Below are 111,533 nucleotides of genomic sequence, written 5' to 3'. Positions count from 1 at the left end.
TCGGCGGCCAGGGCTTCCTGCTCGGCCGCGGCAACCAGCAGCTCTCGGCCCGGGTGATCTCGGAACTGGGCGACCACCCCCTGCTCGTCGTCGCCACCGAGCAGAAACTCATCGACCTCGCCGGCCGGCCGCTCCTGGTCGACACCGGCGACACCGCGCTCGATCGGCACCTGGCCGGCCACGTCACCGTGGTCACCGGACCCGCCGGCACGAGCCTCTACCCTGTCAATGCCGCTTCGGCGGCCCCCATCGAAGGAGAACCCGAATGCGTCTAGCCGGCAAGTCCGCCATCGTCACCGGAGGGGCAGGCGGCATCGGCCGCGCCACCTCCCTCGCCTTCGCCGCGGAGGGCGCGCGGGTCGCGGTCGTCGATCTGCAGCAGGATGCCGCTGAGGCCGTCGCCGCGGAGATCCGCGCCGGGGGCGGCGAGGCGATCGCGTTCGGCGCCGACGTCTCGGCCGAGGCCGACGTCGAGCGCGTGGTGGCGGCGACCGTCGAAGCGTTCGGCGGCATCGACGTGTCGTTCAACAACGCCGGAATCATCCGCCGGACCACGGCCGTGGAGACCACGGTCGAGGAGTGGGACCGCGTCTTCGGCGTCAATGTGCGCGGCGTCTTCCTGATGTGCAAGCACGTCGTCCCGGTGATGGCCGCGGCAGGCAAGGGCTCCATCATCAACACGGGCAGCGGCTGGGGGCTCAAGGGCGGCGGGCAGGCGATCTCGTACTGCGCCTCCAAGGGCGCCGTGGTGAACATGACCCGCGCGCTCGCGATCGACCACGGCCCGCAGGGGATCCGCGTCAACTCGATCAACCCCGGCGACGTCAACACGGGGATGCTGCGCGACGAGGCGCGTCAGCTGGGTCAGGAGACCGGCTCGTTCCTCGCGGAGGCGGCCGACCGGCCGCTGCGGCGGATGGGCGAGCCCTCCGAGATCGCCGCGGCGGTCGTCTGGCTCGCGAGCGATGAGTCGTCGTACGTCACCGGCACCGCGCTCGTCGCCGACGGCGGCGGCATCGCCTAGCTTCGGTGGAGGATTTGCGCCTCTACAGGCCTAGGGACTTCTTGATAAGTTCCTCGGGATCGTCGGCGGCGGCCGCGTGCTCGCGAGCCTCCTGATTGGCCTCGCTGACGGCCTGCACGACCTCGTCACGCTGGATGCGGATGCCGCGCGGGGCGTCGATGCCGACGCGCACGCCGTCGCCGCGGACGTCGAGGATGGTCACGACGATGTCGTCGCCGATGAGCACGCGCTCCCCGATTTTCCGCGTCAATACCAGCATTGGACCAGCCTATCCGGCGGCGCGGCCCCGCGGCAGAACCTGGTGTCAGCGGGAGGTCGAAGTCGGCATGTCCTGCCAGCTGGTCGCGGCAGTGGAGGGCGGCCCGGGAGGGGCGTCCAGCCACAGCAGCGGGAGGCCGAGCGCGCCGACCGCCCAGGGTGTCGCGGTCAGCGCGGCGCCGTGGGCGGCGATTCCGTCGACGGCGAGAACGGCGTCCACGGCACGCACCCAGACGACGGTGTCGTCGAGCCTGCGGCTGACGTCGACGGCGACCCAGACCTGGTCGGGCTCGATGCCGGCGAGGGAGGCGGAGAGCGCCGGCACGGCATCCACCCGCGGCAGCTCGACCACGCCGACGATCGCGCACTCGCGACGCACGCCCTCGGCACGTGCGGCGAGCGCCTCGCGCCGGTCGGCGACCGCGAGCACGTCGGCGTCCGCCGAGGCCGCGAGGATCGTGGCCGCCGCCTGCGCGTCCGCGCCCAGACCGACGACCAGCGTCAGGTCGCCCTTGCCGCGGAGTCGGCCCGGCGCGGCCCGCTGCACCAGCACGCCCCCGGCGCTCGAACTTGGACGCTCGAGGGGCACGTCGTTGTCGCTTTCGGGGTCCGAAAGTGACAACCACGTGCCCTTCGGCGACGCGGGGCGGGTGGAGGTGGGGGTGCCGACGGAGGCGGTGGCGGGGGGAACGTCGGCGTCGACGGCGCGCACGAGGTCGTCGAGGATCGCCGCGAACGCCTGCGAGGAGGTCGACACCGCCGGCAGCACCTCGTCCTCGCGGTCGCCGAGGTCGCCGAGGTCGCCCCCGAGCCACTCAGGCCGCGATCGACTCCGCACCTCTCACCACCCCGACCGTCTCGATGGCCGCCTGCGCCGCGCCGACCTCCTGATAGCTCAGCACCGCGAGCCCGGAGAGCTGGCCCGCGACCAGGCGTCGGATGGCAGGCCGCAGCGCCGGCGCGCACACCAGCACCGCCGACACGTTGGCCTCGTCGAGCTGCGCCGCCGTCTGCCGCACCGAGGCGAGCACGGCCTCCAGGCGCAACGGGTCCATGACGATCTGCATGCCGCCCTCGCCCGGCCGGAGGCCCTCCAACATCGACTGCTCCAGCCCGGGGTCGATCATGATCACGCGCAGCGTCCCGCCGTCGATGTGCGGCGCGACCACCGCCGGCCCGAGCGCCGCGCGGGCGGCCTCGATCAGGCCCTCCGGGTCGTTCGACAGCTTGGCCCGCAGCGCCAGCGCCTCCAGGATGCGCGGGAGGTCGTTGATCGGCACCTGTTCGGCGAGCAGCCCCTGCAGCACGCGCTGCACCTCCGCCAACGACAGGAGGTTCGGCACCAGCTCCTCGACCGCGGGCGCGTTGACCTGCTTGACGGCCTCCGTGAGCTGGCGCACGTCCTCCCGGGTCAGCAGGCGGGCGGCGTTGGAGGTGATGATTGACGACAGGTGCGTGATCAGCACGGAGACCCGGTCGATCACCGTCGCCCCGCCCAGCTCGGCGCTGTGCCGCATCTCGGACGGCACCCACTTGGCCGGGAGGCCGAACACCGGCTCGACCGTCGGAGTGCCTGGGAGGCCGTCGAGCGCGTCGCCGAGGGCGAGTACGCGGCCGCCCGGCGCCTGGCCGCGGCCGGCCTCCACCCCGGCGATCTTGATCACGTACGTGGAGGGCGGCAGCTCGGCGCTGTCGCGCGTGCGCACCGGCGGCACGATCAAACCGAGCTCGAGCGCGATCTTGCGGCGCAGCGCCCGCACGCGGGCGAGCAGGTCGTCGGACGCGCCGCTCACGATGTCGACGAGGTCGGGCGCGAGGGTGATCTCGAGCGCGTGCACGCGCATCTGATCGATGAGGTCTTCCGTCGTCTCGGACTTGCCGGCGTTCTGCACGGCCGCCTGGGCAGCCTTCGCCTTCTTCTCGGCGGCCTGCGTGGTCTTGATCCGCTGGGCGGCGAGCACGAGCAGGCCGCCGACGAGCACGAACGGGATGGGCGGCATCCCCGGGATGAGCGCCATCACGATCGCCGCGCAGCCGGCGATGGTCAGCGCGTTGCGGGACTGGCCGAGCTGGCCGCTCGCGGTCGTGCCGATGTCGCTCTCCGCGTTGGATCGCGTGACGATCATGCCTGTGGAGACGGCCATCAGCAGCGCGGGGATCTGGGTGACGAGCCCGTCGCCGATCGTGAGCAGCGTGTACGAGTTGACTGCGTCGCCGATCTGCATGCCGCGCTGGATCATGCCGATCGCGATGCCGCCGACCACGTTGATGACGATGATGAGGATGCCGGCGATCGCGTCGCCCTTGACGAACTTGCTCGCGCCGTCCATGGCGCCGTAGAAGTCGGCCTCCGCCGAGACCTCCGCACGCCGGGCCCTGGCCTGCTCCTCGGTGATGAGGCCGGCGTTGAGGTCGGCGTCGATGGCCATCTGCTTGCCCGGCATGGCGTCGAGCGTGAAGCGGGCGCCGACCTCCGCGACGCGCTCGGCGCCCTTGGTGACGACGATGAACTGGATCACGATCAGGATCAGGAACACGACCGCGCCGATGATGATCGACCCGCCGACCGCCACGTGACCGAACGCCTGGATGACCTGGCCGGCGTAGCCGTCGCCGAGCACGAGCCGGGTGGAGGCCACGTTGAGCCCCAGCCGGAACAGCGTCGCGACCAGCAGGAGCGACGGGAACACCGAGAAGTCGAGCGGCTTCTTGACGAACATCGTCGTGAGCAGGATCACCAGCGCCAGCATGATGTTGACGATGATGAGGGTGTCGAGGAGCCAGGCGGGCACCGGCACCACGAGCAGCATGATGATGCCGACGACGCCGATCGGCACCGCGACCTTGCTCGCTGTGGACTTCATCGGAGACCTCCTGCGGGTGCGGGTGCGGGTGCGGGGGAACGTGCGGGAGCCGGCGCCGGGACGTGCGACGGGGTCTGCATGGTGTGGACGCCGGCGGCGGCGCCGCGCGCCTTGAGCGACATGACGAACGCCAGCACGCGCGCCACCGCGTTGTAGAGCTCGACCGGGATCTCGTCGCCGAGCCGGCAGGCGGCGTGCAGAGCGCGGGTGAGCGGGATGTCCTTGACTACCGGCACCCGCTCCTCCTCCGCCTTCTCGCGGATGCGCAGCGCGACCGCGCCCGCGCCCTTCGCGACGACACGCGGCGCCGACTTGCCCGGCTCGTAGACGATCGCGACGGCGTAGTGGGTCGGGTTCACGAGCACCACATCCGACTGGCCGATCGCCGCGATCATGCGGTTGCGGCTCATCGCCAGCTGGCGCGAGCGCCGCTGCGACCGGATCAGCGGATCGCCGTCCGAGTTCTTGTGCTCGTCGCGCACCTCGCGCTTGGTCATGCGGGTGTGCTTGCGGTTGCGGCGCATGACGACCAGCACGTCGAGGGCGGCGAGCACGAGCCCGGCGCCGACCGCCGCCTGCAGGAGGCCGGCCGCACCGCCTCCCGCCGCCGACAGCAGCGCGGCGATGGGCATCATCCCGGAGGTCAGCAGCACCGGCATCAGCCCCTGGACGACCAGGAACAGCCCGATGCCCACGACCGCCGACTTGAGCAGCGTCTTCGCGCCCTCCCAGAGCGCGCGCATCCCGAACACCCGGGCGACGCCGCTGACGATGTTGAACTGCTCGAACTTGGGCGACAGCCTCTTGAAGTGGATGCCGCCCTGCGCGGCCGCCGCACCGATGACCGCGATCGCGCCGACCGCCAGCAGCGGCCCGACGGTGGCCATGATGCTGCCGAGCCCGTCGCCCAGGGCGACGAGCGCCTTCGCCGGGTCGGGACTCTCGATGACCGACCGCACCGTGAAGAGCTGGTCGACCGCGGCATCGCTGCTCTTCTGAATCGTGAACGGCAGCATCACCGCCGCGGCGCCGACGCCGACCCACGCGGTCAGATCGGTGGACTTGGCGAGGCGCCCCTTGGAGCGAGCCTCCCTCATCCGCTTGTCCGTCGCCTGTTCGGTGCGTTCCTGCGCGTCGCTCACTTGGTCACCCCCAGCATGGTCTTCACGGCGGTGTCGGTCAGCGAGCCGACCACGCCGGGCAGAGCCACGAACACCACGGTCGAGAGCACGACGGTCAGCATGATCTTCAGCGGGAAGCCGAGCGCGAACGCGTTGAGCGCCGGCGCCACGCGGGTGAGGAGGCCGAGCGCCATGTCGGCCATGAAGAGCACGATGATGAGCGGCCCGGCGATCTGCAGCGCGGAGAGGAACATCTGGGTGACGCCGGACACCATGGCCTTCGCCGGATCGGCCAGGTCCATCCCAGCCGCCAGCGGCACCGCGTCGAAGGTGCGCACCAGGCCGCCGATGATGAGCTGGTAGCCCCCGGAGGCGAACAGCAGTGCGAGCGCGGTCAGCTGGAACATCCGGGTGAACTGCGCACCGTTGATCATGGCCTGCGGGTCGAACGCCTGCGCCAGCTGGAATCCGCCGAACAGGTCGATGAAGCTGCCGGCCGACTGGATGGCCGCGAACACCACGAAGACCAGGAAGCCGAGCGTCGCGCCCACGGCGAGCTCGCGCACCATGTCGAGCAGGAACGCGCCGAGGTCGCCGGAGTGGTACCCGGCGCCGACCCGCGGCGCGACGGCGACCGCGAGCCCGATGGCGAGCATCCCCTTCACCTGGGCGGGGAAGCCGTTGTACGAGAACGGCGGCGCGATCACCAGGAAGGCGACCATCCGCAGCGACGCCAGCGCGACCGCCTCGATGGCGGAGAGATCGATCGGGATGGACATCAGCCGCCCCCGAGCAGGTTCGGGATCTTCTCGAACAGCACGTGCGTGAAGGTGATCAGCTCCGAGATCATCCACTGACCGCAGATGATCAGGGCGATGGCGACCGCCGCCGCCTTCGGCACGAACGAGAGGGTGACCTCCTGGATCTGGGTGATCGACTGGATGAGCGAGATCGCGAAGCCCACCACCAGCGCGGTGACCACGATCGGCGCGGCGAGTTTGGCGGTGATCAGGAGGCCCTGCATCGCGACGTCCAGGACTGCGTTCGCGTTCATCCGCCACCCCGATAGCTCGTGATCAGGCTCGTGATGATGAGGCCCCAGCCGTCGACGAGCACGAACAGCAGGATCTTGAACGGCAGCGAGATCATCACCGGCGGAAGCATCATCATGCCCATCGACATCAGCGCGGCCGAGACGACCATGTCGATCACCAGGAACGGGACGAAGATGACGAAGCCGATGATGAACGCCGCGCGCAGCTCCGAGATCATGAAGGCCGGGATCAGCGTCAGCAGCGGCACGGACGCCGCCGAGTCCGGATTGGGCCGGCCCGCCGCGCGCGTCATCAGCGCGATGTCCTCCTCGCGCGTGTGCGACGACATGAAGTGCCGCAGCGGCGCCTCCGCCGCGTGCAGGGCCGCCGTGAAGTCGATGTGCCCGGCGAGGTAGGGCTGCACCGCCGTCGTGTTGATGTCGACCAGCACCGGGCTCATGATGAACAGGCTGAGGAAGAGGGACAGTCCCGCGAGCACCTGGTTCGGCGGGATGGACGGCAGGGCCAGCGCGTTCCGGGTGATCGCCAGCACGACGAAGATCTTGGTGAACGACGACATCATCAGCAGCAGGGCGGGCGCCACGGAGAGCACCGTGATGCCGACGAGCGTGAGAATGGCGGTGCTCGGCGTGCCGTTCGGGCCGTTGATGTCGAGGGTGATCCCCCCGGTGCCTCCCGGGCCGGTTGGACCGGACGGGGTCGGCACGGGCGTCGGCACCGCGTGCGCGGCCGTCGCCGAGAGGAGGACGAACGCGGCGGCGATGAGCGTCACCAGTACGCCCGCGACCGCCAGGCGCGGCAGCAGGTGGGAGGCCCGGCCGTGAGCGCGGCCGAGGGCGGCGCGGAAGGGTGCGCGCAGCTCGGCGCGCGTCGCCGTCACCTCTTCTGCCGCACCGCCGAACTCGCCTGGCGCCACGTCGCGGGTGACAGGATCGAGCCTTTGAGTGCCTCGTCGAAGAGCGAGGCGCGTCCCTGCGCCGTGAGGAAATCGGCATCCTGCCTGGTGTCCGTGGATCCGTGAGCCCTAGTTGCCGCTCCGGTTGCCGCTCCGGCCGTCGCGACGGCCGCACCGGCCACGTCGACGTCCTTCGCGAACGTCTTCCGCACCGGTACCAGAGGGGTCACCTCGGCGTCCACCTCCTGCGGACGGGCACCGGTGTGCAGCACGCTCACCTGTCGTTCGGTCACGCCGAGCACGAACCGGTTGCCGTCCACATCCACGACGACGACCGACGCCTTCGGCCCGACCCCTTGGCGCCCGACCACCGACACGGCGTTGCCGCGACGGGTGCGGCCGCCGCGTGCACCGCGCCCGCGCGTGAAGCGGCGCTGCACGAACCACAGCAGCCCGACGATCACGCCGAGGACGACGAGCACCCGGAGGGCGACGAACAGGGTCTCCACGGATCGCACTATCGGCCGCCCTCCCCTCCCCGTTAGGCGCGGTGTGGCAGGGTGGAGCCGTGGAGGGTGCGGAGATCGAGCTGGCGTACATCCCGCCCGGCAGCGTGCAGCTCCACGACGCCCGGCTGAAGCGCCGGTGGACGGTGGAACTCGAGTCGTTCGAGATCGGCCGGTTCGCCGTCACCGAGGAGCAGGTCGCCGAGCTGATCGGCGAGCCGGCTTCGCATCCGCGCCGGCCGGCGACCGGGATCAGCTGGCTGCGCGCCATCCGGTTCTGCAATGCGGCCTCCGAGTGGGAGGGCCTCGACCCGGCCTACTCGTTCGACGGCGAGGACGTGACCTGGCACGTGGACGCCGACGGCTATCGCCTGCCGACGGAGGCCGAGTGGGAGTACGCGTGCCGCGCCGGCTCCACCGGCCCGCACTACGGGCCGCTCGCCGAGGTCGCCTGGACCAGCGCCGACGGGCTCTCGGCGCCGCACGACGTGGGCGGGAGGCTGCCCAACCTCCACGGGCTGTTCGACACCCTCGGCAACGTGTGGGAGTGGTGCTGGGACTACCTCGACCCGGCGCGCTACGACGACTACCGGGTGTTCCGCGGAGGCGGCTACGCCGACGACGCCTGGAGCGTGCGGGCCTCCGTGCGCCGTGGCGGCTCACCACGGACGCAGCACGAGGACCTCGGCTTCCGGGTGGCGCGCGGCGGCTTCGACGCCGAGGGCGCGGCCCAGGGCTGGTCGGCGGAGGCCGACCGCGAACGCGCGGACCTGGTGTACCCCTTGCCGCCCGGGTGGACGCCGCGCCGCTGAGCCGCGCCCGTCGGCGTCAGGGCAGCCGGTTGACGGGAGACTCGGGAGCGCCCGTGACGAGCGCCGTGACGGCGTTCTGCGCCTGGATCCGGACGTACTCGATCTCGGTCCGGCGCGAGAAGTAGGCGATGTGCGGCGTGAGCACGACGTCGTCACGGCCGACCAGGGGATGCCGCTGCCCGGGAGGCTCTTCGTCGAGGACGTCCAGCGCCGCCCCGGACAGGTGTCCGGAGTCGAGCGCGGCGACGAGCGCCGCGTTGTCGATGAGCCCGCCGCGCGAGACGTTGAGGAGGATGGCCCCCTGCGGCAGCTCGGCGAGAAAGCCGGCGTCCACGAGGTGAGCGGTCTCCGCCGTCAGCGGCACGTGCAGCGAGAGGGCGTCGGAGTTCCTCCTGACCTCCTCGAGCGTCGTCCGCTCGATCCCCAGCGCGTCGAGGTCGGCGCGGACGGCGTCGTCGTCCGGCAGCATCGGGTCGTAGCCGAGTACCCGCCCGAACAGCGGGCCGGCCACGCGGGCGAACGCCCGCCCGATCTTGCCCAGCCCGACGATGCCCAGCGTCTGCTCGCTCAGCCGCGGCGGCGCGACGGCGGCGCGCTCGTTCCAGCGCTCCGGGGTCGCCGAGGCGGTGTAGAACGGCAGCTGCCGCGCGCTCGCCAGCAGCAGCGCGAGCGCGTGGGTCGCGACCTCCTCCGTCGCCGCGCCGGGGACGTTCGTCACCCAGACACCGCGTTCGGTCGCCGCGTCGATGTCCACATAGTCGAAGCCCATCGACATCAGCGCGATCACCTTCAACCGAGGCAGGGCCTCGATGACCTCGCGCGTGATCGCGGCGTAGCCGGGCAGAAGCGCGTCGGCCTCCTGCGCACCCGCGATGATCGCGGCGGGGTCGCGGGTGCCGAGCACGCGCACCTCGAAGCCGTGCGACTCGAGCAGGGCGATCCCCGGCGCCGGGTCGGTGTCCTCCACATCGGTGTAGACCGCGACCGGACGCCGCGCGTCACTCATCCGCGGCCTCCCGCACGATCACCTGCGCCATGGCGGTCATCAGCTCGTACGCCACGTGCGCTGCGGCGATGCCGGTGACCTGCGCGTGGTCGTAGGCGGGAGCGACCTCCACGACGTCGGCGCCGACGATGTTCAGGTCGGTGAGTCCGCGCAGCAGACGGAGCAGCTCGCGGCTGGTCAGGCCACCCGCCTCCGGCGTGCCGGTGCCGGGCGCGTGCGCCGGATCGAGCACGTCGATGTCGATCGAGATGTAGAGCGGCTTGTCGCCGACGCGGCGGCGGATGCGGTCGAGCGCTGCCGGGATGCCGTTCTCCTCGATGAACTCGCTCGACACGATCGAGAAGCCGAGGCGCTCGTCGTCCTCCAGGTCCTGCTTGCTGTAGAGCGGGCCGCGGGTCCCCACGTGCACGGAGGCCGTGCGGTCGAGGAAGCCTTCCTCCGACGCGCGACGGAACGGCGTGCCGTGCGTGATCGGCTCGTCGAAGTAGGTGTCCCAGGTGTCCAGGTGGGCGTCGAAGTGGAGCACGGCGACCGGGCCGTGCCGCTCGCTGACCGCTTTGAGGAGCGGGTACGCGATCGTGTGATCGCCGCCGATCGCGAGAATGCGCTGCGCGCGCTCGCCCAGCTCGGTCGCCGCTTCCGCGATCTGCCGCACCGCCTCGTCGATGTGGAACGGGTTCGCTGCGATGTCGCCGGCGTCGGCCACCTGCACGGCTTCCCAGCCCGAGAAGTCCTGCGCCGGGTTGTACGGACGCAGCAGGCGGCTGGCGGCGCGCACATGCTCCGGGCCGAAGCGGGCGCCCGGACGGAAGCTGACGCCGGTGTCGAACGGGATGCCGACCACGGCGAGGTCGACGGAGGGGACGTCCTCCAGTCGCGGCAGCCGGGCGAAGGTCGAGAGGCCGGCGTATCGCGGCGTCTTGGACGCGTCCGACGGGCCGATAGGGGAGGTGGCGGGGCTCATGGTGTTCCTCGTGTGGTTCGTGTCGATCAGTTCGAGAAGCCGGACTGCGGCAGGTGGATGAGTTGGAGGCCCCCGGCGGCGAGCGCGGCCGAGACCGCCTCCGCCAGTTCGCCGGTCGACCCGGCGCGACGTCCGGTGCCTCCGAACGCGTCGGCGAGGGCCGCCCAGTCCGGCTGGGCGAGATCCACGCCGACGGGCGCGATGCCCGCGTCCACCTCGTTCTGCTTGATCTCCGCGTAGCCGCCGTTGTCGACGACGATCACGGTGAGGTCGAGCCGCTGCTCGACCACGGTCATGAGCTCCTGCAGCGAGAACATCAAGGCGCCGTCACCGACCACGGCGACGACCGGGCGCTCCGGCGACGCGACGCGCGAGCCGATCGCCGCGGGCAGCCCGTAGCCGAGCGTGGCATAGGTGGCCATGTACGGCGTCGAGTTCGGCTTCGCGACCTGCAGCGTGTTGAGCAGCCCCCAGTAGGCGATCTGGGAGGAGTCGGAGGTCACGATCGCGTCGGCGGGGAGGGCGTCGGCGATGGCGCGGGCGATGGCCGTGTTGACGGCGGAGAGCTCCGCGCACTCGGCGGCCACGGCCTCCAGGGTCTCGGTCACGCGGGCGGTGGTGCGCGGGACGCCGTCGCCCAGCGCCTCCCGCACTGCGGCGAGCGCCGGTGCGGCGTCCGCGAGGATCCCGACCTCCACCGGCTGGTTCTTCGTCAGCTGCGCGTCGACCAGATCGATGCGGATGACATGCCCGCGGGCCTCCAGCCGCTCGACCCAGAGCTCGGCCTCGCCCAGCTTCGAGCCGACGACCAGCAGCACGTCGGCGTCGCGTGCCCGGTTGCGTGCGGCCGCCAGGCGCAGGTTGGAGCCGAGGGACAGCGGGTGGCGCTCGTCGAGGACGCCCTTGGCGTTCAGCGTCGTGACCACGGGCGCGCCCAGGCGCTCGGCGAGAGCACGGAGTTCGCGCGCTGCACCCCGGGAACCACCGCCCGCGAGGATGACCGGGTCGCTCGCGCCCGCGAGCAGGCGTGCGGCCTCCGCGATCGCTCCGGCGTCGGGCGCGGCCGGCGCCGACGGAGTACGCGGCGCGAGCGCCTCGTCCGAGACCTCGACCTCCTCCTCCAAGAGGTCGAGCGGCACCTCGATGTAGACCGGACGCGGGCGCCCGGTGGCGAACAGCTCGAATGCGTCGTGGACGGCCTGCACGGCCTCCTCGACCGACTGGACACGTCGCCCCCACTCCACGATCGCGGAAGCCGCGCCGAGCTGGTCCTTCGTCTCGTGGAGGGTGCCGACATCGGCGAACTCGCGCCCGCGGGCCGGCCCCGGCGCGAGGAGGATCATCGGCCGCGACTCGCAGTAGGCGGTCCCGGCCGCGGAGAGCGCGTTGAGCAGCCCGGGTCCGCTGGTCGTGATCACCACGCCCGGTCTGCCGGTCTGCAGCGACCAGCCGTCGGCCGCGTATCCGGCGCCCTGCTCGTGCCGGGTCGTGACGGGATGGACGCCGAGGGCGGCGAGCGGCCGGTAGAACTCGAGGTTGTGCGTGCCGGGGATGCCGAACACCGTGTCGACGCCGTAGTTGCGGAGCGTCTCGATGATCGCCCACCCGGTCGTCCGTGCAGCTCGTGTCTCCATGCCCGTGCGTCCTTCCTCGCCCACGTCGTCGATCGTGGCCTCCGTCACCGTCACGCCTCGTACCTCGCACTGCCGTCCACCCAGGTCGCGAGCACCGGGATCGCGGCGATCGTGTCCGCGTCGACCGTGAGCGGGTCGGCGCCCAGCACCACGAAGTCGGCACGCTTGCCCGCCTCGAGCGAGCCGAGCTCGTTCTCGCGGCCCAGCGAGATCGCGCCCTCCAGCGTGTGGCCGCGCAGAGCGGCCTCCGCGCTGATGCGCAGCGAGTCGGGGCCCAGTTTGTGGCCGCGGCGCGTCACGCGGGTCACAGCCGCCTGGATCGCCTCCAGCGGGCGCGGGTCGGCGACCGGCGCGTCGGAGGAGATCGTCACCGGGACGCCCGCGTCGAGGAACTCGCCGAGCGGGTTGAACCGGTCGCCCGGGGTCCCGATCGCCTGCTCGACGCCCTCTCCCCAGTTGTAGTAGTGCTGCGTCTGGTTCACCGGACGGATGCCGAGGCGGGCCATCCGCTCGATCTCCTCCGGCGCGGGGAGGCCGCAGTGCTCGATCCGGTGCCTGGCGTCGGCGTCCGGGTACTCGGTCAGGACCTGCTCGACGGCGTCCACGACCATCGCGATCGCGGTCGGCGACTGCGCGTGCGTCGCGGTCTGCAGGCCGGCGCGGTGCGCCTTGGCCACGAGACCGGCGTACTCCGCCGGCTCGTGGTAGAGCTGCCCGCGGCGGCACGGGTCGCCCACATACCCCTCCGGGAAGTAGGCGGTCCAGCCGCCGAGCGTGCCGTCGGCGTACAGCTTGATGCCCGCGACCGAGAGGAAGGCGTTGCCGAACGGTCCCGTGAGGCCGAGGTCGACCACCTGGTCGAGCAGGTGCGAGAGGAAGTACATCGATACCCGCACCGAGAGCTCGCCGCGATCGGCCATCGCGAGGTACGCCGCGAGCTCGCGCTTGGAGACCTGCGCGTCGCCGAGGGCCGTCACCCCCGCCGCGAGGAACTCGCGCTGGGCGATATCGAGCTGCCGCTGATGCTCCGCGGGCTCGTCGCCGAGGTGGAAGTTGGGGCCGTGGTGCCCGATCTTCACACCGTGGAGGCCGGTGAGCACGTTGCAGGCCGCGTCGGACAGCTCGCCCGTGAGCTCGCCGTCAGCGTCGCGGAAGAACTCGCCGCCCTCCGGGTTCGGGGTGTCGCGGGTGATGCCGTACTTGTCGAGCGTGAAGCTGTTGACCACTCCCCCGTGTCCCGAGGCGTTCATGATGTACACCTCGCGGTCGGTCGCGATCGCGTCCAGCTCCTCCTTGGTGGGGTGGCGTCGCTCGGCCAGGTTGCGCTGCTCGTACCCGTAGCCGCGCAGCGGAACGCCGGCGGGCAGCCGCTCGGCGCCCTCCCGCATGAGCTCGACGATCTCGGGGATCGTGCCCGCCTTCGCCGGGCTGATGTCCACCCAGGTGAGCAACTGCCCGAACATCAGGGGATGCGCGTGCGCGTCGATGAACCCGGGGACGATCGTGGCGCTGGGGAAGTCGGCGCGAACCGGCTCGACACCGTGCTCGCGAGCGGCGGCCTCCACAGCCTCGAGCGAGCCGATCGCGAGGATCGTGCCTCCCGCCGTGAGCATCGCCTCGGCACGCGGGGCACCGTCGTCGACGGTCAGGATGGTCTCCGCCGTCACGATGGTCGGCGCCGAGTCGCGCGCGTCGAAGGTGGCCAGGTGTCGCATGGGTCAGATCCTCGTCGTGTTGATGGCGGTGGTGTCCAGGCGCGGGTTGAAGGAGGCCGTGACCGGCGCCGAGTCGGAGTGCTGCGGGGCGAACCAGGTGCCGATGACGGCGATGAGCGCGAGCGCCCCGAAGAACCAGATCGCCGCCCAGAAGCTGCCGGTGACGGCGATGAGCGCCGTCGCGATCGCCGGGGACAGTCCGCCCCAGACGGCCGCGCCGATCCCGTACGACAGCGACATCGACGTGTAGCGCGCCTGCGGGCGGAACATCTGCGTCATCACGGTCGAGAGGGGCGCCCAGGCACCGCTGAGCGTGATGCGGATGACGCTCACGAACACGTAGATGAGGGCCACCTGGTGGTTCTGGATCACCAGCACGAGCGGGATCACGGCCAGGAACGAGAGCACGGAGCCCAGGATGATGACCCGCTTGCCTCCCCACTTGTCGCCGAGCAACGCCAGCGGGAGGGTGACCAGAGCCTCGATGAACGACGCGATCGTCATGGCGCCGAGGATGACGCCCGCGTCGAGCCCGACCTCCGGACTGGTCGCGAAGTTCTGCACGAAGACGGTCGCGATCACATAACCGCCGGACGACATCGCGATGATGCAGAAGCCCAGCAGGATCGGCAGCCAGTTGTTGCGCAGCGCGAAGAGGATCGGAGTCGACTGCGTGTGGCCCTCGATCTTCTCCTCGAAGACCGGGGTCTCCTCCACGCGGTAGCGCACCCAGATGCCCACGCCGATGAGGACGATGCTGAACAGGAACGGCACGCGCCAGCCCCACGTCATCAGCACGTCGTCGCCCGCGGCGGCGAGGATCCAGAACGCGCCGGAGGCCAGGAGCGCTCCGAGCGGGTTGCCCAGCTGTGTGAAGCCGCCGTAGAAGTTCTTGAACTTCGGCGGCGCGCTCTCGACCGACATGAGGCTCGCGCCGCCCCACTCGCCTCCCACGGCGAGGCCCTGGGCGATGCGCAGCACGATGAGGAGGATCGGGGCCGCGATGCCGATGGCGGCGTAGCCGGGGAGGCAGCCGACCAGCACGGTCGCGATGCCCATGATGAAGAGGGTCAGCGTGAGCGCGCGCTTGCGGCCGAGCTTGTCGCCGATGTGGCCGAAGATGATGCCGCCGAGCGGACGCATGAAGTAGGCGACCGCGTACGTGCCGAACGACGCCAGCGTGCCGAGCGCGTGGTCGACCTCGGGGAAGAACACCTGCGGGAAGACGATGGCCGCGGCCGTCGCGTAGACGTAGAAGTCGTACCACTCGATGGTCGTGCCGACCACGGAGGCGAGACCGGCCTTCAGGGCGCGACGATGGCCTCCGACGGGGTGGATGGCGGTAGCAGACACACACAGCTCCTTTGCTCGTATTTGTCGTGAAGTTCGTCGTGAAGTCTCATCCCGTCCGGTGGTGTACGCAAGCGCACATCGGCGTCGGAGAGGACGACAGACCATCGTAATGCGTTGTTATCGGATCAGATGAAGGGCGATCGACGGTTCGAGGCGGCCTCTTGCCGTCGATCTGCGGCTGAGGTCCGGCGAATCCGGGTATTCTCCGAGATATGCCGATCCGCCACGACAGAAGCAGCCAGGACCGCGACGCCGACGCGCTCGACAGCAGCCTGGTCCGCGCCCTGCAGGCCGACGGGCGCGCGAGCATCCACGAGCTGGCCCGCACCCTGGGCGTCTCCCGAGACCTCGTGTCGCGGCGGCTGGGCACGCTCATCGGCCACGAGGGGCTGCGCGTCGTCGCCGCACTCGACCCGGGCTTCGCCGGTCTCAACGTCCTCATCCACGGGCTCGTCGGCGTCGACGGACCGGCCCGACCGGTCGCCGAGCGCATCGCCGAGCTCGCCGACACGGTGTTCGTGTCGATGGTGAGCGGATCCTCCCCCGTGGTGTTCGAGTCCCGCCACGGCGACACCGGCGAGCTCCACGCGACACTGACCGCCATCCGCGGGATCCCGGGCGTACGGCAGCTGCGCGTGAGCACATACGACACGCTCTTGAAGGAGTTCATCACCGCGGCCTCCGTGCACGAAGCCCGGCTCGACCGCTTGGACCACGACCTCATCGCGGTGCTCCAGGAGGACGGCCGCGCCAGCTACCGCACCCTCGCCGATACGGTACGCCTCTCCCCGTCGTCTGTACGTGCCCGGGTGCGCCGGCTCCTCGATGCCGGCGTCATCCGGATCGCCGCGATCGACACGGGAGGCCTGTCACGCAACCGCGTCGCGGTCGGCGTCGGCATCGCGCTGCGCGGGCCCGCGGAGCCGGTGCACAGGTACCTCGTCGCCACGCCGGCGGTCGATCTCGCCGCGGACGCCCACGGCGCGTACGACGCCATCGCGACGATCGTCGGCAGCACGACGGGAGGCGTACTGGCGGTCATCGAGGAACTGCGCGCCCTGCCCGAGGTGGGGTCGCTCGAGACGTGGGCGCACCTCGACATCATCAAGGAGGACTACACGCGCACGCTCGGGCGGATCGTGCGGCCGTAGAGCGCCGCGCTCGACGTCAGTCGAGGTCTTCGGCCGCGTCCAGGATCTTCGTGATGCGCACGGCGTAGTCCTGGTCGACGACCACGATCTCGCCGTGCGCGATCAGGCGACCGTTGAGGAGCACGTCGGCGGGCGAGCCTGCCGACCGGTCGAGCTCGATCACCGCACCCGGCTCCATGGCGAGCACGTCGCGCACCGCCATGCGGGTGCGGCCGATCTCGACCGTCAGCGCCATCTCCACGTTGCTGATGCGTGCGAGCTTGCCCGCGATCGCACCGGACGCCGCGCGCTCCGGGACGCCGGCGCGCCCGCGCACCGCGAACCAGCCCGCCACTCCGGCCGCACCGCTCAACTCGAACACCGTCGTGGCGCTGTCGCCGAACAGCTCTTCGGCGTCCTCCACGCGCGCGTCGTCGAGGACGCCCGCGCCGAACGTGTCGCTCGCGGCCTCCAGGGCCGGCTGCAGCACGTCCTGCAGGGCGACGACGGGTGAGCCGTCCGCGCCCTCGTCGACGAGCGCCGGCGCCTCCAGCAGGACGACGCCGAGGTCGACGGAGGTCGCCCCCACGAAGGTCGCGACGACCGCGTTCGCCGTGCGGCCGGCGAAGCCGCCGGCGGTGTGCAGAAGGGCGGTCAGCGGGGCTCCGGTCGGCAGCACGCCGGCCAGGGCCTCCGCCGCGGCCTGGGCCTGGGCGAGGGAGAGAGTGGTGCCGGAGGCGAATGTCATGCTCATCGGGGTCAGTCCTCTGTCTTGACGACGACGCACGCGAGCCGGGATCCGCTGGATCCCAGTGCTGCGCCGGCCACGGGGTGTCCCCCCACGGCGAGATCGAACGGTCGGTGTTGCGGATGCGGGAGGGGCAGGAGGTCGCCGACCGCCAGGCCGAGCACGACGCTCGGCTTCACGACGGCCGGGGTCAGTCGCAGCGACACGTCGACGGGAACCCGCGAGAGCTGCGCGTCCACCAGTTCGCGCGCGTTCTCGGTGCTCGACGTCGGATTGGTCTCCCCGAGCTGCGGCAGCAGCACGGAGGCGGGCAGCGCGAGCGTCGCCGGCGCAGTGGACTCGCCCACCCGCAGCTCGAACCCCGCCACGATCATGAGCTCGGCGGTCGCCGCGGCTTGCGCGAACTGCGAGTTGTACTGGATGGCGTCCACGGTGATCGTGGTCGCGAGGATGCTCCCCAGCGAGTAGCGGAGGTCCTCGAGCGCGTCGTCCATGAGCTTGCGCACCAGGGCGTGCTCGATCTGCGTGAAGGTGCGCTCCTCGGCGACCGGGACCCCGGAGCCGCCGAGCATCGCATTCACCCACGACAGCGCAGCGACGGTCGGGAACTGGATGACGCCCTTCGGGGCGAGGCCTTCGAGCTCGCACAGCACCATGGCGGTCGTCGCCGGCAGGGAGGCCGCGTACTCGTCGTAAGTCTGCATCGCGACGGAGTCGCAGGTCACCTGGCTGAGCACGCGCACCTTCGCGGTGAGCTGGGTCGCCCACTGCCGCGCGAACGTCTCGAACGCCAGCTCGAGCACACGCGAGTGCTCGCGCGCGAGCGTGGTCGGCCGCCGGAAGTCGTACACCGGCAGCTCGGATGCGGGAGCCTGCAGGGTGGTCACGAGAGTGACTATCGGCACGCGAGCGTCTGCTGTTAGGGATCGAGGTGGGTCAGTCCCACTTGATGCACTCGCCGGAGGCCGAGATGCCCAGGATCTTCGTGTTCGCGGAGAAACTGACCGAAGCGCTGTGGGGAAGGTCGACGATGATGGAACGGTGACCCTCGGTGTCTTGAGCGGCGGGTCCGGTCTGACGGACCCGGTGGCCGAGGCCCTCCCAGTAGGCGCGCACCTTCGCGCTCAGGGCGTCAGGGTCGAACTCGGATGGCGGCTCGGCCAGTTGCCGCACGTTGACGTTGTACTGGCCCGTCGTGGCCTTGTTGTCGCACGAGAGCCACGACCACGCATCGCGTTGTTCCGCGTTGGTGGGATCGAAAGGGCGTTCGTGGGTGTCGAGGAAGGTGCCGACGACGAGTTGGGCAACGTCATTGACGCGCTGGAGGGTTTCGTCCAGGAGTTGGGTCTTCGATTTGGTCGACAGTCCGTCGTGCGGGGTTTTGATGCCGGGTTGAGGCATGGGTCCTCCCAGATAGACACACCCCGTGAGGCCGAGCGCGAAGGCAACGGCAAGGGTTGTGCGGACACTACGAGTGCGTTTCATGGTCAATGACCGCAACAACGCGGATCAGTCCCACTTGATGCACTCGCCGGAGGCGGAGATGCTGAGGATCTTCGTGCTCGCACTGAAGAACATGCCAGCGCTGTGAGGGAGGTCGACGATGATGGAGCGGTAGCGCGTATCGTCCTGCGCGGTGGGGCCGATCTGACGAACCGAGTACCCTTGGCCCTCCCAATTGGCACGCACCCTCGCGCTCAGGGCGTCAGGATCGAACACGGACGACGGATCGGCGTTCTGCCACACAGCGACGGAGTACTGGCCCGTCGTGGCCTTGTTATCGCACGGACCCCAATCCCATGCGGCTCGCTGTTCAGCGTCGGCAGGATTGAAAGCGCTGGGCGGGATTCCCGCGTCCAACCATTCGCCGCCGACGAGTTGAGCGACGTCATTGACGCGCTGGAGGGTTTCGTCCAGGAGTTGGGTCTTCGATTTGGTCGACAGTCCGTCGTGCGGTGTCTTGATGCCGGGTTGAGGCATGGGTCCTCCTAGATACACGCACCCCGTGAGGCCGAGCGCGAGGGCGACGGCAAGGGTTGTGCGGACACTACGAGTGCGTTTCATGTCGTCCCTGTCGAGCTAGTTCCACAGCCGACGTCGAAACCGCCCTCCTCACACCTGCACGGGAGAGAAAAGGCCGCGCCGACGCGGATTAGTCCCACTTGATGCACTCGCCAGAGGCGGAGATCTTGAGGATCTTCGTGCTGGCGGCGAAGCTGACCGATGCGCTGTGGGGAAGGTCGACGATGATGGAACGGTAACCCTCGCTATCTTGCGCTGCGGGTCCGAGCTGACGTACCCGGTGGCCGAGGCCCTCCCAGTGGGCACGCACCTTTTCGGTCAGGGCTTCAGGATCGAACTCGGTCGAGGGCTCGGCCAGTTGCCGCACGTAGACGTCGTACTGGCCTGTAGTGGCCTTGTTATCGCACGGACCCCAATCCCATGCGGCACGCTGTTCAGCGTCGGCGGGATCGAAAACGCTGGGCGGGATTCCCGCATCCAACCATTCGCCGCCGACGAGTTGGGCCACGTCATTGACGCGTTGCAGGGTTTCGTCAAGAAGCTGGGTTTTCGATTTAGTCGACAGCCCGTCGTACGGGGTGTTGACGCCAGGTTGAGGCATGGATCCTCCTAGATAGACACATCCCGTGAGAGTGAGGGCGACGGTAAGGGCGACGGCAGCGCGGAGGCGGCGGGCACGTCTCACTTTCTGCTCTCAGTTGTGGAGCTTGCGTCCCGCGGGGGCCGAAGGCTCGGAACGCTTCGCGTCCCGCCGTTGATCTTGCCATCGAGCCCAAGCGCTGCGGCGGCCGTGTTCCTGAGGGCTTCAGTGTCGTAGTTGAAGTAGCCATGGCCATCGCTGGCATGCAGGTCGAACAGCCCACGATCGTCGCCGTTCCCGAGAGCGTCGTGCCCGTCCGTGGGTTCAAGGCGCTGAGCGGCATCCCCTTCCGACGAGAATACCCGGGCGCCGTACCGGTCATCACACGGATCCACCCGGCCCGAGGCCGCCCGCCCGACGTCAGCAATGCCATCCTGCGAGGACTGACTGGCATACACGTGCTCCATCCCGCCCTCGACCTTCAGATCCCTCCCACTGTCGAATCCGCCCTCCACTCCAGCCGACGCAAGGAAGACGACCGACTGCACCTCGTGGGTCAGATCGGTGATGGCGTTGCTGGCAACCGTGGTGCCGTACGAGTGCCCAACCACCGCGGTATAGGGATATGCATTGCCACCCAGGATGCTGTCCGCTGCCCACTGCCCGTCCAGTTCGGCGGCCAAACGGCGCCCGCCTGCTCTCGCCTTGTCGCCCTGCAGCACGCCGGGATCCGGGAACTGATTCACTGGCGGCTCGTAGCCGATCCACGCCACGACCATGTGCGGGAGACCATCCAGACCGTCCTGCTCGCGGTAAAGGAAGAGGCCGGCGAACGTCCAGTCTTTGAGGCGGCCGTCTTCGCCGAGCCCGCTGTCCATGCCGGGGACCATCCAGGTGACCTTCCCCGATTTCTCCGCGCTCGTCTCCCCGATCGCGACAGCAGCTAGGGGAGGCTCGTGACGGAGGTTGTACGAGAGCAGTCCGCGCGGCGGCCTCTTGGAGTTCGCCATCGTCTCGTAGTCGTCCGCGGTGCCATCCCGCAGCTTCTCCACCCCGAGCGCCGCGAGGATGTCTTTCAGCGTCTTCCCCCTCGCGGAGTCCGGGCTGATCGTCGGGTCGCTCAGGTCGCGCGCGAGCTGGATGGTGTTCGCGTGGATGCGGGTGTCGGCGTCGAGCCCGGGCAGGTTGCCGATGACCTCCGGAACGAAGTCACACCAGTGTTCGCGGGCCTCGGGCGTCAGCTTCTTCCACCACGCCGCCACCTTCTCCGGCGGAGGCGGGTTGTCCCAGAACTTCTGCGCCAGCTTCGGGTCGGCGGCCAGAAGCGCTGCCAGCGTCTCCGGCTTGAGCAGAGCCAGCATGTCGAACAACGCGGAGGCGGTGTCGGCGGACGGAGGGAGCTGAGCGAACTCGCTGACCGTGGCGACGAAGTCGTCCAACTGGGAGGGCGCCAGGGCGGTCATCCCTCCGTGGAGGGTTGCGTGCAGTGCGCGGACGAGGACGCCCTCTTCGGTCTCGTACTGCTCCTTGGCCGTGCGCGCCTGACGCTTGGCCTGCTCCAGCCGCTCCTGCGCGTCGTGGAGCTGCGTTCGCGCGGCTCGAAGCTCATCGTCGGCGGCCTCGGCCTTTCGCCGCGCTGCCGCGACCTCCGCAGTAGTCGGCACCGTGATCCCCGGAGGCGGCGGTGTGGTCGCGTACTGTCGCTGGGTCTTCTGGAGCTGGGCCAGCGCCCCGAGTATGCCGGCGTGTTCGGCGTTCAGCAGCCCGAGGGTGGCTTCGGCCCTCTCGATGTCCTCCAGGGCTTGCCCGGCTTGGTCCAGAGCCGCATCGGCGGCGTTCTGCTGACCCCACATCGCCACGGCCCACTTCAACGTCGCCTCGCGCGCCTCCAGGAAGCGCGCAGAAGCGTCCCGGCACGCCCGACTCACCGTCCGCAGGCGCTCCCCGAATGCGTCGGCCGCGTACCCGGACCAGTGCGGCTCGCCGACCTGCTCGAGCACGTCGTCCAGCCGGTCGGCTCGCCACCACATCCACTCGGCGGTCGTGTCGAACTCCCTGCCCTGCAGATCTGCCGTCTCGGGATCTCCGGGCGTCGGGTCGCCCTCGAGACCGACTGGAGACCAATCCGTCGTGTCAGAACGCACGAGAGGCGCCGAGCGAGAAGCCCTGAGCACTGTCGGCATCACGGCGCTCGTACACGTCGGCCGCGGACACCAGCGCCTCCCGCAACGACGCGACGCTCTCCGTCACAGCACGCAGCGCGGGCGTCCAGTACCCGTCGAATTCGCCGAACGCACCGATCGCACGAACGGCGCCGAGACTGCCCTCCGCCGGGGAGCCCGGCGGTTCGGCGTTCACCCCTCCCAAGCGCTGGGCGCTCCGTCGGAGCTGATCAGTGTCGACCTGGACCTTGTGACTCACTGTGCCGCCTCTCTCGTGTAACGGAGCGTGCAAGACAGCATAAGATAGAAATATTGCATGCATATTCCGCCCGTTACACTGCAGGCATGGAGTCCCCGAAACGCCGCGGCGAACGCGAGAGCCTGATAGCGCTGGCCGCGAGCACAGCACGACTCGTCGAACTCCTGGAGAGCCGAGAGGCCAGGTTGGACGAGAGCAGTGCCCGGTCGGCCGACGCGCGGGTCCGAGCGAGCCGCGCGACCGACAGCGCTCGCCCCGTCGCGGCGGAATATCTGCGCGCACTCGCCGACGGCGACACGATGACAGCGAACAGACTCGGCCGGATCAACGCCGACCTCGCCGCCAACGAGTTCCTCCGCCACGAGGTGTACTCGAGCGCCGACCACCTCACCGACCCGTACATCCTCTCGGGTGAGCTCGTCGCCCGCGACGGATCGGACAACGAGGTGCGATTCCAGGTGACGTACGATCTCGCAGGCGAGACGATCCGAGACGCCATCACCCTTCTCCAGAGCGGTGGCGACTGGTGGGTCTCCGATGGGCTCACCTATCGGTTGCCACGGATCGACGCATTCACCTCGTTCGCCGCCGAGAGCCGGTTCTCGCTCCGGGGTGCGAGGATTCCGGTCGATCGTCACGGGTACGCGGGGTCGTCGGTGTACGCCGGCGTCTACACACTGGCACCGCCGAATGCGTTCTACGACATCCACGGCGAGGTCACCGTCGTGATCAACCGCGACAGCCCGATCGTGGACGAGGGCGCCTTCACCATGGTCCCGAACGAGGGTTACGTCTCGCAGGTGCAGCACGCCGTCGACCAGGCGTTCTCGGAGGCCACGAACCACGGAACCCTTGAAGCCCTCCGGGAGGCCGGGATGCGCAACGAATTCGCTCGGTCGACCCTGCTCCCTTCGGAGGCGGTCGTCGTATCCATGACTGTGCTGGATGTGCCCACCGTCTCGGTGCGGCCTCGGGAGCGCCGCCCCTTCGCCGTCTCGGAAGGCCGGGCGCTGGTGGCCACCGGCGGTCTGAACGGCCGCGGCGAGCCTGTCACGGAGAGCGTCATGGGCACCTTCCGCTATGACCTCGAGACGACGATCGTCGGCGACGAAGTCATCGTCCGTATCGCGAGCTAGCATTAGCGTCGCCCGCCCGGTCCCCCTAACGACCGACCGGAGACCGCCGATAGTGCCCCTGTGACGGCTCACCCGGAGCCGAGACCAGGATTCGCAGCCATGATCGTCGTCACCCGATTGAACGACAGCCAGTTTGCGGTCAACCCCGACCTCATCGAGCGCATCCACGCGAGCCCTGACACGACCCTCGTGATGGTGGACGGCGCCAAGTTCATCGTCACCGAGTCGATGGCGGAGGTCATCGAGAAGATCGCGGCCTACCGCGCCAGGGTGATCGCGCTCGCGCACGACCTCCCGGCCTCCGGCCCCCGCCCCGTCCCCGCGCCTGTTCCCGACCAGGCGACCGCCCCCGCGGTTCCGTTGCGGGCCAGGAAGAAGTAACGAGGAGACACACCATGGATCCGGCAACGATCATCGGGATCGTGATTGCCTTCGCCTCCGTCGTGGCGATGGTCACGATCGAGGGCGCCCACCTGACGTCGTTGGTGCTGCCCGCGCCGATGATCCTGGTGTTCGGCGCGACCATCTCCGTCGGCATCGCCTCCGGCACGCTGAAGGACTTCTTCACCGCGGTGAAGGCGCTTCCCCGCGCGTTCCGCGGCAAGATCGAGCCGCCGTCGAAGGTCATCGACCAGGTCGTCGGACTCGCCGAGAAGGCCCGCGCCAACGGCCTCCTCGCCATGGAGCAGGAGGCCGACGGCGTCGACGACCCGTTCCTCAAGCGCGCGCTGCAGAACATCGCCGACGGCACCGACGGCGATGAGCTGCGGATCCTGCTGGAGGACGAGATCGCGACGCGCTCGAAGTCCGACCGCGTCGCCGCGAAGTTCTTCTCCACCATGGGCGGCTACGCCCCCACCATCGGCATCATCGGCACGGTCGTGTCGCTCACCCACGTTCTCGAGAACCTCTCCAAGCCGGCCGAGCTCGGCCCGATGATCGCCAGCGCCTTCGTGGCGACGCTGTGGGGTCTGCTCTCCGCCAACTTCCTCTGGCTGCCGATCGGCAACCGCCTGCGCCGGCTGTCCGACCTCGACGTCGACCGCATGACACTGCTGATGGAGGGCGTGCTCGCCGTGCAGGCGGGCAGCCAGCCGCGCCTCCTCGGCGAGCGCCTGCGCGCGATGGTTCCCGGCGGCGAGGCCGCCAAGCCCGCCAAGGGTCCGAAGGCCGTTCCCGCGCCGGAGAAGGAAGCCGCCTGACGTGGCCGCCCGTCGACGCAAGCACGAGCCGGAGGAGGAGCACGAGAACGAAGAGCGCTGGATGGCCTCCTACATGGACATGGTCACCGTGCTCATGTGCATGTTCATCGTGCTGTTCGCCATGTCGACGGTGGACGCCAAGAAGTTCGAGCAGCTCAAGAACTCTCTCGCGACCGGCTTCGGGCAGGTGAAGACCGAGAAGGTCGACACCGCGACGGGCGTCGTGGTGCCTCCCAGTCACGTCAAGGACAACGGCAGCACGACCGACTTCACGCTCGCGAAGCAGGAGGCGCAGAACCTCGAGAAGCTGAAGGACCGCATCCAGGCGAGTCTGACCCGCGACGGTCTCCAGGACGCCGTACAGATGAAGATCGACGCGCGCGGCCTCACGATCGGCCTCGTGGGCAGCTCGACCTTCTTCGACTCGAACAAGGCCGACCTGAGCGCCACCGCCGTCAAGGTGCTCGACGACATCGGTCCGGTGCTGGCGCCGGAGCAGTACCAGGTCTCGATCGAAGGGCACGCGGACTTCCGCCAGCCGGGTGCGCCCTACCCGACGAACTGGGAGCTGTCGGCCGGCCGCGCGACGAGCGTGCTGCGACGGCTGGTGGAGGCCGACGGCTTCCCCGCCGAGCGTATTGCGGCCGTCTCGTACGGCTCGGCACGCCCGCTGGCGAACACGGCGGCGAACACCGATCAGGACCTCGCCCTCAATCGCCGCGTCGATGTCGTGGTGCTCTCGAACCAGCCCGAACGCATCCGCGCGCTCATCCCGCAGGCCCTGCAGGCGACGACCGCGCCGGCGGCCGCCGGCTGACGTCACGCCGGCATGCCGACATTCGTGACGAATCGCCACTTTCGTGGCACGAATCGCGACATTCGTGACGAACCGTCGCGCTAGCGCAATCGTGCCGGCCGCACCCGCACCGGCGCCAGCCAGGTCGCGACGATGACCGCCGTGATCGACCCCGCACACATGATCGCCGCGAGCACGACGACCTGGAAGCGGCCGGCCTCCAGTGGTGAGACCCCGCCGAAGATGGCGCCGACGAAGGCGCCGGGAAGCGTCACGAGCCCGGTGGTCTTCGTCTGGTCCACCGAAGGGATGAGCGCGGCATAGACCGCCCCGCGGGCCTGCTCGAGCGTGGACTGCCGCGGGGTCGCGCCCAACGCCAGCCAGCCCTCCACCTCGTCCCAGTGGTCGTCGACAGCCTCGGTGAACCGGCGGCCGGCGAGGGTGGCGATGCTCATCGAGTTGCCGATGACGATGCCGCCGATGGCGAGCGCGTAGCGCGCGGTGAAGTCGATCGCCCCCGTCGTGAAGACGATGGTGAACGTCACGACCACGCCCGCCGCCATGCCGACGGCCATCATCGTCCCGTGGTCGAGCGACCAGCCGATCCGGTGCGTCGCCGTGGCAGCCGCCACACTGAACATGACCAGGAGCGCCAACGCCACCCACACCGGACTCGTGATGACCCCGGACAGCACGACGCTGATCACCGCGAGCTGGGCGGCTCCGCGCAGGATGGCGAGAAGCGGAGCCCACCGGTGCGGAGCCCGGTACGCGCTGAGCACCGCCGTCGCCAGCAGCGCGAGGAGGGCGACCCCCAGCAGGGTGGGCGCGAGCTCGCGGACGATGGGCACGCAGCGAGCCTACGCGGGACGCGATCAGGTCAGCGAGCTCGCTGCCGTGTCGCCGGCGCGGGCGGCCGTGACCGCGAGCACCTGGTGGGCGTCCGAGTAGATGATCCTCCCGGGCCTCAGCGTGGAGACGCGCTCCCAGTCGATCAAGTGTCGCTCCAGGATGCGCAGGTAACCGGGGATGCGCTCGAGCAGGTCGGAGGCAGCCTCCGCGAACCAACTGACGGCGAGCGGGTGGTCGCGGAACAGGCCGGGATCGACGGTGCTCGGGTCGATCAGATGTGCAGTGAACCAGTCGTTCGAGGAGCGCCGGAACCGCTCCTCTGCCGCTGAGAGGCGACCCGCGCTCGCCAGGCCGTTGACGAGGGCGAAGACTCCGGGCTGAATGCCCCTGCGGTTGGCGGTCGTGGCCCGGAAGCGCACGAATCGAACCCGGGCGGCGTCTCCATGCTCACTCCGCTCGCTACCGACCCGATGCATGAGCGCCCCTTCCTCCGTGAGGCTTCAGTATGGCAACGCGGTCCAGAACAGACGGAGGGGCTCCCGCCGTTTCGGGAGCCCCTCCGTTGTGGAGCCGGCGGCAGGTGCCGCGCGTCAGCGCTTGAGGTTGGTGAGCTCCTGGAGTACCTCGTCGGAGGTGGTGATGATGCGGGCGTTGGCCTGGAAGCCGCGCTGAGCGACGATCAGGTTGGTGAACTCCTGCGAGAGGTCGACGTTCGACATCTCCAGCGAGCCGCTCTGCAGGGTGCCGAGTCCCGCTTCGCCGGGGCCGCCCAGTTCGGCGGCGCCGGAGTTGACGGTGGCGCGGTAGGTCGAGCCGCCGGCCTTCTCGAGGCCGCCCGGGTTGACGAAGGTGGCGAGCGCGATCCGGCCGACCGCCTGCTTGTCGCCGTTCGAGAACAGGCCGATGATCGTGCCGTCCTTCGAGAGCGAGAACGACTGCAGTGTGCCGGAGGCGGCGCCGTTCTGGTTCTTGAACGCCACGGTCGTGATCCCGGCGTAGCCGGTGACAGTGGAGAGGTCGACGGTGACACCGCCGACGGCGAGGCTTCCGCCGGCCGTGAGCTTGCCCGTCGCGTCGAACGTGAGCGCGCCGTTGGCCGTCGCGCCGTTCGCGTCTGCGCCCGCAACGTCCCAGCCTGCCGCCGTCTTGGTGAAGGTCAGCGTGAGCTTGCGGGAGGTGCCGGTGCCGTCGTAGACGTCGACGTCGCGCACCAGCTGGTCGCCGAGCACAGCGTCGGAGGGCAGGTTGCCGTTGATCGTGCCCGCCGTCGTGGCCGTCGCCGGGGTGACCGCGTTGAGCGGGATGGTCACGTCGCCGAGCGCGCCGCCCTGCTGGATCACGCCGTTGACCGCGTTCCAGCCCTGCAGGATCGCGCCGCCCGGACCGACCAGACGGCCGAGGGCGTCGGGGTCGAACGAGCCGGCGCGCGTGTAGACGGTCTCGCCTCCGACCTTGGTGACGAAGAAGCCGTCGCCGTTGATCATCATGTCGGTGGGGCGGCCCGTCGCCTGGGCGGCGCCCTGGGTGAAGTTGGTGGAGATGCCGGCCACGAGCACGCCGAGGCCGATCTGGGCCGGGTTGGTGCCGCCGTTCTGGGCTCCCGGGCCCGTGGCGCCCTGCACCAGCTGCGAGAGCGTGTCCTGGAACTGCACGGCCGACCCCTTGAAGGCGGTGGTGTTGACGTTGGCGATGTTGTTGCCGGTGACGTCGAGCATGGTCTGGTGCGAGCGGAGCCCGGAGATTCCGGAGTAGAGGGAGCGGAGCATGATGCTGCCTTTCTGCGAGAAGTCGTCAGGCGGTCGCGGTCGGAGTGACCACGCCGAGGATGGAGTCGAGGTTGATCTGCTGGTCGCCGACGGTGACCACCGGTACGGCGGCGGCGTACGAGACGGAGGACGCCGTGCCTGTCTTCGTGTCGCCGTTCTTGTCGAGATAGCTGACGGTGTGCCCGATCAGCGCCGCAGCGGAGGTGCGCATCTGAAGCGCGAAGCTCTCCTGGTTGGTGGAGTCCATGCTGGTGAGCTTCTCCATCATGGCCAGCTGCGTCGTCTGTGAGATCATCTGGTTGGTGTCCATGGGCGAGCTCGGGTCCTGGTTGCGCAGCTGCGTGACGAGCAGCTGCATGAAGGCCTCGCTGTCGAGCGACTGCTTCGGCGTGCGCGTCGGCGTCGTGGTGTAGATGCCGCCGTTGGAGGCGGGGTCGGTTCCGGTGATGGGGTCGACGGCCACAGGGGCTCCTTTCGGTGTCTTAGACGATGAGGTCGATCGAGTAGGTGGACCCGTCGGCCGCGGGGTGCGGGAGGCGGTCGGCGTCGCGGTCGGCGTCGCCGCGGAACGGCCGCGAGCTTTCGTCGCCGGAGGGCCGGCCGTCGGAGCCGGCACGCGCGTCCGCCTGCTGGCCGGCGGCACGACCGTCGGCCGCGGACTGCTGCTGCGGCGACGGCTGGTTCTGCGACGAGAGGTCGAGCGTGCCGGTGAGGCCGGCGCTGCCGAGGTCGCGCCGGAGGTCGGGGAGGATCGCTCGCAGTGCGTCGCGCCCGGCGTCGGTGGGGGCGAACAGCTCGACCCGCACGCCCTCGACGCCGACGTGGGCGCGGACGGTGACCGGCCCGAGGTTGTCCGGCGTCACGTGCACGGTCATCACGTGCTCGCCACGGCCCGCGGCCGCCAGCGTGAACACGGGGCGGGCGAGCTGGGCGTCGAGCGTCTGCGGTTGCTGCGCGGTGGCGGCCGGAGCGGCTACGGTCGTCGTCGCGGTGACCGGTGCGGGCGCCGGGGGCGCAGCGGAGGCCGGCGCCGAGACTCCGGGGAGGGCGTCGCCGGGGCGGCTCTGCAGTTCTGCGGTCGGGGCGGCGGCGACGACGGGCCGGGAGGTCGCGGGCACGTCGCCCGCGGCCGCCGACGTGGGAGCCGCCGGGGTACTGAGGAGAGCCTCCTGCGGAGCGCGGGCGGCACGCGGCGTCGGCGCGAGCGGGAGGGTGGCGGCCGCCTCCGTGGAGGCCGTCGATGCGCTGCCGGGCGTTCCGGATGGAGCCGTCGCGGGCGTCGCGGGGATCGCCGGCGTGAGCGGCTGCGGCGCCTGATCCTCCATGGACGGTCGCGCGGGCACCTGCTGGACCGGCGTCTGCGTGTTCGGCTTCTGCGCAGTCGGCGCCTGTGTGACCGGCGTCTGCGTGACCGGCGCCTGGTCGGCGCGCGGTGACGGGAGCGCGGAGCCGTTCGAGTCGATGGCAACGCTCCGACCGGCAGGCGCCGACGTCGGTGCTGCCGGCGCGGACCCTGGAGCCTCCGCGCCCTGCGGCCTTCCGGCCGTGGGTGCGGGCACGACGGCGGCGACCGGGACTGCGCCGACGGGCGCACCCACCACCGGCACGGCCGACACGTCCGCGACGCTCGGCGAGCCGGCGCCGGCCGCCGGCGCGGGCGCCGCTGCTCCGGAGGTCGCGATAAGCGCCGCCCCACCAGCATCCGGCGCGGCTGACGGCGTCTCGACTGCAGGTGTCGCGGCCTGTGCGTCGCTCGCCGATCCGGCGTGCTCGTCCGATGTCCGCGGGGCCGTCGAGCCAGGCTTGCGACTGGGCAAATGGCTGTGCTGATCGGCAGGCGCGGGCGCCGCATGCGCGGGCGCGGGGCGCGCCGGCGCCGGCGTGTCTCGCCTGCCGGTGTCCGCGTGAGCGTCCGTCGCGCCGGCCAGGAACGCGCCGAACGCGTCGGCTCCGCCCGGGCGGGACGCGCGCGGGCCTCCCGTGGTGCCGGCGTTCGACGGCGCTGAGCCCGGTGCGACCACCGCTCCGGGCGTCACAGCGAGCCTCCCTGCATCACGGAGGCGAGGAGCGACCGCAGCAGATCGGCCTGCGTCGTGGAGGTCGACGAGCCGGCCCCGGACAGCCCGGCAAGACCCGACAGGCCGGACAGCCCGGACAGCCCCGACACGCCGGTCGTCCCCGACAGGCTCGCCAGCGCGGAGGCGAGAGCCGACGCCGAAGCACCGCTCGTCGTCGACAACGCCGTCGAGGCCGGAGCGGCCGTCGCCTGCGGAACGATCCGCCGGATGGTCACGATGTCCGAGTCGTCCATCCAGTTGTTCACGAGGCTGACATTGCGGCCCTCGCTCGGCGCGTGGATCACCTTGCCGTCGCCCGCGTAGATCACGATGTGCTCTCCGCCGTTGGTGACGATGAGGTCGCCGGGCTGCGCCTGCGCCAGCGACGGCACCTCGGTGCCCATCTTCGCCTGGCCAGAGACGAGCCGCGGGAGGTCGATCCCGAGGTCCTTGTAGACCCGCTGCACCAGGCCGGAGCAGTCGATGCCCGACGAGCTGGTCCCGCCGAAGACGTACGGAACGCCGAGGTATTTCTTGGCGTCGGCGACGACGTCGGCGCCCGTGACGCCGCCCGACGAGCCGGTCGTGGCATCGACCCCGGAGGTCCCGAGTGCGCCCGCGAGCGCGTCGGCGAAGTTCGTCGACGACGTGGCCGATGTCGACGGGGTCGCGGAGGCCGCGGTTCCCGTCGTGATCTGGTCGAGCTGGGCGATCGTGGCCTGGATCTGGGAGATCCGCCCGATCGCATCGGTGACCGTCATGCCTCGTGCCTTCCTTCGTCCTGGTCGGAGCGTCCGCGCAGCCAGGCGCCGGTCGCGATCTCGTCGATGGCCGCCTGCTCGGCTCCGAGCTCGCCCGCTACGACGTCCGCGTGATGCCGTGCCTCGAGCTTCTCCAGGCCGACGGCGCGGATCTTCGCCTCGGTGAACGTCTGCTGCGCCTCCGCGACCTCCGTCTCGGCGTGCTCGGCGTAGGCGGCCAGGTCGGCCAGCATGCTGCGGCTGGAGGCGCGGGCCGCGGCGAGCGCGAACATCGTGCTCGCGTCGGTCGCCTCCACCGGCACCGCGTGCAGGGCGGCGATCGCGCGCACCTGGCGGTCCTGAACGTCGCGCCGCAGCGCGTTCGCGGCGGCGAGGTCGCTCGCGGCGTTGTCCTTCTCGATCTGCCGCAGTCGCAGCAGTCCGGCGAGCGGGAACGTCCGTGCCATCACACCACCCCTGTCCCGGCGGCGGGCATCGCCGCCACCAGCTCGTTCAGTCGTGCCCAGCCGTCCGCGAACGCGGAGGGTTCGCCGATCCCCTGCCGGAGGAAGCGGTTGATGGCGTCCTCGTTGGCGACGGCGGCGTCCACACGCGGGTTCGTCCCCGGCTTGTACGCACCGACATCGAGGAGGTCCTGCGCCGCGACCCTGGCGGCGAGGATGCTGCGCAGCCCCGTCGCGGCCGCGCGCTGCTCCGGGGTCGTGACCCGGGAGGCGAGGCGCGAGATCGATCCGAGCACGTCGACGGAGGGGAAGTGCCCGACGACGGACAGCCTCCGGTCGAGCACGACGTGGCCGTCGAGGATGCTGCGCGCGGCGTCGGCGATGGGCTCGTTGTGGTCGTCGCCGTCGACGAGCACGGTGTAGAGCCCGGTGATCGAGCCGGTCTCGCCGGTCCCCGCGCGCTCGAGCAGTTGCGCGAGCAGCGAGAAGGTCGACGGCGGGTAGCCGCGGGTGGCGGGAGGCTCGCCCGCCGAGAGCCCGATCTCGCGCTGCGCCATCGCCACGCGGGTCAGCGAGTCCATCATGAGCACGACATCGCGGCCCTGGTCGCGGAACGACTCGGCGATGCGGGTGGCCGCGAAGGCCGCGCGCCGGCGCATGACCGCCGGCTCGTCGGAGGTCGCCACCACGACGACGGACCGCGCCAGGCCGGCCGGCCCGAGGTCGTCCTCGAGGAACTCGCGCACCTCGCGGCCGCGCTCCCCCACCAGCGCGATCACCGAGACTGCCGCATCCGTGCCGCGCGCGATCATCGAGAGCAGCGAGGATTTGCCGACGCCGGAGCCGGCGAACAGGCCGAGGCGCTGGCCGCGGCCCACCGTCACGAGCGTGTCGAGCACGCGGACGCCGAGTCCGAGCGGCGACTGGATGCGCGCGCGGCGCATCGCATCCGGCGCCCGGTTGTCCAGCGCGACGAAGCCGTCGGGAGCGATCGGGCCGCGGCCATCGAGCGGTCGCCCGAGGGCGTCGATCACCCGGCCGAGCATGCCGTCCCCCGTGGGGACGAGCAGCGGGCTGCGCACGGCACGCACCGGCGCTCCGGCGGCGATGCCGGTGAGGCGCCCGTAGGGCATCACCTTCGCCCCGGTGGAGGTCGTGGCCACGACCTCGGCGTGCACGCCCTCTCCGTCGCCGATCACCACGAGATCGCCGATCGCCGCGCGCACGCCCTCGATCTCGGCGCCGAGGCCGATCACGGCGGTCACGCGGCCGACGCGTTCGACCGCTGCGGCCTCCACCGCGGCGCCCCAGTTCGCCAGTGCCGCCGTCACGACAGGGCCTCCCCTGCGCGTTGGAGCGAGGCGCGGATGCGCGCGTCCAGCCATCCGGTCGGGAGGCCGCCGATCGCGTCGCCCGGCGCGAGCGAGGGGTCGGCCACCGTCGTGACGCCGTCGAGGACGAACGTGCCGTCGCGGGCGCCCCCGCTCCGTTCGGCTTCGCGCAGCAGCGCCAGGTCCTCCGGGTTGATCCGAATCACCGTCAGCTCCCCGGCGGGCGCCTCGGCGAACACCCGGGCCACGGCGGCCCGCGCGGCGGCGAGCCGGTCGCCGAGTACGGTGCCGACGACGGCCTCCGCCAGCTCGAACGCCGCCGCGACCAGCGTGTCCTCGACCTCGGCGATCACGGGGACGGTGGCCTCTCGGAGCTCGACGGCCGCGGTGCGCAGGGTCTGCGCGAGCACGGCGATACGGCGGGCGGCTGCGTCCGCCTCCGCGGCGCGCGCCAGCTCGGCCTCCGCCAGCCATGCGGCCTGCTCGGCGGCCGCCTCGCGCCGGCCGTCCGCATAGCCCGCGGCGAAGCCGCGCGCCCTGGCGGCATCCGCTGCGGCGTGCTGGTCGTCCGTCTCCGCGAGCACGGGGACGGTCAGCGGCGCGAAGGCGACGTCATTCGACATACGCGTCCTCGTCGCCGCGCTGCACCGTGATCGTGCCCGCGGCCTCCAGGTCGCGGATGGCGCGGACGATCGACGCGCGCGCGTCCTCCACCTGCGACAGCCGCACCGGCCCGAGGATGCGGATCTCGTCCTCGAGGATCTCGCGGTTGCGCTCGGACAGGTTCGAGGTGATGACTTCGGTGACCGCCTCGGTGGCGCCCTTGGTGGCGACGGCGAGCACGGCCGCGTCCACGCCGCGCAGCACCTGCTGCACGTCGCGCGGGTCGAGGCGCACGATGTCGTCGAACGTGAGCATCCGCGACCGGACCTCCTCGGCGAGCGCTGGGTCGCGCTGCTCCAGCGCCTCCAGGAGGGCCTTCTCGGTCGCGGCGTCGGCCCGGTTGATGATGTCGACGAGCGGCTGCACTCCCCCGACCGAGTCGGAGGATGTGCGGGCGGAGACCACGGCGCTCGCGCGCTGCTTCAACGTGTCTGCGACGACGCGCACGGCGTCCGGGCTCGGTGAGCCCATGGTCGCGATCGCGTGGGCGACCTCGGTGCGCGCGTCGTCGTCGAGGCCGGCCAGCACGCGGGAGGCGTGGTCGGCGCGCAGGTGGGCGAGCACCAGCGCGCTGGTCTGCGGCAACTCGCCCGCCAGCAGCATCTGCACCTGCCCGGGCTCCACCGTGTCGAGGAACTCGAACTGCTTGCCCGCCATCGACGAGGCCACCCGGTTGAGCACGCCTGTCGCGCGCTCGGCGCCGAACGACGCCTCAAGCAGCCCCACGGCGATGTCGCGTCCGCCGCGGGTGCTGACGCCGCCTCGCGCGGTGAGGTCGTGGAACTCGCTCAGCGCCTTCTCGGCGACGGACGGGTCGACGCGGCGCAGGCGGAGGATCTCCGCGGTGATCTCGTCGGCCTCCTCGTCGGAGAACTGCTTCATCACCTGGGCGGCGCGCTGCTGATCCATGTTCATCAGCACGACGGCGACCTTCTGGGGGCCGGTCAGCGGGGTCTTGGTGTCGTTCATACGCCGGCCCGGTCCTCCATGAGACTGCGCAGGAACTCGGCGGTCTTCTGCGGGTCGCGCTCGGCGAGCGACTCGATCTCCTGCCGGCGGCGCTCGGCCTCGAGCTCGGGGCCGGTCGGGTCGGGCACCGGGTCGAGCTGCATGGGGATCGTCGGCTGCGCCGGCTCGAGCGCGATCGGGAAGGCCGCGGCCTCGAGTGCGGCGGTGTCCGCGCGCTCGGCCTCCAGCTCGGCGTTCTCGGCCGCACGCTTGCGGCCGCGACGGAACAGCGCGAACGCGATGATCGCGGCGGCCACGACCGCGGCGCCGATGATGGAGGTGCGGATGATCCCCGTGAGCTGGTCCGCCGCAGCGGCGTCCTTCGCCGCCTGGATCGCCTTGGCCGCCTCTGTCGCGCCCGCCTTGCTGAACGGCACCAGCTGCACGCTGACCGAGTCGCCGCGCTTGGTGTCGATGCCGGCAGCGGCGTTGACCATGTTCCGCAACTCGTTGGCGCTCACGTTGGTGACGGCGTCGGAGTTCACGGCGACCGAGACCGTCTGGCGGTTGATCGCGCCGGCCGGGATGGTGCGCTGCTCGGTGACCTTGTCGACCGCGTTGTCCTTGGTGCTCGACTCCGAGTTGAAGGTGCCGTTGCCGTTGGTGCCGTTCGGCACGGCGATGTTGTCGGGTCCCAGCACTCCGGCGGCCGAGTTGCCTCCGGTGCCGGTGTAGGTCTCCTTCTGGGTGGTCTCGCTCAGCGACGGGGCGTTCGTCGGCGACGTGAACGACTCCTCGGTGCGCTGGGCGGACTCGTTGCTCACGTCGGCGGCGACCGCCACGGTGGCGTTCCCGGGGCCGACGACCTTGTCGAGCATGTCCTGCACGGCCGACTTGACGCGGGCCTCGTAGTCGTTGGCCTGCTTGTCCGCTCCCCCCGTCGCGCCGGCGCCGACCGTGCTCAGCACGTTGCCGTTCGCATCGACGACCGCGACGTCGGTGGGCTGCATGCCGGTGACGGCGGCGCTGGTCAGGTGCACGATGGCCTGCACCTGGTCGGCGGTGAGCGTGACCCCGGCCTGCGTCTCGACGAAGACGGAGGCGGTCGGATCCTTCTTCTCGGAGACGAACACGGTGTCCTCGGGGATCGCGAGCCGCACGGACGCCGTCTTGACCCCCTTCATGGCGGAGATCGTGTTGGCGAGCTCGCCCTCCATCGCCCGCTTGTAGGTGACCGACTGCTGGAACTCGGAGGACGTGACGCCCATCTTGTCGAGCAGCGAGTAGCCGTTCGTCGTGGAGGTCGGCAGGCCGGCCGAGGCCGCCTTGAGCCGTTCGTCGTAGACCTTCTGCTGGGGCACCATGATGGTGCCTCCCCCGTCGGTGAGCTGGTACGGGACGCCGTCGGTGCGCAGCTGGTCGACGATCGCCGACGCGTCGGCGGCCTGGAGGCCGGAGAACAGCGGCGTGTACGACGGCTGCGACGCCCACATGGCGAGGCCGGCCGCTCCCAGGCCGATCACGGCCACGCCGATCACGGCGATGACCCGCTGGGCCACGCTGAACCCGCGGATCGTGTCGCCGAGCCGGCGGAAGAAGCTCGTCACCTGCTGGGGCATCAGGCCTGCATCCTCATGATCTCGTTGAAGGCGTCGACGGCCTTGTTGCGCACCCCGGCGACGAGCTCGAGGGTGACCTGAGCGCGCGTAGAGGCGAGGGTCGCCTGGTGGATGTCGTCGAGGTTGCCGGTGACCGCCTGGATGGCGAGCGTGTCGCTCGTGCTCTGCAGCTGCTGGAGGTTGTCGACGGCGCCGCTCAGGGCGGTGCTGAACGAGCCGCCGCCTGTGCCGGTGGTGGAGTTCGCGGCGGCCGCGCCGGTGGTGCCGGTGGCCGCGCCGATCGAGCTGATCGCGTTGATGGCGTCGATGGGCATCAGTTCCTCCCGATCTGGAGGGCGGCCTGGTAGGTCTCCTTGGCGCGGTCGACGACCGCTGCGTTGGCCTGGTAGCCGCGTTCGGCCATGATGAGCGCTCCCATCTGCGACGACAGGTCGATGTCGGGGTAGCGCACGTAGCCCTTCGCGTCGGCGACGGGGTTGTCGGGCTCGTAGACCATCCGGCCCTCCGCGCTGCCGTACGCCGCGCCCGCGACATAGGCGCCGGAGACGCCCTGCCCTTCTTGGGCCACGATGTAGCGCGCCTGGAACGCCGCGCCGTTCGTGGGCTTCGCCGTGTTGATGTTGGCCATGTTGTCCGAGATCGCGTCGAGCCACTTGCGGTGCAGGGTCAGCCCTGTGCCGGCGATGCCGATGGCGTCGAATGTCATCGTGAGTCCTTTCGGTCGTCGAGGAACGCGTGCGCCGGTCAGCTGGTCTTCAGGGCGGCGCGGACGAGCGAGAACTCGTTGCCTGCCGCCTGGGACGCGAACTGGAAGCGGAGCACCGTGTCGACGTTGGAGAGCGTCTCGGTGTCGAGGTTGACGTTGTTGCCGTCGGTGCGCGTCGGCTCGAGCGAGCGCGCCGTGGTCGAGGAGGCGTGGCCGTCGCCGCGCGCGACGGACGCGGCGAGGGCGTCTTCGAATGACACGCGCTCCGCCGTGTAGCCGGGGGTGTTCACGTTGGCGATGTTGTTGGCGATCGCGCGCTGGCGTGCCGAGAGGCCGTCGAGGGCGCTCGACAGGGCGGCACTGGTCACGGATTCGAGCACGTGCACTCCATCGGTGGTCGAAGGGGTGGCCTGTCCGTGGCCAATCGTCGAGCGATCCGTGCTCGTAGGCCTCTATCGACCGCGGGGGAGGATGCGTTAGCAACGGTGCCCGTGCCCAGTTCGTGGGTCATTCCGTCGGGTGAACGGCAGGGTTCGCACCGGCGACGGACGTTCACTGCGGGTTGTGGATGACTCGCCTTTCAGGCACTGAAATCACAGACCTATCCACAGCCGATTTCCCGGTGTGAATTACACCGTTGTGGTTTAGAACAAAGATTCGATTCGCCGTTGAATCGCACGAAAATGCTGGTCAGAGCCGATTACAACTCACTGTGAATTCTGAGATTCCACACAAGCCGCGCGTGTCCTCCACACGTTATCCGCACTCATCCACGACTTTTCCCCAGAGTTATCCACAGGTGGAGAAGCTGGGGAGTGCCGAGCGCTGTGGACGAGCCGGTCCACCCCCGTCCGTTGAACGCGCGATGAACGCCGCGACACGCCCGGAAGGGGCGGGCTCAGCCGATCAGATCGAAGTACACCGGGTGCGGTCCCATCTCCGCACGCGGCACCGCGTTCACCGCAGCGAGGTGCCGCGCGGTCGTCTGACGCACGTCCTCCAGGTAGCGGATGGTGTGGAGCTGGGCCTCCAGCAACCGCGCTGCGCGCTCCTGCAGCTCCTCCGGGATCGGGCCGAGCCCCGCCGGCGGACGCCAGGGGATGGGGTCCACCTTCGCGAGCGCACCGTGCAGCTCGCGCTCCATGCGCTCCAGGGCCTCCGACCAGGGATGCTCAGGCAACACCGAGGTCACGTCCGGCTTCCTGGTCGGCGCCGGACGGCGAGGCGTAGGGGGAGCGCGGGAGTGCGGCGGCGGCGGGCAGGCTCTCCGCCGCCTCGTGCCAGGCCTGGCGTAGCGGCTCGACGAGCTCGATGGCTTCGCGCACCTTCGAGGCGTCGTGCTCGACAGTGCCGGCGACGATCAGGTCGGCGAGGTAGCCGTAGAGCTGCAGCAGCCCTTCGGCGCCGTCCCAGAGATCCACCTTGAGGCTCGAGGCGAGCTCGGCGACGATCTGGTCGGCATGCCGCAGGTTCTCCCACGCCGTCGGCCAGCTCTGCGTGTGCAGAGCCTCCTCGGCGCGGGTCAGGTCGAGCACGAGGCGGTCGTAGAGCATGGTCACCAGTCGCGCGGGGCTGGCCGACAGCACGCTGTCCCTGTTGTACGCGGACAGCTTGGCCGCGGCGGAGTTCAGGAGGGTCATGAGCTGCTCCCAGAGGAGAGAGAGGCGAGCTGGCCGGTCAGCCACGACGACTGCGACTGGAGCTGCTGCAACTGGACTTCGAGATTCGCATACGTCTTCTGGAGGGTCGATTTACGGTCGGCCAGGCGCGTGTCCCAGTCGGCGATCTGGGCGTTGAGGCTCTTGACCGTCGACTGCTCGCCCTGGATCTTGGTGGTGATGGTGCCGGTGTACTTGTCGCTGGCGACGTTCGCGGCGTCGGCGACGCGCTGAGAGATCGTCGCGAGAGCCGACTTCACCGCGTCCGGGTTGTTCGCGATGGCGGTGGCGAAGGCGGTCTTGTCGAACGTCACCTGACCGTCGCTCGTGATGCTGATGCCGTAGGTACTGGGGGAGATCCCGTTGATCGGGGCGATGACCGCGTCCATCAGCTTCTGATTCGCGTCGCGCACGGTCGAGTCACTGGTGAAGGCGCCCGCGGTGACGGTCGTGCCGCCCGCGGCGTCCGTCCCGGTCGTGACCGCCTGCTTCTGCGAGATGAAGGTGAAGATGTCGTTGAGGCTCGTCACCAGCGAGTTCGCGGCGTTCGAGATGCCGGTGTCGTCACGGGCGACCGTGAGCGTGACCGGAGTGGTGGAGGCGGCGGACACCGTCACGGTCACGCCGGGCAGCACGCTGGTGAACGTGTTCGTCGCGCTCGTCACGGCCTGCGCCGCGGCCGATCCGGCCCACAGGGTGAGCTGCGCGTCCTGCGCCTGACGCACCTGCGCGGCCCCCGGGTCGTTCAGGAGGTTGGTCGCCGTTCCGGCCGTCACATCCGCGGGCGTGCCGCGGTAGACCGTGAACGCGGCGCTCGCGCCGGTCTTGGCCGAGCTGAGCTGGAGCCGGTAGAGCTGCTGACCGGTCGCGGGGTCGAGCCCGGCGGCGACCTGGGTCGCGCTGACTCCCACGCCGGCCTTGTTGATGGCCGCGGCGACGTCGGCGAGCGACGAGCTCGACGCGGTGACCTGCTTGGTGGTGCCGTCGGCGGCGACGAAGGTCAGCGTCGGCGGCTGGTCGGGCCACTGCGTGAGCGGCCCGGTGACCGTGACCTGCGACTGCGCGAGGCGGTCCACGGTGAAGTCGATGGTGCCGTCCACCGCTCCCGTGCCGGCGGTCGCCGTGACCGAGGTCGAGCTGACGGAGGCGGTGTGGAGGTCGGTACCTGCCGGTGCGGCGAGCGCGGCAGCGGCCGTGGCGAGGGACGCGACCTTGGTGTTCAGCGTCTGCATCGCCGTGATGAAGGTCGTCGAGTCGGTGACCTTGTTCTTCAGCAGCGTCTGCGGAACGGCCTCCGCCTGCATCAGCTGGTCGATCAGCTGCGTGGTGTTGAGTCCGCTGATCAGACCGTCGACGGCCATGCTCATCTGGTGCTCTCCCTCCTACGGCGGTGGTGCGGGTGGTGCATGTGGAACGGCGGCCGGGATGCCCTTTGGGGATGACATCCCGGCCGCCGGGTCTGAAGCGGTACCTCTGCGGTTAGCGGAGGAGCTGCAGAACGCCCTGGCCGGACTGGTTGGCCTGGGCCAGCATCGCGGTGCCCGCCTGCGACAGGATGTTCGAGCGGGTGTACTTCACCATCTCGGACGCCATGTCGGTGTCGGTGATGCGCGAGTTCGCAGCGGACAGGTTCTCCTGGGAGACGTTGAGGCTGCGGATGGTGCTCTCGAAGCGGTTCTGGACCGCACCGAGGTTGGCGCGAGCGGTCGACACGTTCTTGATCTGGGTGTCGAGAGCGGCGATCGAGGTGAGCGCGTTCGCCGACGAGTCGAACTGCAGCGCGCCGACCGCGGTGGCGACCGTTGCGACGTTCGCACCCGAGAGGTCGACGGCGATCTGGTCGTTCGCCGCCACCGAGCCGGCACCGACCTGGAAGGTCAGCGTCGCGTTCGAGCCGTCGAGCAGCTTGATCCCGTTGAAGTTCGCGCTGCCCGAGATGCGCGTGAGCTCGCTCGTGAGCTGCGTGACCTCGGTCTGGATCGCCGTGCGCGAGTCGGTGTTGTTCGAGTCGTTGCCGGCCTGGACCGCGAGGTCGCGGACGCGCTGCAGGATCGAGTGGACCTCGGTCAGCTGACCTTCAGCGGTCTGCACGACGCTGATGCCGTCCTGAGCGTTGCGGGCCGCGACGGTCAGACCGCCGACCTGCGACTTCAGGCCCTCGGAGATCGCGAGGCCTGCCGCGTCGTCCGCCGCACGGTTGATGCGGAGGCCGCTGGACAGCTTCTCGAGCGACTTCGAGAGGTCGCTCTGCGTGTTGTTCAGGTTGCGGTAGGCGTTGAGCGCCGAGATGTTGGTGTTGATCTGCATACCCATGATGTTTCCTCCATGACTGGGCTTAGGTTCGCGGTCCGTCCATGTCCCGCACTGACACCTATCGACCGGAGGTCACCGGCCGTTAGGGACGATTTTCAGGATGCGCGCGCCGTGCTGGGGGAGGGGGCGTGCGGGTGGAGGTGCGCGACGGCGTGCTGCGCCAGGCGGGCCAGGTAGGCGCTGCGCCGTGCCTGCGAGGTCTTCGCCTCGATCACCGCCGGGTCGCCCTCGTCGGCGTAGTGCGTGGCCATGCCCTCGCGCATGAGCCGGATGGCCTCCGATCGCTGCTGCGACACCGCCGAGTGAGTGATGCCGAGTTCCTCTGCGATCTCGGTGACCGTGCGGTCGTCGAAGTAGATCGCCTCCACGATGGAGCGCATCCGGTCGGGGAGCGCGGCCACCGCGGCGCGCACGTAGGCGGTCCGCTCGCCGACGAGCAGCGTCTCCTCCGGGCCGGCGGTCTCCGAGACGAGCACCGACTCGACCGTCTCGTCGAGCGCGGTCACCGAACGCGCGGCGTCGGCGAGGCCGGCGGCCACCGACGCGCGGTCGACGCCGAGCGCTGCGGCGATCTCGTCGACGCCCGGCGTGCGGCCGAGCGCCGCCGTGAGGCTCTCCTGAACGGCCAGTGTCTCCTTGATGCGCTTGCGGGCAGAGCGCGTCGCCCAGTCGCTCGCGCGCAGTTCGTCGGCCAGCGCGCCGACGATGCGGGTCCGTGCGTAGGCGCCGAAGGGCACGCCGGTCGTCGCGTCGTAGGCGTCGGCCGCGGTCACCAGGGCGACGGCGCCGGCGGAGGCCAGGTCGTCTCGCGACAGGTGCGTAGCGCGGGAGCACAGGTCGGAGACCAGGTACCCCACCAGCGGCAGGTTCTCGACGACGAGCGTGTTTCGTTCTGTGCGGTTCACGCTGGGCGACCCCTCTTCATCGGACGGGTACCACGGATCATCCCGGTTCGGGGTGGGATGGTGCGGGTACTCGGGCGGTGCTCGGATGTTCGGGCTTACTCGGGTGCCGAACGGACTGTGCTAGGGGTCTTCGTGTTCACGGTAACAATGCGAGTCCTTACAGGTCCCGAACCGGATGCCCCCACTACGGGGCAGCCCCTACCCCCAGTACGGGGAATACTGTGCGCTCGCTCCGACGCGGTACGGCCTGAGCGATTTCATAGGGCTCGCCGCCTAACATCGGGGCGACCGGTGCCGATGGTCCCCCATGAGGCGGACACCCGTTCCGCCACGGACCGAGGGATTCAGTGCGCATAACGACTCACGAGGACGTCAGGAGCGACATGGCCGCGAGCGAACTCTCCGCTCAGCTCTGGAAGGAGCGCGAGCTGCTGGAGCTGCTGCTGTTCAAGCTGGAGGAGGAGCAGCTGCTGCTCATCGCCGGCAAGTCGCGCTGGATCTCGCATGCGACCCGCGAGGTCGAGCAGGTGATGGAGCGCATGCGCGACGCCGCACTCGCCCGCACCATCGAGGTCTCCGTCGTGGCCGAGGAGTGGGGGCTCTCCCCGGAGGCCACCCTCCGCGAGCTCGCCGCGGGCGCGCCCGACGGTATCTGGTCCGACATCTTCGCGTCGCACCTGACGGCCATGACCGAGCTCACCGGTCAGATCGCCGACGTGCGCGACACCAACGAGCGACTGCTGCGGGAGGCCGCCCGCTCCACCCAGGAGACGCTGAGCGGTCTGTCGGGCTCGGGCCCGGACGCCGGCGTCTACGGGGCTGCGGGCGAGAGCCGCTCGGGCGACGCCGGCGGCCGACTCTTCGACACGGAGGCCTGACGATGAGCACCTTCAGCGGGCTCAACACCGCCTACACCGGTCTAGTCGCCGCGAAGGCCGGTCTCGACGTGGTGGGCCAGAACCTGGTCAACGCGAACACGGCGGGGTACACGCGCCAGCGGGTCACGACCTCCGGAGTGCCCGCACTCAACTCGACGGGACTCTTCACCGGCGGCGTGCGCCCCGGTCAGGGAGTGAACGTCGACGGCGTGCAGCGGCTCGACGACGCCGCGCTCGACGCCCGCGTGCGGAGCACGACGGCGCTCTCCGGCTACTCGTCGGTGCGCGCGAAGGCACTGACCTCGCTCGAGGACTCGCTGAACGAACCGGGTACGAACGGGCTCTCCTCCCAGCTGCAGAAGTTCTGGTCGGCCTGGAGCGACGTCGCCAACCAGGCCGGCGACCAGGCTCCGGCCGGTGTGCTGCTCGGCCAGGCCGGCAGTCTCGTGACCCAGATCGCCGCGGGCTACAGCGCGGTCGACGACCAGTGGACCGCCCTGCGCCAGAACGCGGGCGGTATGGTCGACGACCTCAACCAGGCCGCGACCGAGGTCGCCGATCTCAACGGCCGCATCCGGCAGGCCGTGGCCTCCGGCGCGTCGGCGAACGAGCTCATGGACCGGCGCGACGTGCTGACCGCTCAGATCGCGAACCTCGCCGGGGGAGTGGTGCGGCCGAACACCGACGGCACCGTGGATGTGCTGGTCGGCGGCAATGCGCTGGTCAGCGGCACCGCGGCGAACGCCGTGCAGCTCGCCGGCGCCCAGCGCATGGCGGACGCGGGCGGCAGCCCGGTGCAGCTCGAGTGGGCGCACCGGCCCGGCTCGGCGATCGCGATGGAGGGCGGCCAGATCGCCGGCGCGATCTCCACCCTCGCGCCCGCCGACGCCACCGGCACCGGCGGCGTGCTCGCCGAGGCCGCCGCGAGCTACAACGCCTTCGCCGTGACGCTCGCGCAGCGGGTCAACGCGGTGCACAGCACCGGCTCGACCCCGACCGGTGCGACCGGACTCGACTTCTTCGCCATCGACGCATCCCGGCCGGCAGCGCTCGGCCTCTCGGTCGTCCCGACCTCCGTCTCAGGGATCGCGACCGGCACGCCGGGCGCCGGCGGCTCCGACGGCACCATCGCCGATGCGATCTCCCAGCTCGGCACCGGCACCAACGCGGTCGACAAGCAGTGGTCCGCGTTCGTGGTGCGCGTCGGCGTCGCGAGCAAGACCGAGCAGCAGCAGTCGGATCTCGCGGATCTCGCGGCGTCCTCCGCGAGCAGCGCCCAGCTCGCCAACTCCTCCGTCGACCTCGACGAGGAGAACATGAGCATGCTCACGTTCCAGCACGCCTATCAGGGCGCGGCCCGGGTGATGACGGCCGTGGACGAGACGCTCGACGTGCTCATCAACCACACCGGATTGGTCGGGAGGTAATCGTGTTCACCCGCGTCACGAACGCAACGCAGACGGCGAACGCCCAGCGCAACCTGCAGCTCAGCCTGCAGCGTCAGGCCAAGCTCTACGATCAGGCGACCAGCCAGAAGCAGCTGACCCGCCCGAGCGACGACCCGACCGCCACGGCGAGCGCGCTGAGCGTCCGCTCCAGCCAGGCCGCCACCACGCAGTACCAGCGCAACGCCGACAACGGCGATGGCTGGCTGACCACCGCCGACTCGACGCTCACCAGCGTGGAGGCGCTGATGCGCCGCTTCCGCGACCTCACGGTGCAGGGCGCGAACGACGGCGCCCTCTCGCCCGAGGCGAAGGAGTCGACCGCCACCGAGCTCGATGGCATCAAGAAGAGCCTCCTCGCGCTGGCGAACACCACGTATCAGGGCCGCACGGTGTTCGCGGGCAACTCGGACGCCGGGGTGGCCTTCCAGCCCGACTACTCGTTCACCGGGACCGCGGCCAGTACAGTGGAGCGCAGGATCGGGGCCGACGCCACCGTGCGGGTCGACGCCGACGGAGCCGCCGCGTTCGGAACCGGCGCCTCGTCGGTGTTCGCCCTCATCGACAACACCGTGAGCGACCTTCGCTCGGGCGTCAACGTGGGGCCGAGGCTGGCGGAGATCGACGACAGGATGAAGGCGATCGTGGGAGAGCACGCGGAGATCGGCGGCCGCCAGACGCGCCTCGACAAGGCCAAGGACGCCCTGGCCTCCGGGTCGGTCTCGCTCGAGTCGCAGCGGGCGAGCCTGGAGGACGTGGACCTGAGCAAAGTCCTCCTCGACCTCAAGACGCAGGACGTGAACTACCAGACGGCGATCGCAGTGACCGCCCGGGTCCTCCAGCCGACCCTGATGGACTTCCTCCGATGAGCGCCGTGCGGTTCATCGTCCCCCCGCCCGGCCTGGAGCCGCTGGCGGACTTCGAGCTCACCGCCGTCGCCGGCGCCGACGGCCTGTACTCGCTGTCGTCGCTCGAGCGGCCGGAGGTGCGGCTCTTCACGATCGACGCCGAGCTGCACCTGCCCGGCTATTCGCCGGAGCTCCCGGACGACCGTGCGGCCGAGCTGGGCATCACGGCGGCGGAGCAGGCCATGCTCCTGGTCGTGGTCACCCCGTCCCGCGAGGGCAGCACCGTGAACCTGCTCGCCCCGATCGTCGTCAACCGCGCCGACGGCGCGGCCCTCCAGCTCGTGCTCGACGACGATGCCCTGCCGGTGCGCGCCGAGCTCGCCGCGCTCGCCGGGGCCTGACCGCAGGACAGAGCCGAGTCGGTCGACACCCTCCCTACGTCAGCCGGCGGTCTTGGCCGGCGGAGTCGGGCACGGAGCCGCCGCCTTCATGGCTGCCACCGCTTGATCCTCCGACCAGGGGAGTGAGGTGATCGGCTTGGCGCCCTTCTGCACCGCGGGCACCTTGGACACGATCGAGGCGAGCCGTTGGGCGAGCGCCTGGGCGAACCCCGCTCCCGGCGTCGAGTTGTTGACGGCGGCGACGATGGTGAGCCCGGAGGACGGATCGGCGTACATCGCCGTGAGGTAGCCGGGGATGGCCGCCGCACCGCCGCGGAGCGGCCCGACGGACTGCACGCCCAGTCCGTAGCCCAGCCAGGACGCGCCCGCGGCGACGGTCTTCCGCTGGGCGTCCGCCGATCTGCTGCTGAGCAGGGATCCGCCCGCCAGCGCCTGCGCGAAGACCTTGAGGTCGGGCACGTTCGACACGACCCCCGCCGAGGTCCAGCCCATCGACGGCGACAGGGCGGGGACCTCGTGCACCTGATCGCAGACAGGCGCGCCCGCAGCGTCGAGCGCAGCGGCGTAGCCGGCGGGATGAGCTCCCGGAACGGTCAGGACACTGTTCTCCGGGAGCGTCGACGCCGACATCCCGAGCCGGGAGAACACGTGGCTGTCGTAGAGCTGCTGCCAGTTGCGGTTGCTGGCGTTCTGCAGGGCCATCCCCACCAGCACCGCGTTCGTCTGCGACGGAGAGTACTTCTCGCCCGGGGTTCCGACGCGGGCGGTGGCGATGCCGTCGCTGGCGAGCTCGAGGGGTGGCCAGTACCGGGTCGGGTTCGCCAGGAACTCGCCGCGCAGCTGAGCGGCGTAGTCGCCGATCCCCGACGTGTTCTGGCACAGCTCGCGCAGGGTCACCCCATCGACCCCGACCAGACCGGGCAGCCACTTGGACACGCTGTCGTCGAGCTGCACCGTGCCGTCGTCGACGAGTTCGAGGAGGACCGTGCAGGTCATCGACGTCGTGAGCTGCCCGACCCGGAACGTCATCGACGACGTGACGGGCGTCGAGCCGCCGCGGGTCGTCGTGCCGATCGCCGCCGTCCAGCTGCCCGCCCACGGCGCCCAGACGCCCACGATGCCTGCCGAGCCTCCCGACTGCGCGATCGCGTCTGTCACCGCCGCCTTGAGCCGTGCGGTCACGTCGGAGGAGAACCCGCCCGGCTGCTGCGGTGGAAAGCCCGTGTCCGACACGGAGGACGCGCATCCCGCGAGTCCGAACGCCAGCAGCGCGGAGGTCGCAGCGAGGACCATCCGGCGTAGGCGGGACCCTCGCTGCATGACATCCCCCGATGTTCGTGGCCTGGCCCTCCCCGGGACCCGTGCAGCGATTGTAGCCCGCGCGGGGCCGTCGGCGGCGAGCCCTGACCGTGTCCAATCCGATCCGGCGGCCGCGCCGAATTCCCCACGAGGCGCGCAGGCCGCGCGCCGTCTTCCAAGGAGGAACGACACATGCGCACATCACCGAATCGTCTGGTCGCGACCATTTTCGGCGCGGTCTATCTGCTGGTCGGCCTGCTCGGCTTCGCCTTCACCGGCGGCGTCGGGTTCGTGGCCACCAAGGGCGGCCTGATCCTCGGCATCTTCGAGGTCAATCCGCTGCACAACATCGCCCACCTGCTGATCGGGGCGGCGCTGCTCATCGCCGGCCTCACCAGGGTCGCCGCGGCGAAGGCCGTCAACATCACCGTCGGGGCGGTCTATCTGCTCCTCGGTATCGTGGGCTTCTTCCTCGTCGGCACCGGAGCCAACATCCTGGCTCTGAACACCCCCGACCACTTCCTCCACTTGGTGAGCGCGATCGTGCTCCTCGGAGTCGGTCTCGGCGCCGAGCGGACTGTGCGCGCCACGTCGGCGACCGCCTGACCGACCGGCCACGGCTCTTCCCATGAGCAGGATGTCGAGGTCCGCCCCCGTCGCTCCGTCGACGCGGGCGTTCCTTGCCGTGGCCGCGCTGGGGGCCGGGCTGCTTCACGCCGCCCTGGCCCCCGGCGCACCTCTGCCGCTCCTCCTCGCGCTCTGCGGAGTCCCGGTGGCCGAGCTGACCTGGGCTGTCTTCACGCTCGCCGGTGACCGGCCTCCGCTGTTCGCGTTCGTCCCCGCGCTGGCCCTCGTGCCGCTCGGTCTCTGGGCCGCACTCGCGGTCGTCGGCGCGACGGCATCGTCGGGCACCGTGCTCGAGCTGCCGCTCGCCCCGATGGGGGCCGCCTCCCTTCTCGATCTCGCGATCGCCGCCACCTCGGCCGTGGTTCTGCGTCGCAGTAGGCCGCCGCACCGGGTGGACGGCGCACTGCGGTTCGTCTGCGCCCTCGCGCTGAGCGCGTGCGCCGTCTGCGCGGTGACCATCCCCGCACTCGGTGCGACCGACGCCGGCGTCGCGGCCGTCACCGTGCACCACCACCACTGATCCGCAGCTCGACGCCGCGGTCCGATCGGCGGTCCGGCGCCGGCTCAGCGCCGGCTGAGCGCGAACGACGCGTTCCCGAAGCGCACGATCGACCCGGGGTCGACCTCGTGGCGGGTGTTGGGGTCGCAGGCGAACGTGCCCTCGCCCGGGTAGCTGATCGTCGTGCCGTTGGCCGAACCGAGGTCCATCACCCAGAACACGCCGTCGTACTGGCCGAAGGCGAGGTGGGCGCGCGAGACCGACTTGGCGTCGTCCGACACGGTCACCAGCTCGACGTGCGCCGGGTCGTCGAACTCGGTGCCCGGCGTGTGCGACACCGGATTGCGCCCGATGACCCCGTTGCCCGACGTCTCGACGTGCTGCCCGTCACTCAGGTCCAGCGCGAACATGACCGCCATCCGCTCCTCCTTCTGCCGACGCCCCGAAGCGCCTCGCCCAGCATGCCATGACGCGCCTGTGATCCCTAGAGCGTCGACGCACGATGACGGGCGGACGGTCAGTCCGACGCCACCGGCACCCGCACCGGACGGGCGTCGCGCATGAAGCGCTCGACGTCCGGGTCGACGGTGATGTCGCTCGGCCGCAGCGGCCGCGTCAGATACAGGCCGTCGAGGCTTGTGATGCGGCTGAGGGCGACGTAGGTCTGACCGGACGTGAAAGCGCGCGAGCCGAGGTCGACGATCGCGGCGTCGTAGGTCTTGCCCTGCGACTTGTGGATGGTGACCGCCCAGGCGAGCCGCAGCGGGAACTGCGTGAACTCGGCCACCACGTCCTTGGTCAGCTTCTTGGTCTCGGGGGAGTAGTTGTAGCGGTACTTCTCCCAGATGGCCGGCTCGACCTCGTGCACCTCGCCGTCGACCTCCACGTAGACGTTCGAGTCGATGCGAGTGACGGTGCCGATGGTGCCGTTGACCCAGCGCGGGCCGTCGCCCTGCCCCGCGTCGTTACGCAGGAACATCACCTGGGCGCCGACCTTCAGCTCGAGCACTTCGTCTGCCGGGTAGTTCCTCCCGCCGAAATCGCCGCTGACCTCCGCCTTCGCCGTCAGCGGCCGGCCGGGCAGCCGCTCGAGCGCCTGGGCGTTGATGCGGTTGACGGTGTCGTTGCGCGTGGCCAGCGTGATCGTGCCGTCGTCGGGAGCCGGCCGCGCGCCGACGGAGTTGAGCCGATCGGCGATCTCTTTGGTCACCTGGCCGTGACGCACCGCGTTGAGCATGTAGCGGAAGTCGGACTCGTGCTGGCGGTGCACCTGCAGAAGCTCGACGATGTGGAGGTCGGCCTCCCGCCAGACCTTCGCATCGAAGAACCACATCGAGCGGTAGGTGTCGCTGAAGTAGGCGCGCTCCTCGTGGTCGCCCGGCACCGGCGCCAGCTGGTAGGGATCGCCGAACAGCACCACCTGCACGCCGCCGAACGGCTCCTTCGGCCGCTGCCTCGCCTGGCGGAGGCTGCGGTCCACCGCATCCATCAGGTCGGCGTTCACCATCGAGACCTCGTCGATGACGAGCGTGTCGATGCTGTTCAGGAGCTTGCGCAGCTCGCTGGTCTGGTCGATGTCGTGGTCGGCGATGACGCCGATCGGCAGCTTGAACAGCGAGTGGATGGTCTGGCCGCCGACGTTGAGCGCCGCCACGCCCGTGGGGGCGGCGATCACGATCGACTTCTCGGTGTTCCACGACAGGTGGTTGAGGAGCGTCGACTTGCCGGTGCCGGCGCGGCCGGTGACGAAGACGTGGTCGCGGGTGTGCTCGATCAGTTCGAACACCGCACGCTGCTCGGACGAGAGCGAGAGTCCGGCCATCGGCGTTCCCTTCCCTCGCGCGACCTGCCGAACTACTCTAACGCGGGCGGCATCGGCGCGGACGGTTATCCACACGCCCCTAGGATGGCGGTTATGGGAGGGGTCGGCGAGCGTCGTGCCGTGGGGCCGGTGCTGCTGTGGTCCGGCCTCGGTCTGCTGCTCGTCGCGGCGTTCCTGGCGGCTCTCGGCGCGGTGCAGCGCGCGTACTACAGCCCCGAGGGATTCGTCTCGGCGTACCTGTCCTCGCTGGAGTCGCACGACCTCCCCGACGCGATGGCGATGCCCGGAGCTGCGCCGACGAAGGCTGCGCTGACGAAGGCGGGGCTGCCCACCGGCGCCTCCGTCGAGCTGATGCGCTCCGACCTGCTGCCGACCTTCTCGGACATCCGCGTCGACCCCGTCTCGGCCTCCGGCTCCGGCGATCGGCGCACCGTGACCGCGCACCTGCTGGCCGACGGCCGGCCCGTCACGACGACGTTCGACGTGCGGCAGACCGGCGCGGTCTTCGGCTTCCTCCCGACCTGGGAGTTCGCGACGACGCCGGTCGGCGTCGCGCACATCACCGTCGCCCACGCCCAGACGTTCACGGTCGGCGGCCACACGGTGAGCCCGCGCGCGGCTGACCCGAGTCAGCCCGCCTCCGCCTTCAGCGTGGCCGCCGACTACCTGGTCCCGGCGCCGGCGGTGTACGAGCTCGACCACACCTCGCACTACCTCCAGGCCGAATCGGTGCGGGTGCAGGCCGCGTCCGGCCGGGTCGTCGACGTCACGGTCGACGCGCAACCCGATGCCGCCTTCACGGCTGCCGTGCAGAAGGAGCTGAACGGCTTCCTGGACGAGTGCGCGAAGCAGCAGGTGCTCCAGCCGGCCGGATGCCCGTTCGGCGTGGTCATCGACGACCGCGTGCAGGGTGTTCCCACCTGGAAGATGGTGCAGTACCCGGAGGTCCACCTGGTGCCGGGCACGACTTCCTGGACCATGTCGCAGGCCGTCGGCATCGTGCACTTGTCGGTGACCGTGCAGTCGATCTTCGACGGCACGGTCGAGCACCACGAGTCGGACGAGAAGTTCGGGGTATCGCTGACCAGCGTCGTCATCCGGCCCGACGGGTCGCTCGACATCGTCGTGGGGGAGTAGTGCCCCCGATTTCGTGGCAACCGCTGCGTGGCTACCGCTGCGCCGTTCCGTCGCGCGCAGCGAGGCGGGCGAGCTGCTCGTTGTAGGCCTTCAGCTCCGCCTCGCCGGTGCGGTCGGCGTTGCGGTCGCGGCGCTTCGTCTCGCGCTCGTCGCTGCGACTCCACTGGATCGCCACCACGATCGCCAGGATGACCGTGGGGATCTCGCCGATGCTCCACGCGATCCCGCCACCGGTCTGCTGGTCGACCAGCGGCGTCGCCCCCCACGTGCGCCCCATCGCCCCGAACCAGTCGGCGAGCAGGAGGCCGTGCATCTGCATGATCGACAAGCCGAAGAAGGCGTGGAACGCCATCGTCCCGAGCAGCAGCAGCAGCCGGAACGGGTACGGCAGCCGGTACTTCACCGGGTCGATGCCGATCAGCGACTGGACGAACAGGTATCCCGTGATGAGGAAGTGCACGACCATCCACTCGTGTCCGATGTGGTCGGTCGTGGCCCAGCGGATCAACGGCGTGTAATAGAACGCCCACAACGATCCGGCGAACAGCCCGGCAGCGACGAGCGGGTGCGAGATGATCGCGGCGAAGCGCGAGTGCACGGCGAGAAGGATCCACTCGCGACCGCCGCGCGACCCGTCCTGACGTTTGCGGATCGCGCGCGCCGCGAGCGTCACGGGAGCACCGGGAACGAGCAGCAGCGGCACGGCCATCGTCAGCACCATGTGCGCCGACATGTGGGCCGAGAAGAGGTACTTCTCGTAGACGTTCACGCCGCCGTTGGTGATGTAGAAGAGCAGCGCGATGCCGAGCACCCACAGGATCGTGCGGTAGATCGGCCAGCTGTCGCCGCGGCGGCGCAGCCTCCAGACGCCGGCCAGGTAGAAGAAGAGAGCGAAGGCGCAGGCGAGCACCCAGAGCAGGTCGAAGTTCCAGCTCGTGAACAGCCGGCCGAATGTCAGCTGGGGAGGCAGCTTCTCGCCGGTCAGGATCTCCGCGGGCGTCGGGGTCGCCGCGCGCGTCTGCGGCACCGGGGTCACGGTGCGGGCGAGCGCCGCCGCGACACCGGAGGCGATGCCCATGAAGGCGAGCTCGGCGGTGACGATCCACCAGAACGTGCGGCCCTCGCCCAGGCGCTTGAGCCGGTCGATGAGGACGCGGCGCTGCATGAGGCCGAACAGGCCGAGCACGACCAGCGCGGCCACCTTGACGAGCACGAGGATGCCGTAGGGCGTGGCCAGCTCGGCCAGCGTGCCCACGCGCAGCTCCGCGTTCACGTAGCCGGAGGCCGCGACGACGATGAAGCAGATCAAGGCGATGCTGGAGTACCGCTCGAGCACGGTCACCAGCCGGCCGCCGCCGAGCGTGTTCTTCACGACGATGAGGGTGACCAGTCCGCCCAGCCAGATCGCGGCGAAGAGCACGTGCAACCCGAACGAGGTGACTGCGGCGTCGTGACCGGCGGCCTCCGAGCTGTGCCCCTGCTGCGCCATCGGGATGACGGCGCACATGGCGAGCACCGCGACGAAAGCGATCGCGGTCTGGTTTCGCACCGCGAAGCACAGGACGGTCACCGCGGCAGCGATGAGGGTGATGCCGAGCCACGCCTGACCGAGCGAGACGCTCGTCACGAACGAGCTCAGTCCGTTCGTGAACGTCTCGTCGAACGACCACGGCACGTTCGAGACGCTGACGAAGGTGAACAGGCCCGTGACCGCGGAGGCCACCGTCATGACGGCCGCGCACGCGGCGGCGAAGTCGAGCGCCAACCCGTACTCGCGCTTGTCGGAACTGAACGCGAAGCAGGCCAGGACGAGCGCGCCGACCGTTCCGGCGAGGCTGAGGTTGACGATCAGGGTCGAGATCGGGAGGCCCCACCGCACCAGCGCGCCCGGGTCGAGGAGCAGAGGCGCGGCGGCGCCTCCACCGAACGCGAGGGCCGCCACGACGGAGACGAGAGCGGCCGCCAGCAGAGCGGCGGGACCGATCACGCGGAGAAGTCGGGGCACCCGTCAAGCCTACGTCGCCGGCGCTGAACGCCTGCCCACAGGGGAGGGGCGACCGGCACCCGGCGGGCGCAGAACGGGGGCGGCGCCGCAAACGCGACGCCGCCCCCGTGGAGCCTGTGCAGGCTGATTACTTGACGGCAGCCTTGAGCTTCGAGCCCGCGGTCAGCTTGACGCGGTGGCCGGCCGGGATCGAGATCTCCTCGCCCGTCTGCGGGTTGCGGCCGGTGCGAGCGGCGGTCTCGGTGCGCTCGGCAGCGAGCCAGCCCGGGATGGTGACCTTGCCGCCACCCTTGACGGTGTCGCTGATCGTGGCGAAGAACGCGTCGACGACGCTCGAGACGGTGGCCTGGCTCTGACCCGACGCCGCGGCGACGGCAGCAACGAGCTCGGTCTTGTTCAGGTTGTCAGCCATTGAGTGTCCTCCTCGGACCTTGTGCTGGTTATTCAGCTTTCGTGTGGAACGGTTGAGGCCACAGGGGCCGTTACGTTTGGTCGGTCGACCGCCTCGAATGTATCAGAATCCCGCGAAAACTCGCGGATTCTCGCGGATTTTCGACGGGTTCCCACGGCGCGTCCAGGCCGAGAGGGGTCCGGACACGGCGAAGGGGCGCCCGGCGGATGCCGGACGCCCCTCCAACGGGTGTCGCTTGTGCTCTTCTGCGCGAAGGGCTTACCAGCTCGACTTGGTGATGCCGGGCAGCTCGCCACGGTGCGCCATGTCGCGGAAGCGGACACGCGAGATGCCGAACTTGCTGAGGTTTCCGCGCGGACGGCCGTCGACGGCGTCGCGGTTGCGCACGCGGATCGGCGAAGCGTCGCGGGGGAGCTTCTGCAGGCCGATGCGGGCGGCCTCGCGGGACTCGTCGGTGCCGTTCGGGTCGACGAGCGCCTTCTTGAGCTCGGCGCGCTTGGCGGCGTAGCGCTCGACGATGACCTTGCGCTGCTCGTTCTTGGCGATCTTGGACGTCTTGGCCATGGTTTAGCGCTCCTCTCGGAAGTCGACGTGCTTACGCACGATGGGGTCGTACTTCTTGAGCACGAGACGGTCGGGGTCGTTGCGGCGGTTCTTCTTGGTCACGTAGGTGTAACCGGTGCCTGCCGTCGAACGGAGCTTGATGATCGGACGGATGTCCTGCTGCTTCGCCATTGTTAGATCTTCTCCCCACGGGCCAGGAGGTCCTTGACCACGGACTCGATGCCACGGGCGTCGATGACCTTGATGCCCTTGGCGCTCAGGGTCAGGGTGACGTTACGACGAAGAGACGGGACGTAGTACGTCTTCTTCTGGATGTTCGGGTCGAACCGTCGCTTCGTGCGACGGTGCGAGTGCGAGATGTTGTGACCGAAGCCGGGGGTGGCTCCTGTCACCTGGCACACTGCTGCCATTGCTTTCTTCTCCAATACCGTGATGCCGGACGGCATCACCCAAGGTCACTTGTCGGCGCACGACTTCCCAGGCATTTTCAGGCTCGGGGTTTCGTACACGGCTAACGGAGTGGGAGGAGCCCACTCAGCCAAACATCCATGCTACGGCACGGGAGGCCGTGCGGCCAAATCGGGGACGGGCCTACTCGGCCGCGGCCTTGGCCGTGCAGCTCGCGCAGAGCCCGAACACATCGACCACGTGCTGCGCCTGCGTGAAGCCGTGCGACGCGGCTGCCGCGCGCGCCCACTGCTCGACCTCGTCGGCCTCGATCTCCACGGTGAGGCCGCAGTTGCGGCAGATCAGGTGGTGGTGATGCCCGGTCGTGCAGGCGCGGTAGAGGCTCTCGCCCTCCGGTGACTGCAGCGAGTCGGCATCCCCTTCGGCGGCCAGGTCGGCGAGGGCGCGATAGACGGTGGCGAGACCGATCGGCGACCCCGTCTCGTGCAGGTTGAGGTGGAGCGCCTGCGCGCTGATGAAGCCTTCCGTCGAGGTCAGGGCCTCGCGGACGGCCTCCCGCTGCCAGGTGTTGCGCTTCACGATCTCAGGCTAGCCTGCCTGGCTCACCACCCGCCGTGAGCCGCGGCCGCCGACGAGCCGGCACCCCACGTAGATGAGGAACGAGATCGTCGTCACATACGGGCTGATCGGGAGCGAGCTGCCGAGCGCCAGCATGATGCCGCCGACCACGGAGAGCAGCGCGAAGCCCACGCTCAGCAGCGGCACGACGAGGGGCGACGAGGAGACGCGCATCGCCGCGGCTGCCGGTGTCACCAGGAGGGACAGCACCAGCAGCGCTCCGACGATCTGGACGGAGACGGCGACCGCGAGCCCGAGCAGCACCATGAAGGCGAGCGACACGAATCGCGTCGGCACACCGCGCGAGGCGGCCACGTCTGCATCGAGGCTGTCGAACATGAGGGGGCGCCACATCAGCAGCAACGCGATCAGCACGACGGCTCCGATCACCAGCAGCGATCCCAGCTGCGGGTCGTCGACCGCCACGATCTGGCCGGTGAGCAGGCCGAACTTGTTGGCGCTGCGGCCGGGATAGAGTGCGAGCGCCAGGATGCCGAGCCCCAGGCCGAACGGCATCAGCACGGCGATGATCGAGTTGCGGTCACGCGCCTTCGCGCCGAGCAGCCCGATCAGGATGGCCGCGATGAGCGAGCCGACGAGCGAGCCGGCCACGACGTTCACGCCGAACAGCAGGGCGATCGCGGCGCCGGCGAACGAGAGCTCGCTGATGCCGTGCACGGCGAACGCCATGTCGCGCTGCATGACGAAGACGCCGATCAGGCCGCCGACCACGCCGAGCACGGCGCCGGCGAAGATCGAGTTGCGCACGAGCGCCAGCAACTCGCCGTAGTCGGTGAAGTTGAAGAGCTGCGACCAGAGATCGTTCATGCCGTCGGCTCCGGGTGGGGCTCGCGGGCGTGCTCGTGGTGCTCGTGGGTCTCGGCGTCGGGGATGCCGACCACGACGATCCGCCCCCGGCTCCGGATGACATCCACCGGCGTGCCGTACAGGTCGGTGAGCACCTCGCTGCGCAGCACCTCGTCGGGCGTCCCGGTCCGGAACCGGCCTCCCGCGAGGTACAGCACGCGGTCGACCATGCCGAGCACCGGGTTCACGTCGTGGGTGACGAAGACGACGGCGCTTTCGTGCTCGCGCCGGCGCCGGTCGATCAGTTCGCTGACGCCGCGCTGGTGCTGAAGGTCGAGCGACAGCAGCGGCTCGTCGCAGAGCAGGAGCGCCGGGTCTCCGGCGAGCGCCTGCGCGACCCGCAGCCGCTGCTGCTCGCCGCCCGAGAGCGATCCCACCGGGGTGTCGGCGTAGCGCCGGGCTCCGACCGAATCGATCAGCTGCTCCACCTGCGCGCGGTCGCCGCGGCTCGGGATCGGGAGCCCCCAGCGGTGCCCGTTGACGCCGAGCGCCACCAGATCACGGGCGCGCATCGGCGTGCCGGCGGGGATGAGCTTCTGCTGCGGGATGTAGCCGATGCGGCGGTCTCCCCGGCGAACGGGACGGCCGTCCAGCTCGATGGAGCCGGAGTCGAGCGACTGCTGGCCCAGGATCGCCTTGAGGAGGCTGGTCTTGCCCGAGCCGTTCGGGCCGAGAACGGCGACGAACTCGCCCGCGTGCACGTCGAGGTCGAGCCCGCTCCACAGCGTGCGCTCTCCGAAGCCGAGCGCGGCGGAGCGCAGGCTGAGGACGACCCCGCGGCGTTCCGGGGCCGGCACCCGCTCCAACGGCTCGCTCATTTCGCCAACGCCGCTCCGACGGCGTCGAGGTTGGCGTTCATCCAGCCGATGTAGTCCTTGCCCTTCGGCAGGGTCTCGGTGACGGGGACCACTGGGACTCCCGCCTGCTTGGCTGCGGCGAGCACGCGCTCGGTCTCCGGCCCGGAGGTCTGCTCGTTGTAGGCGAGCAGCTTCACCTGGTGCCGGCTGAACAGGGCGAGGGTCTCCTGCAGCACGAGCGGCGAGACATCGCTGCCCTCCTCGATCGCGGCGCTGAACTTCTCGGGCGTCTTGTCGACGAGCCCGATGGCCTCCAGCAGGTAGAGCGGCACCGGCTCGGTGATCGCGGCGCCTTCGCCGGCGTACTGCGTCTTGAGCTCGGCCTCCCGGTTCTGGAGGGCGGCGAGCTTGCCGGAGAAGGCGTCCGCGTTCTTGGCGAATGTCGCCTTCTGCGCCGGGTCTGCCTTCACGAGTGCGTCGGTCAGTGCGGTGGTGAACTTCTCGATGGTCGGGAAGTCGTACCAGACGTGCTCGTTGAGGCCGCCGTTCTCGGCCTTCTTGCCGGAGAGGTCGACGACGTTCAGCACGGACGCCTTCGTGTTCTTGGAGCCGGAGCGGAGGGTGCCCATGAAGTCGTCGTAGCCGCCTCCGTTCTCGATCAGGATGTCGGCCTTCGACACCGCGAGCTGGCTCTGGGCGCTCGCCTCGAACGAGTGCGGGTCCTGGGCGGGGTCGGACATCAACGAAGTCACCTCGACGGCGTCGCCGGCGATGGTGGAGGCGATGTCGCCGTACACGTTGGTGCTGGCGACGACACGGACCTTGCCGTCGTCGGCGGAGGAGCCGGCGGAGCAGCCGGTGAGCGCGAGCGCAGTCAGAGCGCTGAGAGCGAGGGCGAAGACGGATCGCTTCTGCATGGGGGCCTGTCTAATTCGGCGATGGGTACCCCACGACACTATCCCTTGTTGAGAATGATTGTCAAAATCATCTCGGTGGCATCAGTCCAGCAGCAGCGCGGGCTCCTCGATGATGGAGGCCACGTCGGCGAGGAAGCGCGACGCGACGTCGCCGTCCACCACCCGGTGATCGAACGATGCTCCCACCGTGGTCACGTAACGCGGACGCACCTCGCCGTCCACGACCCACGGCTTCTGCTTGATCGTGCCCAGCGCGACGATGCCCACCTCGCCGGGGTTCAGGATCGGGGTGCCGGTGTCCATCCCGAACACGCCGATGTTCGTGATGGTGATCGTTCCGCCGGACATGTCGGCCGGGGGAGTCTTGCCCTCGCGCGCGATCAGCGTCAGTTCCTCGAGCGCCTTGGCCAGCTCGAGCAGGGACATCCCCTGCGCCTCCTTGACGTTCGGCACGATCAGCCCGCGCGGGGTAGCCGCGGCGATGCCCAGGTTCACGTAGTGACGGACGATGATCTCCTCATCGGTCCACGTCGAGTTCACCGTGGGGTTGCGCCGCACCGCCCAGATGATCGCCTTGGCGACGATCAGCAGCGGGGAGATCTTCACACCGACGAAGTCGGCCGAGTTCTTGAGGCGCTTGACGAACTCCATGGTTCGCGTCGCGTCGACGTCGACGAAGAGGCTCACGTGCGGAGCGCTGAACGCGCTGCTCGTCATCGCCGTCGCGATCGCCTTGCGCACGCCCTTGACCGGGATGCGGTCTTCGCGGTCGTCGGGCCACGCCGGCGTCTGGATGTTGCGGAACACGCTCGCCTGCGTCGCCTCGCGCAGCACGTCGTCGCGCGTGATGTCGCCGATCGGGCCGGTCGGCGTCACCAAAGTGAGGTCGACGCCGAGGTCTTTGGCCAGCTTGCGGATCGGCGGCTTGGCGATCACGGGAGCGCTTCCCACGGGCGAAGCGCCGGCCGGGGCGGAGGTCGCGGGAGACGGTGCTGCGGCGGTGACCGACGCCACCGGAGCGGACGCGGTCTCCGCCTTCGGTGCAGCGGGCGGCGCCGGCGGCGTGAACGTGATCGGCAGGGAGGCCGTGCCCGGGTGGGTCACCCGACGACGACGACTCGTGCCGTGCCCGGCCGCGCCGTACCCGACGAGCACCGCTCCGGCCTTCGGCTCGTCCGCCTCGTGCGAGACGCTCTGAGCCGCATCGGCCTCCGCCTGCGCCACCTCGCTCACCGGAGCGGCAGGCGCTGCCGCCTCGCCACCGGTGACGGTGATGATCGGCGTACCGACCTCCACGGTCTGGCCCTCGGAGACCAGCAGCTCGCTGACGGTCCCCTCGAACGGCGACGGCAGTTCGACGAGCGACTTGGCGGTCTCGATCTCGACGATCACCTGGTTGACGGCGACCGGCTCGCCCGGCGCGACCTTCCACGAGACGATCTCGGCTTCGGTCAGGCCCTCGCCGACGTCGGGCAGCAGGAACTGGGACTCGCTCATGTGCGACTTCTTTCGTTCGGCGGGCTCAGTAGGCGAGCGCGCGGTCGACGGCCTCGAGGATGCGGTCGGCGTCGGGAAGATACACGTCCTCGAGCTTGGCCGGCGGGAAGGGGGTGTCGAATCCGGCGACGCGCAGCGCCGGCGACTCCAGCGAGTAGAACGCCTTCTCAGAGACGACGGCCGCCACCTCGGAGGCGACCGACACCACGCCGGGAGCCTCCTGAGCGACGATGAGCCGGCCGGTCTTCTGGACCGACTGCACGATGGGCGCGTAGTCGATCGGTGACAGCGAGCGGAGGTCGATGACCTCCAGGCTCCGCCCCTCCTCTGCCGCGATCTCCGCGGCGCGCAGCGCGACGGGCACCATGCCGGCCCAGGCGACGATCGTCGCGTCGGTTCCGGTGCGGACCACCCGGCTCGCGTGCAGGGGCACGCCGTTCTCGACGGTGTCGACCTCGCCCTTGGGCCAGTAGCGGCTCATCGGCTCGAAGAAGATCACCGGGTCGTCGGAGGCGATCGCCTCCTGGATCATCCAATACGCGTCGTGCGGCGTCGACGGCGCGACGACACGCAAGCCTGCGGTGTGCGCGAAGTACGCCTCCGGGGCCTCCTGGTGGTGCTCGACCGCGCCGATGTGACCGCCGTGCGGGATGCGGATGACGACCGGCATCGACACGGCGCCGGAGTGCCGGTTCGTCAGCTTGGCGAGCTGCGTCGTGATCTGGTCGAATCCGGGGAAGACAAACCCGTTGAACTGGATCTCGACCACGGGACGGTAGCCGCGCATCGCGAGGCCGATCGCCGAGCCGATGATCCCCGACTCCGCGAGCGGGGTGTCGAGCACGCGCTTGGCGCCGAACTCGGCCTGGAGGCCCTCTGTGACGCGGAAGACGCCGCCCAGCGGGCCGATGTCCTCGCCCATCAGCAGGACCTTCGGGTCGTCGGCGAGCGCGCGGCGCAGGCCGGCGTTCAGGGCCTTGACCATCGGCAGCGACTGGAGGCGCGGACCGGCGGCCTCGGCTGCGGGAACGGCCTGCTGAGACGTGGTCTCCGCGGCGGCGCTCTCGGCCTCCTGCTCGTCGCTCACGCTCGCCAGCTCACCCGACCCGGCGAGCTCGGTCTCCGGCATCGCCGGCGCGCTGTCCTCGATCGCGAACTCGCGCGTCCACTCCTGCTCGGCCACGTGCTCCTCGAGCACGAGCGAGCCAGGCTCGCTCTCCACGATCTCCACCACGTCGATCGCCTGGGTCTCCGTCGCGGGTTCGTCGTGCTGCTGCGTCTCGTCGTCGATGAGCTCGGCCTCCACGTAGCCGGTCTCGCCTCTCGGGTCGCTCATGCGTCACCTCCGAAGGATGCCTCGTACTCTTCGAGCCAGCGCCGCTGCTCGTCCATCAGGGGATGCGGCTCACTGTAGACGTTCTCGAACATGCTGGCGGGCGGCGGCGCCTGAAGCTCCAGCGTGCGCCGACGCACGTCGGCGGCGAGATCGGCCGCCTCCTCCTGCGCCGTGTCGAAGAACGCCTGGCCGACGCCCTGCTGCTCCAGGAAGATCCGGAAGCGCAGGATCGGGTCGCGCTCGGCCCAGTAGGCCACCTCGTCGTCGCTGCGGTACTTGGAGGGGTCGTCGCTCGACGTGTGCGCGCCCATCCGGTAGGTGAGGGCTTCGATCATGCTGGGGCCTTCGCCGTTGCGCGCGTCGTCCAGGTGCTTCGCGGTGACGGCGTAGGCGGCGAGCACGTCGTTGCCGTCGAGCTGCACGCCGGGGATGCCGAACCCGCTGGAGCGCAGGTAGAGCGGGGTGCGCGACTGCGTGGTCACCGGAACCGAGATGGCCCAGTGGTTGTTCTGCAGGAAGAACACCTGCGGAGTCTGGTAGCTGGCCGCGAAGACGAACGCTTCGCTGACGTCGCCCTGACTGGTCGCGCCGTCGCCGAAGTAGACGATGACCGCCTCGTCGCTGTTCGGGTCGCCGGTGCCGACCTTGCCGTCGAGCTTCACACCCAGGGCGTACCCGGTCGCGTGCACCGCGTGCGATCCGATCACCAGAGTGTAAAGGTGGAAGTTGCGCACCGCCGGGTCGGTCGGGTCCCAGCCGCCGTGGGTCGTACCGCGCAGAAGTCCCATGATGCCCACGGGATCGATGCCGCGGATCATGCCGACGACGTGCTCGCGGTAGGAGGGGAAGAGGTTGTCCTGCGGCTTGGCGGCGCGGGCGGAGCCGACCTGGGCGCCCTCCTGGCCGTGGCTCGGCACCCAGAGGCCGAGCTGGCCCTGGCGCTGCAGGTTGGCGGCCTCGAGGTCGAACGCGCGGACGCGAACCATGTCGCGGTAGAAGGTCCGGTAATCGTTCTCGTCGAGTCGCTCGAGGTACGGGAGGTACTCTCCGGCCAGGTCGCTCGGCTGGAAACGGCCGTCAGCAGTCAGCAGCTGGACGGTGTTCGCCGGGCGCGGGGTATCGTTCGTCGCAACCACCGTTCTAACCTAACCGCTTGCCGGGGTGCCCATTTGGTAGGTTCTGCACAATATCCGCGCTGACCTGCAGGAGTTTCTCCACAGATTCCTGCTCACCGACGCTGATCCGAATGCCCTCCGGCGGAAATGCCCGCACCGTGAGCCCCGCGTCGAAGAAGGCGTCGTTGGCCGCGGCGGTCTGCTCGCCGGTGGGAAGCCAGACGAAGTTGGCGTGCGAGACGGGGACGTTCCAGCCCTGTTCGACGAGCGCGTCGCGGAGCTTGTCGCGCCGCATGGCGATACGGGCGACGCGCTCCATCAGCTCGTCCTCCGCATCGATGGACGCGAGCGCAGCCACGCGGGAGGCGTCGGTCACCGACAGCGGGATGGCGGCCGAACGCGCTGCGTTCAGCACGGCGGCGGGGCCGACCGCGAAGCCGATCCGCAGTGCTGCGAGCCCGTACGCCTTCGAGAAGGTGCGAAGCACGACGAGGTTCGGATAGCGCGAGAGCAGCGGGATGCCGTCGACCGACGCATCGTCGGTGACGAACTCGTAGTAGGCCTCGTCGAGCAGCACCAGGAGGTCGCCCGGCACCTGGGCCATGAACGCCTCGAACTCGTCCGCGGTCACCGCAGGGCCGGTCGGGTTGTTGGGAGTGCAGACGATCGCCACGCGCGTGCGATCGGTGATCGCCGCCGCCATCGCCGCCAGATCGTGGCCGCCGTCCGGACGGTTGGGCACCTGCACGCTCGTCGCTCCGGCGACCGTGACCAGACCCGGGTAGGCCTCGAACGACCGCCACGAGTAGACGACCTCGTCGCCGACGCCGGCGGCCGCGGAGATGAACTGCGCGAGCAGCGCGACCGAACCGCTGCCGAGGTGAACCTGGTCGACGTCGACACCATGACGTTCGGCGAGGCGCTGACGGAGGTCGGCGCCTCCCGCGTTCGGATACCGGTTGAGGTCGGCCAGCGTCGCCGCCACGGCCTCCACGACGGAGGGGAGCGGGGGATAGGGGTTCTCATTGCTGGACAGCTTGAAACCGTCCGCCGGAGCCGGCCTGCCCTGCTTGTAGGCGGGAACCGCCACGATCTCGGGCCGCAGCCGAACGCTGAGCGCGTCTTCGTCAGTCACAGACCCAACTTAGTCGCGGGCGCATGCCGCTGGGAGAATTCCTCTTCTACCGGCCGCGACCCTAGCGGCGAGCCCCTGCCGCTCGCGCCTCCCGTTTGGGAGGATGTCGGCATGCGATTCCTGCTCAAGGTGATCATCAACGCCCTGGCGCTCTGGCTGACGACCTTCATCGTCTCCGGCGTCACGGTCGTTCCGTACGCCCAGGACAGCACCGCCACCGTCCTGACCTACCTGCTCGTCGCGCTGATCTTCGGCGTGGTCAACGCCATCGTCGGAACCGTGGTCCGCGTCATCGCGTTCCCGCTGTACATCCTGACGCTGGGCCTGATCTCGTTCGTCGTGAACGCCTTGCTGCTGCTCCTGGTGTCGTGGATCAGCGGCCTCATGGGGTTCGGCCTCCACGTCGACGGGTTCTGGGCCGGCGTCTGGGGCGCGCTCGTGCTCGGCATCATCGCGTGGCTCATCGGCCTGATCTTCCGGCCGCTCACGCGCGACCGCTGACCCGCGATCGCTGGCGCCTCGCGGAGTGCGGGAGAATAGGAGCGATCCCACCACGCCGAATCCCGCGAGGAGTCCCATGACCGCCCTGCCTCCCCAGCCGCTCAGCCCCCTGGACGGCCGCTACCGCTCCGCGGTCCTCGGTCTCGGCGACCACCTCTCCGAGGCCGGACTGAACCGGGCGCGGGTGCAGGTGGAGGTCGAGTGGCTGCTCTACCTGACCTCCCACCGGATGTTCGGCTCCAGCCCGCTGACCGACGAGCAGGCGCGCCAGCTGCGTGCGCTCGCCGACGACTTCGGCCAGCCCGAGATCGACCGGCTGGCCGAGTTGGAGGCCACGACCAAGCACGACGTGAAGGCGGTCGAGTACCTGGTGCGCGAGCGCCTGCACGCGCTCGGGCTCGACCACATCGCCGAGCTCACGCACTTCGCAGCGACCAGCGAGGACATCAACAACCTCTCCTACGCCCTGACCGTCAGCGCCGCCGTCGCCCAGGTCTGGCTGCCGGCCTTCCGCTCGGTGATCGCCGAACTGCGCGCCCAGGCCCTCCAGTACCGCGACGACGCGATGCTGGCGCGCACCCACGGCCAGCCGGCGACGCCGACGACCATGGGCAAGGAGCTCGCCGTCTTCGTCCACCGCCTCGAGCGTCTGCGCACCCAGATCGAGAGCACCGAGTACCTCGGCAAGTTCAGCGGCGCGACGGGCACCTTCGCCGCCCACCTCGTCGCCGACCCCGAGGCCGACTGGCCGCGGGTGTCGCGCGAGTTCGTCGAGAGCCTCGGTCTCGGCTGGAACCCGCTGACCACGCAGATCGAGTCGCACGACTGGCAGGCCGAGCTCTACTCCCGCATCTCGCACGCCAACCGCGTCCTCCACAACCTGTGCACCGACATCTGGACGTACATCTCGCTGGGCTACTTCCGGCAGACGCCCGAGCCCGGCGCGACCGGATCGTCGACGATGCCGCACAAGGTCAACCCGATCCGCTTCGAGAACGCGGAGGCCAACCTCGAGCTGTCCAGCGCCGTGCTCGACTCGCTCGCGTCGACGCTGGTGACGAGCCGGCTGCAGCGCGACCTCACCGACTCGACCACGCAGCGCAACATCGGCGTCGGGCTCGGGCACTCGCTGCTCGCCCTCGACAACATCCAGCGCGGCCTCGCGCAGATCTCGCTCGACCGCGATGCCCTCGCGGCCGACCTCGACCTCAACTGGGAGGTGCTGGCCGAGGCCATCCAGACGGTCATCCGTGCGGAGGTCACCGCCGGCCGTTCCACGATCTCCGACCCGTACGCGCTGCTGAAGGAGCTCACGCGCGGCAAGCGCGTGGACCACGAGGCGCTGACCGCGTTCGTCGACGGCCTCGACATCGGTCAGGCAGCCAAGAACCGCCTGCTGGCACTCACGCCGGCCGCATACATCGGCCTCGCCCCCGAGCTGGTCGACCTCCTCTAGCGCCTCGCATCGGGCATTATCGCTGCTCGTTCGTCTGCTTCTGCATCCGGTTGCCGCGGGCCATCGTCAAGAGAATTTGCTTGCCGATCCGCCAGCGCACGAACACGCGACGCGCGCGTGCGCCGGCAGTGCGCACGCGAGAGCGAAGCAGCTCCCACGTGGTGACCGGTGCGAGCGGGAGGTGGACGTCGAATCGATCGGCCAGCACCTCGGGCCGCACACGCCACGCGACCGGCTTGATCTCGTTGAGAAGGTTGGCGCCGTGCACGACGATGATCCAGCACGGCGGGGCCGACACCTGAAGCACGTCGCCGTACAGAGCCGCGTCGGGGTGGGCAGGAGCGGAGAACACAGTACGGATCGGACCGCCTGGTGTCCGGCGTTCGATGAACGACAGAAACGCGTTGGCCGGATACAGGTAGGAGTAGAGCGCACCGTCGCGTTCGAACTGCAGTCCGCGTTGGAAATTGACATACAGGCGATCCTGATTGTCGAACGTCGCCTGAACGCGGCTGAGATAGTCGCGGGCGATCGCGTCGTCACTGTCCAGGCGGGTGGTGATGACATAAGGTGCCGCGGCTCGGTCAGTAACGACCGTGTCGATCTCCGACCAGAAGTTGCGCTCCATCCAGACCACTTCGAACACGGTGCCTGCACCGAGATCCGTCAGCGCCTCCTCGAGCCACGCCGCACGGCAGCCTTCATCGATGAGCACCAGCCACCGGAACTGCACGCCCGTCTGGCTGAGAACGCTCGGGAGGCACACCGCCTCGAATAGCCCGAGCCGATAACGCAGCCATGCGTCGTCCGGAGGAGAGTGTTCCTCTCGCCAGCGAATACCGAAGCGGGTGATGACGAAATGCTCGAAGCGATCGTGCGTAGTCAAGGGGGTCTGTGAAGTCATGGGCTGTCCGGAGTGTAGGACGGCACCGGCTTTCAGGCTTTGCCCGTCCGCGTATTTGCCGCCTTTGGAGCGCCACGCTCACTCGCCCTATCACCCGCTGAGCAGTTGCTGGGTGATTCCGGCGCTGACCGCCTCCGCGGTCGGGGCCGGTCGTGCTGTCAGTGGCCGGTCGGGCGGCTCTCGTCGGGCGCGTCGCCCTGCGCAGCGTCGTGGGCGCTGCCGTCACTCGTGGGGCGACCCGTGTCGCCGGACCTCTCCGCGGCCTTCTCCTGAGCCTCCACGTCTTGTTCGTGGATGTCTTCGACCTCAGCCGCCGTCGGCTTGAACGCGAGTGCGAAGAGCGCCATCAGCACGAGCGAGAGGATGAAGGCGATGCCCAGCGCGACGCCGGCGAGGATGAACTCGCGCGTCGCGATCAGGACGATCAGCCCGACGAAGACGCCGAGGCCGGCCGAGATGCCGAGCAGTTCGGCGGGGAGGAATCGGTCGCGGCGGCTCGGCTGAAGGCTGTTGGTCACGCTGGGGTCTTTCTTGTCACGCTTGGTCACGATCCGCCCTCCATCCGGCGGGAGGCCGCAGCGGTGCGCGCGGCCGTCCGCAGGGACGCCGCGCCGATGCCCTGGAAGACGCCGACGATGACCGCCCAGGCCCCGAAGAGCCCGATGGCGAGCACGGCGTCGGCCGGCACGAGAAGGAGCACCAGGGCCAGGATCGCGGTCAGCGCCCCGGTGATGAGCCAGTCACGGGCAGCAGCGTCGCGTCGGCGTTCACGCACCCAGCTGTAGAGCTCGAGGACGCCCGTGAGCGCCGCCCAGACCGTCACGAGATAGAGGAACAGGCCGAGCCCGCCGCCGTTGAGCGCGAGAGCGACCACTCCGGCGACCAGGCCGATCCCGCCCTGCACGGCGAAGAGCGTCCTGGTGAGGCCGCGGGAGCCGAAAAGCAGGGTGAGGACGCCGGTCGCGAGGCCGTCGACCACAGCGAAGAACCCGAAGACGATGAGACCGAACTGTGCGGTGTGCGCGTCACGGGTGAAGGTGACGACAGCGGCGGTCGCGAGCGCGACGAGCGCGCGCACAGCGGGGACGACCCAATAACGGCTCGGGTTCGGATCGCCCTGATTCTGGGGAACGGCGGGTGCCACTCGGCGACCTCTCTCAGTCAGGATTCGCTCCCCAGTCTAGTCGGGGCCTTCCTGCGCGTTTGCCGCGCGAAGCCGCGGCGGCCGTGTCCCTTCTCGAATCCTCCGGGTGCTCTGAATGCTAGGCAGAAGCGCCGTCGATGGCCGGCTCGACGCGGGCCCACCCGATGAGCGCTGCGATCGCGCTGACGACGAGGACGAAGGCGCCCGTCGGGAGGATCGTGGCAGCGATCGCGTGGTGTCCGCTCAGCGTGATGAGAATGCCGGCGGCCGCGCCGCACACGGCGACGATCGCGAAGGAGGCCGAGACCACTCGCTCGACGCCGGTCTGAAGCGTGGCCCGCACGACGAGGGCGGCGGAGACGATCGCCCAGGTGGCGACCACCGGAAGGGCGACGATGGCACCGAGTTCATCGGCGAGTAGAACACCGGGCACGACGTATACGACCGCTCCGGCGAGCAGGAGCACCAGGCCGAGCGAGAGGTAGGCCGTCAGGCGTGCACGCTCGCTTCCGAGCCGGCCGACCGACTCGATCAGCCTGGGCCAGGTGAACGCGAGCGCGAACGACACCACCGCGAACGCGACGGGGCCTGCGCCCTGCAGCAGCGAGAGGAGGATGGTGTTCATCCTCCCATTTCACGTGAAGCGGAGGGCGTGCGCGTCAGTCCGCAGGATGATTCCGTGACCCGGGGCTCCCGGACGGCGCCGCGGTCACTCGCTCTTCGCGAGCTCCGCCCGTGCATAACCGACGATCGCGTTGGCGTGTCCGTGACCCATCCCGTACTCCGACTTGAGCCAGCCGACGACCTCCATGTGGGAGGAGCCGGCTTCGAGCCGCTGGACGGCCAGGTCGAGCCAGTCCTGCACGGGTCTCCCGTAGTTCTTCTCGATGCTCGGGAAGTAGGACGCAGGACCCATGACCTTCTCGCCGGGTGCGAGCTGCGGGGCGAGGACGCGATGCTCGGACATGCGGCGATCCTATCCCGGCGTCCCTCTGGGGCCGCGGTGTCGTTCTGGGCATCTCCCGTTCGACGCTCTGACGAATGCACACGAACGGAGGGACTCCATGAACACGACATACCGTCTGGGAACGCTGGTCGGCGCAAGCCTCCTGCTGGCGGGACTGCTCGCCGGCTGTACGACCGCGTCCGAACCGGCGGCGGACGACGGTCTCGCGCCGTCTGCCACGATGACGACGTCCCTGCCCCCCGATTTCCCTCGCGCCTGGGTACCCGTGATCGCCGGCACGGTCATCGCCGCGTCCGGCGACGCCACTCGCGGTTGGACCGTCGCCATCGCTCCCGCCCGCGCCCAAGGACTGGCGAGGGCGACGCGTGCCCTCGCCGCGGCGGGCTACCTGACCCGATCGTTCCGATCCGACCCTGCGATTCTCATGGGCCCGCTGTACGACGTTCGGCTGACCGACGCGGGCGGCACCATCGTCTACGTGGTTCGGCAGCGGTGACGCGCGGACCAAAAGGTCCGGTCAAATCGGCGCCATGTCGGTGAAGCGGGAGTACATGCCCTGGAAGGCGACCGTCACGGTCCGGGTGGGGCCGTTGCGGTGCTTCGCGACGATCAGGTCGGCTTCGCCGGCTCGCGGGTTGTCTTTCTCGTAGGCCGACTCGCGGTGCAGCAGGATGACGACGTCGGCGTCCTGCTCGATCGAGCCGGACTCTCGCAGGTCGCTCAGGGCCGGAAGCTTGTCCGCACGCTGCTCCGGACCACGGTTCAGCTGTGACAGGGCGATGACGGGCACCTGGAGTTCCTTGGCTAGCAGCTTGAGCGCACGCGAGAACTCGCTGACCTCCTGCTGGCGGCTCTCGACACGCTTGCCGCTGGTCATCAGCTGGAGGTAGTCGATGATCACCATCTTGAGGCCGACCCGCTGCTTGAGGCGCCGGCATTTGGCGCGGATCTCCACGAGGGTCATGTTGGGGCTGTCGTCGATGTACAGCGGGGCGTCGTTGATGCGCCCGCGGGTGGAGGCGATGGTCGTCCAGTCCCGATTGTCGACGGTTCCCTTGCGCATGTGCTGCAGGGGGACCGTCGCCTCGGCGGAAAGAAGGCGCATCGCGATCTCGCTGCGCCCCATCTCGAGCGAGAAGAAGATGGTGGGCATGTCGTGCTTGATCGCGGCCGCCCGCGCGAAGTCGAGCGCGAGCGTGGACTTGCCGAGCGCCGGGCGCGCGGCCACGATGACCATCTGCCCCGGGTGGAGGCCGTTGGTCAGCTCATCGAGCTCGGCGAACCCGGTGGGAACGCCGGTCATCGAGCCGTCCTTGTGCTTGGCGGCCTCGATCTCGTCGATGGCGACCGTGACCGCTTCGGTCAGCGGGACGTAATCCTCGGCCTCCTGGGTGCCGGTGACGGAGTAGATCTCGGCCTGCGCGTTGTTGACGAGGTCGAGGACCTCGCCCTCCGCTTTGTAGCCCATCTGCGTGATCCGCGTTCCGGCCTCCACCAGACGGCGCAGCAGAGCCTTCTCTGTGACGATGTTCGCGTAGTAGCCCGCGTTGGCGGCCGTGGGCACGAGGCTCGTGAGCGTGTGCAGGTACTCGGCTCCTCCCGCCCGGGAGAGCTCACCGAGCTTGGTGAGCTCGTCGGTGACGGTGATGACGTCGGTCGGCTCACCGTGCGAGTACAGCGAGAGGATCGCATCGTAGATGATCTCGTGCTTGGGGATGTAGAAGTCGGTGCCGCGGACGACCTCGACGACATCGGCGACCGCGTCCTTGCTCAGGAGCATTCCGCCGAGAGCGCTCTGCTCGGCGAGGAGGTCATGCGGAGGAACACGCTCGGGGGAGCGGGCCTCGCCCGGTTCGCGACTGTCTGCGAGACCGATATGGGCGATCGACACGTTCACTCCTCACTTCTACTTCCGAGCGCGCACCGAACGGTGGCGCCGCCTCCAGCCTGCGCCGCCATGGGCTCGGCGGTACGCGGGCGCGCCGATAAGGCCGCTCCGAGAATGCCGGAGAGACCGCACCGAAGCGCGTCCGATCGCAGACTACGGACGGCCACCGACAACGTCTCCCACCACGAGCGACCGTGGTGCGAGCCGATCCTCGGCGGCCTTCCGTCGACGTCGCTCCACCCTATGAACCGGTCGGCGTCCACCACAACTCGCCCTGTGGATAACTATGTGGAAAATCTGCGCGAAACGCCGACGCGTCTGTGCAGAAGATGTGGGAATCTATGTGGAAAACGAACGAATATCGCGAGTTAAAACCGCCTTGACCAGGGACTTCATTGTCCCCAGGCTGTGTGTAGAAAACTCTTCTCGACCTGTGGTCGAAGCTCTTCGATGGTCATTCGGGACTGTGGATGGAGCCGGGGAAAACTCCCTTAGATAGGTGTAGCGGCGGGCCGAAGCCCGCCGCTACACTGTGCTGTTCCGCGACCGCTACTTGGCGGCGACCACCTGCAGCGAGATGACGGCCGAGAGGTCGTCGTGCAAGCGCACGGTGGCCTCGTGGTCACCGATCACCTTGATCGCGTTGGGGATCTCGATCTTGCGCTTGTCGAGCTCGCCGAGGCCGGCGGCCTTGACCGCGTCCGCGACGTCGCCCGTCTTCACCGAACCGAACAGGCGGCCCTCGCGGCCGGCCTTGACGACGAGCTTGACGCGGGTCGCCTCCAGCTTCGCCTTGAGGTCCTGCGCCTGCTCGATGGTGTGCAGTTCACGAGCGGCGCGAGCCGCCTTGATCTGCTCGACCTGCTTCTCGCCACCACGGGTCCACGAGATCGCGAAGCCCTGCGGGACGAGGTAGTTGCGTGCGTAGCCGTTCTTGACGTCGACGACGTCACCGGCGGAGCCGAGGCCGGTGACCTCGTGCGTGAGAATAACCTTCGACATTCTGTCTCTTCTCCTTAACGGCCGGAGCCGGCGTAGGGGAGGAGAGCCATCTCGCGCGCGTTCTTGACGGCACGGGCGATCAGGCGCTGCTCCTGGACGGAGACACCGGTGATCCGGCGGGCGCGGATCTTTCCACGCTCCGAGATGAACTTCCGCAGGGTCGCGACGTCCTTGTAGTCAATGACCCCGACGCGGACGGACTTCGCCGGAGCGGCGTTCTTCCCGTCCTTGCCCTTGCGGATCGGCTTGCGGCGGTCGCCGCTCGACTTTCCAGCCATGATTTCCTTTGCTTTCCGCCTGACGTGGCCGCAGCCTGCCAGGCAAACTCAGTTGTAGGGACCCTTTAGAACGGGGTCTCGTCGTTGTAGGAGCCCGGAGTGTTCCAGACGTCGGCACCCGCGGACGGGTCGGCAGGCGCGGACGCGGCCCACGGCTCCTCGACAGCGGGAGCACCGCCGCCGAAGCCACCACCAGGACCACGGGACGACTGCGTGCGCGTCACCTGGGCGGTGGCGTAACGCAGCGACGGACCGATCTCATCGATCTCGAGCTCGATCGAGGTGCGCTTCTCGCCCTCTTTCGTCTCGTAGGACCGCTGCTTGAGACGGCCCTGAGCGATGACACGGGACCCCTTGGTCAGCGAGCCTGCGACGTGCTCGGCGAACTCGCGCCAGACGCTCGCGCGCAGGAACAGTGCCTCACCGTCCTTCCACTCGTTCGCCTGACGGTCGAACGTGCGGGGCGTGGATGCGATAGTGAAGTTGGCGACAGCCAGCCCGTTCTGCGTGTAGCGCAGCTCGGGGTCGGCCGTGAGGTTGCCCACCACGGTGATGACGGTCTCGCCGGCCATCGGACTAGGCGCCGGCCTTCTCGGAGGAGGACGCGGCCTTGCGGGCGGCCTTCTCGTCGGCGCGCTGCTGGGCGGCGGCGACCTGGGCGATGGCCTCCTCGGCGCGGAGCACCTTGGTGCGCATGACGGCCTCGCTGAGCTTCAGCTGGCGGTCGAGCTCCTTCGTGGTGTCACCGGTCGCGGTGAGCTGCACGACGGCGTAGATGCCCTCGGACTTCTTGTTGATCTCGTACGCCAGGCGGCGACGGCCCCAGATATCGACGTTGTCGATCGTTCCGCCGTCGTTACGAACGACATTGAGGAACTTGTCGAGGCTGGGAGCAACGGTGCGCTCATCGATCTCGGGATCGAGGATGACCATCAACTCGTACTGATGCATGACTAACCCACCTCCTCTGGTCTCAGCGGCTGCAGACGTTCTGCAGCAGGAGGGTTGTACATCGGTTGCGTGGGCAGAACTCTGCCCGGGCAACTTGTCAAGGGTAACGGATGCGGTGGTTCCGCGCCAGCTGGGGCGCTGAGGCAGCGGTGTGAGGGTGTCTGTGATGCTCATAAGTCCAGCCTCGTGCTGCGATCAGCGACGGGAGGCACCCGCTGACGGATCCGTGGAGAACTCGGGCGACGACCTCACTGTGAAGGAGTCTGGCGCGTGTCCCACCACGTCAGAAGCCGGCGCGTGGCCTCCTCTTCACCGAGCGGGCCCTCGTCGAGCCGGAGATCGAGAAGGAAACGGAGCGCCTGACCGACCTCCCTGCCCGGCCGCAGACCGAGGATCCGCATGACCTGCTCTCCGTCGAGGTCCGGACGCACGGCGTCGAGCTCCTCCTGAGCCTGCAGCTCCGTGATCCGGCTCTCCAGGTCGTCGTAGGCGAACCCGAGCCGATCGGCCTTGCGTCGATTGCGCGTCGTCACGTCGGCGCGCGTGAGCATGTGCAGGCGTTCCAGCTCCGCGCCCGCGTCACGGACGTAGCGGCGGACGGCGGAGTCGGTCCAGTGGGCGTCGGAGTAGCCGAAGAAGCGGAGGTGCAGCTCGATCAGCCGCGCGACCGAGTCCACCGTCGCCTTGTCGAATCGCAGCGCCGTCAGACGCTTCTTCGCGAGCTTCGCGCCGACCAGGTCGTGGTGATAGAAGCTGACGGCGCCACCGGCCTCGAAGCGGCGGGTCGCCGGCTTGCCGATGTCATGCAGAAGCGCGGCCAGGCGGAGCACGAGGTCGGGGGCGGCTCCGGGATGGCGTTCCTTCTCGTAGCCGATCGCCTGGTCGAGCACGGTGAGACTGTGCTGATACACGTCCTTGTGGTGGTGGTGCTCGTCGACCTCCAACCGCAGTGCCGGCACCTCGGGGAGGACGTGGTCGGCGAGACCCGACTCCACGAGGAGTTCGACGCCCGGTCGCGGATCATCGGCCCGCAGCAGCTTGGTGAGCTCGTCGCGCACCCGTTCTGCGCTGACGATCGTGATGCGATCCGCCATGCGCGTCATCGCGTCACGGGTCTCGTCGTCGACGACGAACCCCAGCTGGGCCGTGAAGCGAGCGGCGCGCATCATCCGGAGCGGGTCGTCCCCGAACGAGATCTCCGGCGTCGACGGAGTGGTGATGCGGCGCGCGATCAGGTCCTCCACGCCGCCGGACGGGTCGACGAGCCGGACCTCCGGCACACGGAGCGCCAGCGCGTTGACGGTGAAGTCGCGGCGCAGGAGGTCCCCGTCGAGGGTGTCGCCGAACTGCACCTCCGGCTTGCGGGTCAGGCCGTCGTAGCTGTCGCTGCGGTAGGTCGTGATCTCCACCGTGTCGTCGCCGAAGCGCGCTCCGATGGTCCCGAAGGCGCGCCCGATGTCCCAGACCGCATCGGCGATCGGGCCGACGACGGCCAGGATGTCGTCCGGACGCGCATCGGTGGTGAAATCGAGGTCGTGCACCTCCCGGCCGAGGAGGGCATCGCGCACCGGCCCTCCGACGAGGGAGAGTTCGTGGCCCGCGGCGGCGAACGCTTGTGCGACCCTCTCCACGGTGGGCGTCGTCGCCAGGGCTCCGAGACGTTCGAGGGATTCGGCGACGGACTGCATGGTGCCTCATTTTAATGGGACGCCTGGCAGTACGCCCTTTCCGGCCGCCCGCGGTGCTCGCCGGGCTCACAGGGGCCGGCCTCTAGAATCGTCGACATGGAGGCGGAACCGGGATCGTGCGCGGGCGCATGAGGGTACCCGGCCTCTCCCTTCGCGGCACGCGAGTCCGCGCCGCCCTCGTCGGCGCCGCGGTCGCGGTGGCGACCCTCCTCTCGACCGTCGCAGCCCCCGCGACGACTCCCGCCGTCGCCGCAGTCGCGCCGCCGGCGGCCGCGACAGGTGTTCACGCTGCCGCAGGCTTGTCGGTCACGGCTTCGATCACGGCGTCCGGCGCGGGCATCCTGTCGCCCGGACAAGACCTGGTCACTTCCGTGACCGTAAGCAATCCGACCGACAAGGCCCACACGTCCGGCGCGGTGAAGCTCTGGTACGACCCCGATCCTCGGGCCTCCCGCGACGAACTCAGCTCCTGGCTGACCTCCACCGCCGCAGTCACGGACCAGGTCGACCTCGGTGAGGCGGTCGTCCCCATCCTGGAGCCCGGCTCGAGCGTCGTCGTGCCCGTGACGGTGCCTGCGGCGAGCGTCCCGTTCGCAACGCGGCCCACCTCCGCGGTCTACGGGATCGGGGCCTCGGTCACCGAGGGCGACAGCACGGCAGAGGCGCGGGGGTCGGTCGTCTGGTATCCGGGTGGAGCGGCGACCCGCTCGGAGATCGGCGTCGTCATGCCGATCGTCAGCCCGTCGACTGCGGACGGCCTGATCTCGGCTCAGGATCTCAGCACCTACACGGCTCCGAACGGGGTCCTCACCCGCGATCTCGACGGGTTGCAGAACCACAGCACGGTCGCTGTCGGGATCGACCCGATGATCATCGCGTCCATCCGTGTCCTCGGCAACTCCGCCCCGGAGACTGCGACGGCATGGCTCGATCGCCTGAGCGCTCTCCCGAACGACACCTTCTCACTCGGTTACGGTGACGCCGATGTCACCGGGCAGATCCAGGCCGGGCTCCCCGCGCCGCTCAAGCCGACCGCCCTCGGCTACGCGATCGACCCGAAGAACTTCACCCCGTCGCCCACCGCGATCGGCGAGCCGCAGACCCCCACCGCGACTCCCGCTGCGACCCCGAGCCCGACGCCCACTCCCGGCACCGGACCGACCTTACCGACGCTCGACCGGCTGCTGGCCTGGGACTACAGCCTCGCCGGCATCGCCTGGCCCGGCGACGCGACCACCCGCGCCGCCGACCTCCCGCCGCTGGCGACCGCCGGCCTCGGAACCGTCATCGTCTCCGGCGACAACACGAACGCGGCCAAGCTCGACTCCACCCCGAACGCTCCCGCGCGTTCGGGATCCTCCACACTCGCGGTCTCCGACCAGCGGCTGTCCGACGCGCTCCGCCAGGCGGTCTCCGCGCCCAGCGATCTGGCGTGGAACAGCGCGATGTCCAAGCTGAACGCGCAGCTGCAGCTCGTCAGCTCCGAGAGCTCCACTCCGCACCACCTCTTGATCGCCCTCGACCGGTCGTGGCCATCGAGCGGCACCCAGCTGCAGCGCACGCTCGACTCCCTGTTCTCCAACCCGTGGTCGACGCCCTCCACGTTCTCCTCGGTCTTGGCATCACAGCAGTCGTCGGATCTCACTCTCACCGATTCCCCGGAGTCGCAGGCTCGGATCGACGCGATCCATACCCTCCTGCAGGACGAGAAGTCCCTCGACGAGTTCGCGACCATCCTCGCCGACCCGACGACTCTCACCGGAAACACCCGCGCGCAGCTCCTCACACTCCTCGCCGTCTCGTGGCAGAACCCGAGATCCGACTGGACGGCGGCGGTCGTGCAGAGCGGGAAGACGACCGTCTCCACCCTGCACTCCGTCCACATCCTGCCCACCGAGAACGTCAACCTCGTGAGTGCCCAGGGGTCGATCCCGTTCACCGTGAGCAACGAGTTGCCGAACGAGGCCGTGACCGTCGTCCTCAGCGCCTCCCCGTCCAACAGCCGTCTCGAGATCGATCAGCCGACGACCAAGACAATCCCTCAGGACTCTCGGGCGACGATGCTCGTCCCCGTCAAGGCCAAGGTCGGCAACGGTCAGGTTGTGCTGTCGCTGCAGCTGTACAGCCCTACGGGCGTGCCCATCGGCGACCCTAGCTCGGTGACCGTGGAGGTCCATGCGGACTGGGAGGGCATCGGAGCCCTGATCTTCGGCATCCTGGTCGTGCTGCTGTTCGGCTTCGGGATCGTGCGCAACATCCTCCGCCGCCGCGATCAACGCCGCAAGGGCGAGGCTGGCGAGGATACGAGCGAGGGCGACCGCGCTTCCGTCGACGGCGCGGCCGCCGAGAGCGACGGTTCGGATGGCGGTCCGACAACGGACGGCCCCCACACCCCCTCCGGCTCGGGAGGCGCGCATGGCTAGCGTCGGCCGCGCGAGCGCGATGCTCGCCTCCGGCACGCTCGTGTCGAGACTCCTCGGTTTCGCGAAGGCCTGGCTGCTGGTGCAGGCGATCGGTGCGGTGTCGTTCGCTGCGAACGCCTATGGGACGTCGACGGCCATCCCGAACAGCCTCTACGCGATCATCGCCCAAGGCATCCTGAACGCCGTGCTGGTGCCGCAGATAGTACGCGCGTCGGTCAACCCCGACGGCGGCCGGGCGTACATCAACAAGCTCGTCACGCTCGGCATGGTCGTGTTCGCGGCGATCGCTATTGTCGCCACCATCCTGGCTCCCGTGCTGATCGCGTTGTTCGGCGTCCCGGCCGAACAGCGGGAACTGGCGACGGCGTTCGCCTACTGGTCGTTGCCGCAGATCTTCTTCCTTGGCCTCTACACACTGCTGGGGGAGGTGCTGAACGCCCGCAAGTCGTTCGGTCCGTTCACCTGGGCGCCGGTCGTCAACAACGTCGTGGCGATCGTGCTGCTCGTGGCATTCATCCTCGCCTTCGGCACCTCCGCGCACGGCGGCCACGGCACGACCTGGTCCTTCTGGATGGTCGCCCTGCTCGCCGGCGGCGCGACGCTCGGGATCGCCGTACAGGCGCTGATCCTGTTCATCTTCTGGCGCCGGGTCGGCCTGCGCTTCCGATTCGACTTCGGCTGGCGCGGGGTCAATCTGGGGACGGCCGGAAAAGCGGCGGGCTGGACGCTCGGGATGCTCATCGCGACCCAGCTCGCCGGCCTGATCGAGGTCAACGTCTCGAACTCCGCCGGACCTCAATACGCCGGAACGTTCGTCATGCAGAACGCGTGGCTCATCTTCATGCTGCCGCACGGGATCATCGCGGTGTCGATCGTCACCGCGTTTTACACCCGGATGGCCGAGCACGCCCATCGTGGCGCCATCGGCTCGTTCCGGCAGGATTTCTCCTCCGCCGCGCGCTCGATCATGCTGTTCATCGTTTTCGCGTCCGCTGTGCTCATCGTCGCCGCGTACCCGGTCGCTCGCGTGTTCACCTCGGACTACCAGGCTATGGGCCTGGTCCTCATCGCGTACCTCATCGGGCTCGTCCCGTTCTCACTGGTGTTCATGGCGCAGCGGGCGTTCTACTCCCTCGGCGACACCCGCACCCCGTTCTTCTTCACGCTGGCCCAGGTCGTCGTGATCGTCGCGGGCGTGCTCACCTGCTTCGCCGTCCCGCCGTCGGTGCGCGCCGCCTCCGTCGCCCTCGTCGTGTCGCTGGCGAGCGTCCTGCAGGCCTTCCTCGCGTTCTGGTTGCTGCGCCGCCGCACCGGGGGAGTGGACGGCACGCGGATTTTCGGCTCGCTCTGGCGATTCATCGTCGCCGCTGTCGCCGCGATCATCGCCGGCGCAGGCTTCCTGATCATCCTCGGCGGCGTCACGGCCGGCGCCTTCCCCGTCCGTAACCCCATTACCGCGATCGTCGCCTCGGCGATCATCGGAGTCGTCATGCTGATCGTGTACGTCGGAGCTCTCGGCATCCTGCGTTCCCGCGATCTGGAGGCCGGCCTTGCGCCGGTTCTGGACCGCGCCGCATCCCGTTCCTCCACTCGCAGGTGACACGGAATAGCATCCGCCTAGGATGTGTTCTACAGGGCGGTGCCTCCGGTCGGGAGCACCGCAGACCACCAAGGAGTTCCGCCGTGCGGCAGATCATCATCATCGGTTCCGGCCCTGCCGGTTACACCGCGGCCATCTACGCCGCGCGAGCCAACCTCAAGCCGCTGCTGATCGCCTCCTCCGTCGAGGCCGGCGGCGAGCTGATGAACACCACCGAGGTCGAGAACTTCCCTGGCTTCCCCGACGGCATCATGGGCCCCGACCTCATGTTCAAGATGCAGGCGCAGGCCGAGAAGTTCGGCACCGAGGTCGTCCTCGACGACGTCGTGTCGGTCGATCTGACCGGTGACGTCAAGACGGTGACGCTGGGTTCGGGCGCCGTGCACGAGGCGCTGTCTGTGATCTTCGCGACCGGCTCCGCCTACCGCAAGCTCGGCCTGGAGGACGAGGAGCGCCTGTCCGGACACGGAGTGTCCTGGTGCGCTACCTGCGATGGCTTCTTCTTCCGTGAGCGCACGATCGCCGTCGTCGGCGGTGGCGACTCGGCGATGGAGGAGGCGAACTTCCTGACCCGCTTCGCGGACAAGGTGTACGTCATCCACCGTCGTGAATCGCTGCGCGCCTCCAAGATCATGCAGGATCGCGCTTTCGCGAACGAGAAGATCGAGTTCATCTGGAACTCCGAGGTCGTCGGCATCAACGGCGACGAGCAGGTGCGGAGCGTCACGCTGCGCGACCTGCAGACCGGCGAGCAGAGCGAGCTGGAGCTGCAGGGCCTGTTCATCGCCATCGGCAACGACCCGCGCGTGCACCTGGTGCACGGCCAGCTCGACCTGACTCCGGAGGGCACCATCGCGGTCGCCGGCCGGACCTCCAAGACGAAGGTCGCGGGCGTGTTCGCCGCGGGCGACGTGATCGACCCCAGCTACCGTCAGGCGGTCACCGCCGCGGCGTCGGGAACGGTCGCGGCGCTCGACGCCGAGCACTACCTGACGACTCTTCCCGCAGACCTGCTGGAGCGCGCCGAGAGCGCGTCCGGCGATCTCGAACTCACGACCACCGCATAAGGAGAATCACAACAATGTCAGCAGCACGTTCCGTGACGGACGCCACCTTCGAGCAGGACGTCCTCAACAGCGGAAAGACCGTCCTCGTCGACTTCTGGGCCGAGTGGTGCGGTCCGTGTCGCGCCGTCGGCCCGATCCTCGACCAGATTGCCGCCGAGCACGCGGACAAGATCGAGATCGTCAAGCTCAACGTCGACGAGAACCCGCAGACCGCTGCGAAGTACCAGATCACCTCCATCCCGGCGATGAAGGTGTACCAGGGTGGCGAGGTCGTCAAGACCGTCATCGGCGCCAAGCCGAAGCCCGCCCTCGAGCAGGACCTCGCCGCCTACCTCGCGTAGACCGCCAGGCTGCTTCTCGCACTCTCAGACCCGTCCGGCGCTCACTGCGCCGGGCGGGTCTTCTGCGTTTCACAGCCCCTCGATTTCCAGAGGGATGAGTCGCGCCCCTAGCATGAATGAAAGACACGAGAAACGGACTGATTCGTGACAGAACAGGGCAGCCCGCGTCAGCAGGGCAATAATTTGGACCCGTGGTATCACCACTACGCGCAGCGCACGAGCGGCCTGGCCGCCAGTGAGGTCCGAGCCCTGTTCGCCGTCGCCAGCCGCCCCGAGGTGGTCTCGCTGGCCGGCGGCATGCCGTACGTCGCGGCGCTTCCCGAAGACCTCGTCGTCGGGGCCATGGACCGGGTGATGCGCGAGCAGGGTCCCGTCGCTCTGCAGTACGGCTCGGGCCAGGGCGTTCCTACGTTGCGCGAGCAGATCCTCGACGTCATGGCGCTCGAGGGCATCAGTGGCAGCGCCGACGACGTCATCGTGACCACCGGCTCCCAGCACGCGCTCGAACTCTTCAGCAAGCTCTTCATCGATCCGGGCGACGTCGTACTGGCCGAAGGCCCGAGCTACGTGACCGCCATGGTGATCTTCCGCTCCTACCAGGCGGAGGTCGACCATGTCCCCATGGACGAGCACGGCTTGATCCCGGAGGCGCTGCGCGAGCACATCGCCCGCCTCAAGGCAGCGGGCCGGCGGGTCAAGTTCCTCTACACCGTCCCGACCTTCCACAATCCGGCCGGAGTGACGCTGTCGTGGGAACGACGCCTGGAGATCCTCGAGATCGCGCGGCAGAACGACATACTGGTGCTCGAAGACAACCCGTACGGCCTCCTGTACTTCGGCGACAAGCCACCGGCAGCAATGCGCTCCGTCGAGCGCGACGGCGTGGTCTATTTGGGCACCTTCTCGAAGACTCTCGCGCCCGGCTTCCGCGTCGGTTGGGCGCTCGCACCGCACGCCATCCGGGAGAAGATGATCCTCGCCAACGAGGCCGCGGTGCTGAGCCCCAGCTCGTTCAGTCAGCTCGTCATCTCGGAGTATCTGCGTGACGCCGACTGGCGCGGGCAGATCGACACATTCCGTGGCGTGTACCGCGAGCGCAAGGAGGCGATGATCTCGGCCCTCCAGGAGCATCTGCCCGAGCTCTCGTGGACCAACCCGAACGGTGGGTTCTACGTGTGGCTGACCCTCCCGCCGCACCTGGACTCCAAGGCGATGCTTCCACGCGCGGTCACGGAGCTGGTCGCCTACACTCCGGGCACCGCATTCTATGGAGACGGATCCGGAGCACAGAACATCCGGTTGTCGTTCTGCTATCCGACGCCGGAGAACATCAAGGTCGGCGTCCGCCGGCTCGCGAACGTCATCAACGGCGAGCAGGACCTCCTGGACACCTTCGCGGGCACTGGCCCACTGAGCGCACCGCGCATCAGCCGGACCAGTCCCAACCCGCCCACCGACCTCCGCTGACACGACGAAGCCAGAGAAAGAGCAGATCATGGCCGAAAACGAAGCACTCGACATCGTCGTCCTCGCCGGCGGGATCTCCCATGAACGCGACATCTCCCTCCGCACCGGACGACGCGTCGCAGACGGCCTGCAGTCCCTCGGCCACCGAGTCACGGTCCTCGAACCCGACGCCGCTCTCCTCGGATATCTGCGCGAGAGCCGTCCTGACGTCGTCTGGCCGGCTCTTCACGGATCGAGCGGAGAGGACGGCTCGCTTCGCGCGCTGCTCGAGCTCGCCGGCGTCCCATTCGTCGGGTCGACCACCGACGCCGCTCGACTCGCATGGTCCAAGCCGGCCGCGAAGACCATCGTCTCGAGGGCCGGGGTCGCGACACCGGAGTCAGTCACGCTGCCGAAGGAGACCTTCCGAGAGCTCGGTGCCAACAGTGTGCTCGAGACCGTGCTGTCCGCTTTCGAGGTACCCCTGGTCGTCAAACCTGCTCACGGAGGTTCGGCCCAGGGCGTTACCGTCGTGACGACAGCGGGGGAGTTGCCGCGGGCGATGGTGGACGCCTACACGTACGCGGACGTCGCATTGATCGAGCGCAAGGTCGAAGGTGTCGAGGTGTCCGTCGCCGTCCTCGACACGGGCGACGGCCCCATCGCTCTTCCTCCCGTCGAGATCGAACCGCTGGAGGGTGCCTACACCTTCGACGCCCGATACAACGCGGGGGAGACCCGGTTCTACGTGCCCGCCCGCCTCGAGCCCGACGTCCTCGAGGCGGTGGCTGCCGCGGCCACGGCCGCCCACAGCGCGCTCGGCCTGCGGCATCTGTCACGCGTCGATCTGATCGTCGACGCCAATGGCGTCCCGTGGTTTCTGGAGGCCAATGTGCTTCCTGGCCTCACCGAAACGTCGATCATGCCCCAGGCGATCGCCGCCTCCGGGCGTGATCTCGGAGATGTCTACGCGACGCTCGCTGCTGCTGCTATCGCTGACTCCTGAGTCGGGTTTCACGTGAAACGGGGCTAGTTCGACCACTCGATGAGGGCGACTGCGGCGACCGGCTCAGCGCAGTCGACTGCGTCCGAGTCCGTGCGTTGCCTGACGAGGACTCCCCGACTGAATCGGGGAACGGCACCGCTTTCAACGTCAGCGCGCTTTGCGAGAGCAAAGGTCGATGTGGGGCGGGCGGACTCCCTCCAACGCTCGCGGTGCTGGCTTCGGGCGGCAGGCAACCGCCTACTTTAACGTCGTCACTATCGGTGAGAAGAAGTCTCAGTTGCGAGCCTCCACCATGGAACGAAGACAGTCGAACAACAACATCCTCTCCGACCCCCTCGACGAGCAGGTCGCCGGAAATGCCAGCCGTGGGAGTGAGCGCCCCGAACGCGAGCGGCTCGGTCGCACGCGTCGATTCAGATACGGACGCCACCGTTGATGTCATTGACGGAGTTGACTCTATCGAGCACCCAGTGAGCACGACAGCGACGACTGCGGCCCCCGGCCACGCAACAACACGCTTCACAACTTCCCCCTCGCTCCATCGCGAGCCGCCTCCCGGCCGCTGGGCCAGCGCGGTCGCACCAGACTAGCGGGGGAGGTTTCACGTGAAACGGACCGGCGAAGTGTAGGTGGGCTGACCGATCTCATCGAGGATGCGGTTCAGGTCCTGAATCGTGGCGAAGTCCACCACGATCTGACCCTTCCGTGCGCCGAGAGAGATCTTCACCCGAGTGTTGAGGCGATCTCCGAGCCGTTCTGCCACCTCGTCGAGGTGGCCTCGGTGCTTACCGGGGGACGCCTTCGATCGCACCGGCTTCGGAGTCTTGCTCGCCGCAGCCTCGGCGGCGCGAACCGACAGATCCTCGTTCACGATCTTGTCGGCCAGTCGGACCATCGCATCTACATCGTCACCGACCGACAGAATCGCTCGCGCGTGACCGGCACTCAGAACACCAGCCGCCACCCGGGACTGCACCGGTGCTGGGAGTTTGAGGAGGCGAATCGTGTTCGTGATCTGTGGCCGCGACCGACCGATGCGCGTGGCGAGCTGTTCCTGCGTGATTCCGAAGTCAGCGAGCAGCTGCTGGTAGGCGGACGCCTCCTCCAGCGGGTTCAGCTGCGAACGATGCAGGTTCTCCAGTAGCGCGTCGCGGAGCATGTCCTCATCGGCGGTCTCCTTGATGACGGCGGGGATGCTGTCGAGCCCGAGTTCCTTCGTCGCGCGCAGTCGCCGCTCACCCATGATGAGCTCGTACTTGTTCGTGTGCCCGGAGACGGGACGCACGACGACCGGCTGAAGCACGCCGACCTCGCGAATACTTGCCACCAACTCGTCCAGAGCCTCGCGATCGAACTCCACGCGCGGCTGCGCCGCATTCGGAACGATGTCGGCGGGGGAGAGGTTGGCCAGGCGAGCACCAGGCACCGCTACAAGCGTGTCCGTCGCAACAGCAGACGTTTCAGGGAAGAAAACGTCGACAGGGCGTGCCGACTGATCGCTTATCGGAATGAGCGCTCCGATTCCCCGTCCCAATCCCGTACGCTTCGCTGCCATTAGCGGGGTACTCCTCTTCGTGCGATTTCTGCAGCCGCCTCCAAGTAGGAGAGCGACCCTGACGAGTTGGCGTCATAACTGATGACGCTCTGACCGTAGCTCGGGGCTTCGGAGATGCGGACGGAGCGAGGGATGATGGTGTCCAGCACCTCGTCCGGGAAGTGTTCGCGAACGTCCGCCGCCACCTGGTGCGCCAGGTTGGTCCGAGAGTCGTACATGGTAAGCAGAATCGTCGACACCTGGAGCTTGGGGTTGAGGTGCCGTTCGATCAGCTGGATGTTTTTGAGGAGCTGGCTCAATCCCTCCAGTGCGTAGTACTCGCACTGGATCGGGATGAGAACCTCAGTCGCTGCTACAAATGCGTTGATGGTGAGGAGACCGAGCGAGGGAGGGCAGTCGATCAGGACATAGTCGATGTCGAACTCGTCAAGGAAGCGACTCAAAGCCCGCGAAAGCCGCTGCTCGCGGGCAACCATCGAAACGAGCTCGATTTCGGCACCGGCGAGGTCGATTGTGGCGGGAATCACGAAAAGCCCGTCGAACTCCGGGCTCTTCTGAATGACCTCCTCGAGCTCCTTATCGTTGACGATGACGTCGTAAACGCTCGGCGTTCCCTCACGATGCTCGACACTCAGCGCTGTCGAAGCGTTTCCCTGGGGATCCAGGTCGATCGCAAGCACGCGCGCACCCGACTTGGCCAGCGCGGCAGCCAAGTTGACGACGGTAGTTGTCTTCCCGACCCCACCCTTCTGGTTCGAGATGGTGAAGATGCGCGTCCTGGACGGAAGGGGGAGCGTGGTCGAAGCGATGGCCTGTCTCCTCCGCGCCAAATCCTGGATCTCCCGAGCCAGGGGAGTAGACCCATCGAAGGACACTTCGCCCACCTCAGTGGGAGTGTCCTGATCAGGTTGTTTCACGTGAAACCTCGTCGCTTGATTCGGTGCACGGCCTGGCCGCGGTACTAAAAACTGGAGCGCTCAGCGCATCATTCGTCAACTCTAGCTTGCATGCCCGAGCGGGCCGGCCAGCATCGCGGAAGTGTGGAAAACCGCACGTATACTCAGCGAACTGTCGCCCGAATCACGCGGGTGACGTCGTCGAGAACGCCTTCACCTAAGGTGATCACCTCGACATCACGCACAGAGAACTTCCGCATCTCCTTCGACGCCGCCGCGACTTCCGCCGCCGCACCAGCGCCCTTCATCAGAACGAGTTCGCCGCCGTCGCGCAAGAGCGGTGCGGTCAGGGGGATGAGCTTGCGGAAAGCACTCACAGCACGCGCGGTGACCTGGTCCAGCCGGTCGGACAGTCGGACATCCTCGGCGCGATCGCGCACAACTGCCACGTTCGTCAGCTCCAGCTCCTCCACCTGCTCATTGAGCCAGGCGACGCGACGCTCCATCGGCTCGATGAGCACGAACTGGACGTCCGGACGCGCAATTGCCAGGACCAAGCCGGGGAGTCCGGCACCGCTTCCGACATCGCCGACGGTTCCTGGTCGGAGGAGGGGAGCGACGATTGCGCAGTTGAGGATATGCCGCGTCCAGATGCGGGGGAGCTCGAGCGGTCCGATCAACCCTCGTTCTTCACCTTGCGCGACCAGGTTCGCTGTGAACGCACGAGCAGCCCCGAGCTGCTTACCGAACAGGGCCGCTGCGACCGCTGGTTCGGTCTCGACGGAATCAGTCACCGTTTCACGTGAAACTACGCGGCGGTGATGACCGTGTGGCGGTCACGTCCCTCGCCGCGCGAGTTGGAGACATATCCACGTTCAGACACGATGTCATGCACGACCTTGCGCTCATACGAGGACATGGAGGGAAGCGCAGCCTCGGCTGCCCCCTCCTCGATGCGTGCGATCGCGCGGTCCACGAGCGTCGCGAGCTCAGCCTGGCGTGCATCGCGAGAACCCGCGATGTCCAGAATCAGCCGGGAGAATTCGCCAGTCTGGTTCTGGACAGCGAGGCGCGTCAGCTCCTGCAGGGCAGTCACCGTATCAGGCTTCGACAGCAGGTGAAGGTTCGTCCCCGCCTCTGCGTTAACCGAGATGTACGCGCGGCCGTTGCGGGTGTCGATATCGATGTCCCCATCGATGTCCGCGATGTCGAGGAGCTCCTCGATGTAGTCCGCGGCGATGTCGCCCTCGCGGTCGAGGTCGCTTCCCGAGGCGGGCGCTGACTCCTCGGTCGTCTCCGCCTCGTCGGCGGGGGAGTGGAGCGCTTCCTCGTCGGAAGGTGTCACATCGGTCTGCACGTCGGTCATGTTCCCTACTTCTTTCCGGCCTGCTTCTTCGCGCGGTTCTTGTTCACCGGCTGAACGCGCTGGGTCGTGATCTTCTGCTGAGGCGCCTCTTCTACTGCCAGGACGACAGCGCCGTCCTGCACCAGCTTGCCCTTGCGGGCGAGGCGGGCCTCGCGAGCCTTCGCGGCATCCGAACCCGGGGTCGGCATGTTGCGGATGACCAGGAACTGCTGGCCCATCGTCCAGAGGTTCGAGGTGAGCCAGTAGAACATGACGCCGAGCGGGAAAGCGAAGCCCGAGAACAGGAACACGAAGGGGAGGAGGTACAGGAGGATCCGCTGCTGCTTGAACTGCGGGCTCGCCTTGGTCTCCGGCGACATGTTCTTCGAAACGATCTGCAGCTGCGTGAGGAACTGCGAACCCGTCATGAGCACGACCATCACGGCCGCAATGACCATCACGGCGACCTGCGGTGGGTGCGCGTTCATCGCGCCCTGGAAGCTCTGGTGGAGCGGCGCAACACCGAAGAGCGTCGCGTTGCCGAACTGCTGAGCGAGAGTGGAATTCAGCGGGCCGACGCCGGCCTTGCCGCTCTGAGCACCATTGAGCACCTGGAACAGGGAGAAGAACACCGGCATCTGCAGCAGCAGCGGCAGACAGGAACTCAGCGGGTTCGTGCCCGTCTTCTTGTAGAGTTCCATCGTCTCGCGGGACATCGCCTCGCGAGAGAACTGGTCCTTCTTGCCCTTGTACTTGTCTTGGATCTTCTTGAGCTGCGGCGCGATCTCCAGCATCCGTCGCTGGTTCTTGATCTGGCGCACGAAGATCGGGATCAGCGCAGCACGCACGACGACGGTCAGACCGACGATCGCCAGCACCCAGGTGATTCCCGCCGCGGGATCCATGCCCATCGCCGTGAGCAGCCAATGCCACGCGACGAGGATGAGTTCCACGACCCACTTGATGGGCCAGAGGATCGTACCGATGATGTCCATGTCTGGTTGCTAGGCCTTTCCCTGGCTTGTCGCGACGACGAATCCGAACGGGGTGACCCGGTAACGGCGCTTCTTCTTGAGGGGGACGTCATCGACCCCGCCCGCTGCCCACGGGTGGCAGCGGCTGATTCGGCGGATGCCGAGAACACTTCCCACGATCAGTCCGTGCTCCTGGATGGCCTGAAGCGCATACGCGGAACACGACGGGTAGTACCGGCACACGTCGCCGTAGAGCGGAGAGATGACCGCCCGATACGCCCGGAGCACGAGCACGGCAGCATTCCTCGGAACGAGGAGCACAGCTGTGATCGCGGTGTTCATGGACGGACGTTGCCTTCGGTGGTGTCGCTTCGACGAGTTTCGCGTGAACTGGTGGTGTGGCGGCTGAGGAACCGGTCTGCGGCACCCGATACCTCTTCGTGCAGGGTAGCCCACCTCACTTGGGCGGATGCTGGCAATGCCCGGATGACGATGTCGAGACCGGGACCGTCACCAGCAGCGGATTCGAGTCGTGGAAGCACCTCGTAGGCCGCTGCCTTGAGACGTCGCCTCACACGGTTGCGAACCACCGCGTTGCCCACGGCCTTACTCACGATGAAACCGAACCGCACCACGTCGGAGTCGCGGTTCAGGCGAACGTGAGTGGTGGTGTTCGCTGCAGTGAAGCGCGCACCTCGTCGCACGGTCGCCCGATAGTCCGCGCCCCGCGTGATGCGATGGGGTTTCGCGAGCACGCGCCGCGCCTATCCGAGAAGGATCAGGCCGAGAGCTTCTCGCGGCCCTTGGCGCGACGAGCCGACAGGATGGCGCGGCCGGCACGCGTGCGCATGCGGAGGCGGAAGCCGTGGGTCTTGGCGCGCTTGCGGTTGTTCGGCTGGAACGTTCTCTTGCTCATATCAATCTCCGTGGTGGTCTCTTCACAGGCCGGTGCTGAAGGAAAAAGGCCAGCACGGGGAGGCCAGGAAAGTTTCTGGGCAGCCGAAACGGCTGAAGTCAACTGATTAAAACTACGTCCTGGGCCGACCGAGGTCAAACTGATCGTCCCGAAACCCTTGATTATCCACGGGATTTGCAGGAACCGGCTCGACGACGCGCCGGAGTATTCCGCCAATCGAATTTGATCCCCACCTGTGGACAAGTTAGCGTGAGGTCCAAAGTTATCCCCAGCCCATCCCAAAAGCGGCCGGAGATCGCTACGGTATTGCACACACAGCGGTGGATAACTCTGTGAATACCCCAGGGCGGCATCCCTTGCCGCTAGCCCGACGTGAGTCATACGGGGGACGACTCGTCTCGCGCCGGGCCGACGGCATCCACGATTTGAAGACGGGGAACGATGGCAGGCGGCGAAGAGTCCATATCTGCGGCATGGCAGAACGTGCTCGACAAGCTCGAGACGGACGACCGCATCACACCTCAGCTGCACGGCTTCCTCAGTCTGGTCGAACCCAAGGGCATCATGGCCGGCACCTTCTATCTGGAGGTGCCCAACGAGTTCACACGCGGCATGATCGAGCAGCGTAGTCGCGTCCCCCTCCTCAATGCGATCGGCACTCTCGACCAGACCCTCGAGGTGAACACGTTCGCCATCGTCGTGAACCCGGAGATCCAGCAGGAGTCGATGGCCGGCCCCGCCGAACCCGAGCCCGCGCCTTATCTCGACGCGGTGGCACCGATGGTGGCGCCTCCCACCGAGATCACCGCCCCGCCGCGCAACGGCGACACCCGCCTCAACGCGAAGTACAGCTTCGACAACTTCGTCATCGGCCAGTCCAACCGATTCGCCCACGCTGCGGCCGTCGCCGTTGCTGAGGCGCCCGCGAAGGCGTACAACCCGCTGTTCATCTACGGCGACTCGGGCCTGGGCAAGACCCACCTCCTCCACGCCATCGGCCACTATGCGATGAGCCTCTACCCAGGTATCCGGGTCAGGTATGTGTCGAGCGAGGAGTTCACGAACGACTTCATCAACTCGATCGCCAACAACCGCGGCTCCTCGTTCCAGGCGCGATACAGGAACATCGACATCCTTCTGATCGACGACATCCAGTTCCTCCAGCGTGCGGTCGAGACGCAGGAGGCCTTCTTCCATACGTTCAACACCCTCCATGACCACAACAAGCAGGTCGTGATCACCAGCGACCTCCCCCCGAAGCATCTGACCGGCTTCGAAGACCGGATGCGCTCGCGGTTCGAGTGGGGTCTCATCACCGACGTCCAGGTCCCCGACCTCGAGACCCGCATCGCGATCCTTCGCAAGAAGGCGCAGAGCGAGAAGATCCTGGTGCCGGATGACATCCTCGAATTCATGGCCTCGAAGGTCTCCAGCAACATCCGTGAACTCGAGGGCACGCTCATCCGCGTCACGGCGTTCGCGAGCCTCAATCGCACACCGGTCGACATGCCTCTCGTGCAGACCGTGCTGAAGGACCTCATCACGCTCGACGACGACAACGTCATCGCGCCGACCGACATCATCACCAACACGGCCGAGTACTTCAAGCTCAGCGTCGACGACCTTTACGGTTCGAGCCGCTCGCAAGCCGTCGCCACGGCGCGTCAGATCGCGATGTACCTGTGCCGTGAGCTCACCAACCTCTCGCTGCCCAAGATCGGACAGCTCTTCGGCGGCCGCGATCACACGACGGTCATGTACGCGAACAAGAAGATCAGCGAGCTCATGAAGGAGCGGCGCTCGATCTACAACCAGGTGACAGAGCTCACCAGCCGGATCAAGCAGAACCACCGCTACGGGAAGTAGCCTCCACCGCGCCACGCCGAGGTGCGTCGGAATAGTTATCCACAGATTGATCCCCAGAGTGGGGAGAGTTCGTTATTAACACCTGGGGATAACTTGTGGAGAAGTTCCGGAAAGTCGCTCGATTAATGGGGACGGATGGCCCGGCGCTGTGAAAAGCCGATCGAAGCCATCCCGACCGCAGGAGCTGTCAACACCGGGATTCCACGGCTCATCAACAAGTCACGAGACTGTAGTTCCCTCTGATTTCCTGGTATCCACCGAGTTATCCACATTTTCCACAGCGGTTAACACCATTAATGATTAACTCTTCTGAGTTAAGGCCGGCCGACAACCTCAAGCGGTTGCTCGAATGACAACTTCTCGGCCAGAGGCCAAGCGCTAGGATTTGTGTCGTTCCGTATCCGAGCGCAGAGCCAGGGGAGACTTCGTGAAGTTCCAAGCCAATCGGGATGTCTTCAGTGAGGCCGTGTCCTTCGCCGTGAAGCTTCTTCCGCAGCGGACGACCCTTCCCATCCTGAGCGGTGTGCTGATCGAGACGACCGACAGCGGACTCCAGCTCTCCTCCTTCGACTACGAGGTCTCCGCTCAGACGCAGATCGCCGCCGAGGTCGAGGAACCGGGACGCGTGCTCGTCTCAGGGCGCCTTCTCGCGGAGATCGCGGCCAAGCTCCCCAACGCGCCCGTGCAGTTCTCGACCGAGGAATCCAAGATCGTCGTCCGCGCAGGATCGGCGAACTTCACGCTGCTCTCCATGCCGGTCGAGGAATACCCGAGCATCCCGCAGGTCTCGGGCGAGGCGGGGCTCGTGCCCGCCGAGGAATTCGCCGAGGCCGTCGCGCAGGTCGGTGTCGCCGCATCGCGCGACGACGTCACACCGGTGATCACGGGTGTTCAGCTGGAGGTCGGGAACAACACGCTCGGACTCGTCGCCACCGACCGTTACCGTGTCGCCGTCCGTGAGATCGACTGGGACAACGGGACGACCTCCGGAGAAGCGCAGACCGCCCTCGTCCCAGCACGGACCCTCACCGAGATCGGTAAGACCTTCGGCCACTCGGGCACGGTCTCGATCGCGATCACCAACCGCGACGACCGCGAGCTCATCGCTTTCACGGCAGACAAGAAGACCGTGACCTCGCTGCTCATCAAGGGAAACTTCCCTCCGGTGCGCCGACTGTTCCCCGAGCAGGTCGACAACTACGCGGTCGTCAACACCGGCGAACTCATCGAAGCGACCCGCCGTGTGGCGCTCGTTCTCGAGCGCGAAGCCGCGCTCCGCTACACCTTCACTGCAGACGGACTGACGCTGGAAGCGATCGGCTCCGAGCAGGCTCAAGCATCCGAGAGCATCGACGCTCTCCTCACTGGCCAGGAGACGGTGGTTTCGTTGAAGCCGCAGTTCCTGCTCGATGGTCTCGGTGCCGTGCACTCGGAATTCGTGCGCATCTCCTTCACCAAGACCGAGAACCCCAACAAGCCGGGTCCGGTGCTCATCACGAGCCAGACGTCGAAGGACCAGTCCGGTTCGGACTCGTACAAGTACCTGCTGCAGCCCAACCTGCTGCTGCGCTGAACCCGGTCCCGCTCCACGAGAGAAGAAGGACAATCATGCACATCGGCCTCATCGGTCTCGGACGCATGGGCAACAACATGCGCGCCCGCCTGGAGAAGAAGGGCATCGAGGTCACCGGCTACGACACCAATCCGGAGGTGTCCGACGTCGCGACCCTGGCCGACCTGGTCACGGCGCTTCCCGCGCCGCGCACCGTCTGGGTCATGGTTCCGGCCGGCGCGATCACGGACGCCGTGATCACCGACCTCGAGCCCCTGCTCGAGAAGGGCGACCTGGTCATCGACGGCGGCAACTCGAAGTTCACCGAGGACTTCAAGCACGCCGAGATGCTCGCGCCCAGGGGCATCGACTTCATGGATGCCGGCGTCTCTGGTGGCATCTGGGGCCTGGAGAACGGCTACGGCCTGATGGTCGGCGGCTCCAAGGAGCAGGTCGAGCGGGTCATGCCGGTCTTCGACGCTCTCCGCCCCGAAGGCCCGCGCGACGAAGGCTTCGTCCACGTCGGTGAGGTCGGCGCCGGCCACTACGCCAAGATGGTGCACAACGGCATCGAGTACGCGCTGATGCAGGCGTACGCCGAGGGATACGAGCTGCTCGACACCCGCAAGGACATCATCAAGGACGTCACCGGAACGTTCAAGGCGTGGCAGCGCGGCACCGTGGTGCGCTCGTGGCTTCTCGACCTCCTCGTCCGCGCTCTCGAGCAGGACCCGGAGTTCGAGCACATCGAAGGATTCGTCCAGGATTCGGGCGAGGGTCGGTGGACAGTCGAGGAGGCGCTCAACAACGCCGTCCCCGTCCCCACGATCAGCGCCTCGATCTTCGCGCGCTTCGTGTCGCGCCAGGAGGACTCGCCGGCGATGAAGGCCGTCGCCGCCCTCCGCAACCAGTTCGGTGGCCACGCCGTGAAGGCCGTGGACTAACCCTCATTGAGAGTTACACATCTTTCCCTGACTGATTTCCGCAACTATCGCACCGCGGAGGTCCCGTTCGCGGCCGGCGCCAATCTGTTCGTCGGCCGCAACGGTCAGGGCAAGACCAACCTCGTCGAGTCGCTCGGCTACCTGAGCAGCCTCGGGTCGCACCGGGTGTCGAGCGACCAGGCGATGATCCGCAAGGACGCCGACTCGGCGATCGTCCGAGCGCGTATCGAACACGACGGCCGTGAACTGCTCGTGGAGGTCCAGCTCAACCGATCGTCCCCGAACCGCGCGCAGGTCAACCGCGGGGCCATCAAGCCCCGCGAGTTGCCGAGGTACTTCTCCAGCGTGCTCTTCGCTCCGGAGGACCTCGCCCTCGTCCGAGGTGAGCCGGGCATTCGCCGCCGGTTCCTCGACCAACTTCTCATCCAGCGCAATCCCCGCTTCTCCGCGGTCATCGCGGATTACGAACGGGTGCTCAAGCAGCGGAACACCCTGCTCAAATCGGCTCGCGCCTCCCGCATCAAGTCCGACCAGCTCGGAACCCTCGACATCTGGGACGAACGGCTCGTCGCGCTCGGAACCGAGCTGGTCGACGCCCGGCTCGACCTGGTGGCTCGATTGAGCGATCCGCTGGTGGCTGCGTACCGATCCGTGGCCGGCGACGACCATCATCCGAAGCTGCTCCCGCAACTCACGATCCGAGGCGCCCACGTCGACGACGACGATGAAGACACCGACTCCGCTGTAACCACCTCATCCGGTGACACCGCGGACGTCTTCCGCGGAGCGCTCGCGGGAGTGCGCGCGAAGGAACTGGAACGCGGACTGACCCTCGTCGGTCCGCATCGTGACGACGTGCTGTTCGAGCTCAACGGCCTGCCTGCCAAGGGGTATGCGAGCCACGGCGAGTCCTGGTCGTTCGCCCTGGCGCTCAAGCTGGCGTCCGCAGAGCTGTTGCGGCGAGAGTCGTCGACGGGAGATCCCGTGCTGATCCTCGACGACGTCTTCGCCGAGCTGGATCAGGCACGGAGGCGGATGCTTGCAACCGCCGTAGCCGGTTACGAGCAGGTCCTCATCACGGCGGCCGTCCTCGACGACGTGCCCCAGGCCCTCGCAGCGCACACCGTGAGGATCGAGGCCGGGACTATCGTGGGATCGTGAGCGAGGCGGCGGCGGTCTACCTGCGGATGAAGGAACTCTTCACCGGAACGCCGTCCCGCAGCCGCAGGGCGAGACGATCGACGCACGACCCCACCGGGTCGAAGCCGTTCGGCGCCGGACGCGACCCCCGCGGGCTCGGCGATGTCGTCGATGCCCTCGCGATGCAGCTGGGCTGGACGGGTGCTCTCGCCAAGTCCGACCTCCTCGACAGGTGGGAGGAGCTGGCCGGTGAGGAGACCGCTCGGCACGCCGTCCCCGACCAGATCGTCGACGGCGTGCTGGTCGTGCGATGCGAGTCGACGGCGTGGGCGACGCAGCTGCGGATGATGCGTTCGGAGCTTCTCGTGCGCATCGGGGAGCGGTTCCCGGGGGCCGAGATCGAGTCGATCCGATTTCAAGGGCCGGACGCCCCCTCCTGGAAACGCGGTCCCAGGTCGATTCCAGGGCGCGGTCCGCGCGATACTTACGGCTAACTGCACAAAAGAGGTCGCCCGAGCAAAGAAAACGCGTCAGATGGGCGATTTCGGGCAATTCGGCTCGCCGCGCTTGGTAGAATGGAGTGTCACTGTTGAGTGCGGTCAGGAGCCTAATTTCATATGACGATGGAACCGAACAGGGCCGAGGCGGAACACGACTACGGCGCGAATGAGATCCAGATCCTCGAAGGTCTCGAAGCCGTCCGCAAACGACCCGGAATGTACATCGGCTCCACCGGACCCCGCGGACTCCACCACCTCGTCTACGAGATCGTCGACAACTCCGTGGACGAGGCGCTCGCCGGGCATGCCGACAACATCGAGGTGACGATCCTCCCCGACGGTGCCGTGCGCGTCGATGACAACGGCCGCGGCATCCCGGTCGACGAGCACCCCACCGAGAAGAAGTCGACGGTGGAGGTCGTGCTGACGATCCTGCACGCCGGCGGAAAGTTCGGCGGCGGTGGATACGCGGTCTCCGGCGGCCTGCACGGCGTCGGCAGCTCGGTCGTGAACGCGCTGTCCAGCCGGCTCGACGTGGAGGTGTACCGGCAAGGTCACGTGTGGCGTCAGAGCTATCGCAACGGCGTGCCCCAGGCTCCGCTCGAACAGGGGGAGGAGTCGGATCGCACCGGCACGATCATCACCTTCTGGCCGAGCCCTGACACGTTCGAGACCGTCGTCTTCGACTACGACACCCTTCGCACTCGCTTCCAGCAGATGGCGTTCCTCAACAAGGGTCTGCGCATCGCGATCACCGACGAGCGCGCACCGCAGGTCGAGCCCGTCGAGGGCGAGGTCGAGGAGGACGAGCAGGTGTTCGCCTCCCGGTCGGAGGTCTTCCTCTACGAGCGCGGCCTGACCGACTACGTCCACTACCTCAACTCCGCCAAGAAGGCCGATGTCGTGCACGACGAGATCATCTCGTTCGAGTCGGAGGACACCGAGCGCAAGATCGCGCTCGAGGTGGCCATGCAGTGGACGACGAGCTACAACGAGTCCGTCTTCACCTACGCCAACACCATCAACACGCACGAGGGCGGCACGCACGAGGAGGGCTTCCGCGCTGCGCTGACGACCCTTGTGAACCGCTATGCGCGCGAGAAGAACATCCTCAAAGAGAGGGACGACAATCTTTCCGGCGAGGATGTGCGCGAGGGCCTGACCGCCGTCGTCTCGGTCAAGCTGTCGGAGCCGCAGTTCGAGGGTCAGACCAAGACGAAGCTCGGTAACACGGAGGCCAAGGCGTTCGTGCAGAAGGTCGTCGGCGATCAGCTCGGCGACTGGTTCGACCGCAACCCGAACCAGGCCAAGGAGATCATCCGCAAGGCGCTCCAGGCCGCGACCGCGCGCCTCGCCGCCCGCAAGGCGCGTGAGACCGCTCGCCGAAAGGGCCTCCTCGAGAGCGGCGGGATGCCGGGCAAGCTCAAGGACTGCCAGTCGAAGGACCCGACGGTCTCCGAGATCTTCATCGTCGAGGGCGACTCGGCCGGCGGTTCGGCAGTTCAGGGCCGCAACCCCGAGACCCAGGCGATCCTCCCGCTGCGCGGCAAGATCCTCAACGTCGAGAAGGCGCGGCTCGACCGCGCGCTCGCCAACAACGAGGTGCAGGCCATGATCACGGCGTTCGGCGCCGGCATCGGCGAGGACTTCAACCCGGAGAAGGCGCGCTATCACAAGATCGTGCTCATGGCCGACGCGGACGTCGACGGCCAGCACATCACGACGTTGCTGCTGACGCTGCTCTTCCGCTACATGCGGCCCCTCGTGGAGCTCGGCTACGTGTACCTTGCTCAGCCGCCGCTCTACCGCCTCAAGTGGTCGAACGCGGAGCACGAGTACGTCTACTCCGACCGCGAGCGCGACGCCTTCCTGGCGGAGGGTCTCGCAGCGGGCAAGCGCATCCCCAAGGACAACGGGGTGCAGCGTTACAAGGGTCTCGGCGAGATGGACTACAAGGAGCTGTGGGAGACCACGATGAACCCGGAGACGCGCACGCTCCTCCAGGTCACTCTCGATGACGCCGCCGCTGCCGACGAGATCTTCGCCACCCTGATGGGCGAGGACGTCGAGTCGCGTCGTTCGTTCATCCAGAAGAACGCCAAGGACGTGCGGTTCCTCGACATCTGAGGACCGCAGCCAGACGACACCTCGGTTACGAGAAGAGAGCACTGTGACGGACGAGACCCCCACCGGCGAGAGCTTCGGCATCCACGGCAGAATCGACCAGGTCGATCTGCAGAAGGAGATGGAGCGGTCGTACCTCGATTACGCGATGAGCGTCATCATCGGGCGCGCGCTGCCCGAGGTGCGCGACGGACTGAAGCCCGTCCACCGTCGCGTGATCTACGCGATGTTCGACGGCGGCTACCGCCCCGACAAGGCGTTCTCGAAGTGCGCTCGTGTGGTCGGCGACGTCATGGGGCAGTTCCACCCCCACGGTGACTCCGCCATCTACGACGCACTCGTGCGTCTCGTCCAGCCGTGGAGCCTCCGCTACCCGCTCGCGCTCGGCCAGGGCAACTTCGGATCGCCGGGCAACGACGGCGCCGCCGCGCCGCGGTACACCGAGACGAAGATGGCGCCGCTCGCCCTCGAGATGGTCAGGGACATCGACGAGGAGACCGTCGACTTCCAGGACAACTACGACGGTCGCACCCAGGAGCCGGCCGTCCTCCCGAGCCGCTTCCCGAACCTGCTGGTCAACGGCTCGGTCGGCATCGCGGTCGGTATGGCGACGAACATCCCGCCGCACAACCTCCGGGAGGTCGCCGACGGCGCTCTCTGGCACCTCGCCCACCCGGACGCCCCGCGCGAGGAGCTTCTGGAGGAGCTCATCAAGCGGATCAAGGGACCGGACTTCCCGACCGGTGCGCAGATCCTCGGCATCAAGGGCATCCAGGACACCTATCGGACCGGCCGCGGCTCGATCACCATGCGCGCGGTCGTCAGCATCGAGGAGATCCAGGGCCGCGTCTGCCTGGTCGTCACTGAGCTGCCGTACCAGGTGAACCCCGACAACCTCGCGATCAAGATCGCCGAGCTGGTGAAGGACGGCCGCGTCGGCGGCATCGCCGACATCCGCGACGAGACCTCCGGCCGCACCGGTCAGCGCCTGGTCATCGTGCTGAAGCGCGACGCCGTCGCCAAGGTCGTACTGAACAACCTGTACAAGCACACGCAGCTGCAGGAGAACTTCGGCGCGAACATGCTCGCGATCGTCGACAACGTCCCGCGCACGCTCGCGCTCGACGGCTTCATCACGGCATGGGTCGACCACCAGATCGAAGTCATCGTGCGCCGCACCCGCTACCGCCTCCGTAAGAAAGAGGAGCGAGCGCACATCCTGCGCGGCTACCTGAAGGCGCTCGACGCCCTCGACGAGGTCATCGCGCTCATCCGACGGTCGGCGACCGTGGAGGACGCACGGGACGGCCTCAAGCAGCTGCTCGAGGTCGACGACGTGCAGGCCGACGCCATCCTCGCGATGCAGCTGCGCCGGCTCGCCGCTCTCGAGCGTCAGAAGATCACCGAAGAGCACGACCAGATCGAGATCGAGATCCTGGACCTCAAGGCGATCCTCGAAGACCCGACTCGTCAGCGCAGCATCGTCAGCGAGGAGCTCACCGAGATCGTCGACCGGTTCGGCGACGACCGCCGCACCGAGATCATGTTCGGTTTCGACGGCGACATGAGCGTCGAAGATCTCATCCCCGAAGAGGAGATGGTGGTCACCGTCACCCGTGGTGGCTACATCAAGCGCACCCGCAGCGACAACTACCGCAGCCAGCACCGCGGCGGCAAGGGCGTCAAGGGCGCCCAGCTCCGCGGCGAGGACGTCGTCGATCACTTCTTCGTGACGACGACCCACCACTGGCTCCTCTTCTTCACGAACAAGGGCCGGGTCTACCGCGCCAAGGCGTACGAGGTCCAGGAGGCCGGGCGTGACGCCAAGGGCCAGCACGTCGCGAACCTGCTCGCCATGCAGCCGGACGAGGAGATCGCCGAGATCCTCGACATCCGTGATTACCAGGCGGCCAGGTACCTGGTACTCGCCACTCGCGACGGCCTCATCAAGAAGACCGCGCTCGAGGAGTACGACACCAACCGGTCCGGCGGCATCATCGCGATCAAGCTGCGCGAGGACGACGAGCTCGTCTCAGCGCTGCTCGTCGAGGATGACTCCGACCTGCTCCTCGTGTCGCGCAAGGGCATGTCGATCCGGTTCACCGCGAGCGACGAGGCCCTCCGGCCGATGGGCCGCTCGACGTCCGGCGTCATCGGAATGCACTTCCGCGGAGACGACAGCCTGCTCGATGCCGCCGTGGTCTCCGATGAGGGCTACGTCTTCGTCGTGACCGAAGGAGGCTACGCCAAACGCACCTCGGCCGATCAGTACCGCCTCCAGAACCGCGGCGGTCTGGGCATCAAGGTCGCGAAACTGAGCGATGACCGGGGGGACCTGGTGGGTTCTCTCATCGTGGACGAGGACGACGAGGTCCTGGTGGTTCTTGCCAGCGGCAAGGTGGTACGCTCTGCCGTGGCCGAGGTACCTGCCAAGGGCCGAGACACAATGGGTGTCGTTTTTGCACGTTTCGCCGAGTCCGACAAGATCATCGCTCTGGCGAAGAACACCGAGCGCAACCTTGATTCCCAGGTTCCCGATGCAGAATCGGATGCCGACGATGAGACCGGTCGTGCCGGGAAGGATGAAGCCGTAGATGAGCAGTAGCGTCGCCGAGAAACTCGCGAGGAAGTCGACACGACGACCCGCATCCGCCAAGCAGGTGCGGTTGAAGCTCGTGTACGTCGACTTCTGGTCGACAGTGAAGCTCTCGTTCCTCGCGGGCATCTGCCTGGCGATCATCGCCATCGTGGGCTCGTTCCTGATCTGGACCGTCCTCGACCGGACGGGCATCTTCGACCAGCTGAACGGTCTGGTGAAGGACATCTCCGGTGCCGGTGGAGGCGACCTGCGGTCGGTGCTCGGACTCGGTCAGGTGATGGGCTTCTCGCTCGTCGTAGGCATCCTCGACATCGTCGTGGTGACCGCGCTCGGCGCGGTCTTCGCACTGCTCTACAACCTCTCGGTGAAGATCACCGGGGGCCTGCTCGTCGGTTTCACGAACAACTGACGGGCGGAGCGCACTCGATTTCACACTCCGGGCCGGATCAGGTACCCTCTTATCTGTTGCCCATTCGGGGATATAGCTCAGGCGGTTAGAGCGCTTCGCTGATAACGAAGAGGTCCGAGGTTCAAGTCCTCGTATCCCCACCATTCCTTTGACTGGAGGCTTCCCCTCCGCAGGGGGCCTTAGCTCAGTTGGTAGAGCGCCTGCTTTGCAAGCAGGATGTCAGGAGTTCGAATCTCCTAGGCTCCACAGTAATTCTGGTCAGGCGGGCGGTTCGATCGCCCTCGTCGGAACCGTGCTCGAGTAGGCGATGCTGGTCGTCACGCTGCCAAGCGTTCCGATCGTTCCGCTGATCTGCTCGAGGTGGCGCATCGACGTCGCGACCACCTTGAGGATGAAGCAGTCGTCTCCCGTCACGTGGTGCGCCTCGACGACTTCGGGTATCTGGGCCAGGAGGTCATGCAGCGGCTCGTACCTGCTGCTCGGATAACGCAGCCTCAGGAATGCGAGGATCCCGTACCCGAGTCGCTCGGGATCGATGACGGCGCGGTAGCCGCGGATGACGCCGGTCTCCTCCAGTCGCCGTATCCGCTCGGCCACGGCACTGTTCGACATGTGCACGGTTCGGGCGAGCTCTGCCACAGACTGCCGGCCGTCTCGCTGCAGCTCGGCGAGGAGGGCGCGATCGACGCTATCTGCGGTGAGTGGGAGAGTGGCGGCCATGCGGCGATTCTGCCACGATAATCGCGGCCGTATGGGTCGGATGCAGCGAATCACCTGTTCAAATCAGGAATCCACCTCCCTACTGTTGGTCACATGACGACAACGACCACCGAAGCCTCCCGCCACTTCGCCGCCAGGCTGCAGTTCGAGACTGACCCCTCCGACGTGAAGGCCGCCCTGGATGCAGGTGAGCGGTTCGTCCTCGTCGACAGCCGAGGCTTGGCGGCCTGGCAACAGGGCCGCATCGCCGGTGCCGTGCACCTCCCGACGGGGGAGATCGCCCAGCGGGCCCCCTCGATCATCCCGCTGGACGTTCCCGTCGTCACGTACTGCTGGGGGCCTGGTTGCAACGGGTCCACGCGTGCGGCGCTCGCGTTCAGCCTGCTCGGTTACGAGGTGCGCGAGATGATCGGCGGATTCGAGTACTGGGCGCGCGAGGGGTTGCCGGTGGAGGACGACCACGGCGATGTGGTGCGCGCGGCGGACCCGCTCACCGCGCCGGTAGACGCGGTGAGCTGCGCGTGCTGACTACTTGAGGAGGCGCGAGAGCACCCGGTCGGCCAAGGGCTTGCCGCCGGTCTGACAGGTGGGACAGTACTGCAAGGTCGAATCCGCGAAGATCACCTGCCTGATGGTGTCGCCGCATACCGGGCAGGGCTGACCGGTGCGTCCATGGACGCGCATCCCTGACTTCTTCTCGCTCTTCAATTCGGACGCCGCGAGCCCCTCCGAGCGCGACAGCGCCTCCTGCAGCGTCCACTCGAGCGCCTCGTAAAGACGGTCGACCTCCTCGTCGGTCATGGACGCCGGCTTGAACGGCGACATCTTCGCGACATGGAGGATCTCGTCGGAGTAGGCATTGCCGATGCCGGCGATCAGGCCCTGGTTGCGGAGGACGCCTTTGATCTGCGCCCGGCCCTGGCCGGCGAGGATCGTGGCGAACGTGTCGCGTGTGAAACCCGGATCGAGCGGGTCCGGCCCGAGCCGGGCGATGCCGGGCACCTCCGCGGGATCGTGGACGATGGAGATGGCCAGGCTCTTCTTCGTGCCCGCTTCGGTGATGTCGAGGCCGCTCCCGTCGTCGAGGACGAGCCGGGCGGCGAGCGGGCCCTTGGTCGGCCTCCCGGTCGGCGGGGGAGGAGCGGAGTCGCGCCAGCGGATCCAGCCGGCCCGCGCGAGGTGGATGACGATGTGGAGGTCGTCTGCAGCGATGTCGAGGAACTTGCCGTGTCGCGTCACGCTGGAGATCGTCGATCCCTTCAGCGCTTCCGGCGGTGGATCGAAGGTCTTGAGCGCGGAGAAGGCAACGATCGTCAGGCGGTCGATGACACGGCCGCTCAGCCGCTCGCCGAGATCGGCGGCGAGGGCGGTGACTTCCGGCAGTTCGGGCACCACCCCATACTGCCGCGCTCCACCGACGAGCGGCAGTAGGGTGTCGGAATGGACATCAGGGTCGCCGCTTACGGCGTCATCGTCGACCGCTCGCGGATCCTGCTCGCGCACTGGAACGAGAACGGCCATTCCGGCTGGACCCTGCCGGGAGGCGGGATCGAGGCGGGTGAGGATCCGTTGGATGCCGTGGTGCGCGAGATCGCTGAGGAGACAGGCTTCGAAGCCCGGGCAGACGAACTCCTCGGGATCGATTCGAAAGTGGTTCCCGCCGAGGCCCGGTTCGTGCCCGACGCCGGACCGCTCCACGCGCTCCGCATCGTCTATCGGGCCACCGTGACGGGCGGGAGCCTGCGTCACGAACTCGACGGCACCACTGACGAAGCCGCCTGGTTCTCACTCGCGGCCATCCCGAACCGCCGGGTCGACCTGGTCGACGTCGCGCTGCGAATGGCAGGCTACTGAGACCTCAGGCCACGCGTACCGCGCCCGGCTTCTCGGCCGGGATGATGATCCACATCGCGATGTAGGCGATGAACTGCGGCCCGGGGAGCAGGCAGGAGAGCAGGAAGAGCACGCGCACGGTCCAGGGCTTCAGACCGAAGCGGTGGGCGAGTCCGGCGCACACGCCGGCGATGATTCGGCCGTCGACCGGCCGTTCGAGGTTGTTCATGCATCCAGCCTCGCCCGGCCAGGGCGATGGCACTATCGGGGAAACCCCCGATTCGTCCCTGAGGTGGGCCTCCAGGACGGCAGCCGTCTACTCGGCGGCGGGCGTCGTCGGCTCTTCGTCGGCGACCCAGAGCTCGTCGTCAGCGCGGAAGGTCTGCCAGACGGCGTAGAGCAGGCCGGCGGCCGCGATGACCCCGAGCCCGACGGCGATGACCGTGCCGGCGCCGGGCCCCGACTTCTGCGTCACGGCCGAAGCGCGCTTGGTGATCTCCTTGCGCGCCTTGGTGAAATCGCCGTTGAAAGCCGCGCTGCGGGCAGCACGTGCGTGGTCGACCACCGAGAGGGCTGTGCCCACCGCTGTTCCGACCGCAGGGATGACGTCGCCCACGAGGCGATCGCGCGCGACGCCCGCGTAGTGTCCGGCCGAATCCTTGGCCGACTGCGCCGCCGGCCGGACGTAGGACTCGTAACCGTCGCGCACCCGCGGGGCGATCTCTTCGCGGGAGTAATAGGCGGCCTGCTTGCGGGCCGCTGCAGCCAGGGCGTTCGCGTTAGCGAGCACCTCCTGCTGCTGCCCCCACAGGTCCTGCGCGTCACTCCGCAGACGGTCGAGTTCCTTCTTGCGCTTCTTCGTCAGGCTCATTCTGGACCTCCATTGCGTCGGCTGGGCGAACTGACTCCATCTTGCCACCGAAAGGCCTGAGGATGGCCCGAGAGCATCGGGGCCTTCCCGAAACCCGGTATGGCGCTGTGCAAGAATTGGTGCCATGTCTAAGCACACCGCTGTCGCCACGCTCCACACTAACTACGGAGACATCAAGGTCAACCTCTACGGCAACCACGCGCCGAAGACGGTCCGTAACTTCGTGGGCCTCGCGACCGGTGAGATCGAGTGGACGCACCCGGCAACGGGTGAGAAGACCAACACTCCGCTGTACGACGGCGTGGTGTTCCACCGCATCATCCCCGGCTTCATGATCCAGGGCGGCGACCCGCTCGGGCAGGGCATCGGCGGGCCGGGCTACCAGTTCGACGACGAGATCAACCCGGAGCTCGACTTCACCCAGCCGTACATCCTGGCGATGGCGAACGCCGGCATCCAGGGCGGCCGTGGCACGAACGGCTCGCAGTTCTTCATCACGGTCGCACCGACCACCTGGCTGCAGGGCAAGCACACGATCTTCGGCGAGGTGGCGGACGACGCGTCGCGCAAGATCGTCGACAAGCTCGCTGAACTGCCGACCGACGCCCGCGACCGTCCGCTCGACGACGTGGTGATCGAGTCGGTCGAGATCGACCAGGCCTGACCCGTTCGGAGTCGGGAACCGAAGGAGCGGGCGGAGAGCGAGTAAGGATGTCTCAGCCCGTCGATGCGCCGGCGGGCGTCTGCTACCGGCATCCCGATCGCGCGACCTTCGTGCGCTGCCAGCGCTGCGGGAGGGCGATCTGCGGTGAGTGCCAGACTCCCGCCGCCGTCGGAGTGATCTGCCCGGAGTGCATGGCCCAACAGCGGTCCGCCGCGCCACGCACCCGGCCCGCGTGGATCTCACGCGCAACCGGGCCGGGCGCGCCCGTGGTCACCTACGGGATCATCGCCGTCTGTGTCGTCGTCTTCATCGCGCAGAGCCTTCCCGGCATCGGCGGTTCCGTCACCGGGGCGATCCAGTACGCGGGGCTCTACTCGACGTCGATCGTCTTCGAGCCGTGGCGCATGCTCACGTCGATCTTCGCTCACGCGAGCATCATCCACATCGCCCTGAACATGTACACCCTGTGGATCTTCGGCATGATCCTGGAGCCGATGCTGGGCCGCGCGCGTTTCCTGGCTCTGTTCCTGATCAGTGGATTCGCCGGCTCGGTCGGCGTGCTGCTGCTGGCCGACCCTCGTGTGCCCGTCGTCGGAGCGTCCGGTGCCATCTTCGGCATGTTCGGCGCCTTCTTCATCATCCAACGCAGGCTCGGCGGCAACGCCACCCAGATCCTCGTGCTCGTCGCGCTGAACCTCGCGATCGGCTTCCTCCCCGGCATGAACATCGCGTGGCAGGCCCATGTCGGCGGCCTGGTCGGCGGCGTACTGGTCGGGCTGATCTTCGTCGAGACGCGCAAGCCGTCACGACGACGCTGGCAGTGGCCGCTCATCGTGCTGCTCTGCGTCGTGCTGATCGGGCTGAGCCTTGTGCACTACGCCCAGCCCGTCGGCGCCTGAGTCGCTTCCCACAACGCGTGGATAAGTTATCCACACCCTTATTAACAGTGGGGATAATTACATTGGTGTAACTCTCCACAGGCTTATTAACACTGGGGAGAAGCCTGACTGTCGGCGGTAGGGGTGTGGGGAGAACTGCTGTGGATAAGTGGACGGACGCCGGCGTGAAGCGGCTTAGCGCCAGCGCGTCGTCATCAGGAAGCCGATGAAGGCGATCCCGAATCCGACCAGGATGTTCCAGGCACCCAGAGCAGGAATCGGGTACTGGTTCTGGCTGACATAGAAGACGATGATCCAGATGAGCCCGAGCAGCATGAAGCCGAACATCACGGGCTTGAACCAGACGGGGTTCGGGGTGTCCTCGCCTGTGGCGGCCGAGCTGCGCTCGGGACGGGCGGAGCGCTCGAGCTTGGTCTTGGACTTGGTGCGTGCCATAGCACACAAGTGTAGCGGGCGAGATCTGAACGTTCGTGGCGACGAAGGCGTGCGGTTCCCGGGAAACACGCGGCTTCGCCGCGCATTGCGGCCGTTAGAATCTGTCATATGACTTCGCCCGCCGAACCCCAGCGCCGCCGCCGCGCTGGTGGCGGGCGGTCACCGCGGAAGCCGCGGCGCAAGCGCGGACCCGTCGAGACGACGATCGGCGTGATCGGTGAGCTGCTCATCACCGCGGGCATCCTGGTCGGGCTCTTCCTGGGCTGGCAGGTCTGGTGGAACAACCTCGTGCTGTCCGGGCAGCAGACGTCGGCGGCTCAGGAGCAGAGCAGGAAGTGGATCGACGAGGCCACGGCCACGCCCCGGCCGACACCGACCGATTCCACGACTCCGGTGTCCGTCGACCCTCCGGTCATGGCTCAGCCGGCGGACTACGAGCCGTTCGCGGTCATCTATATCCCGCGTCTCGGCCCGGACTGGAAGCGAACGATCCGCCAGACGGTCGATGTCGAGCAAGTGCTCAACAGCTACACCGCGGGCGTCGGCCACTACCCCGACACCCAGATGCCGGGCGAGGTGGGCAACTTCGCGGTCGCCGGCCATGACTCCGGTTGGGGCAACACCTTCATCGACCTGTCCAAGCTCCGCGTCGGCGATCGCATCTACGTGCAGACCAAAGACGGCTGGTACACCTATCTCTTTCGCAACTTCGAGTACGTCCAGCCCACGCAGGTGCAGGTGATCGCCGCAGTGCCGCGACATCCTGATGTGCAGCCGATCGACCGGCTGATGACGATCACCACGTGCAATCCGCCGTTCCACGCCGGTGAGCGGCTGATCGCTTACAACGTGTACCAGGGGTTCTCGCCGACGCAAGACGTTCCCAACGAGATCCGCGCCGCGGTGACGGGAGGCTGAGACGTGTACGGAGCGCTATGGCGAATTCTGCCCGGGCCGGCGTGGGTGCGGATCCTGATCCTGATCGCGCTCGCGGTCGTGGTGCTGTGGGCTCTCGTGACCTGGGTCTTCCCCTGGGTGGATTCGCTCTTGGGTCCCCAGGAAGGTACCGTGGGCCCGTGACTCGCGTACTCGTCATCGACAACTACGACAGCTTCGTCTATACGCTCAACGGCTACCTGCGCGAGCTCGGCGCCGAGACGGAGGTCGTGCGCAACGACGACATCGCGGCTGAAGACCTCGCCGACCGCGTGGCGGGCTACGACGCGGTGCTGGTGTCACCCGGTCCAGGCAAGCCGGCCGACGCGGGCGTGTCCATTCCTGTGGTGGAGCTCGCACTCGCGACGCGTACACCTCTCCTCGGCGTCTGCCTCGGTCACCAGGCGATCGCCGAGGCGTTCGGCGGCGTCGTCACCAACGCCGAAGAACTGATGCACGGCAAGACCTCGCAGGTCGAGCACGACGACAGCATGCTGTTCGACGGCGTCCCGCAGCCGTTCACCGCCACCCGCTACCACTCGCTGGCAGTGGTGAACGGAACGCTTCCCGACGAACTCGTCGTCACGGCACGCACCGCCGGTGGAGTGATCATGGCGCTGCAGCACCGCGACGCTCCGATCTACGGGGTGCAGTTCCACCCCGAGTCCGTGCTCACCGAGGGCGGCTACCGGATGCTCGGCAACTGGCTCGAGGACGCCGGACTCGCCGGCGCGGCCGAGGCCTCCCGGTCGCTGAACCCGCTCGTCAAGCTGGGCTGATCGAGCGCTCGCTCGCGCCCATCCGCTAGCCCGAGCAGTAGGTGAGCCCGACAGTGCTGCCCTGAGGCACATCCCCGGGAGCGACCGACTGCGTGTGAACGAGCGGTGCGCCAGAGTTCTGCGGACACGTCGGGTCGGCCTTCGGGTCCGCCGTCAGACCGAGCTGGGAGAGCAGCGCCGTAGCGGCGGTGAGCGACTGACCGGTCAGATCGGTCAGAGTGACCTTGCCGCTGGAGATCGTGATCGCGATCGCGTCGCCCTCATGCGCCGTGCCACCCGCTGCCGGGTTCGTCTGGATGACCACATTGGCGGGAACCGTCGCGGAGTTCTGGGTCGTCACCGGCCCGAGCGTCAGTCCTGCCGTCTGCAGCGCCTGCTTGGCCGCGTCTTGCGTCATGTTGGTCACGTCGGGGACGGTGACCGCCTTCTTGCCGGTCGAGACGTAGACATTGATCGTGTCACCCGTGGCGACCACGATTCCCGCCGCAGGGTCGGTGCGGGTCACCTGGCCCGCGGCATACGTCGAGCTCTCTTCGCTGGTCTGCGTCCACTTGAGGTGGAGGTCCTCCAGCTGCTTCGTGGCCTTGTCGAGCGTCTGGCCCGAGAGGTTGGGGACTTCGCGCGACGTATCGGGCATGGTCGTGCTCGGTGCGAGCCTCAGCACCCACGCGAGCACTGCCACGATGACAACGGCCATGACGGCGATTCCCGCCCAGATCCAGATGACCGGTGGGCGGCGCTGCGTGCGGACCAGAGTCTGGTCTTCGGCGAGCTGCCGGAAGGCGGCCTCCGGGCCGGAGACGGAGCTGGGTGGAGCGCCGAACAGTGTCTCCGCGAACTCATCCTGCTTCTTGTGGACGGGGACACGCCCCGCGGCGGCCTCCTCGAGGTCGTGCCGGAAGTCGGCGACCGTCTGGTAGCGCTCGAAGCGATCCTTCGTGAGGGCGTGGGCGACGACCACGTCGAGTGCCGGGGAGACCTTGGGGTTGATCGTGCTCGGTGCGACGGCGGTCTCGCTGACGTGCTGGTAGGCGACCGCGACCGGGGTGTCGCCGCGGAACGGCGGCCGGCCCGTGAGCATCTCGAACAGCACGACGCCGGTCGAGTAGAGGTCCGTGCGCGCGTCGACCGTCTCGCCCTTGGCCTGCTCGGGCGAGAAGTAGCTGGCCGTGCCGAGCACCGCCGTGGTCTGCGCGACCGTCGCCGACGAGTCGCTGATGGCGCGGGCGATGCCGAAGTCCATCACCTTGACCTGGCCGGTCGTCGTGATCATGACGTTGCCCGGCTTGATGTCGCGGTGCACGACGCCGGCGCGGTGCGAGTACTCGAGCGCCGTCAGGATTCCCTCGATGATGCGGACGGCCTCCGCGACCTCGAGAGGCCCACGCTTGATGAGATCTTTCAGAAGAACGCCGTCGACGTACTCCATCACGATGAACGGAAGCTGCGCTTCGTGGCCGTTGGGCTCGCGGACCGTCTCTTCGCCGGCGTCGAACACGCGCACGATCGTCGGATGCGTCATGCGGGCGGCAGCCTGCGCCTCCTGGCGGAACCGCGTACGGAACGCCGGGTCGGTGGCGAGCGACGGCTTCAGCAGCTTGATGGCCACAGTGCGCCCGAGCCGAGTGTCGACGCCGCGGTGCACGTCGGACATCCCGCCACGGCCGATGAGTTCGCCCACCTGATATCGGCCTGCGAGCAGGCGGCTATCTGGGCTCAAGACGACTCCTTCTCGGGTGACGGGCTCCGGATAGTGTAGCGGGCCGACTCTGGATGTCTCCCCCGTGCTGGCACGGGTGTTCAACGGCCGCGTCGAGCGGCATCGCTCACGGGCTCGGAGTGGACGTCGATCCGCCTGAAGCCACGACGGTGTACGGCGTCGTGGGCGACTGCGCCGACTCGACCGACTCGCCCTGGTTGCAGAAGATCGAGTAGCTGAGCGTGTAGTCGCCGGCCGCGGTCGGGGACCATGTGAACTTGGTGTCGTTGACCGGAGCCTGCGGCTGACCGTTGACGAAGAGGCGGCGTCCGGTCAGGTTCTGTCCGGCCGGGCACGTCGCCGAGCCGAAGGAGACCACGATCTGCGAGTTGGCGGCGCCCTGGCCCGACGGCGGGTTGGCCGACACGGTGTCGGACGGTGTCGGAATGGGCGTCACCGCACCGTAGACCTTGACCGTGATGGTCGAGCCCTTCTGAACCGGGCCGGTCGGGTTGACCGAGTAGACCGTGTTGACTTCGCCAGCGGACGACGCGGCGGAACCGGTCTGCACGTCGGCGACCATCCCGGCCGCCTGCAGCTTCTGGCGAGCCTGGTCGGCCGTGAGGCCGAGATAGTCGCCCTCGGAGATCTGGACCGTCGTGCTGGTTTCGGTCGGCGTCGGGCTCGGCGTCGGCGAATTCGGGGTGTGGACCGATGTCGTGGTCGTGGTCGGCGACGGCGTCTTGGGCTGCGCGAGCAGCGCGATGATCGTGCCGATGAGAACGAGCGCGAGGAGGGCGATGAGCGCGATCAGCGGCCACGTCCACGGGCTGCGCTTCTTCTCCTCGACCGGCTCCTCCGTGGTCTCCTCCTCCACGGCCTGGCCGGCTGCAGCCGCCGGAAGCACGGTGGTGGCCTGGGTGGGCGCGCCGTTCGGGGAGGTCATCAGCACCGTGGCCGCGTCGGTCGCCGCTGCGGCCCCGAGCACGGCGGGCACGGAGGCTGCCGCTGCGCGGATGTCACCGCGGCGCAGCGCCTGGGCGGCGCGCGCGAGGTGCGCGGCCGACGCCGGTCGGTCGGCCGGGTTCTTCGCGATGCACGCGAAGACCAGGTTACGGACCGGCTCCGCCACGGTGGCGGGGAGCTCCGGCGGGGCCTCGTTGATCTGGGCCATCGCGATGGCGACCTGCGATTCGCCCGTGAACGGCCGGCGGCCTGCGAGGCACTCGTAGGCGACGATGCCGAGCGAGTAGATGTCGGTGGTCGGCGACGCCGGGTGCCCGGACGCCTGCTCCGGCGACAGGTACTGCACGGTGCCCATGACCTGGCCGGTGGCGGTCAGCGGCACCTGGTCGGCGATGCGCGCGATTCCGAAGTCGGTGATCTTGACCCGGCCGTCCGGTGTGATCAGGAGGTTGCCCGGCTTGATGTCGCGGTGGACGAGGCCGGCCGCGTGCGCGGCGTGCAGGGCGGCCGCGGTCTGCGCGACGATGTCGAGGGTGCGGTCGGTGCTGAGGACGTGCTCGCGCTCGAGGATGGTGGAGAGCGCCTCGCCGGGGACGAGCTCCATCACGAGGTAGGCGCTGCCCTCCTCCTCGCCGTAGTCGTAGACGTTCGCGATGCCTTCGTGGTTGACGAGCGCGGCGTGGCGGGCCTCCGCGCGGAACCGCTCGAGGAAGCCGGGATCGCCGAGGTACTCGTCTTTGAGGATCTTGATCGCGACCGTGCGGCCGATGACGAGATCCGTCGCCTGCCAGACCTCGCCCATGCCGCCGATCGCGATGCGCGACTGCAGCTCGTAACGTCCTCCGAAGGTGAGCCCTGCTGTGGGTCTCATTTATTCAGCACCGCCTCTAGTACTTTCCTCGCGATCGGCGCGGCGATGGAGTTACCCGTGCCGCTCTGACCGCGTCCACCGCCATTTTCAACGACAACCGCAACAGCGAACTGAGGATCGTTGGCCGGCGCGAACCCCGTGAACCACAGCGTGTAAGGGTCGTTCTCCCCGTTCTGCGCCGTCCCCGTCTTACCGCCGACCTGAACCCCGTCTATTCTTGCATTGCTCGCCACGCCGTGATCGACGCCGTCGACCATCATCTGCTTGATGGTGTCGGCATTCGCCTGGCTCATCGGCTCCGAGAACTGCGTGGGCGTGAAGCTCTCGATCGTCTGCAGATCGGACGACCGGATCGAGTCGACCAGGTTCGGTGTCATGAGCTTGCCTCCATTGGCCACCGCCGCGGACACCATCGCCATCTGCAACGGCGTCGCCCTGTCGTCCTTCTGACCGAACGATCCCAGCGCCCGCGCCGCGGGATCGGTGTAGAGCGGGTACACGCTCTTCTCGACGGGGATCGGGATCTTGAAAGACTGGTTGAAGCCGAACTTGTCCGCCTGGTCTTTGATCACCTGCGGCTTCAACTGCATCCCGAGCTCGGCGAACGGGATATTGCAGGAGAGGATCTGAGCTGTAGCGATCGAGACCGTCTGGCCGGGGCCGCAGGTGGTCAGCGAGTCGTTCTTCACGACGGTCGGCGAGCCGGGAAGCTGCAGCGAAGCCGGGTTCGGGAGCTGGCTGTCTTTCGTGTAGTCGCCGGTACCGAACGCGGAGGCGCTCATCACCGGCTTGAAGGTCGACCCGGGCGGGTTGAGGTTGCCGCCGATGGTGCGGTTGATGAGGGGAGAGCCGGACGCGTCGAGCAGCTGCTGATACGTCGCGTTGACGGCCGCCGTGTCGTGGGACGCCAGGACGTTCGGATCGTAGGTCGGCTTGGACACCATCGCGAGGATCCTGCCGGTCTTGGGCTCGAGGAGCACCACGGCGCCCTGGTAGTCGCCGAGCGCATCCCACGCCGCCTGCTGGGCCTTCGGGTCGATGGTGGTCTCCACACTGGCGCCCTGCGGGTTCTTGCCGGTGAGGATCGCGTTGATGCGGTCGAAGAACTGCGAGTTGGAGGTGCCGGCGAGCTTGTCGTCGAGCGCGCCCTCCAGGCCCGTCGCCTCGCCGTTGACCGGGTAGAAGCCGGTGACGGCTGAGTACAGAGGGCCGTTGCTGTAGACGCGCTGCCACTTGTAGACGTCGGTGGACGGCACGGACTGCGCGATCGCCTGCCCGCCCACCAGGATCGCGCCGCGCTGGGCGGCGTAGCTGTCGTTGCGGGCCCGGGTGTTGCGGGCGTCGCTCGCCAGGTTGTCCGCCTGGACGACCTGGAGGATGGAGGTCGACACCAGCAGGGCGAGGAACATGGCCACCACGATGGTGCTCACCCTCTTGATCTCGCGGTTCATCGCTCAGCTCACCACCAGACGGGGTTGATTGCGGACGGTGTCGGAGAGGCGCAGCAAGAGGGCGACGATGATCCAGTTCGCGACGAGCGACGAGCCGCCGGCCGCGAGGAACGGTGTCGTGAGGCCGGTGAGGGGGATGACCCGCGTGACGCCTCCGATGACGATGAAGCATTGCAGCGCGAGGGTGAAGGAGAGGCCGACGGCGAGCAGCTTGCCGAAGTCGTCCTGACCGGCGAACCCGATCCGGAGGCCCCGCGCCACGAAGATCAGATACAGCGCGAAGATCGCGAACAGCCCGGCCAGCCCGAGCTCCTCGCCCAGGCTCGCGATGATGTAGTCGCTCTGCGAGACCGGGGTGACCCAGGGCTGGCCCTGGCCCAGTCCGGTGCCGATCAGTCCTCCGTGGGCCAGGCCGAAGAGCCCTTGGACGAGCTGGAAACTGCCGCCCTGGGCGTCGTAGACCTTCTGCGAGAAGGGCTCGAGCCAGTTCGCGAAGCGGTCGTTGACGTAGGTCAGCAGCTGGCTGGCGACGACGGCCCCTCCGACGATCAGCAGCAGACCGAGGATGACCCAGCTGATCCGCGCCGTCGCGACGTAGACCATGACGAGGAACAGACCGAAGATGAGGAGACCTGTGCCCAGGTCGCGCTGGAAGACGATGACGGCCATCGACATCAGCCAGACGATCAGCAGCGGTCCGAGGTCGCGGGCACGAGGGAAGCGGATGCCGAGGAACTTCTTGCCCACCATCGACAGCGAGTCCCGCGCCTGCACGAGGTAGCCCGCGAAGAAGATCGCCAGGCACAGCTTGGCGATCTCGCCGGGCTGGAAGCTGAAGGGGCCGATGCCGATCCACACCCGCGCGCCGTAGATCTCGCGCCCGATGCCCGGGAGCATCGGCAGCAGCAGGAGGACGAGCGCCGCCAGCCCGAAGATATAGGTGTAGCGCTGCAGCACGCGGTGATTGCGGATGACCATCACCACGGCGATGGCGCAGGCGATCGCGAGCGCCGCCCAGACGATCTGCTTGACGCCGGCGCTGTCCCAGCCGGAGTCCTTGAAGTGGATGTCGATCCGGTAGATCTCCGCGATGCCGATGCCGGTGAGCACGGTGGCGATCGGCAGCAGGAACGGGTCGGCCTGGGGCGCGACGTACCGGAGCGCGACGTGCATGCCGATCACGAGGACGGACAGGCCGGCGCCGAGGTAGACCAGCGTCAGGTCGACGTGCCCGAGCGCGCCGAGCTGCACGAGGACGACAGCGGCGGCGTTGATGCCGCAGGCGATGAGCAGCAGGAGCAGTTCGAGGTTCCGCAGCTTCGCGGGCAGGCGCAACCGCTTCACCGGGCCGGTGGCCGGCCTGGCCTGCTTGCGCTCTCTCACTTCACTTGGCGGCATCGGTCAACTGATCCACTATCGCCCGCGCAGCCGCCAGGTCGTCGGCATTGATGGTCTGCTGCACGAGCTGCTTGTCGTATTGCGGGAGGCTCTTGACCGGCACGTCGGTCTCCTCGTACACGTGCGAGAGCACGATGGGCCCCAGGTTCTGCTGCACGCCCTGATAGATCGCGACCTTGCCCGCGGGGGAGGCGCCGACGAAGTAGCGCGACTGCGTCCATTGGTAGCCGAAGAGCACGGCGAGCACGATCGCGACGACGAGCACCGCCAGCCCGATCATCCAGGTGAGTCGCCGACGACGCACTCGACGCTCGTCCTCTTCGATCAGCTCGTCGAGGTAGTCGTCGGACTCGGGCTCGAAGTGGGTCGGCCCGGTCGCCGGCCGGACCGGGTGGAGGCGCAGCGTGGGGAGGCGCGCCGCACGAGTGGTCGGCTTCGGCTCGCCGAACTGGAGCGGCGCGGAGGCCGATCCGACCGTCACAGGGTCTTTGACGATGTCGCCGCGGCTTACGTCGCCGATGTCGAGGATCACGACGGTGACGTTGTCGGGGGCACCGGCGTCCAGGCTCTGCTTGACCAGCCGGTCGGCGACCTGCTTGGGGGCGTCCTTCGACGCGAGGGCGGCGAGGAGGTCGTCG

The 111,533-nt window shown here is 68.4% G+C and carries 122 protein-coding genes and 2 tRNA genes (2 of these 124 cut by a window edge); 40 read left to right on the top strand and 84 right to left on the bottom strand.

The window, feature by feature from the left end; genetic code table 11:
* Positions 1–275, top strand: partial view of an ATP-NAD kinase family protein gene (locus tag ASF88_RS18575; RefSeq protein WP_200935326.1) — the end only. Its footprint begins 943 nt before the window's first position; 275 of the gene's 1,218 nt are visible here — the last part of the coding sequence; its start codon lies beyond the left edge, outside the window; it ends in the stop codon at positions 273–275.
* On the top strand, positions 266–1,024 hold the full coding sequence (locus ASF88_RS18570) for an SDR family NAD(P)-dependent oxidoreductase (RefSeq protein ID WP_055922334.1): 759 nt from the start codon (positions 266–268) through the stop codon (positions 1,022–1,024). The genes ASF88_RS18575 and ASF88_RS18570 overlap by 10 nt, the downstream gene beginning before the upstream one ends.
* A gap of 22 nt (positions 1,025–1,046) precedes the next feature.
* Here ASF88_RS18570 and csrA read toward each other — a convergent pair whose 3' ends face one another.
* The 8 genes from csrA to fliO form a co-directional block, all read right to left on the bottom strand.
* On the bottom strand, positions 1,047–1,283 hold the full coding sequence (gene csrA, locus ASF88_RS18565) for a carbon storage regulator CsrA (RefSeq protein WP_055922331.1): 237 nt from the start codon (positions 1,281–1,283) through the stop codon (positions 1,047–1,049).
* A gap of 45 nt (positions 1,284–1,328) precedes the next feature.
* A complete protein-coding gene (locus ASF88_RS18560) occupies positions 1,329–2,120 on the bottom strand; it encodes a hypothetical protein (RefSeq protein WP_055922328.1) in 792 nt (263 codons plus the stop codon).
* Positions 2,098–4,146 (bottom strand): flagellar biosynthesis protein FlhA, encoded by a 2,049-nt coding sequence (locus ASF88_RS18555; protein ID WP_055922325.1) that lies wholly within the window; start codon positions 4,144–4,146, stop codon positions 2,098–2,100. Before ASF88_RS18555 ends, ASF88_RS18560 begins: the two co-directional genes overlap by 23 nt.
* The gene (locus ASF88_RS18550) at positions 4,143–5,288 is read right to left on the bottom strand and encodes an EscU/YscU/HrcU family type III secretion system export apparatus switch protein (protein WP_055922322.1); all 1,146 of its coding nucleotides are present in this window, start codon (positions 5,286–5,288) and stop codon (positions 4,143–4,145) included. The genes ASF88_RS18555 and ASF88_RS18550 overlap by 4 nt, the downstream gene beginning before the upstream one ends.
* Complete coding sequence (locus tag ASF88_RS18545; protein WP_055922319.1) at positions 5,285–6,046, bottom strand: flagellar biosynthetic protein FliR; 762 nt, start codon at positions 6,044–6,046, stop codon at positions 5,285–5,287. Before ASF88_RS18545 ends, ASF88_RS18550 begins: the two co-directional genes overlap by 4 nt.
* Positions 6,046–6,321 carry a flagellar biosynthetic protein FliQ gene (locus ASF88_RS18540; protein WP_055922317.1) on the bottom strand — a complete coding sequence of 92 codons (276 nt, stop codon included), beginning with the start codon at positions 6,319–6,321 and terminating at the stop codon, positions 6,046–6,048. Before ASF88_RS18540 ends, ASF88_RS18545 begins: the two co-directional genes overlap by 1 nt.
* Positions 6,318–7,127 (bottom strand): flagellar type III secretion system pore protein FliP, encoded by an 810-nt coding sequence (gene fliP, locus ASF88_RS18535; protein ID WP_055923083.1) that lies wholly within the window; start codon positions 7,125–7,127, stop codon positions 6,318–6,320. The genes ASF88_RS18540 and fliP overlap by 4 nt, the downstream gene beginning before the upstream one ends.
* Before the next feature lie 71 nt (positions 7,128–7,198).
* Positions 7,199–7,726, bottom strand: a complete 528-nt coding sequence (gene fliO, locus ASF88_RS18530; protein WP_055922314.1) for a flagellar biosynthetic protein FliO — start codon at positions 7,724–7,726, stop codon at positions 7,199–7,201.
* Between the two features lie 59 nt (positions 7,727–7,785).
* Between fliO and ASF88_RS18525 the strand changes: the two genes are divergently transcribed.
* Entirely contained in the window at positions 7,786–8,535 is a 750-nt protein-coding gene (locus ASF88_RS18525) for a formylglycine-generating enzyme family protein (RefSeq protein ID WP_055922310.1), read from the top strand.
* A 16-nt stretch (positions 8,536–8,551) separates the two neighbouring features.
* On the opposite strand, the gene ASF88_RS18520 is transcribed toward ASF88_RS18525, so the two are convergent.
* Genes ASF88_RS18520 through ASF88_RS18500 form a run of 5 tightly spaced genes read right to left on the bottom strand, consistent with a single transcriptional unit; the run spans position 8,552 to position 15,207 of the window.
* Entirely contained in the window at positions 8,552–9,541 is a 990-nt protein-coding gene (locus ASF88_RS18520; RefSeq protein WP_055922307.1) for a C-terminal binding protein, read from the bottom strand.
* Entirely contained in the window at positions 9,534–10,505 is a 972-nt protein-coding gene (gene speB / locus ASF88_RS18515) for an agmatinase (RefSeq protein WP_055922304.1), read from the bottom strand. Before speB ends, ASF88_RS18520 begins: the two co-directional genes overlap by 8 nt.
* 26 nt (positions 10,506–10,531) lie before the next feature.
* Positions 10,532–12,139 (bottom strand): thiamine pyrophosphate-binding protein, encoded by a 1,608-nt coding sequence (locus tag ASF88_RS18510; RefSeq protein ID WP_055923081.1) that lies wholly within the window; start codon positions 12,137–12,139, stop codon positions 10,532–10,534.
* Between the two features lie 50 nt (positions 12,140–12,189).
* Positions 12,190–13,854, bottom strand: a complete 1,665-nt coding sequence (locus ASF88_RS18505; protein ID WP_055922301.1) for an amidohydrolase — start codon at positions 13,852–13,854, stop codon at positions 12,190–12,192.
* 3 nt (positions 13,855–13,857) lie between these two features.
* Entirely contained in the window at positions 13,858–15,207 is a 1,350-nt protein-coding gene (locus ASF88_RS18500) for an MFS transporter (protein WP_055922298.1), read from the bottom strand.
* Positions 15,208–15,419: 212 nt separating this feature from the next.
* Between ASF88_RS18500 and ASF88_RS18495 the strand changes: the two genes are divergently transcribed.
* Positions 15,420–16,358, top strand: a complete 939-nt coding sequence (locus ASF88_RS18495) for an Lrp/AsnC family transcriptional regulator (RefSeq protein WP_055922295.1) — start codon at positions 15,420–15,422, stop codon at positions 16,356–16,358.
* Positions 16,359–16,374: 16 nt separating this feature from the next.
* On the opposite strand, the gene fliN is transcribed toward ASF88_RS18495, so the two are convergent.
* The 7 genes from fliN to ASF88_RS18460 all read right to left on the bottom strand — a co-directional run bounded on the left by fliN (position 16,375) and on the right by ASF88_RS18460 (position 22,108).
* Positions 16,375–17,091, bottom strand: a complete 717-nt coding sequence (gene fliN / locus ASF88_RS18490) for a flagellar motor switch protein FliN (protein ID WP_055922293.1) — start codon at positions 17,089–17,091, stop codon at positions 16,375–16,377.
* Between the two features lie 5 nt (positions 17,092–17,096).
* A complete protein-coding gene (locus tag ASF88_RS18485; protein WP_055922290.1) occupies positions 17,097–17,972 on the bottom strand; it encodes a flagellar motor switch protein FliM in 876 nt (291 codons plus the stop codon).
* Between the two features lie 49 nt (positions 17,973–18,021).
* A complete protein-coding gene (locus tag ASF88_RS18480) occupies positions 18,022–18,570 on the bottom strand; it encodes a hypothetical protein (RefSeq protein ID WP_157498428.1) in 549 nt (182 codons plus the stop codon).
* Positions 18,571–18,594: 24 nt separating this feature from the next.
* Entirely contained in the window at positions 18,595–19,065 is a 471-nt protein-coding gene (locus ASF88_RS18475; RefSeq protein WP_055922284.1) for a hypothetical protein, read from the bottom strand.
* 172 nt (positions 19,066–19,237) lie between these two features.
* Complete coding sequence (locus tag ASF88_RS20545; RefSeq protein WP_157498427.1) at positions 19,238–19,708, bottom strand: hypothetical protein; 471 nt, start codon at positions 19,706–19,708, stop codon at positions 19,238–19,240.
* An 80-nt stretch (positions 19,709–19,788) separates the two neighbouring features.
* On the bottom strand, positions 19,789–21,870 hold the full coding sequence (locus ASF88_RS18465) for an alpha/beta hydrolase (RefSeq protein ID WP_082519061.1): 2,082 nt from the start codon (positions 21,868–21,870) through the stop codon (positions 19,789–19,791).
* Positions 21,821–22,108: a hypothetical protein gene (locus tag ASF88_RS18460; RefSeq protein WP_157498426.1), complete on the bottom strand. Its 288-nt coding sequence runs from the start codon at positions 22,106–22,108 to the stop codon at positions 21,821–21,823. Before ASF88_RS18460 ends, ASF88_RS18465 begins: the two co-directional genes overlap by 50 nt.
* Positions 22,109–22,194: 86 nt before the next feature.
* Here ASF88_RS18460 and ASF88_RS18455 point away from each other — a divergent pair, with 86 nt between their 5' ends.
* The 4 genes from ASF88_RS18455 to ASF88_RS18440 all read left to right on the top strand — a co-directional run bounded on the left by ASF88_RS18455 (position 22,195) and on the right by ASF88_RS18440 (position 25,263).
* Positions 22,195–23,244: a hypothetical protein gene (locus ASF88_RS18455; protein ID WP_157498425.1), complete on the top strand. Its 1,050-nt coding sequence runs from the start codon at positions 22,195–22,197 to the stop codon at positions 23,242–23,244.
* A 99-nt stretch (positions 23,245–23,343) separates the two neighbouring features.
* On the top strand, positions 23,344–23,625 hold the full coding sequence (locus ASF88_RS18450; RefSeq protein WP_055922271.1) for a flagellar FlbD family protein: 282 nt from the start codon (positions 23,344–23,346) through the stop codon (positions 23,623–23,625).
* A gap of 14 nt (positions 23,626–23,639) precedes the next feature.
* A complete protein-coding gene (locus ASF88_RS18445) occupies positions 23,640–24,446 on the top strand; it encodes a motility protein A (RefSeq protein ID WP_055922268.1) in 807 nt (268 codons plus the stop codon).
* Between the two features lies 1 nt (position 24,447).
* Entirely contained in the window at positions 24,448–25,263 is an 816-nt protein-coding gene (locus ASF88_RS18440) for an OmpA/MotB family protein (protein ID WP_055922265.1), read from the top strand.
* 80 nt (positions 25,264–25,343) lie between these two features.
* Here the strand turns inward: ASF88_RS18440 and ASF88_RS18435 are convergent, their stop codons facing one another.
* The 19 genes from ASF88_RS18435 to ASF88_RS18345 form a co-directional block, all read right to left on the bottom strand.
* Positions 25,344–26,093, bottom strand: coding sequence for an ABC transporter permease (locus ASF88_RS18435; RefSeq protein ID WP_055922262.1), 750 nt, complete (start codon positions 26,091–26,093; stop codon positions 25,344–25,346).
* A gap of 24 nt (positions 26,094–26,117) precedes the next feature.
* Positions 26,118–26,570: a hypothetical protein gene (locus ASF88_RS18430; protein WP_200935325.1), complete on the bottom strand. Its 453-nt coding sequence runs from the start codon at positions 26,568–26,570 to the stop codon at positions 26,118–26,120.
* 114 nt (positions 26,571–26,684) lie between these two features.
* Positions 26,685–27,860: a flagellar hook protein FlgE gene (locus ASF88_RS18425; RefSeq protein ID WP_055922256.1), complete on the bottom strand. Its 1,176-nt coding sequence runs from the start codon at positions 27,858–27,860 to the stop codon at positions 26,685–26,687.
* A 25-nt stretch (positions 27,861–27,885) separates the two neighbouring features.
* On the bottom strand, positions 27,886–28,323 hold the full coding sequence (locus ASF88_RS18420; RefSeq protein WP_055922254.1) for a flagellar hook assembly protein FlgD: 438 nt from the start codon (positions 28,321–28,323) through the stop codon (positions 27,886–27,888).
* Between the two features lie 19 nt (positions 28,324–28,342).
* Entirely contained in the window at positions 28,343–29,896 is a 1,554-nt protein-coding gene (locus ASF88_RS18415; RefSeq protein ID WP_055922251.1) for a flagellar hook-length control protein FliK, read from the bottom strand.
* On the bottom strand, positions 29,893–30,678 hold the full coding sequence (locus ASF88_RS18410) for a C40 family peptidase (protein WP_055922248.1): 786 nt from the start codon (positions 30,676–30,678) through the stop codon (positions 29,893–29,895). The genes ASF88_RS18415 and ASF88_RS18410 overlap by 4 nt, the downstream gene beginning before the upstream one ends.
* Positions 30,675–31,124, bottom strand: a complete 450-nt coding sequence (locus ASF88_RS18405) for a flagellar FliJ family protein (RefSeq protein ID WP_055922245.1) — start codon at positions 31,122–31,124, stop codon at positions 30,675–30,677. The genes ASF88_RS18410 and ASF88_RS18405 overlap by 4 nt, the downstream gene beginning before the upstream one ends.
* On the bottom strand, positions 31,124–32,452 hold the full coding sequence (locus ASF88_RS18400; RefSeq protein WP_055922242.1) for a FliI/YscN family ATPase: 1,329 nt from the start codon (positions 32,450–32,452) through the stop codon (positions 31,124–31,126). Before ASF88_RS18400 ends, ASF88_RS18405 begins: the two co-directional genes overlap by 1 nt.
* Complete coding sequence (locus tag ASF88_RS18395) at positions 32,449–33,075, bottom strand: FliH/SctL family protein (RefSeq protein WP_055922239.1); 627 nt, start codon at positions 33,073–33,075, stop codon at positions 32,449–32,451. The genes ASF88_RS18400 and ASF88_RS18395 overlap by 4 nt, the downstream gene beginning before the upstream one ends.
* On the bottom strand, positions 33,065–34,084 hold the full coding sequence (fliG, locus tag ASF88_RS18390) for a flagellar motor switch protein FliG (RefSeq protein ID WP_055922236.1): 1,020 nt from the start codon (positions 34,082–34,084) through the stop codon (positions 33,065–33,067). Before fliG ends, ASF88_RS18395 begins: the two co-directional genes overlap by 11 nt.
* The gene (gene fliF, locus ASF88_RS18385) at positions 34,081–35,682 is read right to left on the bottom strand and encodes a flagellar basal-body MS-ring/collar protein FliF (protein ID WP_055922233.1); all 1,602 of its coding nucleotides are present in this window, start codon (positions 35,680–35,682) and stop codon (positions 34,081–34,083) included. The genes fliG and fliF overlap by 4 nt, the downstream gene beginning before the upstream one ends.
* Complete coding sequence (fliE, locus tag ASF88_RS18380) at positions 35,682–35,996, bottom strand: flagellar hook-basal body complex protein FliE (RefSeq protein WP_055922232.1); 315 nt, start codon at positions 35,994–35,996, stop codon at positions 35,682–35,684. Before fliE ends, fliF begins: the two co-directional genes overlap by 1 nt.
* Positions 35,996–36,388 carry a flagellar basal body rod protein FlgC gene (locus ASF88_RS18375; RefSeq protein WP_055922229.1) on the bottom strand — a complete coding sequence of 131 codons (393 nt, stop codon included), beginning with the start codon at positions 36,386–36,388 and terminating at the stop codon, positions 35,996–35,998. Before ASF88_RS18375 ends, fliE begins: the two co-directional genes overlap by 1 nt.
* 38 nt (positions 36,389–36,426) lie before the next feature.
* Complete coding sequence (gene flgB / locus ASF88_RS18370) at positions 36,427–36,768, bottom strand: flagellar basal body rod protein FlgB (RefSeq protein ID WP_055922226.1); 342 nt, start codon at positions 36,766–36,768, stop codon at positions 36,427–36,429.
* A gap of 518 nt (positions 36,769–37,286) precedes the next feature.
* Positions 37,287–37,580: a hypothetical protein gene (locus ASF88_RS18365; RefSeq protein WP_055922223.1), complete on the bottom strand. Its 294-nt coding sequence runs from the start codon at positions 37,578–37,580 to the stop codon at positions 37,287–37,289.
* Entirely contained in the window at positions 37,561–38,028 is a 468-nt protein-coding gene (gene fliS, locus ASF88_RS18360; RefSeq protein ID WP_055922220.1) for a flagellar export chaperone FliS, read from the bottom strand. The genes ASF88_RS18365 and fliS overlap by 20 nt, the downstream gene beginning before the upstream one ends.
* Positions 38,025–39,413, bottom strand: a complete 1,389-nt coding sequence (gene fliD, locus ASF88_RS18355; protein ID WP_055922219.1) for a flagellar filament capping protein FliD — start codon at positions 39,411–39,413, stop codon at positions 38,025–38,027. Before fliD ends, fliS begins: the two co-directional genes overlap by 4 nt.
* A gap of 112 nt (positions 39,414–39,525) precedes the next feature.
* On the bottom strand, positions 39,526–40,359 hold the full coding sequence (locus tag ASF88_RS18350; RefSeq protein WP_055922216.1) for a flagellin N-terminal helical domain-containing protein: 834 nt from the start codon (positions 40,357–40,359) through the stop codon (positions 39,526–39,528).
* A gap of 95 nt (positions 40,360–40,454) precedes the next feature.
* Entirely contained in the window at positions 40,455–41,264 is an 810-nt protein-coding gene (locus tag ASF88_RS18345; protein WP_055922214.1) for a sigma-70 family RNA polymerase sigma factor, read from the bottom strand.
* A gap of 383 nt (positions 41,265–41,647) precedes the next feature.
* Here ASF88_RS18345 and flgN point away from each other — a divergent pair, with 383 nt between their 5' ends.
* The 4 genes from flgN to ASF88_RS18325 are packed head-to-tail and all read left to right on the top strand — an operon-like array spanning position 41,648 to position 44,836.
* Entirely contained in the window at positions 41,648–42,142 is a 495-nt protein-coding gene (gene flgN, locus ASF88_RS18340; protein ID WP_055922211.1) for a flagellar export chaperone FlgN, read from the top strand.
* Between the two features lie 2 nt (positions 42,143–42,144).
* The gene (gene flgK / locus ASF88_RS18335) at positions 42,145–43,569 is read left to right on the top strand and encodes a flagellar hook-associated protein FlgK (protein WP_055922209.1); all 1,425 of its coding nucleotides are present in this window, start codon (positions 42,145–42,147) and stop codon (positions 43,567–43,569) included.
* Between the two features lie 2 nt (positions 43,570–43,571).
* The gene (gene flgL, locus ASF88_RS18330) at positions 43,572–44,456 is read left to right on the top strand and encodes a flagellar hook-associated protein FlgL (RefSeq protein WP_055922206.1); all 885 of its coding nucleotides are present in this window, start codon (positions 43,572–43,574) and stop codon (positions 44,454–44,456) included.
* A complete protein-coding gene (locus ASF88_RS18325; RefSeq protein WP_055922203.1) occupies positions 44,453–44,836 on the top strand; it encodes a flagellar assembly protein FliW in 384 nt (127 codons plus the stop codon). The genes flgL and ASF88_RS18325 overlap by 4 nt, the downstream gene beginning before the upstream one ends.
* A gap of 39 nt (positions 44,837–44,875) precedes the next feature.
* On the opposite strand, the gene ASF88_RS18320 is transcribed toward ASF88_RS18325, so the two are convergent.
* On the bottom strand, positions 44,876–46,156 hold the full coding sequence (locus ASF88_RS18320; protein WP_055922200.1) for a serine hydrolase domain-containing protein: 1,281 nt from the start codon (positions 46,154–46,156) through the stop codon (positions 44,876–44,878).
* Between the two features lie 171 nt (positions 46,157–46,327).
* Here ASF88_RS18320 and ASF88_RS18315 point away from each other — a divergent pair, with 171 nt between their 5' ends.
* Positions 46,328–46,741, top strand: a complete 414-nt coding sequence (locus ASF88_RS18315) for a DUF4383 domain-containing protein (RefSeq protein ID WP_055922197.1) — start codon at positions 46,328–46,330, stop codon at positions 46,739–46,741.
* A 31-nt stretch (positions 46,742–46,772) separates the two neighbouring features.
* Entirely contained in the window at positions 46,773–47,282 is a 510-nt protein-coding gene (locus tag ASF88_RS18310; RefSeq protein WP_235493545.1) for a hypothetical protein, read from the top strand.
* A gap of 44 nt (positions 47,283–47,326) precedes the next feature.
* On the opposite strand, the gene ASF88_RS18305 is transcribed toward ASF88_RS18310, so the two are convergent.
* Both ASF88_RS18305 and ASF88_RS18300 read right to left on the bottom strand, forming a co-directional pair.
* Positions 47,327–47,680 carry an FHA domain-containing protein gene (locus ASF88_RS18305; RefSeq protein WP_055922191.1) on the bottom strand — a complete coding sequence of 118 codons (354 nt, stop codon included), beginning with the start codon at positions 47,678–47,680 and terminating at the stop codon, positions 47,327–47,329.
* 98 nt (positions 47,681–47,778) lie between these two features.
* Positions 47,779–49,083 carry an ATP-dependent DNA helicase gene (locus ASF88_RS18300; RefSeq protein WP_055922188.1) on the bottom strand — a complete coding sequence of 435 codons (1,305 nt, stop codon included), beginning with the start codon at positions 49,081–49,083 and terminating at the stop codon, positions 47,779–47,781.
* Between the two features lie 93 nt (positions 49,084–49,176).
* Here ASF88_RS18300 and ASF88_RS18295 point away from each other — a divergent pair, with 93 nt between their 5' ends.
* Entirely contained in the window at positions 49,177–50,220 is a 1,044-nt protein-coding gene (locus tag ASF88_RS18295; protein ID WP_200935324.1) for a hypothetical protein, read from the top strand.
* Positions 50,221–50,251: 31 nt separating this feature from the next.
* Here the strand turns inward: ASF88_RS18295 and ASF88_RS18290 are convergent, their stop codons facing one another.
* From ASF88_RS18290 to ASF88_RS18230, 13 genes are all read right to left on the bottom strand, one after another.
* Positions 50,252–52,225, bottom strand: a complete 1,974-nt coding sequence (locus ASF88_RS18290) for a cytochrome c oxidase assembly protein (protein ID WP_200935323.1) — start codon at positions 52,223–52,225, stop codon at positions 50,252–50,254.
* 127 nt (positions 52,226–52,352) lie between these two features.
* Positions 52,353–52,637, bottom strand: a complete 285-nt coding sequence (locus ASF88_RS18285; protein ID WP_055922178.1) for an HU family DNA-binding protein — start codon at positions 52,635–52,637, stop codon at positions 52,353–52,355.
* Positions 52,638–52,895: 258 nt separating this feature from the next.
* The gene (gene rpsN, locus ASF88_RS18280; RefSeq protein WP_055922175.1) at positions 52,896–53,201 is read right to left on the bottom strand and encodes a 30S ribosomal protein S14; all 306 of its coding nucleotides are present in this window, start codon (positions 53,199–53,201) and stop codon (positions 52,896–52,898) included.
* Positions 53,202–53,204: 3 nt separating this feature from the next.
* Positions 53,205–53,372: a 50S ribosomal protein L33 gene (gene rpmG, locus ASF88_RS18275; protein ID WP_055922173.1), complete on the bottom strand. Its 168-nt coding sequence runs from the start codon at positions 53,370–53,372 to the stop codon at positions 53,205–53,207.
* A 2-nt stretch (positions 53,373–53,374) separates the two neighbouring features.
* Entirely contained in the window at positions 53,375–53,611 is a 237-nt protein-coding gene (gene rpmB / locus ASF88_RS18270; RefSeq protein ID WP_047561095.1) for a 50S ribosomal protein L28, read from the bottom strand.
* Between the two features lie 181 nt (positions 53,612–53,792).
* Complete coding sequence (locus tag ASF88_RS18265; protein WP_055922170.1) at positions 53,793–54,191, bottom strand: Fur family transcriptional regulator; 399 nt, start codon at positions 54,189–54,191, stop codon at positions 53,793–53,795.
* Between the two features lie 6 nt (positions 54,192–54,197).
* The gene (locus ASF88_RS18260) at positions 54,198–55,055 is read right to left on the bottom strand and encodes a metal ABC transporter permease (RefSeq protein ID WP_055922166.1); all 858 of its coding nucleotides are present in this window, start codon (positions 55,053–55,055) and stop codon (positions 54,198–54,200) included.
* On the bottom strand, positions 55,052–55,912 hold the full coding sequence (locus ASF88_RS18255) for a metal ABC transporter ATP-binding protein (protein WP_055922163.1): 861 nt from the start codon (positions 55,910–55,912) through the stop codon (positions 55,052–55,054). Before ASF88_RS18255 ends, ASF88_RS18260 begins: the two co-directional genes overlap by 4 nt.
* Positions 55,909–56,808 carry a metal ABC transporter solute-binding protein, Zn/Mn family gene (locus ASF88_RS18250; RefSeq protein WP_055922161.1) on the bottom strand — a complete coding sequence of 300 codons (900 nt, stop codon included), beginning with the start codon at positions 56,806–56,808 and terminating at the stop codon, positions 55,909–55,911. The genes ASF88_RS18255 and ASF88_RS18250 overlap by 4 nt, the downstream gene beginning before the upstream one ends.
* 81 nt (positions 56,809–56,889) lie before the next feature.
* Complete coding sequence (locus tag ASF88_RS18245) at positions 56,890–58,305, bottom strand: dihydrolipoamide acetyltransferase family protein (RefSeq protein ID WP_055922158.1); 1,416 nt, start codon at positions 58,303–58,305, stop codon at positions 56,890–56,892.
* Positions 58,306–58,330: 25 nt separating this feature from the next.
* On the bottom strand, positions 58,331–59,290 hold the full coding sequence (locus tag ASF88_RS18240) for an alpha-ketoacid dehydrogenase subunit beta (protein WP_055923078.1): 960 nt from the start codon (positions 59,288–59,290) through the stop codon (positions 58,331–58,333).
* A gap of 347 nt (positions 59,291–59,637) precedes the next feature.
* On the bottom strand, positions 59,638–60,777 hold the full coding sequence (locus ASF88_RS18235) for a thiamine pyrophosphate-dependent dehydrogenase E1 component subunit alpha (RefSeq protein ID WP_055922155.1): 1,140 nt from the start codon (positions 60,775–60,777) through the stop codon (positions 59,638–59,640).
* A 4-nt stretch (positions 60,778–60,781) separates the two neighbouring features.
* On the bottom strand, positions 60,782–61,891 hold the full coding sequence (locus tag ASF88_RS18230) for a pyridoxal phosphate-dependent aminotransferase (protein WP_055922152.1): 1,110 nt from the start codon (positions 61,889–61,891) through the stop codon (positions 60,782–60,784).
* 111 nt (positions 61,892–62,002) lie between these two features.
* Between ASF88_RS18230 and ASF88_RS18225 the strand changes: the two genes are divergently transcribed.
* Both ASF88_RS18225 and purB read left to right on the top strand, forming a co-directional pair.
* Entirely contained in the window at positions 62,003–62,392 is a 390-nt protein-coding gene (locus tag ASF88_RS18225) for a phage holin family protein (protein ID WP_055922149.1), read from the top strand.
* Positions 62,393–62,468: 76 nt separating this feature from the next.
* Complete coding sequence (gene purB / locus ASF88_RS18220; protein WP_055922147.1) at positions 62,469–63,848, top strand: adenylosuccinate lyase; 1,380 nt, start codon at positions 62,469–62,471, stop codon at positions 63,846–63,848.
* Positions 63,849–63,864: 16 nt separating this feature from the next.
* On the opposite strand, the gene ASF88_RS18215 is transcribed toward purB, so the two are convergent.
* The 5 genes from ASF88_RS18215 to ASF88_RS18195 form a co-directional block, all read right to left on the bottom strand.
* Entirely contained in the window at positions 63,865–64,752 is an 888-nt protein-coding gene (locus ASF88_RS18215; protein WP_082519058.1) for a glycosyltransferase, read from the bottom strand.
* 158 nt (positions 64,753–64,910) lie between these two features.
* Positions 64,911–65,300, bottom strand: a complete 390-nt coding sequence (locus tag ASF88_RS18210; protein WP_235493543.1) for a hypothetical protein — start codon at positions 65,298–65,300, stop codon at positions 64,911–64,913.
* Positions 65,297–65,896 carry a DUF308 domain-containing protein gene (locus tag ASF88_RS18205; RefSeq protein WP_055922141.1) on the bottom strand — a complete coding sequence of 200 codons (600 nt, stop codon included), beginning with the start codon at positions 65,894–65,896 and terminating at the stop codon, positions 65,297–65,299. The genes ASF88_RS18210 and ASF88_RS18205 overlap by 4 nt, the downstream gene beginning before the upstream one ends.
* Before the next feature lie 118 nt (positions 65,897–66,014).
* Complete coding sequence (locus ASF88_RS18200; RefSeq protein WP_055922139.1) at positions 66,015–66,521, bottom strand: hypothetical protein; 507 nt, start codon at positions 66,519–66,521, stop codon at positions 66,015–66,017.
* An 84-nt stretch (positions 66,522–66,605) separates the two neighbouring features.
* The gene (locus tag ASF88_RS18195; protein WP_055922135.1) at positions 66,606–66,863 is read right to left on the bottom strand and encodes a DUF4287 domain-containing protein; all 258 of its coding nucleotides are present in this window, start codon (positions 66,861–66,863) and stop codon (positions 66,606–66,608) included.
* A 97-nt stretch (positions 66,864–66,960) separates the two neighbouring features.
* Between ASF88_RS18195 and ASF88_RS18190 the strand changes: the two genes are divergently transcribed.
* On the top strand, positions 66,961–67,359 hold the full coding sequence (locus ASF88_RS18190) for a hypothetical protein (RefSeq protein ID WP_055922131.1): 399 nt from the start codon (positions 66,961–66,963) through the stop codon (positions 67,357–67,359).
* A gap of 21 nt (positions 67,360–67,380) precedes the next feature.
* Here the strand turns inward: ASF88_RS18190 and dnaB are convergent, their stop codons facing one another.
* From dnaB to ASF88_RS18160, 6 genes are all read right to left on the bottom strand, one after another.
* Positions 67,381–68,754, bottom strand: coding sequence for a replicative DNA helicase (gene dnaB / locus ASF88_RS18185; RefSeq protein WP_055923076.1), 1,374 nt, complete (start codon positions 68,752–68,754; stop codon positions 67,381–67,383).
* Between the two features lie 546 nt (positions 68,755–69,300).
* Positions 69,301–69,753, bottom strand: a complete 453-nt coding sequence (rplI, locus tag ASF88_RS18180) for a 50S ribosomal protein L9 (protein ID WP_055922128.1) — start codon at positions 69,751–69,753, stop codon at positions 69,301–69,303.
* A gap of 14 nt (positions 69,754–69,767) precedes the next feature.
* The gene (gene rpsR, locus ASF88_RS18175; RefSeq protein ID WP_018189012.1) at positions 69,768–70,031 is read right to left on the bottom strand and encodes a 30S ribosomal protein S18; all 264 of its coding nucleotides are present in this window, start codon (positions 70,029–70,031) and stop codon (positions 69,768–69,770) included.
* Between the two features lie 65 nt (positions 70,032–70,096).
* Entirely contained in the window at positions 70,097–70,603 is a 507-nt protein-coding gene (locus tag ASF88_RS18170; protein ID WP_055922125.1) for a single-stranded DNA-binding protein, read from the bottom strand.
* A gap of 4 nt (positions 70,604–70,607) precedes the next feature.
* Positions 70,608–70,982, bottom strand: a complete 375-nt coding sequence (rpsF, locus tag ASF88_RS18165; protein WP_055922121.1) for a 30S ribosomal protein S6 — start codon at positions 70,980–70,982, stop codon at positions 70,608–70,610.
* 248 nt (positions 70,983–71,230) lie between these two features.
* Positions 71,231–72,670: a CCA tRNA nucleotidyltransferase gene (locus ASF88_RS18160; protein WP_055922117.1), complete on the bottom strand. Its 1,440-nt coding sequence runs from the start codon at positions 72,668–72,670 to the stop codon at positions 71,231–71,233.
* Between the two features lie 128 nt (positions 72,671–72,798).
* Between ASF88_RS18160 and ASF88_RS18155 the strand changes: the two genes are divergently transcribed.
* The 6 genes from ASF88_RS18155 (at position 72,799) to ASF88_RS18130 (ending at position 80,553) form a co-directional block, all read left to right on the top strand.
* Positions 72,799–75,093, top strand: coding sequence for a DUF6049 family protein (locus ASF88_RS18155; RefSeq protein WP_082519057.1), 2,295 nt, complete (start codon positions 72,799–72,801; stop codon positions 75,091–75,093).
* Positions 75,086–76,693: a murein biosynthesis integral membrane protein MurJ gene (gene murJ / locus ASF88_RS18150; RefSeq protein WP_055922114.1), complete on the top strand. Its 1,608-nt coding sequence runs from the start codon at positions 75,086–75,088 to the stop codon at positions 76,691–76,693. The genes ASF88_RS18155 and murJ overlap by 8 nt, the downstream gene beginning before the upstream one ends.
* 83 nt (positions 76,694–76,776) lie before the next feature.
* Positions 76,777–77,760 carry a thioredoxin-disulfide reductase gene (trxB, locus tag ASF88_RS18145; RefSeq protein WP_055922111.1) on the top strand — a complete coding sequence of 328 codons (984 nt, stop codon included), beginning with the start codon at positions 76,777–76,779 and terminating at the stop codon, positions 77,758–77,760.
* Positions 77,761–77,774: 14 nt separating this feature from the next.
* Positions 77,775–78,101, top strand: a complete 327-nt coding sequence (gene trxA / locus ASF88_RS18140; RefSeq protein WP_055922107.1) for a thioredoxin — start codon at positions 77,775–77,777, stop codon at positions 78,099–78,101.
* A 144-nt stretch (positions 78,102–78,245) separates the two neighbouring features.
* The gene (locus tag ASF88_RS18135) at positions 78,246–79,568 is read left to right on the top strand and encodes an aminotransferase-like domain-containing protein (RefSeq protein ID WP_055922104.1); all 1,323 of its coding nucleotides are present in this window, start codon (positions 78,246–78,248) and stop codon (positions 79,566–79,568) included.
* 28 nt (positions 79,569–79,596) lie between these two features.
* The gene (locus ASF88_RS18130; RefSeq protein WP_055922100.1) at positions 79,597–80,553 is read left to right on the top strand and encodes a D-alanine--D-alanine ligase family protein; all 957 of its coding nucleotides are present in this window, start codon (positions 79,597–79,599) and stop codon (positions 80,551–80,553) included.
* Between the two features lie 601 nt (positions 80,554–81,154).
* On the opposite strand, the gene ASF88_RS18125 is transcribed toward ASF88_RS18130, so the two are convergent.
* From ASF88_RS18125 to rpmH, 8 genes are all read right to left on the bottom strand, one after another.
* Entirely contained in the window at positions 81,155–82,108 is a 954-nt protein-coding gene (locus ASF88_RS18125; protein ID WP_055922097.1) for a ParB/RepB/Spo0J family partition protein, read from the bottom strand.
* Positions 82,108–83,025: a ParA family protein gene (locus ASF88_RS18120; protein WP_055922094.1), complete on the bottom strand. Its 918-nt coding sequence runs from the start codon at positions 83,023–83,025 to the stop codon at positions 82,108–82,110. The genes ASF88_RS18125 and ASF88_RS18120 overlap by 1 nt, the downstream gene beginning before the upstream one ends.
* Before the next feature lie 143 nt (positions 83,026–83,168).
* The gene (gene rsmG / locus ASF88_RS18115; protein WP_055922091.1) at positions 83,169–83,798 is read right to left on the bottom strand and encodes a 16S rRNA (guanine(527)-N(7))-methyltransferase RsmG; all 630 of its coding nucleotides are present in this window, start codon (positions 83,796–83,798) and stop codon (positions 83,169–83,171) included.
* 14 nt (positions 83,799–83,812) lie between these two features.
* The gene (locus ASF88_RS18110; protein ID WP_055922088.1) at positions 83,813–84,370 is read right to left on the bottom strand and encodes a Jag family protein; all 558 of its coding nucleotides are present in this window, start codon (positions 84,368–84,370) and stop codon (positions 83,813–83,815) included.
* 5 nt (positions 84,371–84,375) lie between these two features.
* The gene (gene yidC / locus ASF88_RS18105; RefSeq protein WP_055922084.1) at positions 84,376–85,344 is read right to left on the bottom strand and encodes a membrane protein insertase YidC; all 969 of its coding nucleotides are present in this window, start codon (positions 85,342–85,344) and stop codon (positions 84,376–84,378) included.
* A gap of 9 nt (positions 85,345–85,353) precedes the next feature.
* Positions 85,354–85,665: a membrane protein insertion efficiency factor YidD gene (gene yidD, locus ASF88_RS18100; RefSeq protein WP_055922082.1), complete on the bottom strand. Its 312-nt coding sequence runs from the start codon at positions 85,663–85,665 to the stop codon at positions 85,354–85,356.
* The gene (gene rnpA / locus ASF88_RS20195; RefSeq protein WP_082519056.1) at positions 85,662–86,078 is read right to left on the bottom strand and encodes a ribonuclease P protein component; all 417 of its coding nucleotides are present in this window, start codon (positions 86,076–86,078) and stop codon (positions 85,662–85,664) included. The genes yidD and rnpA overlap by 4 nt, the downstream gene beginning before the upstream one ends.
* Before the next feature lie 23 nt (positions 86,079–86,101).
* Positions 86,102–86,239 carry a 50S ribosomal protein L34 gene (rpmH, locus tag ASF88_RS18095; protein ID WP_055922080.1) on the bottom strand — a complete coding sequence of 46 codons (138 nt, stop codon included), beginning with the start codon at positions 86,237–86,239 and terminating at the stop codon, positions 86,102–86,104.
* Between the two features lie 441 nt (positions 86,240–86,680).
* On the opposite strand from rpmH, the gene dnaA reads away from it, so the two are divergent.
* The 10 genes from dnaA (at position 86,681) to ASF88_RS18045 (ending at position 97,619) form a co-directional block, all read left to right on the top strand.
* The gene (gene dnaA / locus ASF88_RS18090; protein ID WP_055922077.1) at positions 86,681–88,105 is read left to right on the top strand and encodes a chromosomal replication initiator protein DnaA; all 1,425 of its coding nucleotides are present in this window, start codon (positions 86,681–86,683) and stop codon (positions 88,103–88,105) included.
* A gap of 427 nt (positions 88,106–88,532) precedes the next feature.
* Positions 88,533–89,678: a DNA polymerase III subunit beta gene (gene dnaN / locus ASF88_RS18085; protein ID WP_055922074.1), complete on the top strand. Its 1,146-nt coding sequence runs from the start codon at positions 88,533–88,535 to the stop codon at positions 89,676–89,678.
* Positions 89,679–89,713: 35 nt separating this feature from the next.
* Positions 89,714–90,601, top strand: coding sequence for a phosphogluconate dehydrogenase (NAD(+)-dependent, decarboxylating) (gene gnd / locus ASF88_RS18080; protein ID WP_055922071.1), 888 nt, complete (start codon positions 89,714–89,716; stop codon positions 90,599–90,601).
* Positions 90,602–90,607: 6 nt separating this feature from the next.
* A complete protein-coding gene (recF, locus tag ASF88_RS18075; RefSeq protein WP_055922068.1) occupies positions 90,608–91,762 on the top strand; it encodes a DNA replication/repair protein RecF in 1,155 nt (384 codons plus the stop codon).
* Between the two features lie 26 nt (positions 91,763–91,788).
* A complete protein-coding gene (locus ASF88_RS18070) occupies positions 91,789–92,235 on the top strand; it encodes a DUF721 domain-containing protein (RefSeq protein ID WP_055923074.1) in 447 nt (148 codons plus the stop codon).
* Positions 92,236–92,358: 123 nt separating this feature from the next.
* Positions 92,359–94,368 carry a DNA topoisomerase (ATP-hydrolyzing) subunit B gene (gyrB, locus tag ASF88_RS18065; protein WP_055922066.1) on the top strand — a complete coding sequence of 670 codons (2,010 nt, stop codon included), beginning with the start codon at positions 92,359–92,361 and terminating at the stop codon, positions 94,366–94,368.
* A 43-nt stretch (positions 94,369–94,411) separates the two neighbouring features.
* Complete coding sequence (gene gyrA / locus ASF88_RS18060) at positions 94,412–96,970, top strand: DNA gyrase subunit A (protein WP_055922063.1); 2,559 nt, start codon at positions 94,412–94,414, stop codon at positions 96,968–96,970.
* Positions 96,960–97,373: a DUF3566 domain-containing protein gene (locus ASF88_RS18055; protein ID WP_055922061.1), complete on the top strand. Its 414-nt coding sequence runs from the start codon at positions 96,960–96,962 to the stop codon at positions 97,371–97,373. Before gyrA ends, ASF88_RS18055 begins: the two co-directional genes overlap by 11 nt.
* Before the next feature lie 66 nt (positions 97,374–97,439).
* Positions 97,440–97,516: transfer RNA gene (locus ASF88_RS18050), tRNA-Ile, on the top strand.
* A gap of 30 nt (positions 97,517–97,546) precedes the next feature.
* Positions 97,547–97,619, top strand: a tRNA-Ala gene (locus ASF88_RS18045).
* 12 nt (positions 97,620–97,631) lie between these two features.
* Here the strand turns inward: ASF88_RS18045 and ASF88_RS18040 are convergent.
* Positions 97,632–98,093 carry an Lrp/AsnC family transcriptional regulator gene (locus ASF88_RS18040; protein ID WP_055922058.1) on the bottom strand — a complete coding sequence of 154 codons (462 nt, stop codon included), beginning with the start codon at positions 98,091–98,093 and terminating at the stop codon, positions 97,632–97,634.
* Positions 98,094–98,186: 93 nt separating this feature from the next.
* On the opposite strand from ASF88_RS18040, the gene ASF88_RS18035 reads away from it, so the two are divergent.
* A complete protein-coding gene (locus tag ASF88_RS18035) occupies positions 98,187–98,621 on the top strand; it encodes a rhodanese-like domain-containing protein (RefSeq protein ID WP_055922055.1) in 435 nt (144 codons plus the stop codon).
* Here ASF88_RS18035 and ASF88_RS18030 read toward each other — a convergent pair whose 3' ends face one another.
* Positions 98,622–99,485 carry an Fpg/Nei family DNA glycosylase gene (locus ASF88_RS18030; RefSeq protein WP_055923073.1) on the bottom strand — a complete coding sequence of 288 codons (864 nt, stop codon included), beginning with the start codon at positions 99,483–99,485 and terminating at the stop codon, positions 98,622–98,624.
* A 48-nt stretch (positions 99,486–99,533) separates the two neighbouring features.
* Here ASF88_RS18030 and ASF88_RS18025 point away from each other — a divergent pair, with 48 nt between their 5' ends.
* Positions 99,534–99,947: an NUDIX hydrolase gene (locus ASF88_RS18025; protein ID WP_055922052.1), complete on the top strand. Its 414-nt coding sequence runs from the start codon at positions 99,534–99,536 to the stop codon at positions 99,945–99,947.
* Positions 99,948–99,951: 4 nt separating this feature from the next.
* On the opposite strand, the gene ASF88_RS18020 is transcribed toward ASF88_RS18025, so the two are convergent.
* Together ASF88_RS18020 and ASF88_RS18015 are read right to left on the bottom strand one after the other, a co-directional pair.
* On the bottom strand, positions 99,952–100,155 hold the full coding sequence (locus ASF88_RS18020; RefSeq protein ID WP_055922049.1) for a PspC domain-containing protein: 204 nt from the start codon (positions 100,153–100,155) through the stop codon (positions 99,952–99,954).
* Between the two features lie 87 nt (positions 100,156–100,242).
* Entirely contained in the window at positions 100,243–100,797 is a 555-nt protein-coding gene (locus ASF88_RS18015) for a hypothetical protein (protein WP_055922046.1), read from the bottom strand.
* A 124-nt stretch (positions 100,798–100,921) separates the two neighbouring features.
* Here ASF88_RS18015 and ASF88_RS18010 point away from each other — a divergent pair, with 124 nt between their 5' ends.
* Both ASF88_RS18010 and ASF88_RS18005 read left to right on the top strand, forming a co-directional pair.
* Entirely contained in the window at positions 100,922–101,461 is a 540-nt protein-coding gene (locus tag ASF88_RS18010; RefSeq protein WP_055922043.1) for a peptidylprolyl isomerase, read from the top strand.
* A 47-nt stretch (positions 101,462–101,508) separates the two neighbouring features.
* Positions 101,509–102,360 carry a rhomboid family intramembrane serine protease gene (locus ASF88_RS18005; RefSeq protein WP_055922041.1) on the top strand — a complete coding sequence of 284 codons (852 nt, stop codon included), beginning with the start codon at positions 101,509–101,511 and terminating at the stop codon, positions 102,358–102,360.
* 174 nt (positions 102,361–102,534) lie between these two features.
* On the opposite strand, the gene ASF88_RS18000 is transcribed toward ASF88_RS18005, so the two are convergent.
* Positions 102,535–102,795 (bottom strand): cell division protein CrgA, encoded by a 261-nt coding sequence (locus ASF88_RS18000; RefSeq protein WP_055922038.1) that lies wholly within the window; start codon positions 102,793–102,795, stop codon positions 102,535–102,537.
* 108 nt (positions 102,796–102,903) lie between these two features.
* Between ASF88_RS18000 and ASF88_RS17995 the strand changes: the two genes are divergently transcribed.
* Together ASF88_RS17995 and ASF88_RS17990 are read left to right on the top strand one after the other, a co-directional pair.
* Complete coding sequence (locus tag ASF88_RS17995) at positions 102,904–103,713, top strand: class E sortase (RefSeq protein WP_082519055.1); 810 nt, start codon at positions 102,904–102,906, stop codon at positions 103,711–103,713.
* Between the two features lie 158 nt (positions 103,714–103,871).
* Entirely contained in the window at positions 103,872–104,510 is a 639-nt protein-coding gene (locus ASF88_RS17990) for an anthranilate synthase component II (protein WP_055922035.1), read from the top strand.
* A gap of 25 nt (positions 104,511–104,535) precedes the next feature.
* Here the strand turns inward: ASF88_RS17990 and pknB are convergent, their stop codons facing one another.
* The 5 genes from pknB to ASF88_RS17965 form a co-directional block, all read right to left on the bottom strand.
* Positions 104,536–106,230 carry a Stk1 family PASTA domain-containing Ser/Thr kinase gene (gene pknB / locus ASF88_RS17985; protein WP_200935322.1) on the bottom strand — a complete coding sequence of 565 codons (1,695 nt, stop codon included), beginning with the start codon at positions 106,228–106,230 and terminating at the stop codon, positions 104,536–104,538.
* 106 nt (positions 106,231–106,336) lie between these two features.
* Positions 106,337–108,046 (bottom strand): serine/threonine protein kinase, encoded by a 1,710-nt coding sequence (locus ASF88_RS17980; protein ID WP_055922029.1) that lies wholly within the window; start codon positions 108,044–108,046, stop codon positions 106,337–106,339.
* Complete coding sequence (locus ASF88_RS17975) at positions 108,043–109,497, bottom strand: peptidoglycan D,D-transpeptidase FtsI family protein (RefSeq protein ID WP_055922027.1); 1,455 nt, start codon at positions 109,495–109,497, stop codon at positions 108,043–108,045. Before ASF88_RS17975 ends, ASF88_RS17980 begins: the two co-directional genes overlap by 4 nt.
* 3 nt (positions 109,498–109,500) lie before the next feature.
* Positions 109,501–110,895 (bottom strand): FtsW/RodA/SpoVE family cell cycle protein, encoded by a 1,395-nt coding sequence (locus ASF88_RS17970; protein ID WP_055922022.1) that lies wholly within the window; start codon positions 110,893–110,895, stop codon positions 109,501–109,503.
* On the bottom strand, positions 110,882–111,533 hold the 3' portion of the coding sequence (locus ASF88_RS17965; RefSeq protein ID WP_055922019.1) for a PP2C family protein-serine/threonine phosphatase. It continues 593 nt past the right edge of the window; only the last 652 of its 1,245 coding nucleotides appear in the window; its start codon lies off the right edge, out of view — the gene reads right to left on this strand; it ends in the stop codon at positions 110,882–110,884. The genes ASF88_RS17970 and ASF88_RS17965 overlap by 14 nt, the downstream gene beginning before the upstream one ends.

The organism is Leifsonia sp. Leaf336, from assembly GCF_001423695.1.
GTDB lineage: Bacteria > Actinomycetota > Actinomycetes > Actinomycetales > Microbacteriaceae > Leifsonia.
Note: the sequence above shows the minus strand (reverse complement) of the source record. Positions and strands in the feature narration are given on the sequence as shown.

Coding starts and splice junctions, on each gene's coding strand:
- yidD (WP_055922082.1), bottom strand. CDS start 85,665: ATGAACACCGCGATCACAGCTGTGCTCCTCGTTCCGAGGAATGCTGCC.
- ASF88_RS18110 (WP_055922088.1), bottom strand. CDS start 84,370: ATGACCGACGTGCAGACCGATGTGACACCTTCCGACGAGGAAGCGCTC.
- ASF88_RS18405 (WP_055922245.1), bottom strand. CDS start 31,124: ATGGCACGGACGTTCCCGCTCGCCGGACTGCTGCGACTGCGGCAGATC.
- ASF88_RS18005 (WP_055922041.1), top strand. CDS start 101,509: ATGTCTCAGCCCGTCGATGCGCCGGCGGGCGTCTGCTACCGGCATCCC.
- rpmB (WP_047561095.1), bottom strand. CDS start 53,611: ATGGCAGCAGTGTGCCAGGTGACAGGAGCCACCCCCGGCTTCGGTCAC.
- ASF88_RS18410 (WP_055922248.1), bottom strand. CDS start 30,678: ATGACGGTCACCGATGCGATCGGGCGGATCTCCCAGATCCAGGCCACG.
- ASF88_RS18425 (WP_055922256.1), bottom strand. CDS start 27,860: ATGCTCCGCTCCCTCTACTCCGGAATCTCCGGGCTCCGCTCGCACCAG.
- ASF88_RS18015 (WP_055922046.1), bottom strand. CDS start 100,797: ATGAGCCTGACGAAGAAGCGCAAGAAGGAACTCGACCGTCTGCGGAGT.
- ASF88_RS18225 (WP_055922149.1), top strand. CDS start 62,003: ATGCGATTCCTGCTCAAGGTGATCATCAACGCCCTGGCGCTCTGGCTG.
- ASF88_RS18190 (WP_055922131.1), top strand. CDS start 66,961: ATGAACACGACATACCGTCTGGGAACGCTGGTCGGCGCAAGCCTCCTG.
- rpsF (WP_055922121.1), bottom strand. CDS start 70,982: ATGCATCAGTACGAGTTGATGGTCATCCTCGATCCCGAGATCGATGAG.
- speB (WP_055922304.1), bottom strand. CDS start 10,505: ATGAGCCCCGCCACCTCCCCTATCGGCCCGTCGGACGCGTCCAAGACG.
- ASF88_RS18520 (WP_055922307.1), bottom strand. CDS start 9,541: ATGAGTGACGCGCGGCGTCCGGTCGCGGTCTACACCGATGTGGAGGAC.
- ASF88_RS18450 (WP_055922271.1), top strand. CDS start 23,344: ATGATCGTCGTCACCCGATTGAACGACAGCCAGTTTGCGGTCAACCCC.
- ASF88_RS18195 (WP_055922135.1), bottom strand. CDS start 66,863: ATGTCCGAGCATCGCGTCCTCGCCCCGCAGCTCGCACCCGGCGAGAAG.
- ASF88_RS18480 (WP_157498428.1), bottom strand. CDS start 18,570: ATGAAACGCACTCGTAGTGTCCGCACAACCCTTGCCGTTGCCTTCGCG.
- ASF88_RS18540 (WP_055922317.1), bottom strand. CDS start 6,321: ATGAACGCGAACGCAGTCCTGGACGTCGCGATGCAGGGCCTCCTGATC.
- ASF88_RS18555 (WP_055922325.1), bottom strand. CDS start 4,146: ATGAAGTCCACAGCGAGCAAGGTCGCGGTGCCGATCGGCGTCGTCGGC.
- ASF88_RS18315 (WP_055922197.1), top strand. CDS start 46,328: ATGCGCACATCACCGAATCGTCTGGTCGCGACCATTTTCGGCGCGGTC.
- ASF88_RS18430 (WP_200935325.1), bottom strand. CDS start 26,570: ATGCATCGGGTCGGTAGCGAGCGGAGTGAGCATGGAGACGCCGCCCGG.
- ASF88_RS18160 (WP_055922117.1), bottom strand. CDS start 72,670: ATGCAGTCCGTCGCCGAATCCCTCGAACGTCTCGGAGCCCTGGCGACG.
- rpmH (WP_055922080.1), bottom strand. CDS start 86,239: ATGAGCAAGAGAACGTTCCAGCCGAACAACCGCAAGCGCGCCAAGACC.
- ASF88_RS20545 (WP_157498427.1), bottom strand. CDS start 19,708: ATGCCTCAACCTGGCGTCAACACCCCGTACGACGGGCTGTCGACTAAA.
- yidC (WP_055922084.1), bottom strand. CDS start 85,344: ATGGACATCATCGGTACGATCCTCTGGCCCATCAAGTGGGTCGTGGAA.
- ASF88_RS17980 (WP_055922029.1), bottom strand. CDS start 108,046: ATGAGACCCACAGCAGGGCTCACCTTCGGAGGACGTTACGAGCTGCAG.
- ASF88_RS18240 (WP_055923078.1), bottom strand. CDS start 59,290: ATGGTCAAGGCCCTGAACGCCGGCCTGCGCCGCGCGCTCGCCGACGAC.
- rpsN (WP_055922175.1), bottom strand. CDS start 53,201: ATGGCCAAGACGTCCAAGATCGCCAAGAACGAGCAGCGCAAGGTCATC.
- fliS (WP_055922220.1), bottom strand. CDS start 38,028: ATGACCCTCCTGAACTCCGCCGCGGCCAAGCTGTCCGCGTACAACAGG.
- ASF88_RS18040 (WP_055922058.1), bottom strand. CDS start 98,093: ATGGCCGCCACTCTCCCACTCACCGCAGATAGCGTCGATCGCGCCCTC.
- ASF88_RS18455 (WP_157498425.1), top strand. CDS start 22,195: ATGGAGTCCCCGAAACGCCGCGGCGAACGCGAGAGCCTGATAGCGCTG.
- ASF88_RS18070 (WP_055923074.1), top strand. CDS start 91,789: ATGAAGGAACTCTTCACCGGAACGCCGTCCCGCAGCCGCAGGGCGAGA.
- ASF88_RS17975 (WP_055922027.1), bottom strand. CDS start 109,497: ATGAACCGCGAGATCAAGAGGGTGAGCACCATCGTGGTGGCCATGTTC.
- ASF88_RS18055 (WP_055922061.1), top strand. CDS start 96,960: ATGAGCAGTAGCGTCGCCGAGAAACTCGCGAGGAAGTCGACACGACGA.
- ASF88_RS18025 (WP_055922052.1), top strand. CDS start 99,534: ATGGACATCAGGGTCGCCGCTTACGGCGTCATCGTCGACCGCTCGCGG.
- ASF88_RS18300 (WP_055922188.1), bottom strand. CDS start 49,083: ATGGCCGGACTCTCGCTCTCGTCCGAGCAGCGTGCGGTGTTCGAACTG.
- fliN (WP_055922293.1), bottom strand. CDS start 17,091: ATGAGCATGACATTCGCCTCCGGCACCACTCTCTCCCTCGCCCAGGCC.
- ASF88_RS18200 (WP_055922139.1), bottom strand. CDS start 66,521: ATGAACACCATCCTCCTCTCGCTGCTGCAGGGCGCAGGCCCCGTCGCG.
- ASF88_RS18465 (WP_082519061.1), bottom strand. CDS start 21,870: ATGCCGACAGTGCTCAGGGCTTCTCGCTCGGCGCCTCTCGTGCGTTCT.
- trxA (WP_055922107.1), top strand. CDS start 77,775: ATGTCAGCAGCACGTTCCGTGACGGACGCCACCTTCGAGCAGGACGTC.
- ASF88_RS18285 (WP_055922178.1), bottom strand. CDS start 52,637: ATGGCTGACAACCTGAACAAGACCGAGCTCGTTGCTGCCGTCGCCGCG.
- ASF88_RS18350 (WP_055922216.1), bottom strand. CDS start 40,359: ATGGGTATGCAGATCAACACCAACATCTCGGCGCTCAACGCCTACCGC.
- ASF88_RS18510 (WP_055923081.1), bottom strand. CDS start 12,139: ATGGAGACACGAGCTGCACGGACGACCGGGTGGGCGATCATCGAGACG.
- ASF88_RS18495 (WP_055922295.1), top strand. CDS start 15,420: ATGCCGATCCGCCACGACAGAAGCAGCCAGGACCGCGACGCCGACGCG.
- ASF88_RS18375 (WP_055922229.1), bottom strand. CDS start 36,388: ATGACATTCGACGCCATCGGCATCGCCGGCACAGGGCTGACCCTGCAC.
- fliD (WP_055922219.1), bottom strand. CDS start 39,413: ATGAGCATGGCCGTCGACGGTCTGATCAGCGGACTCAACACCACGCAG.
- ASF88_RS17995 (WP_082519055.1), top strand. CDS start 102,904: ATGACTTCGCCCGCCGAACCCCAGCGCCGCCGCCGCGCTGGTGGCGGG.
- ASF88_RS18260 (WP_055922166.1), bottom strand. CDS start 55,055: ATGAACGATCTCTGGTCGCAGCTCTTCAACTTCACCGACTACGGCGAG.
- ASF88_RS18255 (WP_055922163.1), bottom strand. CDS start 55,912: ATGAGCGAGCCGTTGGAGCGGGTGCCGGCCCCGGAACGCCGCGGGGTC.
- ASF88_RS18020 (WP_055922049.1), bottom strand. CDS start 100,155: ATGAACAACCTCGAACGGCCGGTCGACGGCCGAATCATCGCCGGCGTG.
- ASF88_RS18035 (WP_055922055.1), top strand. CDS start 98,187: ATGACGACAACGACCACCGAAGCCTCCCGCCACTTCGCCGCCAGGCTG.
- ASF88_RS18125 (WP_055922097.1), bottom strand. CDS start 82,108: ATGGCAGCGAAGCGTACGGGATTGGGACGGGGAATCGGAGCGCTCATT.
- ASF88_RS18295 (WP_200935324.1), top strand. CDS start 49,177: ATGGGAGGGGTCGGCGAGCGTCGTGCCGTGGGGCCGGTGCTGCTGTGG.
- gnd (WP_055922071.1), top strand. CDS start 89,714: ATGCACATCGGCCTCATCGGTCTCGGACGCATGGGCAACAACATGCGC.
- ASF88_RS18000 (WP_055922038.1), bottom strand. CDS start 102,795: ATGGCACGCACCAAGTCCAAGACCAAGCTCGAGCGCTCCGCCCGTCCC.
- flgN (WP_055922211.1), top strand. CDS start 41,648: ATGGCCGCGAGCGAACTCTCCGCTCAGCTCTGGAAGGAGCGCGAGCTG.
- fliG (WP_055922236.1), bottom strand. CDS start 34,084: ATGAACGACACCAAGACCCCGCTGACCGGCCCCCAGAAGGTCGCCGTC.
- ASF88_RS18310 (WP_235493545.1), top strand. CDS start 46,773: ATGTCGAGGTCCGCCCCCGTCGCTCCGTCGACGCGGGCGTTCCTTGCC.
- ASF88_RS18250 (WP_055922161.1), bottom strand. CDS start 56,808: ATGCAGAAGCGATCCGTCTTCGCCCTCGCTCTCAGCGCTCTGACTGCG.
- ASF88_RS18010 (WP_055922043.1), top strand. CDS start 100,922: ATGTCTAAGCACACCGCTGTCGCCACGCTCCACACTAACTACGGAGAC.
- ASF88_RS18395 (WP_055922239.1), bottom strand. CDS start 33,075: ATGTCGAATGACGTCGCCTTCGCGCCGCTGACCGTCCCCGTGCTCGCG.
- gyrB (WP_055922066.1), top strand. CDS start 92,359: ATGACGATGGAACCGAACAGGGCCGAGGCGGAACACGACTACGGCGCG.
- ASF88_RS18445 (WP_055922268.1), top strand. CDS start 23,640: ATGGATCCGGCAACGATCATCGGGATCGTGATTGCCTTCGCCTCCGTC.
- ASF88_RS18170 (WP_055922125.1), bottom strand. CDS start 70,603: ATGGCCGGCGAGACCGTCATCACCGTGGTGGGCAACCTCACGGCCGAC.
- ASF88_RS17970 (WP_055922022.1), bottom strand. CDS start 110,895: ATGCCGCCAAGTGAAGTGAGAGAGCGCAAGCAGGCCAGGCCGGCCACC.
- ASF88_RS18305 (WP_055922191.1), bottom strand. CDS start 47,680: ATGGCGGTCATGTTCGCGCTGGACCTGAGTGACGGGCAGCACGTCGAG.
- rplI (WP_055922128.1), bottom strand. CDS start 69,753: ATGTCGAAGGTTATTCTCACGCACGAGGTCACCGGCCTCGGCTCCGCC.
- fliF (WP_055922233.1), bottom strand. CDS start 35,682: ATGCCCCAGCAGGTGACGAGCTTCTTCCGCCGGCTCGGCGACACGATC.
- ASF88_RS18570 (WP_055922334.1), top strand. CDS start 266: ATGCGTCTAGCCGGCAAGTCCGCCATCGTCACCGGAGGGGCAGGCGGC.
- ASF88_RS18155 (WP_082519057.1), top strand. CDS start 72,799: ATGAGGGTACCCGGCCTCTCCCTTCGCGGCACGCGAGTCCGCGCCGCC.
- ASF88_RS18130 (WP_055922100.1), top strand. CDS start 79,597: ATGGCCGAAAACGAAGCACTCGACATCGTCGTCCTCGCCGGCGGGATC.
- dnaA (WP_055922077.1), top strand. CDS start 86,681: ATGGCAGGCGGCGAAGAGTCCATATCTGCGGCATGGCAGAACGTGCTC.
- purB (WP_055922147.1), top strand. CDS start 62,469: ATGACCGCCCTGCCTCCCCAGCCGCTCAGCCCCCTGGACGGCCGCTAC.
- ASF88_RS18215 (WP_082519058.1), bottom strand. CDS start 64,752: ATGACTTCACAGACCCCCTTGACTACGCACGATCGCTTCGAGCATTTC.
- fliE (WP_055922232.1), bottom strand. CDS start 35,996: ATGCCCATCGACGCCATCAACGCGATCAGCTCGATCGGCGCGGCCACC.
- rpsR (WP_018189012.1), bottom strand. CDS start 70,031: ATGGCTGGAAAGTCGAGCGGCGACCGCCGCAAGCCGATCCGCAAGGGC.
- ASF88_RS18245 (WP_055922158.1), bottom strand. CDS start 58,305: ATGAGCGAGTCCCAGTTCCTGCTGCCCGACGTCGGCGAGGGCCTGACC.
- ASF88_RS18545 (WP_055922319.1), bottom strand. CDS start 6,046: ATGTCCATCCCGATCGATCTCTCCGCCATCGAGGCGGTCGCGCTGGCG.
- ASF88_RS18505 (WP_055922301.1), bottom strand. CDS start 13,854: ATGCGACACCTGGCCACCTTCGACGCGCGCGACTCGGCGCCGACCATC.
- rpmG (WP_055922173.1), bottom strand. CDS start 53,372: ATGGCGAAGCAGCAGGACATCCGTCCGATCATCAAGCTCCGTTCGACG.
- ASF88_RS18475 (WP_055922284.1), bottom strand. CDS start 19,065: ATGCCTCAACCCGGCATCAAGACACCGCACGACGGACTGTCGACCAAA.
- csrA (WP_055922331.1), bottom strand. CDS start 1,283: ATGCTGGTATTGACGCGGAAAATCGGGGAGCGCGTGCTCATCGGCGAC.
- flgK (WP_055922209.1), top strand. CDS start 42,145: ATGAGCACCTTCAGCGGGCTCAACACCGCCTACACCGGTCTAGTCGCC.
- ASF88_RS18325 (WP_055922203.1), top strand. CDS start 44,453: ATGAGCGCCGTGCGGTTCATCGTCCCCCCGCCCGGCCTGGAGCCGCTG.
- ASF88_RS18320 (WP_055922200.1), bottom strand. CDS start 46,156: ATGCAGCGAGGGTCCCGCCTACGCCGGATGGTCCTCGCTGCGACCTCC.
- murJ (WP_055922114.1), top strand. CDS start 75,086: ATGGCTAGCGTCGGCCGCGCGAGCGCGATGCTCGCCTCCGGCACGCTC.